Consider the following 87913-nt stretch of genomic DNA (forward strand, 5'->3'; position numbering starts at 1 on the left):
ATCACCATCAGTTGAAACAGACTGGACATGGTCCCCCGCTTGTCAGCAGGTGATAATTCCGCCAAATACGTCGGAATCAGCGCTGACGCTGCCCCCACGGCCATCCCTAAGATGACCCGCGAGATAATCAACGTCCAGAATTCAGGGGATAACCCGGAACCCAACGCCCCAACAAAGAAAATAATTGCTGATAATAGCAATAACTTCCGCCGACCATAACGGTCAGAGGATGGTCCAATGATGGCTGCCCCGAGAATCGCTCCCAGCAGAACAGCACTCACAACCCAACCTTGTTGCCAAGATCCTAAATGCATTTGTTTTTGGATAAACAGAATGGCTCCGGAGATAACCCCGGTATCGTAGCCAAACAGCAGTCCACCTAATGCACCGAAGAAGTAAACAAATCCGGTCGAAACTTTTCGCATAAGTATCGCTCCTTAGTGCGGCATAAGCCGTCATGTCAGTAGTGGCAATGTATGTAGAGAAGTTGGAACTGAAACTGTAAGTTGGTTGAAATCGAGTTGGTTGAGGTTGCCAACCAACCATGTATCTAGGATAGCACGTCTGTCATGTAAAAGAAAGCGCTTTCTTTAAAAACAATTAAATTATTTAAGCTTTCTGAATGTCTGGCCTGACTAGCGCCTGATCACATTACAGCTAACCTTTTCGTGGTAGCTACAATTAATTTGCCAAATCATGCAACAAACCGTGGAATTTTAACATTAGTATTAGTAGACAGCAAAAAAGCCTGGGCTCTACCACCCAAGCTTTCTCGTCGTCATTTAAAGTTCCTCGCGCCGGTAGTCCAACAACTGCTTACTGATACTCTTAGTTTGTTGGTAAACCTGCTTGTAAATTTTGTGCATCTTGGCATACTTCGCTGCGTTCTCTGGAATTGGTTCGTAGGCCTTGCCAAAGTGAACGAACGTTTCGGCACAATCCTGTAAGGAATCGAACCAGCCCAAGCCGGTGGCCGCGATCATCGCTGCCCCCATACCAGGCCCCTGTTCGTTCTTTAAGCTGACAACTTTACGGTTAAAGATATCGGCTTGAATTTGTAGCCAAAGGGGACTCTTGGCCCCACCACCGATAGAAACGACCGTATCAAAGTCGCCACCATTCTCTTCATAAATGTCGAATAGGTCTCTGAAGGAGAAGACGATCCCTTCCAGCACGGCCCGGACGAAGTCATAGCGTTGGTGAGTCCCATCAACACCGGTAAAGCTCCCCCGGATATCCGCATCAGCGTAAGGCGCCCGTTCACCCACAATGTAAGGCGTGTAGAGCAGACCATTGGCCCCAACGGTTGATTTAGCGGCACTAGCCACGAAGTCCGTGAAGTCTTCGGCAGGCGCAAACGTCTTCTTGAACCAGCTCAGTGAGTAGCCGGCAGCCAGCGTCACACCCATGGAGTAGTACTTGTCGGGAATGGCGTGATCTTCAAATTGAACGACACCATGGTAGTTAACGTCCGGCGTGTCTTCATACTTCAGTACAACCCCAGAAGTCCCGATACTCGACAAGACCATGTTCGGGTGTAGGATCCCGGCACCCACGGCACCAGCAGCGTTGTCCGCTGCACCACCAAAGACTTTGGTAGCCGTCGTTAAGCCAGAGAATTCGGCGTAGGCCGGCGTTACGGTCCCCGCAAAATCAACGGACTTGATCAGTGGTGGGCACATGCTCAACGGAATATCGAAGGTATCACAAATCTTCTTACTCCATTCACCCTTCGCAACATCGAGCAAGACGGTCCCGGTGGCATCGGAGTAATCCATTGCCAGGTTGCCCGTCATGCGGTAACGGACGTAATCCTTGGGCAGAACGAAATACTTGGCCTGAGCCCAAATATCCGGTTCGTTTTCCTTTACCCAGAGTAACTTGGTCAAGGTGAAGCCTTCCAGCGGTTGATTCCGGGTGATATCAACGAATTCATCGCCCATCTTGGCTTCAATCTCTTCACGCTGAGGCGTACTCCGCGTATCATTCCACAGAATTGATGGCCGCAGTACCTTCTTGTCCTTGTCCAAGAGCACTAGTCCGTGCATTTGCCCGGAGAAGCTCAGCCCTTCAATGTCGCTAGCGCTCAAGTGATCGTTTAAGATCAAGCGCACGATCGCAACCGTGGTGCCGGAAACCCAGTCTTCTGGATTTTGTTCGTTATATCCTGGCTTCTTTTGAATTAAATCGTAATCGAAACTTTCTTGGGCGACAATTTGCCCACTGTGATCTAGTGCGGAGACCTTAACGGCACTGGTCCCTAGGTCAACACCGAGTACATACTTTCCCATCGGTCATTCCTCCTAATTTTCAGTTCATCTGTTCATTAATCACTTAATGTTGTTTACCTGTCGCCTTACCGTTCGCCAAATTTGGACTGGAACGCTGTGGGGAGGACGGGGCAAGCCAAAGAACGGTCTTGCCCCTCGCTTGAAGCCGAAGAACCCGTCTTCAAGTCGCCATTTACCAAGAAACTCACTTGGTAAATCCCACGGCTGAGTCCAAATTTGGCTCACTCACGGCTAGCTAGATGTTGTCAATTATCACTGATTAGATACTGATGTCTCAGCTATTTAAACAAGTTTACCATTCAAAAACTATCTAAACCGGAGGAGGGCAGAGATGGAGCCAGCTGTGTCGACGGTGTTAGCCGATTCTCGGCTTACAGCGTGGGACGTGTTGGAAGACCGGTGAACTGCCGGGCTTCCAACCGAGCCGGAGGACCGCTTCCCAGGCCGCAGGCGTTCCCCACAGCAGGCGGAATCTCTGACAGCCGCAGGTGCTTGGTTTAGACCGCTTTGAGCCTACCATCCCCACCACTTAAACTCTGGTAATAGCTTTAGTTCTTTTGATCTTTAGTTGATAGATAAAAATGGCGGACGAACACACCGTCCGTCCGCCATTCTATTGATCTTTATTTTCGCAAGGAGCGAGATTACTTGCTCAGAGTGTCAATGATGTAGTGGTTGATCGTATCCTTGACTTCTTCCAAGTGATCAGAGTGCGTAGCAGCAATCAATTCTGATTGTGGCTTGTCGATAGCGTACTTTTCAAGGGACTTGAAGTCGGCCTTGCCGCTTTCGATGTCAGCACCGATACCTGATTCGTATGAACTGTAACGGTCCTTCTTCAACTTGTCTAAGAAGCCGTCTTCCTTCATAGCAACGGCAACCCGTAAGCCGGCAGCAAAGCTGTCCATACCTACAATGTGACCGTAGAAGAGGTCTTCTGGGGCAAATGATGAACGACGAGGCTTAGCATCGAAGTTCAAACCACCGCGAGGGCCGATGCTCCCGTTTTCAACAACTTCGTACATAGCAGCAGTCGTTTCGTACAAGTTAGATGGGTATTCATCAATATCCCAGCCGATTAACTTGTCACCTTGGTTGGCATCCAATGAACCTAACAGACCTGCTTCACGGGCAGTCCGGATTTCGTGTTGGTAAGTGTGACCAGCCAAGTTGGCGTGGTTACCTTCCAAGTTCAACTTGAAGTCTTTGTCCAAACCGTATTCCTTCATGAAGGCAATCGTGGTTGCGGCATCGAAGTCGTATTGGTGAGTCGTTGGTTCCTTTGGCTTTGGTTCGAGCAACATTTGTGCGTCGAAGCCAATTTCGTTAGCGTAATCCTTAGCCATGTGGAAGAACTTAGCAGCGTGTTCTTGTTCTTCCTTCATGTTGGTGTTCCAGAGTGATTCGTAACCTTCACGGCCACCCCAGAAGACATAGTTTTCAGAACCAACGCGCTTACCAATTTCCAAACTGTGCTTCAATTGAGCGGCACAGTATGCAAAGATGTCAGCGTATGGAGAAGTTGCGGCACCTTCAACGAAGCGAGGGTTCGTGAACATGTTTGACGTGTTCCAGAGAACCTTCATGCCAGAAGTCTTTTGGTATTCAACGATCTTGTCAACGACTTTGTCCAGGTTCTTGTTGGTTTCACGTAAAGTGTCGCCTTCTGGAGCTAAGTCACGATCGTGGAAGCAAAGGTAATCTACACCCAATTTGTCGTAAAATTCGAATGCAGCATCAACCTTGGCTAAAGCCAAGTCCATAGGATCAGTGTACTTGTCGTATGGACGTTGAGCGGTACCATCACCGAATGGGTCAACTAAACGTTGATCAAAGGTGTGCCAGTAAGCCACGGCGAACCGTAACCAATCTTTCATTTTCTTTCCGCCAATAACTTCTTCTGGGTTGTAGTATTGGAACCCTAAACCTGACTTCTTATCTTGATGGCCGACGTATTGAATCTTGTCGATGCCTTTCCAGTAACTTGTTTTAGTATCCATAATTTATAAAAAACCTCCTAGTTAGTTCGTTGCGACAACCAACTTACAAATTCAATTATACAAGGTTTTATCTCTAATGCAAGCGTTTTCGGGAAAAAGATTCAAAAAATTGTTAGCGCTTGCGGAATAACGGTAGATCTGTGGCTTAGCCATCCCCGTGAGTGGTGGGTTGAAACTTTTTCTTCTATAGATATGCGTCGTCTAATTTAACCTAAACGTATTAGTCAATCTTGACGACTATGTCACCTCAGTTATCGTCATTTCATTTGCACAATCGTGGTAAGTTGTCCACCCGTCGGTCGTGCTATTTTAAGTGAAAATACGGCAGATTTGAAATGAATCAGCCAGTTCGTTCATAAGCTCAGCAATCAAATTAACCACAATTAAAATTATGGGAAAAATATTTTTAGCTGCTAATTACTCTGGGTTGCATTTTATGAAATCACAGTTTTCGTTGATATGACAACACTATCAGGTTTGATAGTCGCTATCGCATACATAGTTTTCCCTATAAACCTTAGCTACCGCTATATAGATTATTTTATCGAAACCTCCTATACTAGGGGTAGTTAATAACCCCGCTGTGAATTGCAACGAATAGGAGGATCATCATGTCAAAATCGGGAAACAATAAATTACACTATAAAATGTACAAGAGCGGCAAATCTTGGGTATTTGCCGGCATCCTGTCAGCTGGCCTGCTCTTGGCTGGCGGTGGTACCGTGGCCAGTGCGGATACAACACCCACGCCCACACCAACAACAGAAAACGTGGCTTCCGAAGCAGAGAATGTTCAGAACGACACCCCCAGCGAAACTCCTACGTCCGATGAGAAGACGCAAGACGCTGATTCAACAGCAACTGAACCAAAAGTTGAAACTCCTACGACACCCGAGAAGCCGAAAACGCCCGCTCCAAGTGAGATGCCTACTCCAGATCCACAGACTCCACCCGTACATACACCGGAAGTACAAGGCCCAACTACACCAAAGCAGCCAACAGCACCAGTAACCACACCGGAAACTCCTGAAGAACCCGCTACTAATCCAGCTCCAAAACAGGCTGCTGCACCCATGATGGCTAGCCTGAGCGTTCCGGCGGATACTTCTATCGACACTTGGATGCCTAACAAGACGCTGCAAAACATGGTCGCCAAAGCTTTAGGCAAAGATGTCTCACAAATCACGCAGGATGAAATGACTGGTTTAACGAGTCTGGCTTCGGGCCACACGCTGGGTGACACGGTATACGTTGACGGCAAGACTCCCTTCTCATTGGAGGGCCTCCAATATGCCACCAATTTAACTTCATTAGACCTCTCTTACGATCCCAGTTTTGAATATATTAAATTACAAATGTCGCCCAACGGCTCGGGTGATCTGGGTGATATCACTGACTTAACCCCGTTAAGCGCGCTCAGCAAGTTAACGACCTTAAACGTCGCTAACAATAAAATTGTCAGTCTCGCACCACTCGCTGGTCTTAAGAATCTCACCAGCTTAGACGTTACCTACAATCGAATCGGCGACTTCTCCATGCTTGACGCTAACCAATTCACTTCATTGAAGATCGGCCACCAAGTTTTTGTAGTCGACTACGCCCAACAAAAATACGTTGATCCAACAACGCATGCCATCACGATTGCCCAACCGCTGCGGCTGCCACAAAATTACAGTGGCACATTACAACTGCCATTCATGGGCTTTAACGGGATCAATGGTTTTGACATGAAAGAAATTAAACTTCAACAAGTCCATTTGCCAAGTGGCGACGGACACATCGTCTTTCTTCTGTATGCATCAGGTAATGACTCACTACACTATGCGTTAAATGCAGACGATAGCCTGTCCTTTACAAATATTGCGCCACAATCGACTTACTACTACGGTAATTCTTACAATCTCTATCCTAACTCTGTCGGTACCCCTACACCGGGTAACCACAAATATTATCTGCGAGCCGACTTGCAGGGTAAATTCGGCGACTCATTCACCGTCCTCATTCCTTATGCCAACGCTACCGCTGCCGCACCCGTCACTATTCAATACCGTGACGAAGCTGACGAGACCACGGCGATCAAAGACGACCTGGTCCTAGGTGCTGACCAGATGGCCGGTGACACTTACACCCTGACACCAGATCAACTGGCGGTCGACGGTTACACCTATGATGATGACCGGAATCAAGGCGCTGCGCTCACCGGAACCTTGTCTGATCAAGCACAGACGATCACCCTCTATTACAAGAAAGATGCCACTAAGCCTGTGACCCCGGTCACACCACCAGTTACCCCAGCGGCTACCGTGACGGTTACAGTTCACTATCAAGATGAACAGGGGAACACCGTTTTGCAAGACGCCTACTTGACCGGTTCAGCTGGTGACACCTACCAAGTTGATACGCCATCAATGGATAACTATCAACTCGTTTCAGCGGCTTACCCAACCGGAACGTTTGGTACTAGTGACCAGGACATCACCGTTACCTACCACAAACTCACCACTGGCGGCGATGGGGCGACTATTTCTAAAGAAAAGCCAACCATCAAAGGCCAGCCGGATACGGTAACCTCCAAGCAGAACACGACCACCAAGACCCGTCCCGCAACTAACCGGGCTAGTGGTCAAGCCACAACGGTCAAGCTCGCGACCCATTCTACTGGTGCCGCAGCCAAAGTGGCCGCCAATCGGTCAGCGGTCAATGGTCGTCAGTCAGCGGTCAAATCTAGTGAGACGCTACCACAAACTAACGAACACCGGACAGCGCCAATCATTGGCCTCGCACTACTCCTGAGCACCTTAGTTGGTTTCGGTTTATACCGGAAGCGTAACTAAATTAACGGCATACCAAAAGAACCATGACCACCGCAAGGATTGCGACGATCATGGTTCTTTTAGTGTATTATTCAGTTGCGGTCGTTTCAGCGCTAGGCCGATCGAAGTTCAATTCGTAGCCGTTCAGATTCAACACGCGGTGCGTGATCAACGAACAGCCACCCAATACTGTGGCTAGACGCGCGTTGTTCGTCAGCTCAATCGCCCGGTCATCATCTTCCGACAATTTCCGATAGGCGGACCGAATATCCGTTAATAATTTTGGCAACTCCTCGACTAGCGGTGAATTGATGAAGAAGGCATCCGGATCGAGCGTCCGCATGGTGTTGTAGATCAACCCCGCAATCCCGGTGACAAACGTCTTCAAAATCTTGGTAGTCTCCGCATCACCCTTTTGATATAAGCGAACGATGTCATCTCGATCAAGGTTGCTCAGGCCCTTCTGTTGCTCAACCTGTTGAATGATGGCGTCTTCAGAACAAATATCTTCGGCATGGATTGGCCGTGCATTCCCAGCATCATCAAACTGAAGGCTGGCTACCGTCCGACCAATTTCACCCGCATCGCCGTGTTCCCCGCGGAAAAGATCACGGTGGAGGATTACCCCAGCCCCGATCCCACGGTGAATACTGATGGTGACCGCACTATTCAGATTGCGAGCGCCATTGAAATCACGTTCATAAACGGCGGATAGGTTGGCTTCGTTTTCCAATACGACGGGGACGTGGTAGGCCTCGGTGAAGACTTGTTCCAAGTCAACATCGCCCATCTTGATAAATGGCGACGTCACCACTTTATTTCCCATCACGATACCATGAATAGAGAAGCAGATTCCCAATAACCCGTTACTGCTGGTATCAGCAGCCTGCGTTTCCTTGATGTACTGGTGGATGTGATCCACCATTTCGTGAATCGACTGATCCTTGGTTTGAATCCGGTCATACTTCCAGACGTGGCCGTCCAATCGGGTTGCCAGCGCATGTAAGTGTCGGTATCCCAAATCAAACGTCAATGTGTATCCATAATTTTGATTAATCTCAACTAACGTCGGCTTGCGCCCACCCGCAGTGGAAGCTTCCCCCAAGCCTAACTCCGTCAAATATCCATCGGCCATCAGGGTGTTGTATAACGATGAGACCGTTGACTTATTTAGGTGAAGCTGGTGAGAAATCTCGATCCGCGAGGTGGGATGATTATTAAAAATCTGTTGCAGGACAAACTTCAAGTTCTGATCATGCAACTGATTACGATTCATACTACGACGAACCATCCAATCCCTCCTTATCGCTCGGTCGTTCTTGCACCACTTCTCAAGTCATTACTGTTAGTGCGACAGACCGCCCAACTAACTGGGGTAGCCTTCGCCTTGAATATAACTCGATTGGAAGCGATAACAGAAACTAACATCATGGTTCAGTGAACCAACTAACCTCAGTATCGCCCACCCCTTGTGAAATTTCAACTGTTTGTACCAAATTTGTGTTATTTTTTTATGGAATTGTGCCAACTTGTCCTCAATTCGATCTTTCAGACTAAAAAAGTGGCCGGTTTTTCTACCGCACCACTTACCTACTGTTTCTAATTCAACGTCGCAATCAACCGCTTCACCCGGTCCTCAATCTCATCGCGTACTTGGCGAAAGACGGCCAACACATCTTCCTCGCTCCCCGTTGCTTGGGCTGGATCACGCAATGGCCAATGCTGCTTGGCAACAGTGGGCGGTGTCATGGGGCATTTATCCCGTGCATCCCCGCATAAAGTGACGACGAGATCACTGTGTTGCAAATAATCTTGATCAATCAGCTTAGACCGTTGCTGACTGATATCAACGCCTTGTTCAGCCATCACTTTGACGGCTAAGGGATTCAGGCCGTGCTGTTCAATACCCGCGCTGGCAATCTGCCAATCTTGCGGGGCTAGCTGACGGGCAAACCCCTCTGCCATCTGACTACGACATGAATTACCGGTACAGAGAAAATAAAGTTGGGGCATGGGTGAAACCTCCGTTTCATTATTGTCTAGCTAGAATCAGTCTTGCTTTGCTGCCATTAATGCTGACCTTAATTCATCATCCACCGCATAAATATAGAGCCCATTGACACCACGGGTTAACAACACGTTCAGCTCATTAGGTAACAGATCCTCGTAGACATACTGCTTCTTACCATTGGCTAAAGTCCGCCGCTCCGTCGCCCGCTTATTCGAGCTGAGTTCAGGATCATAGACAATTTTCCCATCACGATATTTTACAGATGGCCCAATAATAACGCCGCTGTAATTTAAATCAAATCCTTGAATGGTGTAAGTTGACCCAATTTCATTAATCGTTTGATGTTGTTCGGCCCACGCCAACTTTCTCCCTTGACCTCGTTGATCTGCAGCCGATGGTAGTTGCAGGTTCCATGGCATTGAAAATTCACCGATTGTGACATAATCAATTTGCTTATTACCACTCTTAAATGGCCAATCAAAGGTTGCTAACATCCGTGACAAGCCTGCTTGTTCATCACTTGCCTTATCTTTAATCGCATCGTACATCTTTTGGGGATCATCAAATATCCGTAAATCATAATTCTTATCAGCCGGAATCTTAGTGACGATGCGTCGATCAATTAACTCTTTTAGCCACATCGTCGTCGCTTCGCTGGCCTTCATCCGCATCTGTTTTTTAAACTTGATTAAATTCCCCTGCTGACTGGCTTTTACCTCTAAAGATTTAATTTCATTATCTGTCAGGTACTCTTCGGTCTTCAATATTTGCTTAGGATCAAAAACCGCAATCGTCAATTTAGATCTATCCATAATGTCCTTAAGTTGGTTTTGCCCACGATAGGACTGCTTCCCTTGCGTCCACAAAAGATGCGCCTCATCAATCAATACAATATCAACCGGCGATTCAACTTGGTGGTTATTAATAAAGCGCGTCGGCTTACTGACATGGGTGATATCCATGCCCAGCTTCCGCGAAATATCCTCATACACTTTGACCTGCTCATCATGGTTAACGAGCAAATAATTCTGACTGGCACTAAAGTCCGTATAATTTTTATCTTGCCCTAACTGCCACAACTGATAAAAAAGGGTACTCAGTAACACAGTCTTTCCGGACCCCGCTTCCCCCTCAACCAGAATCAATTGATGCCCTTGCTTTGCGTGCAAAACCGTCTCAATCCGACGTAGAATTAAATCACGCGCGTGTTTTTGCTCCGACGTCAGTGTGTGGAAAGGTGACGCTTTAAAAAGAGCTGAATCACGAATAATAGATTCTACCGGGAAGAGATCCTGATTAAATTGGTTGAGTTTCCGCCAAATCTTAGAGAAAATAGCATCCTTTTCATTGGCCGTATAGTATTTACTTTGTTGATTTTCACGTCGATTGTTCAATCTTTTAACACTCGAGACGCCTGACATATACAACATCATCGTATTTTCTATATCCAATGTCAGCGACTTATTGAAGTGTTCATGACCAATTACCAACAACTTTGAACTTCGACTATCAGCTAAATACTTCCAATCCTCGCGTCGATGAACGTCATCAAGTAGATGCTGTTGCGTTCTTTGTTCAATGTTATTCGTTTCGCCAACGTAAACATCATACGCGTCCCGCTTAAGCCTATCGTAGACAACATAGACAGTGGGAAACTCAAGTAGTAATTCTGCTTGAACACCCTGCGTTTTCTGTTTTATCGTCACTAACCCATCTTTACTAAAATCAACTTCTTGAATTACGGGTTTAGGAAGCTTTGCCATCGTTATTGCCCACCTTGTTGTTTGTCAAACGTCCAATGTCTCTTTTGATTAATTTTCAGTTTCTCATGCACAATCTCATTGGGATCAACATGTAATCGGTCACACATATAGTATAGATACGTCAGTGTATCCGCCAATTCCATCTTCAGTTCAGCGGTCTTTTCTGCAGTTAACTCAGAGTGATCACCCTGCCACAAAAAGATCTCATTAACCTCCGCTGCTTCAACTGTCAAAGCCCGAGCCAAAGCTGGTAACGTATGGTACTTACGCCACCCACGTTGATCACGAAAGTCACGTAGCTCTTTCATAACAGCGGTATAGTCCATACTCATATCCGCATCATTCATGCCTTCACCCCTAAACTCATTCTGCTAAAAGTATACCATGACTACCCTTTCAGCAATCGCCAAAATAACTTCAGAATTTCCTTCACGCTATTATCACCGAACACTTCGCCAATTTCATTGAAATTCATAAAATTCTTATCGAAACTTATTATGTCACCTACACTACCTTAGCGATTATTCTCAACCACGGACTCTTGCTCACCGGCCCACCGCAGATGACCCCAGACAATACCGAGGACGAAACCAACAAAGGTCGGAACCAACCATCCCAGTCCCAGTCCAGCGAACGGGATAACCTGATGATAAATCCGTAACATACTAGCGACTGGCCCCAAACTCGTGACTACTTTAGGCGAATTAGCCAACATATCTAAGACGGCCGGCACTGCAGTAAACGCAATCGTCATTTTATAAACAATTCCCGCGTAAGGACGCTTGGCAACCGTGAGCGAAGCCAAGATCAAGGCCAATGACAACGGGTATAGTAACATTAAAACAGGCAACGACCAGGCGATGATCGTGTCTAGGCCAGCGTTTGCCACTAAAAAGGATACAAACGTCGTGACGCGTAGCCAGTTGAGGTAGCTCACCTTAGGAAATAACTTGTGAAAGTCTTGCGCAAACGAGGTTACCAGTCCTAACGCCGTCGTAAAGACGCCTAATGTGACCAGAACTCCCAAGAACGCTGTACCAAACCGCGTGAAATATCGGCCAACAATTTGTGACAACGCCACGGCACCGTTGGCCGACAACGTCAATTGACTCAGACTAAAGGCTCCTAGTAACACCAATCCAAAATAAATCAAGATTTCCAACGCAATGCTCAGCGTGCCCGCCTTCGCCGTCAACCGGGTCAACTCACGATCGTGGTAACCCAGTCCCCGAACGGCATGGACAAAGGTCACGCTCAACGCCAATAGCGCCACCGCATCTACGGTATTATACCCTTCCAAAAAGCCACTGATAGTAGCGTTGGTTTGGTAGGCTGCTGTCGCTCCGTGATTCAAGCCGCCCATCGGATTGACGAACGCGACCACGAAGATAACGGCCAACATCGTCAAGAACCCGGCATTTAGATACTTTCCCACTACCTTAACTAAATTATTCTGATGTGTCGCCAGCAGATAAGCTGCACCAAAGAATACGCCCGTGAAAAGTAGCATACCGACTGTGTCAAACTGCTTAGGTAGAAACGGTTGTAACGCCATTTCATAGGCCGTCGCAGCCGTTCTGGGAGTTCCGAAGAACGGTCCGATTGTCAGGTGAACCAGAATTAAGAAAAGGGCCGCATAGTGGCGACCTACTGGCTTGGCCAAATCGTAAAGCCCGTCACTCTTAGTGACGACCACCGCCAAAATGGCCAATAGAGGAAACAGTGACCCAGAAATAGCAAAGCCGAGTGCCGCCGTAAACCAATGCTCACCTGCCATCTGCCCCAAATGTACGGGGAAGATCAAGTTGCCAGAACCGAAAAACATTCCGAAAATCAGTGAGCTAACCACTAACAACTGACCAAGATTTTTACGCTTTTTACCCGTTACTGTTTGCTTCATACCTTTTCCTCCACAACTATTTTTGATTTTAAACGTCAAAAGAGCCCTTCTCCCACTACGGGAAAAGGGCTCTACAAGTAGAACGGTACCACCTTTTTGAGGCAGTTACCCACCTCACTCGTCACGGACCAACATCCGCTAGCCAAATAATGGTGGCCACCACGATTGCCTACATATCAGCATCGAACTCGGAAATGATTTTCACTCTAACTTGACGGTCACTTTTCACTTCACGTGACTCACTGGGCATCGCTGCGAGAGCTACTTTTTTCCTCAACGTTTTGAAATATTGATTGTATTATAGGCGATGGTAAATGAAATTTCAATGGTGTTTTTAATTATTTTCTAATTTATTTTCTCAAATCGCTCATTGTGAGAATTGGTGATTATCCTGTTTATTTAAGAACTCAATTAGTTCAGTAACCAGCCTTAAAAAAGTAAAATTTCGATTTATAAATTAAAAAAACGGCGATATTTGAATAAACAGCCGAAATCTAACTGCTGTTCGAGTCTTTACCGTCCTTATTTCAATAATCTACAGTTAACGACCGACTTAATGTTGATCGTCACCCGCATGTTCCTGACGCCAACGCTTCACGTAATCCAAGCGTTTCTTAAATAAATCCTCACGCCCCTGGTCCGTGGGGTGGTAGTACTCATGGCCGACCAGCGAATCCGGTAGCGTCTGCATCGTAGTAAGTTTGTCCTTGGTATCATGCGCATACTGATAGTCCTTGCCATAATCCAGGTCCTTCATCAACTTAGTCGGCGCGTTCCGAATTTGGAGAGGCACCGGCTCGTCACGGGTCTCTTTGACATCCCGTTTAGCTGCCAGACGAGCCTTATAAATGGCATTAGACTTTGGGGCCAGCGCCAGGTAGGTCACCGCCTCCGTCAGGTGGACGTCGCACTCCGGCATACCCAAAAATTGGCAAGCTTGAAACACGTTAACCGCCACGTTCAAGGCATTTGTATCAGCTAATCCGATATCCTCGCTGGCAAAACGAACCAACCGTCGGGCGATGTACAACGGATCTTCACCGCCCTCTAGCATTCGCGACAACCAGTAAATCGCGGCGTCAGGATCGCTATTACGCATGGACTTATGCAGCGCAGAAATAATATTATAGTGTTCCTCACCAGTCTTGTCATAAAGCACAAACTTCTGTGAAATCAACTGCTTCAGATCGTCAATGTTGACGGTCACCCGATCGCCCTGTTTATTACCATTGAGCACCGCCATTTCTAGCGTATTCAGGGCACTGCGCGCATCACCATTAGCAAATTCGGCAATGGCACGCAACTCATCAGTTCCAATCGTCACGCGGCCTTTAAACCCATCGGGACTGGCCAAGGCATTCTTCAATAACTGCTCAATGTCTTCCGTTGCCAAAGCCTTCAGCACAAACACTTTGCATCGCGACAGCAACGCGGAATTAATTTCAAACGAGGGATTTTCGGTGGTCGCACCAATCAAAACGATACTTCCCCGCTCCACGTATGGGAGGAAGGCATCTTGCTGAGCCTTGTTAAAACGATGAATTTCATCAACGAACACGATCGTCTTCTCACCCACGGACAGGTCATCGGCTGCCTGTTTCATAATCTTCTTAATCTGGCTGATACTGCTGTCAACCGCGCTGAACCGCAAAAACTTCGCCTGTGTCTGCCGCGCGATGATCTCCGCCAGTGTGGTCTTGCCGACACCCGGTGGTCCCCAAAAAATCATTGATGAAACCTCATCGTTTTCGATCAGTTCGCGCAGAATCTTCCCCGGGCCCAACAGGTGGGACTGCCCTACAAAATCGGCCAGGGATCGCGGCCGCACCCGGCTGGCCAACGGCGTGTTCTGTTGATTAGCAAATAACGACTCCTGTTCCACGGGAAACACCACCTTTTAGGACAATGATAACCCGTTTAGCCAATTAACAAAAGTCATTAAAACTAATGATTTCGCTCATCAATCCTCACAGTTCACTAGGCTCGTATTCCACTTACCCGCCACCATCAGGTTCAAAACTGATCTCTTCACTCATCATCTAATTGGGTAACCATATTATCCAATTGACCTAGTCAAAAACTACTAGTATTTCTAGAAAAATTCCCGTATTATGAAAGAAACACGCGCACCTAACCTGCTAATAGTTGGTTGTGCTGAAATTTCAACTACAAAAGGAGCCTCACACATCCATGGAAGATTACGTTGCCCTCGACGTCAAAACTGCCAATTCTTCACGCGCTTCAATTTGCGCAATTGGCATGGCCCAATTCAAGAATGGCCAATTGACCAATAGTCTCTACAGCCTCGTCAATCCGCACGAGCCCTTCGCCCAACGCAACGTAACCGTTCACGGCATCGACGCATCAGCCGTCGCCAACGCGCCAACATTCACCGAGCTACTCCCTTTACTCCGGCGCTGGCTTGACCACCAGTTGATCGTCTCCCACACCAATTTTGATATTTCAGCGCTGCGCCAAACCTTGGAGAAACACAGCCAGCCACAGCTGACCTTTAAGTATCTCGACAGCTACGTCATCTGCCAACAGCTCGTGACCCATTCTGTCCACCGACTGGCCGACATGGCGGCCCACTTCAGCATTCCCTATCCACGGCAACATCACGCACTGACCGACGCACAGACTTGCGGTCAACTCATTGCTAAATTGGTCGCTCACCACGAAGTTCCTACCCTCAACGGCCTCATCAACATTGCTGGCTTTCATCAACTGGGCGTCTCTTCCCACCTCGAGCAGAAGAAGTTCGAACAGACCAGCGTGCTTGACCTAGTCGATATTTCCACCGAGGTTAAGACCGCCGACTTCAAACGCTTCATCCCCACGGCGTTATTCTACCAGCAAAATATCGTCCTGACTGGCCACCTAAAGCTCATGACGCGCGCAACCGCCTTTCAAAAGATTAGAGCGGTTGGCGGCGTTCCACAAAATCAACTCACGGCGACAACTAACTTCTTAGTCGTCGGCCATACGAATCCCTTATTGGTGGGCCAAGATGGCAAAACCGACAAGATTCGCCAAGCCGAAGAGATCAACCGGATCTTTCCCGTGATCACTATCATTGATGAGGCCGATTTTCTTAAAGCCATTGCACAATAAAAAGCCAGCCGTCGCTGGCTTTTTATATTTGAAGGACTGAATAAGCACCTTTCTAATGACTTTTAGCTTACAGATATATTTTCAAATCGATTCAAACGATACCGCAATACTTGTTTTTGCCCAACTGATTGCACTAGTACATAAAAATCAGTATCCTCAAAGGTCAGATTCATTGGCACGCCAGTCACCATGACAGGATCATCAACGCTATCCCCTTGATAAGCAAAGTTAATCGTCGTCTGGTTCTGAATGTAGTCAGTAAGTAATCTAATCTTAGACAGTAATGGTTCCTTCGTCGTCGCTGGCAAATAGCCATTTACACCTGCCAGAATCAGATTGTTCATACGTTGCTGATCTGCCACTGACAGCATTGTTAACAAGTGTTGTTTAATTTGATTCATCTCAACCCTGTTCAACGCCCGAGTCCCCATCATTAGTTTTAATAACGCTAAAATTTCTTCAAACGGTAGGCTTTGAGTGGTCACCCAGTAGCTTTTCTCTTCAAGTCCAATAATCTTACTGTGAAACGTATACTGCGCCTCATCTTTCAGCAAGACCTTAACCGCAGCAGTATCCCGTTCACCGGTCTTCTTGCTCTGATAACCATACTGAGCCATCATTCCTGATGTCGTCAGTCGTTCACCATGAAGCAGCCGCATCAACACGTTTAGCACCCGTTCTCCTGATGTCACGCCCGTCACCCTCTTCTAAATCTCAATTTCAAAAAGAGTATAGCATTCGAGCATGACACATTATGTCGTCCTAACGGCTTAAACTGGTTTCTTCTAAAAATCAATTATCCGTAAAACCACTCCTAGAAGCTACAAAAAAGCCAACGTATTAGCAATACTCCTCCAATACATTAGCTCACCTAGGATATTCAATTGCGTCCCCGGGGAATCGAACCCCGATCGAAAGGACCGAAATCTCTCGTGCTATCCGTTACACTAAGGACGCTTAACATCCTTATTTTAGCCCCAAACTTATTCTGACATCAAATAATTTATCGTGCACCCGCAGCTCGAGCCGCTTCCTGTTCCAAGTACAGTTCGAGTTTTTCTGCACTCTCGCGGAAATCCGCGTTGAACGTGGCCCCTTGAGGCGTCACCGTTGCCGTTTGCTGGCCGCCAATGTCCGTCACAATCAGCGTTTCAGCTTGCCAACTCGCCGTGTCATAGTGACCATCCTCAATCTGATCTAAGAAGCCCTGAAAAATATCCAAAACGGCTTGATTAATAATTTCATCCTCCGTTTGGTCCTCTCCGTGTTGTTTCAATTGAAGCTGGCGTAGCTGCACCTCGTCCATATCGGTTGGTATCTGAATAAACACTGCAATGCCTCCCATAATTAGTTTTACTGCTATTCTAGCACTTCTTACCTAAGAAACGAGTGCTAATGTTATCCTTGAATCAAATCTGGTGTAAACTAGACATAAGTAACCAGATTGAACACTGACGACTACCTAGGAGGTGGCTCATGGAAGACTCGATACTAGACTTTACTACGAACCTGGCCATTCTCCATCGGCAATTTCAACGGGCAATGAATCAGATTCTAGAAGCCGACGAAATGCCAGTCAACATTACTGAATTCTATTTATTAGTGTTGGTCTCGGAGACTAGTCATTTGAATCAACGTAAAGCGGCGTGGACGATGGCTGTAGATGAAGGCTTAATGGCCAGAATGGTCCACCATCTGGTAAAGCTCGCCCTACTGCAGAAAGAAACCGACCCTCATGATCGGCGCAACCGCCGCCTAAAGCTCACGACCGATGGGAAACACCTCGTTAGCCAAGCTATTGAGGTCCTCCATGATTGGTGGGAACAGGTGACGCCAACCGATACTGAGTTTGACTACGCTGGTATCACCGCTCAGCTGCAACGACTGTCTAGCCAGGTGCTGACAGACCAACAAACGGAACATTCACATTCATAATCTTTAGTTTTTCCTATCCTAAGGAGGGATTCATGATGAGTAAAGCTATCACTATTGCTGAAGCACAACGTTACGACGCGCATACGATCAATGAGATCGGTATTCCCGCATTAGTTCTCATGGAGCGCGCCGCCTTGGCAACGTTTAACAATTTACTAAATGATGATTTCGATCTTAGCCGCGTCATTATTGTGGCGGCGACCGGCAACAACGGGGGCGATGGCATCGCGGTTGCCCGGCTACTGCACATCCGGGGAATCGACGTTGAGATTTACCTACTAGGCGACCCGGCTAAAGCTACCCCGCAGACCGCTCAACAACTCAAAATCGCTAACTACTACCACATTCCCTTCACCACCGACCTTAACCACGTGGTCAACGCCACGCTAATCGTCGATGCCATCTTCGGCGTGGGCTTGTCCCGTAACATCTCGGGCAAATTTGCCGATGCGATTAACGCCATCAACGCGGCGGACGCCAAGACGGTTTCCATTGACGTCCCATCTGGGATTAACGCCGATACTGGTGAAGTCATGGGCGTCGCGGTTGTCGCCGACAGTACCACGACCATGGCCTACAACAAGATTGGCCTGCTCACCATCACAGGCAAGCAGCACAGCGGGACCGTTCATATCGCTGACATCGGGATTTACGCGCAAGATCATCTTGAGCATGCCCGCTAAGTCCGGTGACCATACCAACCATCACGCTTCACTGCGGCTTAGGCCTAATCACGTGTAAACTAAAAAGCGCGAAAGTTAGAGTGACTTTCGTGTTTCCTGACGACGTCCAGTACCCCCTCCTGAGGTGCTGGACGTTTTTTTAAAAAAAGGGTGTAACCCCTGGCACACGTTTCAGCTAGAGAGACTAACAGACTCGACCTTCATTTGTACACTAGCCCATTGGCATCTAGTCATGATTCTCTTAAAAGCACCGCAACCAAACCACTTCACAAGCTTTTCTGGTGCAGACCCGGTATACTAGAGGCAACACTATATGGGAGGTGCCCCACATGTCACAACTAGAAACTGGTTTCACCAACGTCCAAGCGCTGGACCCCAGCATCATTGTCGACCTGCGCTACGCCACCACGGATAATTTCACCCATCAAGTCATTTATAATTTCACTACCGCCATCGCCCGCACGGGTACGGCGAAGAAGCTGGCCAAAGCCAACAGTCTGCTCCGGACCCAAGGCTATCGCTTAAAAATTTGGGACGCGTACCGGCCAGTTGCCGCTCAGGCACGTCTTTACGATGTCTATCCCGACCCCTCGTTTGTCGCCAAGCCCAATCCGAACTTCTCACATCAAAAGGGCGTAACTGTCGATGTCACGCTCTGTGATGCCGCAGGTAAGGAAGTCGACATGCAGACAGAATTTGATGACTTCACGGTAGCCGCTCACCGGGACTTCGACCGGACGCCGTTACAGGAGAAAAACTACCAAATTCTCAATCAGGCCATGCAAGCCGCGGGATTCTTCGGTTACGAAAACGAATGGTGGGATTACCGCGATGCCCAGATGGATGATTATCCACCGGCTACGGCTGATCCGAATGATTATCAAATCACCGAACATGCCTAACCAAAAATAATCGGCGTCCACTCTTAACGAGGGACACCGATTTTTTAATTCATAGAATTCTATGCAACTGCGTTTACTTCTGGTAACCCGTATCCTTCAACATAAAGGAATGATCCGGAATCCGAATCAACGTGAAGCGATCTGCTAACCGACCGGCATGCAGCCCGATGCCGTTGACAAATGACTTCTTATAGGTCGTCTCAATCACGCCGACCCATGCGCGCTGATGCCGCTGATCGTACTTGGCAACCTTCTTTTCATCCCATTTGTAGGCAGAAGCTGGTAAATTAATCGGCTTCTTCCCATCGGACACGGTCGCATTGGTACTGCTGACCTGGTACTTCTCACCCTCGGTCAAATACGTATACCGCTGCACTGGTTTTTTACCGTCACTGTTGTCCACCTCAACATAATAGGCTGAACCAGACGTTGTCCCTGTATTAATCACTAACGGCTCGTACCGCGTAGTCTGATTGACGCGCGTGCCTAACTGATTCACATTTTGAAAGAAGGTGGTATAACTCATGCCACCGAAGAATAGCAACCACACGACCAACTCAATCGTTGAAATCGTGAGGTTCTGCCAGGAAAAACTACGGTGTTCTTTCACAATTAATCGAATACGCCGGACACGCATGTCGTGAACCATCCAGACCAAGGTGATCAACACAATCACCCATAGGCCCATTCCCACTAAATTCCATGCTGATTTCATAGTTTCCAATTCCCTTCCAAGAAACAAACCTCTTATAGGTAATTTCTGTTCTCTATTAGCTTACGAGATTCACGCTTTGAATACAAGCGCTAGTTGCTTAATTCGCTCACTCGCTTGGAGATCATTAGCCCGCCACATCACGAACGTCCTTTAACTCTACCACAGCGTAAGCTATACTTAAATCAATTGCACCACTCTGAGGAGGAATGTCACGTGTGTACCAGTTTAACCTATACTTCTGCCGCCGAGCATCATTTTTTTGCCCGGACGATGGATTTTCCCACCACCACTCCCTGGCGGCCGGTCTTCTTACCCCGCCATTACCAGTGGCACACCGCGTTACACGCTACCCGCACCACTCAATACGCCTTCCTGGGTGGCGGGCGGACAGCTGCTGACTTTTCAACCTATCTCATGGCCGACGGTATAAATGAAAACGGTATCACCTGTGCTGAGCTCTATTTGCCCGGCGTCGCGCAGTACGCGGCAAACCCCGAACCCCGGCAGATCAACCTATCGCCGCAAGACTTCATCAATTGGGCGCTAGGCGAACACGCCTCCCTGGCAGAAATTGTGGCCGACCTACCGCACGTCACCTTAGTCGCTCGGCGGTGGGGAACGGCCGCGTTCGTCTACCCCTTCCACTGGATTCTCAGTGATCGCAGCGGTCAAACGCTGGTCATCGAACCCACTGGCGGGCCCCTAAAAGCTCAGCTCAATCCAGTCGGCGTCCTCACTAACACGCCCATCCTAGCCACCCACTTGCAAAACCTCAATCATTTTCTGCAAGTTCCCGGTAATGACTTTACTGGACAAACCGTGACCGCTGCAAGACAGTATCTCGCCAGTGGCAAACCTCTGCCGACCGGTACGGTTCCCACGCAACGCTTTATTCACATGGCTTTACGGCGCTGGGGAACGCTTCCCATGACGACCACCGCAGCCAGTTTACATCAAATTTTCCACTGGTTAGCCGAGGTTAGCCTACCCTATGACCCGACTCGCCGCGACCAACCTAACCATAATTACACCCACTACCGGGCAATTATCGATATTTCCACCGCTACTTACAACTTTATTTCACGAAAATCTGGCCGTCTGCAACAAATGACATTAACGCCGGAAATGGCGGCTCATCGGCATTTTCCGCACGCCTTTCCTGCAGAATAACTGCGAATGTTGCAAACATCCAATTTCGCTTTAATCCGATTGATAATCGTTTGAGACATTTCTGTAACAACTCCCTGATAGTATTAATCATGTTGAATCGAACGAAGAAACATTTAATACTAAAAAATAACTAAAACGAAGGAGTTTGTTACATTTATGAAGAAGACGTTGACTAAAATTGTTTTATCCTTAATCGCTATGGTGGCCTTTACGGTTGCTGGTGTCAGCATGAGCCAACCTACCGAGGCTTCCGCAGCTACCGTTTCTTACGCTAAGTTACATAAAGTTGCTAAGGCACAATTAGGCAAACCTTACGGCTGGGGTTCTACTGGTCCTTCCCGTTTTGACTGCTCCGGTTTCACCGGCTACGTTTACAAGAAGGGTGCTTCCAAGAAGATCCCTCGTACCGCCCAAGCCCAATACAACAAGTACAAGCATGTGAGCTACAAGAACATCAAGAAGGGTGATTTGGTCTTCTTCGGTGGTTCCAAGCATTCCATCTATCACGTGGGGATGTACGTTGGTCATGGGAAGATGATCGACTCGCAAAACCGTGGTGTTGTGACTGAAGCCGTTCACGCCCCTTGGTGGCATGCTGTGGGTTACGCTCGCGTTGCCAACGTTAAGTAACATCTAGCTAACCTTCATAAATGAAATAAACTGTTATCCCTCACTGTACGTCGCGGTGAGGGATTTTTTGTGAGCAATTGCTGCAAGCCGGCCAAAAAACGCCAGCCCATTCAAGTGAGCCAGCGTTTGCGGCATTGCCCTTTCTAATGAAACATCGCTACTACCCATCCCAGTGCAGCCAGAAAAGGAAAGATCATCCACCAATTCTTATCTAAAAATTCCCAGCTGTTCATTGGGCGCTGCCCCTCTGGCAACGTCGTTCGTGGCTCAGCTTTCTGCTCACTGGCTGTCGGGCGTTGTCCCGCAATCAACTCATTGAGATCAACTTGTAAAAGATTCGCCAATTTAACCACCGTATCCAAATCTGGCGTGGTCTCCCCCTGTTCCCACTTAGAAATCGACTGCCGGGTCACAAACAACTCGTGTGCCAATTGTTCTTGCGACAGATTCTGCTGACGCCGCAATTTCACTAACTGTTGACTGAATACATTTTCCATCTCACTCATCTCCCTTACCTTGCTCTTATCATACGCAAAACCCACCGGGCTTCCTAGCGAACAAACCAGAACATCCAGCACTTTGCCCGGGCTAGTTGCGCCCGTCACGGTTGCGAGATAGGTTGCCATCCCCGCTACAACGGCTTTTCTCCATCTTACTAACTCAACTCAAAAAAGCCCAAGCATCTGCTCAGACTTTCTAACTTAACGTCGGATCTCTAGCTTTAGTGGTCGTTTGAAAACTAACTCGGCCACGCCTAAGCGATTAGCCAACCAGACATAGAGGCCGACCATGACCAATCCAAGGACACCAACGTAGCCCATGGTTAAAAGCTTGCCGGTAAAGAAATGACTCCCAACCAGCCACTGACAACCATCGACAAGTACCGTTGCCCCGATCGCAAAGACCACATTTAACTTAACAATCGGCCCAATGGCCCCTAATTCAACCGCATAGCTGCGCCGAACCAGTCGCCAGCTCACGACCATAATCCAGCCGAACGCGATCCCCGTAGTCAGTAAGGCACCGTAGCCTTGGAATAGATAAACGAGTGGTAACTGTAAGACAATCTTGATACCCAAGCCACACAACAAGTAAGTCGTCGCCTTCTTACTCATCCGTAAGGCCTGTAACACGGTTAGCAAGTCTAGCGCCAGCCCCAGGATCAGGCTTTGCCACACGTTGGCAATCAGGTAAGTTGCCCCTTCACCGTCAAAGTTAAAGAAGATCCCATACGTTGGAAAAGCAAACACACTCACCAAGATGACCAGCGGCAGTAGGACAAACGTCAACAGTTGAAAGTTATTGGTTAGCAATGCCCCAATCTCCTGACGATTTTTCTTAATATCCGCCAACTTGCCAGCCAGTAATGGCAATGAGGTCTCCGCCACAGCCATCGCTAAAGAAACGATGACGGTGGTAATCTTATTGGGATTAGCGGAGAAGATCGTGAAGACGTACTGCGTCATCGCCGCCGATTGATGTAACATCCCCTGCATAATTTGCTTAAAGAACAGCTGATCCACTAATTGGCTAAGCGTAATCCCTGAACCCACAATCACAAACGGGATCGATTCGTACCCAATCATCTTGAGGAGTTGACCCGCCGCATGCTGCTTGCCCGTCTGACTCTTGGCCGTCATCCGGCGATATTCTCCCCGTTGACGCCACAGATGACCTAACAAATAAAGGTAACTTGCCACGGCCCCCACAAAAGCTGCTGCCACACTGACAAAGACCGCCTGTACGTATCCTTGATGGGCCACTTCAATCAGCCAGTAGGTCCCGATTAGAATCACGATGATCCGAATAAACTGTTCCCATAATTGCGAAATCCCAAATGGTTTCAAATCACCATTTCCCTGGAACCACCCGCGCAGAATACTCATCGACGGGAGAATCACGATGGCGGGAACCAGACAACGAATGGCAATGGTCGCATTGCGCACCGAACTCACGGGACTATTGGCCGCCAATACTGGCGCTAAACCATATAGCAGGCCACCGCAAATCAGGCCAGAAACCACCATGAAGCCAAAGCCCGCGAAGGCAATGTGCTTCGAATTAATAAAACTATCTTCACCGTTAAAGAAGGCCACCCGCCGAGCAATCGCCGACGGAAAACCCGCAGTTCCCAGCGCAATGAACAACGCATAGGGCGTGTAAGCCGTATTAAACAACGCCTGCGCCACCGTCTGATGTTGCGGTGACCCAATCATCGCCAACCAAGGAATCAGGTAAACAACCCCTAAAATCCGCGAAAAAATACTCCCAAACGAGAGCCAAAATGAACCTGAAACAATTTTTTTATCCATTAAATTTGCACACACCAATCAGTCTAGTGTCAAAGCACCACTCGCTAGGATACTCCTCTCAATCGCAACTGTACATAACCAATGCAGCTACACCGGCGAACTTAGCGTTAACTTAATTAGCCAGGACCTAAAAAAGTATCGAGAAATCGACTGATCTCTCGATACTTTATGCTGACTAATTACTAACTGGAGGTTGAAAGATAAAATACCTGCCCTATCCCAGTAATGGAAAACGTTTACGTTATTAAATTTGACTAAATTGGTCGCACTCCGGCTGCCAGGGATTCCGCCTGCTGTGGGGACGCTTCAGCCTGGAAGCCCACCAGTCTTCTCGCTCGATTTGGAGCCACGAAAAATCCGTGTCTCCAAAGTCGCCCGTGCTGTAAGCTGGCAAAAGAACAATCGCCAGCTAACACCACTTTCACGGCTGGCTCCATCCCTGTCCTCCTCCGGCTTTGATGGCGTTTTACCACGACAACAGTTGAGAAAAAGTGGCTACTTAGTATTTTCAATTCTATTGATAACGACCGCAGCAGTCATTATCCTAGTTGCCTAAGAGAACTGTGTAAGCCGAGAGGTCGGCAGATATGGGCTCAGGCGCGTCGTTCTACTTAGCTAGTAAGCGACCTGCTTACTGGCTTAGTAGAAAACCAAGCTTGGAGACTCGGTACTTTCGAGGCTTCAAGTTGTGTTCGCACCGATCCAGCCCATATCTGCCGACCGGTAAGGCGCAGGGACCACCGATCTACCTAGTTTTAATCCTATGATTATTGCTAGGACAGGTATAACCGGTAATTTGAAACTTTCATCTTCAAAAATGTAAGCCACAGCCTGAGACAACCCGCCGTCCCTACTGCTCGCGGTTAACCGCAGGATGGGCCGTGAACCATTCTGTCATGTCGTCAATGCGCTTGACCCGCAGACTAGGCAATCCGTTGCGGGAAACCCCGTGGAAACTCTGCGGATAGCGAATGAAATCAGCGTCGACACCATTGCGTTTGACCGCGGTAAAGAATTCTTCCGACTGACTGATCGGACAACGCATATCCCATTCGCCATGAAGCAGCCGAATGGGTGTTTTGACATACTGCGCATAAGCCAGTGGTGAGCGGTGCCAGTATTCCGCGACGCCCCCATCCGCGAACAAGTCGATTCCCAACTCCTCAGGGTTAAAGTAGAAGCCGATATCACTGGTCCCGAACAAGCTGATCCAATTGGTTACCGAGCGCTGGGACACTGCCGCAGCGAAGCGGTTCGTGTGACCAACTGCCCAGGTCGTCATGAAGCCGCCATAGGAACCACCCGCAATATACTGTCGCGTCGCATCTAGCTCTGTAAAGTTTTGTAATGCCACATCTAATCCAGTCAAGACATCGGTAAAATCATCCTCACCATAATGGCCGTTAACGTGACTCTCAAAGGCCTGACCGTAACTGGTAGATCCTCGTGGATTGAAGAAGACGACGCCGTATCCTCGACTAGCATGAACTTGAAATTCATAGAAGAACGTTTCGCCATAATTTGCATGAGGACCGCCGTGAACATACAGGAGCACTGGTGTCTTAGCCGCTTGCGTTTGCGCCGGTAAATACCAGCCCTCTAGCGCCTGACCATCCGTTGCTTGATAATCGAATCGTTGGGGATGCGCAAAGCTATGGGTGGCTTCATACGCCGCATTGGGATCATACTGAACCGTCTCGTCACCAGCCAGCGGGAAGGTAACTAATTGACTAGGAATATCCTGATAGGACACACTCAACGCCAACGTTTCCGCATCAATCACGTCAAAGTCAACGATCTGGCGGGCCGTATCATCTACCAATTGACTACCGGCACGACTCCCGACGTAAAGCTGACTGTGCCCGTGAAAGGCCGGCGCAAAGACTACCCGTTGATCATCCAACCAGCGGACCAATTTACTGCCCGGATGCTGAACAAAGTCACCCGCAAATTCGGGCGCTGGGTCAGCATCCAGATCATCCGTCAGACTAATCGGATCGCCGCCAGTCGCCGGCACCAGATAAACGTTAGCTACCGTATGCCGCCCCGCCGCACCGTTATCTCCAACCAAGGCAACCTGCTGACCGTCGGGAGATATCGTCGCATCTTCGAAATGCCCGTGGGTAAACTGCGCCGTTAGATCTACCGTTTGCCCCGTCTGCGTATCTAACCGATAGGCACCGTGGGCAAAATTCCGGTCATCTTCCGGGTGATCATCGCGTAATACCGTGACGTAGCGACCATCGGCACTCACCGAAGTCAGGCTGAAGTCGTCACCCTGTTGGCTAATCTCTTCCACCGCCCCCGTGCTAGGCAGGTAACGCCGCAACCGGTACACCCCGTCCTGCGGTAACCAGCCATAACCATCAGCCTTGTTGATCAAGCGCGTCACGTGCCGGGTCTGTGGGAAAGTTTCTTGATTTGGTAGCTTAGGTTTTTCCGCCGTTTCCGTCGTCTTAAAATAGATACTCTGCCCATCAGCCGCCGCAATCACCGTCGCTACCGCCTCATTCGGAGTCTCCATCGTCAATTGGACGGGTTCACCACCGGTCGTTGCTACCGTAAATAGCTGCGGCTGATCAGTCCTCACCTGCGCAGCGTAGTATAACTGACCATCGGCCACTGCTGGTTGCAGATTGAGCTGGCCGTTCGCCGCAATCGTTTGAACATGTCCAGCCGCGTCCGCTCGCTTCAGGCGTGAGCAATAACGGTTATTCGTTGCATCAATCCCATTTTCCACGAAAAAGACTTGATCCCCCGTCGCTAACACTTGGGAAACCGACTTCAATTGAAATAAATCTTGTGCACGCACACCGCGAGCCATACGCATCGCTCCTCGTTTATAATTTTTCTCATTATTTTCTCATTTAGCAGTTGTGTTTCATACTAATCCAGCGGCTACAGGATGTCAATTCTCAATTCCGTTGCGGCCGATCAAGCGAAAGCTGATACACTGGAAGTAACTAAAATTGAAGGAGTGAGCTTGAAATGAAAATTGCAATTGCTGGCGCGGGTGCGATGGGCAGCCGCTTTGGCGTCAAACTTCAATCAGCTGGTAATCAGGTCACGCTGATCGACAACTGGGCCGACCACGTCACCACCATTCAGCAACAAGGTCTGACCGTGACAACCGATGATGGCACCGATCACGTCTATCAGATGACCACAAAACGGCCACAAGAGGTCACCACGACCTTTGATCTCGTCATCCTCTTTACGAAAGCCATGCAGATGGACCAGATGCTGCAACAACTTAACGGTGTCTTAGGGAATCAGCCGGCGGTCTTGACGCTAGCCAATGGTATCGGCAATATCGAAACGATTGAACGTCACGTGCCTAAGGACCACGTCGTCGCCGGGACAACCGTGTGGTCTTCCAGCCTCACCGGTCCGGGCCACATCACGGTCACCGGCACTGGCAGCATTTCCCTACAGGCGATGGTTCCCGACAAGTTTCCTGACTTGCCCGGCCTGATCGCCACGCTAAACGCTGCCGGTCTGAATGCCAGTCCTGCGCAGAACGTTCTGGCAGCTATTTGGAAAAAAGCTGGCCTCAACAGTGTGCTCAACACCTACTGCACGTTATTTGACTGCAATATCGCTGAATTTGGTGGCCTCCCTAACTGGCGGAAACTTAACGACGCCGTTCTAAGCGAGTTTGAAGCCGTGGCTACCGCTGCTAAGATTCAATTCAGTGCCACCGATGTGACGGCGCTCATCGCCGCTCAATTCGATCCCACCAAAAACGGTGGTCACTATCCTTCCATGCACCAAGATATGGCGAAGAAGCGGCCAACGGAAATCGATTTCCTTAACGGCTACGTTGCCCGCTTGGGTGAAAAATTAGGCGTGCCGGCCCCGACCAACGCGCTTCTAGCGCAGCTGATCCATAGCCAAGAGAGTCTCAAAGACATTAAGTAACACAAAAATCATTGCACCACGCTCTGTGGTTTTGACACTATATGTAGAAAATGACCATATTTTCGTACTATATCTAGTTGTTTTTTTCGGAAATTCATCGTAACATAGACCTATACTCATTTTAACCGTACGTTAGATCAGCAACTTTAACGGTGGCGGAAAACTCAGGAGGGCTAAAGACGATGGACGTTTTAAGAAGATCACAGACTACTATGCATCCTGGTGGCCTAACCGTGGAAAATCTAGCTGGGGAACACGTTCCGTTTAACCCCCGCCAAATCCACGCTGCACTCAGTGCACTCACCAATGATCCGACGGTTGTTCACCGCGTAGAAAGCTTAATCGTTGCCCAATTGGCCGGCTTTGACGTCGTTGCCACCGGAACCATCGAAGCAACCGTGGTGGACACCTTGGAACAGCTAGGCTATGCCAATATGGCACGGAGCTACCGTAAGCAACAACACGTTTAGTGGTGTCCTTTAAAAATACTTAGCAGACCGGATCATCCTATCCGGTCTGTTTTTGTCAGCTCGTTTTCAATAACACGAAAAAAGCGATGATCCGCGCCCCCTTGTTTAGGGGCTGTGATCATCGCTTTACTAATTTTATTATATTGGGTGTTTTCCACAAAAAACCGATCAGCACTCCCCCGAGAACTGATCGATCCAGTCTATGAGCTCAGTTGTGATTCCAAATGGTGTAATTCAGCCGTCCGCACTTCACGTGGTAAGAAACGACGAATTTCTTCTTCGTTGTAGCCGACTTCCAAGCGCTTATCATCAAAGATAATTGGCCGCTTGATCAAGTCTGGGTACTTAACAACTAAGTCAACAAGTTGGCTAACTGAAAGGCTATCTAAGTCAATGTGTAATTCTTTGAATACATTTGACCGGGTAGAAATGATATCCTCACTACCATTTTCCGTTAAGCGTAAGATCTGCTTAACTTCAGCGGCATTCAGTGGCTTGGACTTGATGTTCCGTTCATTAAACGCAATATCATGATCCTTGAGCCATGCCCGTGCCTTCCGACTAGATGCGCTACTTGGCGCAATATACAAATTGATCATATCTAAGCACTTCCTTATCGTTGGATTGAGTAACGATAGAAAAAAACAACTGACTTGTTCTGGTTCCCCCCGAATATTTCACTGAACTATCTAGTAGAACCAACTTATATGTTACCACAATTGAATGAATAATCAACCCTTTTTGGAAACTTTCTAAATAACACCCCACATTTTTTAGTGAGTTGGTTGGGACTCCCAACTATTTTCGCAGGTCGTCACCCCCTTGTGATAAATCCTAAAATCGCCCGTAACCATTGCGACTTCGGCATCCACAAAGTTATGGTAATCGTCCAACCAACCGCGGTTATCAGTCAATCAGCGAGAAATTATCATTCCAGGCGTCTCTTTTTTAGTCGAATGTATTAATATCCATTTATTTTGTTTTATTATTCAATCGCACCGTTTGATTGTTGATAAAAGCGCTTACACAAACTAACCTAAATGGCTAAATCCCTACTCGCTTTAATCATTTAGCCCCCACATCGGCACCGAGGTGGGGTAAAATAGGGGCTACTGATTAATTCTATCTGCTGGGAGGAGTTCATTGTGGTCGCTTTTTACGCCATCATTTTGCTGATCTTAGCGACGATTGTCGCCAATACCATCTACCCTTACTTTCCAATCATTCCTAAGGCTTTTTATCAAATCTTCATGGGGGCATTGCTCTCACTAGTCCCTTTGTATCACCACTTTGTGCTAGAACCTGAGATGTTTATGCTCATCATCATCGCCCCATTGATGTTTTATGACGGGCAAAACGCTAACGCCCATGAACTCCGCAAAAATGTGGGCTCAATCGTCTCAATGGCCATCGTACTCGCCGTGTTAACAGTCATTGGTATGGGCTACCTCAGTCACGCTATTCTGGCCGGAATCCCATTAGCTTTGGCGTTCGCCTTAGCAGCCATCGTGACCCCCACTGACGCGGTTGCCGTCTCATCTATTACGAGCAACATGGCCGTCCCCGAACGCGTCATGGGCATGTTAGAGCGCGAATCACTCTTTAACGATGCATCCGGCTTAGTCGCTTTTAACCTAGCGCTAGCCGCCTTTACCACTGGACAATTCTCCGTGGGCGCGGGTATCAAACACTTTTTCGTCGTCTTCCTTGGTGGGCTCTTGATTGGTCTAATCCTAGGGATCGGTGCCGTCATCATTCGGGTCTACCTGGTTCAAAGTGGTAAGGACTCCTCCAGCGTGATCGTCCCTTACGATATCATGGTGCCCTTTCTCATTTACTTAGCAGCAGAACACCTTGAGCTATCTGGGATTCTGGCCGTAGTCGCCGCTGGCTTGATTTACAGTGCCTCAACGAATCAGCTACGGCTATCCAGCACCCAGCTACAGCTCGTTTCCCGTTCCACCTGGAGCATCTTCACTAACATTTTGAACGGCTTCGTCTTTGTTTTGCTAGGGGTTTCGCTGCCAACTGTATGGGTAAATATTCAACAAGATCATAATAAATCATTGTCCCATTTTCTCTTACTCGCCGTCGTGCTATATCTAGTCATGCTAGCACTACGCTACCTCTGGATTCGCCTCGACTGGGCCCTGATTCATTCGAAACCCGCTGATCGCTCCCACCACGCCTTGATTGGCGCGCTCTCAGGCGTCCACGGGACCATCACCTTAGCCATGGCTTTCTCCTTACCCCTCACTGTAAACGGTGCCGCCTTTCCTTTCCGGAACACTATGATTTTCGTGGCGGCGGTCGTCATCATTCTGAGCTTACTGGTCCCCACGCTGGTGCTCCCGTTCATCTTGCCTAAGAAGGCCGCTGTGGTGGATCCTGCCGCCGTTGCTCACGAGCGTAAATCATTGGTCGCCTACGCTACGAAGCGCCTGGCCCAAGAGAATCCAGACAATCCCGCTGCTACTCAGTCGGTGATTGAAATTCTGAATAGTCAGGCCACCGGCGAACGCCCAGATAAGAAAAAGGTGCGCGACCTCATCAATCAAGCCACCCAAGTCGAAGTCCAAACCGTCCAAAAACTCGCCGATGACGGCATAATCCCCAGTGGCTATGCCAGCCGTTACGTTCGCATGCTCATTCTCAAATCACAGATGAGCAGTCACAATCCTTTCGTTAATTTAACCGTATGGGCCCGCTTCGTTTGGCATCGGCTCAGCTTCATGCTCAGTCGCAAATGGCGGCGTAAGAAGCGGATTGCGGAACAACAACGGCGCTTACAAGCAACACCCCATTCCGATCGGCAAGAGCAGCTTCAACAACAACGTATTCAGCAAGAAACTGGCAAACTCAAACGACGACCTCGACGAGATCCCCGTCGTAATCAGCAAAAGCGCGAAGTCTTTTTAAAGATTGAAGATGATATTTACACCAATATCGTCAACTTTCTAACTAAAATTTCTACGATCGACAATCAAGCTGAGGTCAATTCGGTACGAAATTATTACAATGCCCGCCACCGCCGCTTCAAAACCAACACGGCCACCAATCAAAATGAATTATTTATTCAGGCGTTCCAGTACGAATATACCTACATTCGCCAACAACGAACAGCCGGCGCAATCCCCAAGGAACTGGCGGATGAGCTCTATCAGCAGGTCTCAACGGATCAGATGCTGTACACCCAAGAAATTGCGGGTGCTGATTAATTTCTTTGACCACCGTCATATTTTCTTCACAATTAACTGCTATAGTGGGTCACATAACTTACGAATTTACGAACGAATAAGTTGATAATTTTACTCCTCCAAAGTAAAAATTACGGTCGACCCGCTATGGGATCGACCGACTCCAAACGTAATAAACGTTTTCAAGCAGCAACGCGGACTTTTAGGTTCGGTTGCTGTTTTTTTGTATAAGAGTGTGAGGCAAGGCGCTTAGCTTCCGAGCATTAGGGAAATAAGCAGCTTCTGTTCGGCTATGCCGGACAGGAGTTGTTTATTTTTCTAAGCGGAAGAAGCTGCCTTACCGAACACGTTTCGGAAGCTGCCAGATACACAATATCTTGGCGAGAAACCACCTATGAACTGAGATAAATCAACCACCAACGACCAGTTGGTTAGCTTGCTAAGCGCAGAAATCTGCCTGGCCGAACACGTTTCAGAGGCTGCCAGACACACAACATCTTGGCGAGAGACCACCTACGAACTGAGACAAGCCAACCACCAACAACTCACCACTCCAACATTTCCCCATCACAAAATTTCCCTAATTCCCTTTATCCCCCACCTGAAGAAAACGATTACACCCAACATTTCCACCCCGAATTGTGAGAAAACTCCTCATAATTACAGAGAAATTGCCATCGTAAATTTACACTCGGTACAAACTAGCTTATAATTTCTTTAACACGTTATAGATTTGGCGGCTGCGCGCTAATAATCTGTTAGACGTTATTGGAGGGTGAGATCTAATGAAGCTGACAATTTTATCGACAAGCGATACCCACGGGTACGTCTTTCCCACGAACTACGTGAAGAAGGGCAGTCATCTGGGGTTCGGACTTGCACGGGCCGCCACGGTCATCGCGCAAGAACAAGCCGCTGCTAAAGCACAAGGTCCAGTCGTGACCATTGAAAACGGAGACTTTCTGGAAGGATCACCGCTCGCATACTACGTGGCGCGAGTAAAACCCGATCGTGATCCCCAGCCGTTAATGTCCATTTATAATCAAATCGACTACGACTGCGGCATATTAGGCAATCACGAATTCAACTATGGCCAGGATTACTTACAGGCCGCCATTCGTGACGCCAAACGAACCATCCTGTGTGCGAACATTTTAGATGAGAATGGGGAACCGGAATACGGCCAACCTTACCGGATTCTCGAAAAGAATGGCATCAAAATTGGCGTGCTGGGCCTCACCACCCAAGCCGTTTATAAATGGGAAAAAGCCACCAACATCAGTGGCCTCCAATTCGAATCAGCCTACATAGCCGCAAAGAAATACGTGCCCATCATCCGTGAGCAAGCTGACATTGTCGTTGTCTGCTATCACGGGGGCTTTGAGCGCGATCTAACGACGGGAAAGCCTAACGACATCCACGTCGGTGAAAACGAAGCCTACCACATTTTAGAGGCCATTCCCGGCATCGACGCGTTAGTCACCGGTCATCAACACCGCCAGCTCGCGACCGATGTCTTTGATATTCCGACCACGCAACCCGGATTTCGGGGGCAAGCCATCGGTAAGATCACGCTTGACCTGGACCGTGACGCTAACGGCAAAGTTATCGTCGTCAATCACGATTCCGAACTCGTCTCCGCAGCCGAAGCACCTTTGGATAAAGCCGTGCTGGCCGCTGCTCACGACTTAAACAATGAAGTGGGCCACTGGTTAGATCAACCATTGGGTCATATCAAGGGTGATATGACATTCACCGATCCCTTTGCCGCGCGGATCGACGAGACCCCGTACATCGAATTCATTCAAAAGGTTCAGATGGCGACCATGGGGGCCGATATTTCTGCGACGGCCCTCTTTAACGATGAGGCGCGCGGCTTTGAAAATCCGATAACCATGCGGAACATCATGACCAACTACGTCTATCCCAACGGTCTGTCACTTTTAAATATTACCGGAGCTGACCTGAAGGGCGCCCTCGAAGTGACTGCCCGTTACTTCAGCTCGCAAGATGGCAAAATCATCGTGAATCCGGCCTTTATTCATCCTAAACGGCGCCAGTACAACTATGACATGTATGAGGGCGTTAACTACCGGATCAACGTTGCTAAGCCCATGGGTCATCGGATCGAGAATCTGACGTACCACGGCCACCCCATTGCGGATGACCAACACCTGCGGATTGCCCTGAATCAGTACCGGGCAGTTGGTGGCGGTCACTATCCGATGTACAGCGCTGATAAGATCCGCGCCGAAAGCCAAGGGGCGATGAGTGAAATCATTGCCGACTACCTCCAAGAACACCCTACGATCGATGCCACTGCGAATAAAAACTTTACCGTGGTTTACGATCCCGAATAATTTTTTGCGTTCAACGACCGACAGCTTTAGTACCTCTCCTTCATGAGAGATATGAGCTGGCGGTCGTTTTTTCGCCCTTCCAATTAATTTTAAACACAAAAAACGGTTGACTGTGTACCTCCCATGAGGACCCAATCAACCGTTTGCGCCGAGTGACTAAGCATTCGCCGCCTTTTTCTTCTTGTGTTTCTTCTTTTTCTTTTCATCGCCAACATATTCCACGGCCGTTGACTTACGAATCGTGGTGACCTTGATCTTACCAGGATAAGTTAACTTGGCTTCAATCTGTTTAGCCACCTCTTGCGTTAAGTCAGCTGCGGCATGATCATCCAGCTCTTGTGGCTTGACAATAATCCGCAGCTCGCGACCAGCTTGGATGGCATAGCTCTCCGCCACCCCACTCTGATCGTTGGCAATCTGTTCCAGCGCCCGTAATCGGTTAATGTAATCTTCAACCGATTCACTCCGGGCACCCGGCCGCGCACCGGAGATTGCATCGGCTGCCGCCACTAAGTCTGATAATGGCGACGTCTTCTCGACATCCCCATGGTGCGCCGCGATCGCGTTAATCACGACGTCGTCCTCGCCATATTTCTGGGCAAATTCCGTCCCAATCTCCACGTGGGTGCCTTCAACTTCATGGTCAATAGCTTTCCCTAAATCATGGAGGAGCCCTGCGCGCCGGGCTAAGCGGGTATTGTACCCTAACCGTGCCGCCATGGCGCCGGTCAATTGGGCCACTTCAATTGAGTGGAGCAAGACGTTTTGACCATAACTGGTCCGGAATTTAAGCCGGCCAATCAATTTCATCAAATCGGGATGCATCCAGCCCACGTGGAGCAGGCTTACCGTCTGTTCCCCCGTCTCCCACAGACTATGGTTGACGTCACGCTGGGCATTCTCTACCTGCGTTTCAATCTGCGTCGCCGAGATTCGTCGACTCGCGACGAGGTTAGTCAACGCTACGCGCGCGACTTCCCGGCGAATAGGATCATGCGTACTAATAAATAACGTGGTGTTATCGTCAGGAACAAACAATAAATCCGTCCCGGTCAATGTCTCCAGCAAACGAATGTGTTGACCATCACGGCCAATAATCTTGCTACGGATCTCGCCATTAGGCACCGTCACCGTGTGTTCCAAGTGTTCCTTAGGCAAATCTTGTGGACCACTCTCGGTTGCGGAAAGCACCACATCCCTGGCCCAACGTTCGGCGCTAGCTTCCGCATTGTCATTCAATGACTTCACTTCTACATCGCGATCACGCTTCAATGCCAGCTCGGTGTCTTGAACCACGGTGTCCTGGGCAGCCTTGGCGTCCATCCCTGCCTGTTCGGCCAGCGTCTGTTCACGCACGTCGCGTAAGTCGCCCGCCTGATCATGCAAGAGGTGGATAGCTTGCCGTTGATCCCGATTGGCTTGCGTGCGTTCATCCAACATCGCCGTTTGATCATCTAAACGGACCGCCATTTGACCCAACAATTTTTCTCGCTGCTGTCGGCGCTGTTCTCTTACTTGAATATCATTCTGTTGTTCGGTCAGTTCGTCTTTGACGGACTGTTGATAAGCTAAAGTCGCTTGTCGACTCTTTTCGCGAAGCCGGTTCACCTTAGCTTTCGTCTGCTCGGTCGCCTGGGCAATAATTTCTCTAGCTTCGGCCTGCACCGCCAGTAACTCTGTCCGGTGTTGCCGCCGCCTGATGAGGTAGCCGAGCACCAGCCCGATCAACAACAGACCGATGATTAGTCCTGTTATTAACAATATGCTGTGCTCCTTAGTTTTCAGTCCCCCAATCGCTCAGGGGTGGGTTGGTCAGTTATCGTGTTAATTATACGCTATTTAGGCCCACAACCCAACCATTCACTTGCGGGGTTTTTCTACCGCAGCCGGCACAAACAACCAACCCAGCAACAGGAGCTTGAACCCGCTGGCCACCCACAGCACATCGACGGCCGCTAGTCTAGCTAGGCCGACCCCGATCGCACAGCCGGTCAGGAAGACCACCAGCACGCTCACCAAGCGGAGTACCCGTTGCGTGGCCTGCCGATCGTGATTGATCAACGCCTGATAACAGCTCGTCGCCAGCGTCTTGGTATTGCCCGTCATGATGCCATTGTTGATCGCCACACCCCCGACTTGCCGAAAAATTGTCAGCTCATAGCCCGCAACAATCCCCAGAAAGAAGATTAACCACGGATCCAACAATTTCCCCTGAACACTGGCCAGAATAGTGTAAGCCAAGACATCAAATAACATCAGCCACCGCATTTGTCGCTGGCGGTTTCCCCGGCCGATCCGTTCACTAAGACCTTGGGCCACAAAGCACCCTAAGAAATAACCGCCCCAAACAAACCCATTTGTCCAGGCAGATTGCCAGCCGGCCGTTACCAACTTGACCACCCCGACCACTAGATTACCAGTCTGGGCGCTCACGAAGACTTCCCCGTGCTCCAGAAAAGTATCGGCATCAATCGCCCCCATCAGTAGCGTTGCCCCCAGCGTAAGAATGGTATCCGTTAGGGGGCGAAATTGCCCTGTCGTCGCGGAAGTCACGCGCTGTCATCTCCTTCTAGTATGACTAATGAATATACTTTGCCAAGAACGCCTTGACCTTTTGCTCGTACAACGTTGGATTGTGGGATAACGCGGCGGCATGCTTGGCCCCCGGCACCACGACTAACTGCTTAGGGCCGTTGTCGGCGCGATAGACCTGATAGACCATCCGTGTGGGCACAAAGGTATCGGCGCCACCGTGAATGAACAGCATCGGTTTGTGATTTTTCTTCACGGCAGCCAACGCGTTAGCATCCTTGAAATAAAAACCAGCCTTAACTTTAGCGACTGCACTGGTCAGTGGGACCAATGGCCAGTATGGCAAATTGTACATCTGCTTAGCTTGATACGTGATTTCTGATTCAGCGTCGGTATAGCCACAATCTTCAATGTAGGCCTTTAGCTGACTCGGCGTCTTCAAGCCGCTGGTCATCATCGTCGTGGCACCCCCCATGGAGACCCCGAATAAGACCACCTGGGACTGCTTTCCTTGCTTGGCGATGACCTGATCGACCCATTTCAAATAGTCCTTACTCTCATAATGACCGTAGCTAATCACTTTCCCTTGGCTCTGGCCCTGACCACGCGTATCGGGAATCAGCGTGTTATAACCCAATTGGTGAAAAAGCGCCGCATATCCCCCCATGGCTTCCTTGTTGGAGCCAAAGCCATGGACTAAGACGACTGTTTTCGTCGTCTTTTTCGCTGCCGGAATGTAGTCGGCTACCAGCTTCAAGTTGGCCCCGGCCGCTTGTTCCGTCCACCGTTGCTTGGACACGTCACGATACCACTTCTTCTGAGCATAGAGTGGATCACTCTTTTTCAGCGTTGTGTCTACCGCGACAAATTCTTTCTTGCCACTCGCCACCGTCATATTGTAGAAGTACAGACTTGCCCCCAATAATCCGACCACAATGACTACAACCAGCACACCGAGGCTGATTAACCCCCATTTTTTACCTTTACTCACAATTGTTGCCTCCCAATTCTCATTACCGGCCACCTAACTGGCGCCGCAATTCTCTCTTTCGTTAGTATACGGAGTTCTTTTCGCCAGCGCAATCAATACGAAATTTGCTATAATGAGCACAAACTTGACTGAAACGCTCGTGCTCTATTTCTAAGGGACCCAGCGCTCATTCAGTCATCACCGATACTTTGCCTAGGAGGGCCTGCTTATGAAATATTCTTTAAATTGGGATCTCGACTCACTTTTTAGCGGTGGTATTCACTCCGAGCAGCTAAAAACGAAATTGGCGACGACTAAAACGGCCATTGCCGCGCTCGATGATCTGCTTGATCGTTGGGATGCCGCCAGTGATGCGCCACATTATCAGCAATTCATTAAGCTCATCAATCAACTGCAAGCCATTGAAGCCGGTATCGGTCAAGCGGGTCTGTTCATCTCGGCGGTCGGTTCCGCTGATTTTAACAATCCCGACGTTGCCCCGATGGAAGCTCAGCTCCGCGACTTAGCGACCCAATCGGACAATGTGAGCGGTAAGTTAAAAAAAGTCTTAGTGCAAGTCCCTGACGCCAACTTCACCGCCATGCTGGAACAGCCGGCACTCAAGCCATTAGCCTTCAACCTGCAGGAAATGCGCGATGAGGGTAAGTCACTGTTGGATGACAAGACGGAAGCGCTAATCAGCCGTCTCAATCTTGATGGCAAGGCCGCCTGGAGCTCCCACTATGATTCGCTGGTGGCCACCGTGACCGTGCCCTTTCACGACGCAGACGGCAACCCCATCACCCTATCCGCTGGGCAAGCTGACAATAACCTTTTGGGAAATGCCGATCCCCAGTATCGGGCCGAGCTGTTGCCCGCTTGGGAGCAGGCTTGGGCGGATAAGGAACAGCTCTTTGCGGACACCCTCAACCACTTAGCGGGCTTTCGGCTGACCGAGTACGCCGCTCATGGAACGACGGATTTCTTGCGGCAACCCCTCAAGGATAACCGGCTGAGTGCCGCCACGTTGGCGACCATCTGGCAAGTTGTGGACGACAATAAACAATTTTTACTCGACTATCTCGATCGTAAAGCAGCCCTGTTAGGCAAAAAGCACGCCGGTTGGCAAGACGTCGAAGCACCTCTGAACTTACCGGGGAGTCAACTCCACCATTTCACCTACGATGAGGCGGCGGCCTTCATCATCAAACATTACGGTGAGTTCTCACCCAAGATGGCTGCACTCGCTCAACACGCCTTCGACCATCACTGGATTGAAGCCGAGGATCGGGCAGGCAAGGCGCCCGGTGGCTGGATGGAAAATGCGCCGGAGACCCACGAGTCTCGAATCTTCATGACGTTTACCGGATCACCTAACGACGTTTCCACCTTGGCTCATGAACTGGGTCACGCCTTCCACTCCAGTGTGATGGCCGATCTCCCCTATTTACGGCAAGACTACGCCATGAATGTGGCCGAGACCGCCTCGACATTGGGTGAGCTCATCGTTGCCGACGCTAACGTCCGCGCGGCTAAGACCGATGCTGAAAAGATCACCTTACTCAACGCGAAGATGGATAACCCACTCGCCATGTTCCTCAATATCCGCGCCCGTTATCTCTTTGAAAGCCGCTTCTACCAATTACGGCAGAAGAAGTTAGTGACCCCAGCGGAGCTCAACGAACTCATGCTTAACGCGCAAAAGGAAGCCTTTGGCCACGACCTCTCGACTTACTCTCCCCACTTCTGGGCCAGCAAGCTTCACTTCTACATCGACGACCTGTCCTTCTACAACTTCCCTTACGTGTTCGGCTATCTCTTTAGTCTGGGAATCTACGCCAAAGCCCAACAGACGGGGAACTTTGAAGACCAATACATCGCCCTCTTACGGGACACGGCCAACATGTCCACGGAAGACCTGGCCCGCAAGCACCTGGGCGTTGACCTGACTAAACCCGACTTCTGGTTAGCTGGCGTTAAATTAATCAAACGCGATGTCGCTGAATTCATGCGGCTAACCGATTCACTGGTGAAATAGTCAACTTTCGGTTAAAAGCAACGCTAAGTGGTATACTAAGGGTAAAGACTATCGAAAGAAACGGGTGAGCTGCATGTTTTCTGAACGACTTCGGGCTTTACGGCGCGGTCAACATATCACATTGGAACAATTGGCAACGGCTTTGAATAAGCAACAGTCCGTGGGGCCAGACGATCATCCTAACACCGCCTCACAGATTGGCAATTGGGAACGGGGCATCCGGACCCCTTCATTTATTGAAGTACGCAAGCTAGCAGAATATTTCGACGTCACCATGGATTACCTGACGGGTAAGGCGGAACGCGATGAATATGATCTTGGTCGCCTGTTCCTATCTGGCAAGCAGCTAAGCTTTAACCGCGAACTATTGAGTGGTCAGGATCGCTACGAAATTTACCAATTGATTGACGGCTACCTCCACGGTCGTGAAAACCGGGCTACCCCGCAGAACACCAATCAACAGGAAGAATTGGATCTTCACTTAGACGATCACTAGTAACTTGAAGTCGGCCGGCTGTTGTCGGTCGACTTTTTACGCCCCACACATTTCAATCCAGAAAGGACCTTTCTCGTGAACCCTAAAAAACTTCGCAAACTTAAGAAAAAGATTCGCCATCAACCCCTGACACAGCGCAAGACTGCCTACATCGCACGCATGACGGACTACTACCATCAGTTTACCAACATCCCCGCTGCCAAGATTCTGATTAGCAACGTCCTCTTGGCCGATCGGATGCTGGCGGCCGGGGATCTTCCCCAACAGGTGCCCTTGCTCCAACTTCCCGATGATATTCAGGATCAGATCTTTAAGAAGATTGGCGAGCAGCATCCCGCGGGCGACGCCACTGGCGATAAGCTCTGGAATGAATTAACCGCCGCGCTGCCGGATTTGGACCACGATTTACGGTCATTCCGGGACTATCTTGAAACCCACTACGGCATGTGGGCCTACACCTCGGCGCCATTCGTTGCGGACCTCGCCAAGTTCGTGGGCGACCGGGCCGTTCTAGAAGTGATGGCTGGCAACGGCTACATTTCTAAGGGGTTACGGGACGCTCACAAGACGGTCTACACCACGGATAATCAGGCATGGACCAGTGAGAACGAAACTGGCCGTCATCCGCTCATGACGATTGAACCGCTATCGGCGGTCGCGGCCTGGCAGAAATATCAAGACGAGGTGGGCGTGGTCGTCATGTCCTGGTCGCCGGATGGCCTACCGCTAGACTGGGAGTTGCTCCAAGCCATTCGCGCCTCTCAGCGTGAGGTCGACTTCGTGGTGATTGGCGAACCCCATGGCGCTACCGGTTCAGCGGACTTCTGGGACCATGCCGAGTTGTTGGAGAATAAGGCCACCCGTGAGTTGAACCGTCACTTCACCCAAATCGACTTGGTTCAAGACCACGTCTACCTCGTGAAATAACTAGCTGAAAAGTTCTCTAAACCAGTCACCTGCGGCTGCCAGGGATTCCGCCTTTGATTACAAATTAACAAACTGGCCATTTGCGGTTTACCCATTATTAACTATTTGATATTATGTTTATGGTTAATCGGCCGAGGGAGGAACCGTTCATGGTTGCATTAGGGAATATTTTGTTTTATGGCTTGGGAACTTTGCTGATCATTGCCGTGGGTTACGCCGCGTTTGCAAGTTACCAAGCACATCGAGATGAATAACAAAAACAGGAATTTCAGGACCTTCTCGGGAAGAAGATCTTGAGATTCCTGTCTTTTTTATTGATACTCCGCCCAGACTAAGACCAGGCTCAAAATAAACATCAACCCAATGGCAATGGCGTGCCAGCGCTTATTCCCCACGAAAATGGCGATGTACTCCCGGATAATCGCGTTAGGTAGGAAGAATTTAGCCGTATGGGCGCCAATTCCGTTGGCTTTAACTCCGGCTTTTCTGGCAATCATCCCAGCGCGAAAAGTATGGTAGCCGTTGGTCACAAAGGTGATCTTGGGCTTCACGGTGCCTCGTGCGTCGATAATCTTTTGCGAGAAAACCATGTTCTCGTACGTCGTCGTTGACTGGTCTTCAGCGATCGCTTGCTCCGGTGGCAGGCCGTGATCCAGCGCGTATTGGCGCATGGCGACCCCCTCTGCCACCGTCTCATCACCACCCTGACCACCAGAAAAGATGATCACGGGGCCTTGGCCAATCTTACGCAGCTGCTTGCGATAAAATTTCAGCGCCCGATCAATCCGTCGCGCCAACAGCGGTGAGACTTCATCGCCATTTAACAGCCCCGCCCCCAACACAATCAGGTAGTCCTGCCGGTAACGCGGGTGGTTGAACTGATAAATCACCAGCATGGTTAGGTAGTTGTAGAACCAAAAAAGCACGTAGAAAACGACCATGCCGGGAAAAATATTTACAAACGTCGCCACCGGTAGCGGCAAATACAGTGAGGTCAACCGCATGATGAACGGCGCCAATAAAATGGCAATCCCCAGAAACAAGGTCAACATGTTGGCGATCGTATGACTCTCACGCCGCCACACAATCCAGGCATTCCACAACAGGAGAAAGGCTTGGAGCATGAACGCGAGCCCGATCAGTAAGATAATGCCAATAAAGATAATCAGGCTAAATCCAAAGAGCAACTCGTTGCCAAAACCAATAATTGAGATGGCCAGCATCACCATGGTGGAATAGAAAAATAGCGAAAACCAAATCCCATTGCTCAGCCGTCGTTTCTCAATGGCATAACTGGTAAAGAAGATTGCACCAAATAAGAGCGGTACCAGCCAGCCCCAATAAACGACTAGCGGGATATTAAATAATTCATCTTGCATGAAACTCCTCCAAAAACGTCATAATCTTAGGATAACACGACTTAGGCAAACAACCGATCACTATCTGCTGGCGTCAGGATCGCCATCACAACGAGCTCAATCAAAGTGAAGGCCAGGGATACTGGCGGCCAGTAAAAGATCAGCGCCACCACTACGGCCCAGATCAGCCAAAACCAGATGCTCGCGTGCATGCGATAGACTGACATCTTCCGAATTTTCTGCGCAATTTCGGGATGGTCTTCCCGGTTAGCCCGCATGATGGTATATGACAACGCCGCGTAAGCCAAGGCCCATAACGTAAAGATAATGAAGTAAAAGAGCTCTGGCTGCACGTCATTGATGAAACGCCCCGCCCAAGCCGTCGAGACCGGTAGCATGCTCATGGTCAGAATCCAGAAATTATTGACCCAGTAAATTCGCTTAGTCACCCGTTTAGTCAGACTAAACATGTAATGGTGATTGTACCAGGCCACCCCGATAAAGAGAAAACTAATCAGGTAAGCCACTAGATAGCTCCAATTCGCCATCAATGCGGTAAACGTCGGCTCTTCAGGCGTTTTAAACTCAAGAACCATGATCGTTAAGGCAATCGCAATCACGGCATCCGTGAAGGCTTCCACTCGTCCTTTGTTCATCGAAAATCCCCCTCAAAAACTTATCATGATCTTAGAATATCACAACTGTTCACAGGCGGTGTGAATAAGGACCTGCAGTATGTTTAGGAGATGATGGTTGGGCGCGATCATTTGAGCTAGTCTAAAAAATCAAAGATGAATTCAGTCAAGTGAAATTCTTGCAAAGTCATTTTCAATGGACATACTGGTATACATAAGAGGAGGGATCCCTATGACCATTAAAGCACGTAAAGTCGGTAATTCTACGGTATTGCCGGTTCCTAGTAGCATTAAAGTTTCTGCCGAATATGACGTTTATCAAGGCCGAGACGGCCAAATTATCTATACCCCTACGGCACCCAATCCATTTCTAGACGATAAGTTTGTGAAAACTCATGACTTCTCACAAACAGAAGCGCTTAATGACCGCCCCTTAGGCACAGAGGTCGCCGATGATGACTAATTATATCCCTGATACACAGGATATCGTCTGGCCTAATTTTAACCCTGCACGCGGACACAAAATTAAGTAGCGACGCCCCGCATTAGTATTAAGTCACCAAGGATATAGCCGTTTGACCAATTTAGTTGTCGTCTGTCCTATCACACACGCTATCAAAAGCTCGCTTCAATCAGTCTTATCCCATCGCCCTAGCCCTAGGCGTCGTGCCCTTCTGATAAGTCGTCACGACCTTCGTTAAATTCACATCTTCATACCGACGAACCGTGGTCTTCGAACGTACCGGTTTAACCGCCTGCGATTTAACGGGAGAAACATACTGCTTGTTGCCCGTGATATACTGGCCATCCGCCAAGCGGTAGCGGGTTGTGGCGCCATGCTTAACGACTTGTGTGACCGCCACCGCAGTCCCCTGCTTCACGTGCCGCACTTTTCCAGTCAACAAATCCGTCTCATAGACGTTAATTCCCTTAGGTGCGGTGACATACAGGCGGCGGTAATGATTATGCCAATAGAGCTGAACCGCGTAGTCATCATTAGCCGTGACGTATGTGCTGCTAAACTTGTACTGAGCTGCCTCACGACCAGAGAGCGTCTTGCCCACCGTGGTGAAAAGTGGATCACTAGGACGTGCTCGTTCAAATTGCGCCGTAACCGTGGCACTGGCGTCCAGCGAATAATCGTTAAGCCGATTCTTTGACCACAAAAAGTTCCACGCTACGCCGATGCCTAGCGTCACACCCAATATCAATAATCCCTTGTACAAGCTTATCATAATAGTTTTCTCCTTAATCTATCGCCCTTATTCATTAGTTTTTAGTGTGTAAAAACTATAACATTTATTTTATGTAAAAAGATACCACACTTTTATGAATGTGGTTAACTTATGTATTGAATAATGGTTTATATCAAGGAGTACGTCGGTTAAATAAATCGTTTTACTATTTGAATCAACTCAACTAACTGTCAGTTGATCGCTTACTACCATTCACTTTCTTAGACTCGCCATTTCGAAAGCACCGTAAGCTGACACAAAACGCAAAAAAAACGTCTGACTGACCCAAAGGCCAATCAGACGTTTTTACCACAGCATTCGCCGAAACGAATGGATTTATCTCGGAATCCACATTCCCTCAAAATCAGACACGTCACAATACGGTGACATATGTGCCCTGCTGACAAATTCACCTAGCCGCTTGCGCGGACGCTCCTTGCAAGCAAGGAACGCGTGATTTCTCGACTCATCGCATAGGAACAATACTACCACAGCCATTGCCCTAGCGCAAGGCTATTTTTTCTTAGTGTCAGCGGCTGGTTTCTTAACATCGGTTGCTTCCTTGTTGGTCTCAGCGGCTTGAAGCTTCTCAATCTGCAAGCCTAACCAATCATGCAAGCTCTGGTCAGCCGTGGCTGCCTGTTCCACGTAAGTCGTGGCCGGTGCCAACGCATCAATCCGCAGACCAGACACGTTGATATCTGGCGTCTCAATCACCGCGTAAACGTTCAGTTCACGTTCCTCATCGGTTTCCATGATCTTGCCAACCGTCTTCGTGTCCTGCAACGGCAGGTTGATGACACTTAACTCCAACCGCACGGAGGCTTCCGTGTCAGTGAGTTTCAATGAGGCTTGGGCCAAGTTATCTTCACCAATCTGATCACGCATGAAGGCCGCCAAGGGTGCCATGGTGCCATCTGGATCAGCAAAGAACTTGGCCTGCGTGGTTTCCGCCGTAAAATGTTCTATTTTATCATCCGCTACTGCATCAATAAGTGCCTGTACTTCTCGCTTCATTTACCCACCTCGTTTTAATGCCCGAATCTTTCCCGATCGCGCTTATCACGTTCATATTTGCGGAGCCGCAACGCGAGGACGAGCCAGTATGCATTGGCCACCATGACGCCAATACTGCCGACAGACATCAACAGCCGAACGACCAGCGCGGCCCGGTCATAGCTCCACATCGTGATCAGCACACTGATCAGCGACAGCGTGTACATCCCGATTACCAGTCCCATCAGATAAAATGACGGCCGCCAATCCAACGCAGCGAGCACAATGGTAATGGCATACAAGCCAACGGCTAAAGCCGAGGACCGCCAAAATTCACTCATGGACGTAGTCAAACCAACAAACGAGCGCGACATCAGAAAATTAATGACCAGGAAACCAAATAGCGAAATAATGGCCCAGGCAATCACGTTACGATCTTTCATTTAAAATTAAACTCCTCAATTTTTCCTAAGTAATTAAAAACGCGGTCTCAAATCGACCACGCTTTCGTCAATTTCATTTTCTATTCTAACGTATCTAGTCTATAAAATCAGCAAATCCCAGAATTCTTAGCCGAGATTTAATCGACTAGCAGGTTTAAAACATCCTGCGTATCAATCCCGTTGAAGTATAGCTGGGTGTTGACGCTATTCAATACAGCTCCGACGTGCTCCCGGTCATAACGCACGCCCTTCAACTTTTCTGCCAATTCGGTTGCGTCGCTAGGACCGAAGAAATCTCCATAGAATTTGATATTTTCGATCTTCCCGCCGTCAACCAACAAACGCGCATCAATGGTCCCCGCGGTAAAGTGTTGCCGCTTCTTGACCGTGAATTCAGGAGAGTTTCCGTAAACCCAGTCCCAGTTGGCGTAGTACTCATTGAAGATCTGGTCGATAGCCGCCTTTTCATCATCGGCAATCTTAACTTCCTTGTCCGCAATCGCATCCAAACTGTCCACGTGGAACAATTCCTTCAACAAGGTGTCTCTAAATTCCGGCACCGTTAAGTTTTGATATTCCGGTGCTAAGTAAGGTTTCAGGTTCGTGACCCGTGAACGAACGGACTTAATGCCCTTAGACTTCATCTTGTCTTCTGGAACGTTCAAGGCATGGGCAATCACGTCTTGATCCACGTCAAGCATCAACGTCCCGTGTGAGAACGTCTTGCCACTGTGAGAATACATCGCGTTACCGGAGAACTTCTTGCCGTCGACTAAGATGTCATTTCGGCCAGAAACTTCGACGGTTTTTGCCCCCATCGCGTGCAAAGCATCCACCACGGGCTGAACGAATGATTTGAAATCGCCAAACTCTTCGCTGTCGCTATCAACCACGAAGCTAAAGCAAAGGTTGCCGAGATCTTGATAGACCGCACCGCCACCCGATAACCGGCGGGTGACCGTAATGTCATTTTCTTCCACATATTTCTGGTCGATTTCTTCCAACGTATTCTGGTTACGACCAACGATAATGCAAGGTCCTTCATAGTAGAACAGAACCAATGGCTCATCGAATTGCTTGTTGTTCATTAAGTACTGTTCGGTTGCTAAGTTGTGACGAATATCATGTGACTTCATGGCATACCAATACATAGCTCAAAAACCCCTTTCGAATTAACCAATCGCCGGTTAACGACTCCGGCTAAGATAAATCATAGCACGCATTGGAACCGATTACAATTTAGCGTCCATATAATGGAAAAGTCCGTGTAAATTTCCCGTTTTTTCGCCCAAAATAAAAATTTAACAATAAAAAAGGTCCCCGCACTCGGCGAGAACCCAGCCCCCGTCAAAGTTCACCTCTGGCGGTCACGACTGTTATTAATGGTGGCCTTAGTCACCATTCGATTTTATACCCTTATTATAACGCCGCTAACTAAAGTTTAGTAGCATTTTGCTCACTAAGTTAATCATTAAGTAGCCGACGGAAATAACCGTGCGCATGCAGGTCCTGCTTCAAGTCCGTCATCGTAAATTGATGATAGAACTTCCGGTAGTCTTCATCCGCTAACGTAAATAAATCCGTCAAGGTTTGTGAAATGTTAGCGGAGATATCCGTCGCATCCGTATTCTTCGTTCCCTTAGAGTCACCGGTGATGAAGCGCGCATAGCTAATGGTCGGCGGAATCGTCAGGTCATAAAGTTCGCCCACGTTGATTTCGTCCAGGCTCCGAATCAACTGATACCCCCCATTTTTCCCAACGGATCCCTCAATATAACCTTGTTTGTGCAACACTGAGAGAATGTTGCGGATCATCACCGCATTCAATTGTAGTGACGTCGCCAATTCGCGACTTGCAATCTTCCGGGGACGATTCTCGTCCAGGTACAGCAAGCTGTGAACAGCAACGGAAAAGTCTAATCTCATCGTCTAGCCATCGCTTTCAAAAAGTCTGTAATCAATACTGGTATCATACCACAAATTCGCACAAAACAGGCGATTCTAATGGAATACCTTAGATTCTTCTCATTCAGAATATACATGCATAACTTTCCAGATTTTCGTATACATTAGCACCATTAACTATTGGTTTAGCAAGCAAATTGACCAACTTAATGCTTTCAAGTTAAAAATTTTATCATTTTATTCAATTTCTGCGAAGATTGATGTATCAAAGTTTATGAGGATTTTATGAAGAACTTATGACTAATTTTGAGAAATCAGGGGTTGTAAATGAGAATTTGATTAACTATAATCAAAAACAATTATTATCCGCAAGCAAATTGAATACGTACATACGTTTATTCATCAGCTTTAGCGCCAAATGAGAAGTAGATTAGAACATTGGGAGGGATTTCCGTGGAAACCGCATCAAACTTTCTAAATATCAAGGACGTCAGCACGGCTTTTAAGATTGACGGCCAGTATTATGACGCCATCTCCCACATTAACCTCCAGGTCCAACACGACGAAATTCTCGCCATCGTTGGTGAATCAGGTTGTGGTAAAAGTACGCTGGCCACTACCATTATGGGTTTACATGATCCGGCAGAGACCAAGATTTCTGGCGAAGTTGATTTTGAAGGGACCGACCTTCTGAAGTTAGACGAATCGGGATACAATCAATTCCGCGGCGCCAAGATCGGCATGATCTTCCAAGATCCGCTGTCGGCGCTCAACCCCTTGAAACGCATCGAGGATCAGATCAGCGAAGTGATGGATTATCACACTGATTTGTCCGCGGAAGATAAACATAAACGCGTCATCGAATTACTTAATCAGGTAGGGATCGTTAATCCCCAACGGACCGCCAAGCAATTTCCACATGAATTATCCGGTGGGATGCGTCAACGGGTCATTATCGCGATTGCCATTGCCTGCAAGCCAGACCTTATCATTGCGGATGAACCGACCACGGCCCTTGATGTGACCATTCAAGCACAGATCCTAGATGTGCTGCGCGACATCCAAAAAGAAAACCACGCCGGTATCATTCTGATCACGCATGACCTGGGCGTCGTTGCTGAGACTGCCGATGAGGTCGCCGTCATGTACGCCGGGCAAATCGTAGAACAGGGTTCCGTCGAACAGGTCTTCAACACGCCTGAACATCCCTACACCCGGTCGCTACTGCGTTCCATGCCCCAGCGGGATAACGAAAATGATGATCTTTACGTCATTCAAGGTAACGTGCCTTCCTTACAAAAGATGCCCGCTACCGGCGATCGTTTTGCACCTAGAATCCCCTGGGTGCCCGCCGAAGAACACGAGGAACACCCCACGATGCATGAAGTGGCACCGGGACACGAGGTCCGCTGCACTTGTTACAAACATTTCCAATTTCCAGATGAACAAGGGAGCGTGACGGCATGAGCTTAATTGAAATCAAGGATCTAAAGGTCCACTATCCCATCCGCTCCGGCTTCTGGAATCGGGTAACTGACTCCGTTCGGGCCGTGGATGGTGTGAGCTTCAACATTGAAGCCGGCGAAACTTATGGCCTAGTCGGTGAATCCGGTTCTGGCAAATCCACGACCGGTAAATCCGTAGTTGGCTTGGAAAAGGTCACCAGTGGTTCCATTATGTACAAAGGTCTCGACATTACCAAAGCGGAGAATCGTCGCAAGTTGGACTACAACCACGACGTTCAGATGATCTTTCAGGATTCCTTGTCCAGCCTGAATCCTCGGAAACGGATTGAAGACATCATCGCTGAACCACTACGCAACTTCGAGCATCTAAACAAAGACGATGAAAAGCTCCGTGTGCTGCAGCTATTAAACATTGTGGGGTTAGATGCCGATGCCCTATACAAATACCCACACCAATTCTCCGGTGGTCAACGGCAACGAATCGGCGTTGCCCGGGCCGTTGCCACTAATCCCAAGCTGATCATCGCCGACGAACCGGTCTCTGCGTTGGACCTTTCCGTTCAAGCGCAGGTGTTGAACTTCATGAAGAAAATTCAGCGTGAATTCGGGATTTCTTACTTATTCATCTCCCACGACTTGGGGGTTGTTCGGCACATGTGCAATAACATTGCCATTATGAACCGCGGTCGGTTGGTCGAGATTGGGACGCGCGATGACATTTACAATCATCCCCTGCACATCTACACCAAACGATTATTAGCTGCCATTCCCGAGACGGACGTCAACGCGCGTGAAGCTCATCGGGCCTCACGTCTGGCCGTTGAAGCCGTTTATCGTGAGCAACAAAGTAAGTACTACGACGAGCACGGCGAGGCCTATCCTCTGGTTCAGGTCACCCCTACTCACGCGGTTGCCTTACCACAAAATGTTGCGCAACAACTCGCTCGTCAGGAAGGAGAGGTGCAGGCCTAATGTGGAAAACGATTTTACGCCGTTTCTTAATCATGATTCCCGAGGTTATTATTCTTAGTATCCTGGTCTTCCTCCTGGCAAAAGCGATGCCTGGTGATCCCTTTACCGGCTCCATCAACCCTAAGGCGGACCCCGCTCAAATCCATCATTTAATGAAGATCAACGGTCTGTACGACCCCTGGTACCAACAGTACTGGAACTGGGTCGTTCACCTGTTCCACGGCAATCTGGGGAACAGTTATCAATACCAAGAACCCGTCACCCGCTTAATCGGTAGCCGGGCAGCCAACACGTTATGGTTAGCACTATTCACCATGATCTTGACCTACGTCTTCGCCTTACCAATGGGCGTTTACGCTGGCCGCCATGAAGGCAAGCTCCCCGATACGGTCATCCGGGTCTACACCTACGTGACCTACTGCATCCCCTTCTTCGTGATCTTAGTCATCGGGATCTGGATCTTCGGTTATGTTCTGGGGTGGTTCCCAACTACCGGATCAATTTCGTCGGATGCCACCGGCTGGCTACACACCCTCGGGTCGCGATTCTACCATATCCTATTGCCGGGCCTGCTCGGGGCGTTATTCGGTACCGTCAACATCGTTCAATACTTGCGGTCCGAAGTGATCGACTCCAAGCATTCCGATTACGTCAGAACTGCGCGGTCTAAAGGGGTGCCTAGTAAGGACATCTACCGGCATCACATCTTCCGGAACTCCTTACTCCCCATCGCTGCTTTCGCCGGTTATTCCATCACGGGCCTGTTGAACGGGTCAATCTTTACTGAAACGGTCTTCTCTTATCCCGGGATGGGTTTACTCTTCGTGAACTCCATCAGTTATCGAGACTACACCGTCATCACCGCTTTAGTCTTGATTTATGGGATCTTAAACTTAATCGGAACATTATTATCAGATATTATTCTCAGCATTGTCGATCCCCGTATTCGGATCCAGTAAAGGAGGCTAAACAGAAATGGCAGAAAACTTCGAGCGACATTCCGATATTTCCGCGGCTGATTTAGCCCGGCTGACCCAGGAAGCACAGGCAGAAGCCACGCCTTCCACGGCTAAGATTATCTGGAGTGAATTTAAGGCGGACAAACCCGCCATGGCAGCACTCATTATCATTGTGGGCTTCATTCTCTTCGTCATGATCGGTGCCCTATTCATTAACACGCCTAAGATGATGGAAACTAACATCATGGGGTACTTCAATCAACCGTTTACCGCAGATTACTGGCTGGGTGCTGACTCTGCCGGCCGTTCCGTGGCTAAACAGCTGATTGTCGGTTCACGGAACTCCATTGGTATTGCCATTGGGTTGACGGTCATTTCATCAACTTTCGGGATTTGTTGGGGGTTGATTTCTGGCTACTTCAACGGTTACATCGACTGGGGCATGCAACGGATCTACGACTTCATGATGATGTTACCCATGACCATGATGATCATTGTGCTGGTCACCATCATCCCGCATTACAACTCCGTCACCTTGACGTTCATCTTCTCCATCTTTTACTGGGAAGGAACGTCGCGGTTAATCCGGTCACGAACACTCGCCGAATCGGAGAAGGATTACGTTGCGGCTTCTAAAGCCTCTGGCACTAGCCATTGGAAGATTATCTTTAGAGAAATCATGCCCAACATTTCATCGTTAATCATTGTCGACTGTACCCTGTCCTTCGCCGAAAACATTGGGGTTGAAACGGGGCTATCCTACCTGGGGTTCGGCTTACCCAGCCAGACGCCCTCTCTAGGGACCATGATCGCCAACGCCAATGATCCTAACAACATCACCCAGTATTGGTGGACGTGGTTACCAGCCGCATTAGAAATCATTATTCTTTGTCTCTCAATCAGCTACGTCGGACAAGTCCTTCGTCGCGCTGCGGATGCGTCGCAACGACAAGGCGCCCTCGATTAGCGTTTACCATTCATTTAAGGAGATGGTGGCCACTCAAAGTCGTACCCATTTAGTCTCGTTCAACCCAGCGTCATGACGAGTAATCCTGAGGAGAATTACCCGCCCGTCTTATAGAGGATTTTAAAATCAAGGGGGAAACATAGTATGGATAAGAAAAAGCTCGCCTTGTCCGCCATGGCGGTTCTCGCAACCGTCAGTCTCGCGGCTTGTTCCAGCAAAAGTTCATCCAGCTCCAAGAGCGGAACCAGTGGTGCTTCCGTTCAATTAAAAGCGGCTTATCACAACACGAAGTCTACCGATAAGACCGCAACGAAGAACAGTACATTAAAGCTTGCTGAACCAAACGACTCGCCGTTCCAAGGGATTGCTGATCCAGTTCTCTCAACAAACGCTGAAGATACTGATGTCTTCTCACCAGGCGCTGACCAACCGGGTAACACTAACGGTTTGTTCCACACCGACAAGAACTTCAAGATCATCAAGGGTGGTTTAGCTAACCAAACGATCAACCGGAAGGCTAAGACCGTGACGATCACCTTACGGAAGAATGCCAAGTGGTCCAACGGTGATCCCGTTACCGCTAAGGATATCGAATACCCTTACGAAGTAATTGCCAACAAGAAGACGACTTCGCAACAATACTCCGCTGACTTTAATAATATCAAAGGGATGGCTGCCTACCACACAGGAAGCGCTAAGACAATCTCCGGAATCACCTTCCCCGACGGACAAAAGGGCCGGACTGCCGTGATTCACTTGAGCAAGGCCACCCCCGCCATGCAGTACCTGGGGAACTCCTTCATCTGGGGATCCGTTGAACCTTACGAGTACATCAAGAACGTGCCTATCGCTAAGTTGGCTTCATCCAAGCAAGTACGGAAGAATCCGCTCTTCACCGGTCCTTACAAGCTGGATAAGATTGTCGAAGGTGAGTCCACAACTTGGTCTCCTAATAAGTACTACTATGGCAAGACACCTCAGATCAAGCACATCACGATCAACGTGGTTTCCTCCAACAACATCGACAAGGCTATCCAGTCTAACAAGTACGACTTCACTATTCCAAACAGTGTGCTGCACGGGACTGATTACAAACAGTTGAAGAACGTTAAGAACTATCAGATCGTCGGTCAACCCGCTCTGGCTTATGACTACTTTGGCTTTAATGTTGGGCACTACGACACCAAGACACAAAAGAACGTCATGGATAAGAACAGTAAGATGGCCAACAAGAGCTTACGTCAAGCTATGATGTATGCTTTGAACTTGGATGCTGTCAGCAAGAAGTTCGGTAATGGTGTCACTTGGCGAGCCAACACTTTGATTCCACCAATCTTTAGCAAGTACTGGGATTCATCCGCCAAGGGCTACCCACTGAACATCAAGAAGGCCAACAAGTTACTGACTGACGCTGGCTACAAGAAGCGTGACGGTAGTAAGTGGCGTTCTGATCCTAATGGCAAGAAGTTAACCATCTACTTCGGTGCCATGACTGGGACTTCCGCACAAGCTGCCGAATACCAAGACTACCTGCAACAATGGCACAAGGTTGGCTTGAACGTGAAGTTGGCTACGGGGAAGACCATGGAAATGAACAGTTTCTACTCCACCCTGCAAGCGCCTAAGCAAAGCAAGATCGATGTTTATGCCGCTGCCTGGGGGCTGTCATCAGAACCTACGCCTACACAAATCTATGGTGAAGATGCTACCTACAACATGGGTCACTTCGTCTCCAAGAAGAATACCGAATTGATGAACAACATGAACAACAACAAGGCCTGGAACGAAAAGTACCGGATCAAGGCCTTCAAGGAATGGCAAGATTACATGAACGACCAAGCGGCCGTTGCTCCAGATACATTCAGCTACAACTGGGGTCCCGTTAACAAGCGGGTTAAGGGCTTCGATATGAGCTCTGCCAACTGGGACTTCTGGACGAACCTGACGTTAACTTCTTCTAGTATGAAGTAAGCTTTACCACAGCTCGTCACACATGAACCGTCACATCACTACGATGCGGCGGTTTTTTGTTGCACATTTTTTCGGTGGCTCATCCGATCTACGTAGCTGACAATTACTCCAAAGGCGCCGCCTACGATCAGTGGAATCAGCAGCGGCGCTACCGCAGTGACGACGGCAGCCACCCTCGTCAGTTGGGTTGGAAATACGACGGACAGGCCGACAATCCCCGGCAGTAACGGTACGAGGCTCAGGGGACACCACTGCGCCCAACGCGGATGACTTTCTCCCAAGCCCAATTGCACGAGCCCGATCGTTACCAGCCAGAAAATCAAGCCCCCGCCAGCGCCAAGAAAGTCGCCCGTTAATGACGCGTCTAAGTTCGTATAGACGGTCTTCGCGGTGGGCATGGGCAGTGGGGCAATTAACTTGAGTCCTTGCAGAATGACCATACTGTACAAAATATGCCAGCCACTAACCACCAATACATTTTGCCAAGCGCGCACCGCACCCGTACCCCGCGCGGCTAACGCTTTAATCAGGGGCCACAACACGACACCCGGCAGTAAAATTAACAGAACGCCGACCAGCGACAAGTTACTAAGCTGAAAATCACCTAACAGATACTGGTGGAAAGCCACCGCCTTCTTCAGTCCCTGCATCCGCAAGATGCCCAACCCAGTCATCGCGGCCAACAGCAAGCCGACCAACCAGCCGTACCGCCATTTCGATACCATCGTCTTCAAATCACTCAAAGTAGCGACTCCTCCCATGCTCCGTTTACTCATTTACTCGTCACTATACGCTGATCCGTCAAAGCTGCCAACCAAATGAAGCCCGTCAAATCAGCGTTTATAAGCATTTTAATAGTGACGCTGGCCCCGGCGAGCTTGAGGAAAACCGCTAAACCCAGTCGTCAATTTTGCGACCGAAAATTTATTTTATTATGTGGACAGCGTAACTAAGTATTTCCAGTAACCCTTTTTCCTACTCATGACCGATACTGAGGCCAACTTAATCGTGACTTACGGAGATGATCAGTTATGCCCACCACAACCCATGCCACCTGGGACCAAATCCAGCGCCAAACTGTCGTTAACTTACGGCGCGCGCACCACCATCTATGGGAAAATATTATCGTCTACCTGTCCCTCTTTATCGTCGAATTCATCTGTGCTCAACTCGGGCATTCTCAACTGCTGAGGGCGGATGCATTCAACAACTTCTCTGGGGTCTTTTCGACCGGCTTACTGATGACTGGTCTGTATATCGCCGCTAAGACTAAGGACGATGATCTCTGGGGTGCGCCCATTTCTGAGGAAGATCAGATCCATCTCGGACCACGGATACAGCAATCGCGGTTTCGCTTCGAGACCATCTACACGTTAATTGCAGGCTTGGTGATGGCCGTCATTGCGGCTGACATCATTTACAAGGCGATCCTGGTCTTGATCCAGCAGCCCACCTATCACCTTCAGCAAGGGGTTGCCACGCTGGGGGCATTGATTTCCAGCCTACTACTAACGTGGTTATGGCTCGCCAATCGTCACTGGGCAAAGGTCCTGGCGAATACGTCTTTAGCAGCGGCCGCCCGCGACTCCCTGACCGACGCCCTAACCAGTGCCGTCACCGTCCTGACTATTCTGAGCATTGCCTGGTGGCGGGCGACGTGGCTCGATGGCCTCGCCAGCTTGATTCTTGGGACCTACATTCTCTACACGGGGATAAAAATTTTCCGTACCAGCAGTCTCAACCTTGTCGACTACTTTGATCCCCGATTGGAGGACCAGTATCGCCAACAAGTCGCGGCTTTTCCCGGTATCCGCGCCGTCGTCTTTCTCAAAGCGTATTACGATGGCAATCTCATTATGGTGAGTGTCACCGTGGCCGTTGATCCGCAGATGACCGCCACGACGATCTACAATTTAACGCGCCGAATCGACATACTCATGAAACGGCGCTTTAACGTCACGGCCACAGCACTGATGGTGATTCCCAGCAATCAAATCCACCCCGACTAATCAGCCGCTACCGCCAGCCTGGTCACAACTCAGCACGACCACGGATTTTCGATTGTGAGCGGCAGATTTTTTTGCTATCCAGCAACCCCCTTAATTACGGCATTTTCACGGTCTTTCACCGCCAGATAGATAATTAAGTGCTTACACCGTCGCCAATAAATGATATAGTATAGGTAAAGTATCAACATGTCTCGTGAAGGGGTGGCATTCTATATGTTACAACAATACAAGAACATTCTGGTTCCCGTTGACGGTTCCAAGGCAACCCAACCAGTTTTAGAAAAAGCAATTGAAGTCGCTAAACGTAACCAAACACATCTTGATATCTTAAACGTCCTCGAAGTCAACCAATTCAGCGATACTTACGGTGGCGCTGTGAGTGGCGATGTCATCTACAAGCTCTCCCAAGATGTTCAAGATCGGTTGGAAAGCTTGAAGCAACAAGCAATCAACGCTGGTGTTCCCGATGTCAGCATTCACGTGCGTTTCGGGAATCCTAAGCCAGTTATCGCTCGCGAATTTCCAGCGGATCACGGTTCTGAATTGATCGTGATTGGATCAACTGGATTGACCGCCGTTGAACGGTTGATGGTTGGCTCCGTAACCAATTATGTTAGTCGTTCTGCAATCTGCGACGTGTTGATCGTTAAGCCAGAACTTACAAAATAAGCAAATTTTGAAATGACCTGCCGCATTTGCGGTGGGTCATTTTGTCTGATTAATCACCCCAACGCAGTGACTAAGGAGGTTGCCGTATGCATTGGACCTACACCATCACCATTCCCAGTGGGCAACCCGCCCAGCCTTTACGCCAACTTTTAACGGCCTGGCTAATCCCGAAACATCTCATTCACGATCTGCGCATCAGCCAGCGCGTCACCGTCAATGGTCAGTACCGCTCGATGAACCAACCGGTCAGCGGGGGCGAAACGGTTCAGCTGACCTTCCTGCCGCAAGACTTTGCGGAACCCTTTCCCAACGTCGCGCCAGACAGCGCCGCAACCGTAGCGGTCCTCTATGAAACGGCCGACCTATTGATCATTAACAAGACCCGCGGGAGTAAAACCCACCCCAATCAACCCGGCGAACGGGGAACCACGCTCAATCACGTGGCGGCCTACCTCGGCGAGAAACAGCCTGGACCGTACATCCTGAGCCGCCTAGATCAGGAGACGACGGGCGCCCTGATGATGACCAAGACCCCTGCCGTCGTGCCTATTATGGTGCGTAACATCGCGGACAAACGCGTTCGCCGCACCTATCTAGCTTGGGTTCACGGGCACCTATCTGGCCGTGGCACCTTCACCGATCCCATTGGTCGTGACCCGGATGATCGCCGAAAACGACGGGTCAACGGTGAACACGCCCAAGCTGCCATCACGCACTACGCCGTCATGGATCACCAAGCCGAGGCTACACTCGTCAAGCTGTGGCTAGATACCGGTCGCACCCATCAATTGCGCGTTCACCTTGCCGCGGCGGGACATCCATTAATCGGCGATCCTCTGTATGGACCCCCTACTCATAACCGTCTTCGGCTCCACTGTTGGCGTTTAGCCTTCTCACAGCCATTTACCCTCGATCAATCGCTCACGACCGTGACAGCGCCTGTACCGGCTGATTTCGACCACTTTACTCAAAAGTAGCTCTTACACAACCTTTAAACGCGTAATCGTCACTTTTCGTACGATGAAGACGATTGTGGTTGTTAATCATCAAATCCGGTTATACTGTGTTTAGTTGATGTGACTAGGGGGGATTTGATGCGCTGGCAACAAAAATTAGCCCTAATCATTCTCATAGGACTGTTGGCCATCTTATTGGTTTGGGGAGTACTCAACTTAAATTAGTTTGATAAAGTGAAACCATCGTGTAGTCTCGGATGCGGCTGAGCTACACGATGGTTTTTCTTGTAATAAAATATAATAAATTCAAACCAGTCGCCTGCGGCTGTCAGGGATTCCGCCTGCTGTGGGGACGCTTCAGACTGGAAGAGCACCAGTCTTCTCGTTCACAGCTGGCTCCATCCCTGACCTCCTCTGGCTTTGATTGTGTTCTACCACAACACTGGTTTGGAGGCGTGGCTATTCAGCGCTTCGGAGTCAATTGATGACAATCTTATCTGTCATTGCCTCAGTCATCTAAGAATACTGTGTCTGTTGACCGGTAAAGACGAAAGACTTGCCGATACCCATGTAGCCGTGAGTGAGTCAAATTTGAGCTCAGCCGTGGGATTTTCCGAGTGGTTCTCTTGGAAAATGGCGTCTTTGAGACGCGATTTTTCGGCTCAAAGCGAGGTTCGAGACCGCTCCATGGCTCGAACCGTCCTCCCCACAGCGCTCCAGCTCAAATTTGGCGAACGGTAAGGCGGCCTGCATACAAAAAACCGGAGCAACCAACTCCGGTCCACTAGCATCATTGAGCGACAACATCCTCAAGTTTGTAGTCAGGAAAACGCTGTTTACTCAGCTTAGCCATAATCTCAATATGTAGTATTGAGTCTCTCCACCGAACGAACCTCAACGGCTAATCCGGCCTTATAAAGGTAACTCTAATATTTACTATAAGAGCAACTTTCACAAAGTTAAGAACTCGTCAAACTGCCGAATTATTCGAGTTCCTGCAAGAGATTGATTGGTATTACAAGTCCCAGTATACCAGATGGCTGTAGAAATGCAAGCGTTTTCAGAGCTACGCTTATCCACTAGATTATTTTTCAGTTAATTGTCTCAGCAAACCAACTTTGTGAAATTTCCAATGGTTGAACTATCCCTTCGGTAAGGCAACGACCAATTGGCCCCAGTGAAATTTAACCGTCAACTTGCTGGTGGCCGCCTGCGGCAAGGAACGCTGTAATTTAGAAAAATCCAGCATCCCCTGCTTAGCCACGACGCGGTGCTTGCCATCCACCTGCGCATCCGCAGGCACCGGAAATGTTAGCGACAAACGCAACATTTGCGGGGTCTCGGTCAGCTCCAGCGTAATGATGGCTGGCTGCACGCGACTGATCTCCGGCAAGATTGGAACTAGCGTCTTATCCACGAGTTTAACCATTTCCTTCAGCGTTGCCACCGTTGCCGTTAGGGGTTCCGGCACCTTCACGAAGAGCTGAACCCCCTGTTCGCGCGCCAATAAATAATTATGGTATAACCCGTAACGCAAGCCGGCGTTGGGAATATTCGTCAAATCATCAACGGTCAGCTCAGCAGCGTTGCTGGTCTGCCAGCCCGACCGAATATCAATATATAATTGGCGAAATCCCTCGTAATCTTCATCTTCCAAATAGCCGCCTAAACCCAACAACATATTCTGATAATCATGACTGAACTTACGCACGGCCCCCAACTGGCGGTTGAGCTCCGTCGTGTATTGCTCACGAAATGCCTGCTGCTGGGTCTGTAATTGCGTGTGCTCTTCTTGCAAATGCGTCTGCATGAGCATATACGTACTCAGCGTCAGGCCAATCACCAAGGTGCCCGATATCCCGGCTAAGAAGATCAGGTATTGGTCGGAGTCGGCCAAACTTTGCAGTGAATACTCAAATAGAATGTAGACGAGCCCGATCACCGTCATGAAGATCAAGAATAAATATTCCGATGATCGGCCTAACATTGCGTGAATCAAATTTTCCATCGGTGCCCGGGTCAACAGGATACCCATGGCAATCATGGTAAAGATGACCGTATCAATCGTCAGCTCCGTGAGGGTCCCCCAGACGCTGGCCGCAAATCGGACACTCGTCAACCGAATCGTCCCCGCAATCACCGACATATCCACGAATTCCGTCAAGAGATACGCCAGAATTGAAACATCGATAAATGCCGGCAATAACTGCCAGTTGTTCTGGGCCGCGAGCATCCCCACTTCAATAACGAGCAGGACAATAATCGGCAACATGCCCAGCAGCGAACTGGACGCCGTGAACGGGTTCAGCAAGTCAACGACCATAAACCCCAACCCCATCAGCGCGCAAAACAGCAAGAAATTCTTCTTCACGCGCAGGCGTGGAAACCAATAATACTGAAAGTAGACGAACCAAAAAACCAGCGAGAAGTCCGCGAGTCCAAAGCTCACCACATCAACCGTAATCATCTGCTCACCTCCCTGGCTTCGTTAGAATCACCGTGAAATACAACCGCCCCCGTTTAATCGCGATCTGCAAGGCCGCGTTATCCGTGTGGTCAATAATATCGTGCACCGTGCTCAAGCCCAGGCCATGATCCTTGCCCTTGGTTGAATAGCCCGCCTGCATAAATTGATTGATTTTCGGCGGATTATCGGGGGAGACGGGATTAGCTACCGCCAGTTCCACCGAGGTTGGATAATCCAAAATGGCGCAGTAGATCGTGGTATTTTCACCGACTGCCGGCGCCTCAATCGCATTGTCCAGGAGGATCCCCATCACCCGCAACAACTGCATACTATCCATGGGAATCGTCTTGACCGGATCGGGAATCTCTAGCCGAATCTCCCGCCCTTGGTTCTGGGCCGCCAACAATTTCTGAAATAGCAAACTTTTCAACGGCGGATCAGTCAATTGACTGAGGCCATCCGCTTCAATTCCCACCAGATGATGCGTCGTTGACCAGCGCGAGTTGAGCGTTTGAAAGTACGCGGCTAAGCCATCATAGTCCTCAGCATCGAGGTAATCTCCCAACCGTAGCATCTGTTGCTGGTAGTTATGCGTAAACTGCCGAATCGCCTGTAGCTGATCCGACATCCGCTGATCGTACCGGTGTTTCAGACGACTTTCCTGGGCATTCGCACGCACGCGCTGCCGGTGAAAAAAGCTTTGTAGAAACGCAAACAGACTGACCGTAATCAGCAGAATCATCACCAGTTCAATGCTCAGTGCGAACGTCAGCATGGCATGCGTAATTTTCAATTGGTGAATAATCAGCGAGGACATCTCCGCCAATAACGCTAGACTCCCCAGTAAAGCGACGACGGTCCATTGCTCCTTGCGGCTGAACTCCAACGCATCCAGATTCCCCGGCTGTAATCGCATCCCGGACACACCTACCGAGAATAATATGTAGATGAAAAATTGAAAAATCAAGCGAGCAGCTAGTCCCGACACACTATTGGTAAACGCGACGCCCCACAATTCGATGAAGACTTGACGACAGACATCATTCACCAGCACCACGACCAAATAGGTGACAATCGTGGCATTAACGAAGATCAGCGTTGATTTACGCCGGTGATGAATCAAGTAGGTCAAGGCACTAATCGGGGGAATCAGCAGACTCCAAGAGTGCCCGATAAAGGCGGGAATGAGACCCCAGCCGATCCACTTTAAGGGTAATTTCCAGTTTTGGGGCCGAATTACCCCCACCCATAAGGTAATGAACCACTGCATCGTGACCGCCAGCACCAAGTTCACCCAGAACTGTCGACCGAAGATTTGAAACCAGTCCACCATGTTTGCACCCTCTTAGGACTTCAAATGTTTTTGTACCAACGTCTTCACCTCATGAAACCGCCGCGTTGCCACGTCAGTCTGATCCCCATTAGGAAAAATCAAGCGGCGGGTATCCTGGTCAATCCCGCTCACGTTATCCAAATTAACCAGGAAGCTCTTATCCGTCCGATAAAGTTCAGGATACTGATCCGCAATATCCTTAAGAAAACCGGGAAACTCCACCAGCTGATTAGCGGCGTGCACCGTGACCTTATGGGGCGTTGGCGCCGTCGCCACGAAGTAGACATCCCCCATCGGCAGGCTAAACGTTCGGCCGCCGATGTTATAGCTAAAGAGATTTTCCGTGTTGCCCAAATAGTTGGTGTAGCGTTGATAACCGTAATCCACATTTTCACGTAACTTTTGATCAATCTGTGCCCGACCTAAATCCTTCACCACAAAGTCCATCGGCTCCACCTTACGTTCGAAGGTCAGTAAGGCCATTTCCGAATGTGTCGTCACGAACACAATCTCAGCGAAGCCCAGCAATTTACGAATGGCAATCGCCGTTTCCAGTCCCGTCGTGTCTTCCGCAGGAAATTCAATATCCAAAAAGAACAACGCGTACTCGGGGGGATTGTCCGCCAGCTCCTTCAACAGGGCCTGGGGACTAGGCGTGGCCAACCGCACTTGCATATCATAATCATTGATCATCACGTATCGCTTGACGACATCCGTATAATGCGCTAATTGTTCTTGATTATCTTCACAAAGATAAACGGCTAACATTAGATCATACCCTTTCAACCGCTCATGTTTGAGTTACTTTTGGTCACTAAATTAACCAATACCACAACTCAATTACACCGTAACCCTATCACCCCTAAATGTACCTTGATTTCTGACAAGTTGCAATCGTTTCTCCCAACAAAAAAGGAATCATCCCCTCAGATGATCCTCTTTCAAACTGGATTATTTAATTACCGGCGTCGGCCCAATTAGCACTCCCCCAAGTTCTAACAAAGTCATGAAAGCCTTAGATATTGAGAATAACCCGATTTAGTCGCTCACTCTTCAGTCCATTGCTGAAATTTATACTACCTGCTACCTAAAGTCCCAGACCAATCTTCTACTCTGCCAGACACCTTCTAGATTAGATAATCTCAGGGTGCGAATCTAGTTGCGGTCTCCCCCAAATAGTTACCTCAACCACGCACACTCTAACTAGTTGATTCGCAACATCAGTCCTGTGAAAACTGACCCCTTCCAACTGTCACTACTCTATCATGTTTTTTACTTATCGAGCGTTAAATCGCAAAAACGTCAATATTTGCACGTTAAAGCAGAACAAATCAGTGCAATTTAATTGTGTCGTAGCGAATAAGTGACGAAGCCACCTAAGATTAGCGGGCCGACAAACGCTAACACCAGGTCGATCAAAACCCGCCAGTACCACTTCAATGGCGTCTTGGGCGCTGCCTCCAACCGGGGTTCCCGCGCTGGGCGGGCCATCTTCTCATAGACCGAAGCTGTCTGGTCAGCCGCCCGCGACTTCTTACGACGACGGATGGTTGGCGCTTTGACCTCCCGCCGATCTTCCAACACCACCCATTTGGCGAACGGAAAACACAGCCAACATATCAGGAAATACCAGTCAGCACCGGTTATCCCTGGCATCAGCCGCCACTGGGTGTAATTTAAATGACCTAAGGTGGCCACGATTAAAATAACGATCAGACCAATTCCAGCCTGTCGTAACCAATATGTACCGGATAATTTCATCAGGAGAACTCCTTTTCTTTTTGACAGAAATTGGTAAAATTGAGGTAAATTCTAGGGAATGAGGTGCATGACATGGCCAGAGATTTCAATCCCATCACCGCGGCGGGCTACCGGGACCTCCAAGCTAAGATTGCGGCGCTTGAGGCCGATCGCCCAGAAAAGATCGCCATTCTGGCGGAGGCCCGAGCCCACGGCGATCTCTCGGAAAATGCCGAATATTCTGCTGCTAAACGCGACTTACGCCATCTGGAAAGCCAACTGCGTTTCTACAACAAGCAATTACAATACGCGCAAGTCGTGGCCCCCAGCCAAGACGATACCGTCGAGCTGGGTAAATGGGTCACCCTTAAATTTATGGACGACGACGACCAAGTCAGCTACCAAATCGTGGGGACCCAAGAGGCTGACCTCGAAGCCGGCAAAATCACCCGCGTTTCGCCACTAGGCCGCGCCCTGTTAGGCCATCATCCCGGTGAAACGGTGACGATTAAAGCGCCTAATTCCAGTTATCAAGTCACGCTGATCGCGGTGACGCTTCACCAGCCAGCGTAAGGACTAAAGCCATTACCAACGCTGAAGTGACAAGAATTCTAGTCTGAAAATAGCCTAAACCCGTCCCCTGCAGCAGGCAGAGATTCCGCCTGCTGTGGGGATCGCCTGCGGCCTGAGAAGCGGTCCAGCTCAAATTTGGCGAACGGCAAGGCGGTAGAAATTATCTGTTTGTCTATTTCTCAATCATTCAAGCGTAAGATTAAAAATAGTATACCACGTTGAAATCCCCCTTTAGGATCGTTATCTTTGATGCTGAAGGGGGATCTTTCATGAGGTCACTGCCAACTTGTCAGCGATTCACTCACTTAGGCGCCCGTGCAGTCGCACCGAAAACGGGCAATAGAATCTCATCGACCATCTCGTACCGGGCAGCCAGCGATAATTCTTGGCGGGTAATCACCTCATTGATCAATAAGATTCCCGGCAGATTAACCAGTCGATCCGGCCAGTCAGCGTGCGCAATTTCACCACGAGCCGCAGCGTGATCCAGCATTGGCTGCACGATCGCTTGAATCCCGTTGCCTGAGCTCGCGCGCGTGAGTAGATTCTCCAAGTCCAAATGTTGTAGTCGATCGGCCAGTAATCCTCGAAACGTTTCTTCTGCTAGTTTGTCCAAGAAAGCCGCTACCTGCGCCATTAGAGCAAGAAAGTCCGTACGCAACTTCCCCGTATCCGGCACGACATAGCCATCAAAGCCGCCAAACCTGCCAAAAGCTGCGATGACGAGATGCGCCTTATCCGGCCAACGCCGATAAATGACGGTCTTGGTGGTCGCAGCCGCCGCGGCCACGCCCTCCATCGTTAACCGCTGATAACCTTTAGTTTGTAACTCATCCCACGTAACTCGGAGAATCGCTTCCTTTAGCGCTTCTCCCCGTCGACGGGTCTTTTTTTCTGCCATCTTGATCGATTCTCCCTTGTTTTTAGCTCGTGATACGAGTAGGATGTCTGAATATAAGATACGGCCGTATCTAAAACAAAAATCAGGTGATTCTATGTCTACTCAAAAATCCGCACAACAAGTGACGCAACTGGCCCTATTTCTCGTTATCGGTGCCATTGCGCCCCTACTCGACACGACTATGACTAACGTTGCTCTTGCCACTATTATGAAGTCGTTAAACGTCTCCGTCAACGCCGTTCAATGGATTACCACCAGTTACGTGTTAGCTCTCGGCATTACCGTGCCCATCACCGGCTGGGCGGCCAACTGGTTCGATGGTAAACGACTTTATCTAGGCGCCCTCGTCGTCTTCTTAATGGGGTTGCTGCTCTCTAGCTGGGCGACCACCCTACCAATTCTGATTGCTGGCCGGATTATCCAGGGGATCGCTGCGGGCGCCATTGTGCCCCTCATCACGACTCTTATCGTCCAAGTTGCAGGTGGTCAAGCGCTGGGCAAACTCATGGCCGTCGTGGGTATGCCCGCCGTGCTCATCCCTATTTTAGGACCGACGATCGGTGGCTACCTGATTCAAGCCCTGAACTGGCACTGGATCTTCATCATCAATATTCCACTGGTACTCACGGCCTTGATCCTGCTGGTCTGGAAGTTACCGTCATTTCCGGCTCCTCATCAAGGAAAACATTTTGACCTCCCCAGTCTGGCACTCCTGGCAAGTCTATTTACCTTTGCGATCATTGGCATTACGCGCTTTAGCACGGGCGACCGGCTACAGTCGGCACACGTGCTGACACCACTACTCATCGCGGTCATCAGCCTCCTGGCCTACGTGATTTACGGGGCTTGCCGGCCACAACATGCCTTAGTGAGCCTGCAGCTTTTCAAGTCGCCGACCTTTGATGCCGCTGCCGTCATCCTGATGCTCTCGGGAATCGCCGTCAACGGGGCCATGTTCCTACTGCCGTTGTACCTGCAAAATACCCGCGGCCTCAGCGTCGTCTGGTCCGGTACCGTCTTGATTGCTCAGGGGGTGGGGTTACTCATCTCGCGTAGTCAGATTGGCAAATTAACCGACAGCATTGGGGCGCGCTGGGTCGTCCTAGTTGCCGTAGTCATCGCGATCGCCGGGACACTCCCCTTCGTTTACTTTACGGCGCACACCTCAATCTGGTGGGTCCTACTCGCCCTGTTTATCCGGGGAATTGGCCAAGGCGGGCTCACCATCCCCGTCATGGCCGATAGCTACGTGGGCTTACCGCAAAATTTAATCGCTGAAGCCACCACGGCCACCCGGATGCTGCAAAACATTGGCGGTGCTATGGGGACGGCCGTTCTGGCAACCATTATTCAACATGAGATCTCTCGTGGCAGTTTGAATGCCGCTTACCAGTCCGCTTTTCTGTGGTCCGTCGGCTTTATCCTGATCACCGCCATCCCGGCATGGTTCCTGAGCCATCACAGCCAGCGAGCTCACGCATAAGGTTGCCTATTTCAGGTGCTTCACTGCTGACTGAATAATCTTCACAGGCCATAAAAAGAGCACCCACTCAACTCTTGCAAGCTGAGGGGGTGCTCTTCATTTAGTTATGCTTTAAAAAGTAAGTGAGCTTACTTCAATGGCTTCCATTGCCAAGCGTTAACTTCTGGCAAGTCAGTCCCGACTTCACGGATGTAAGCATTGTGCTTAGCAACCATGTCGTCCATCCGTTGCGCGAAGTAGGCGCCCTTAACGGCGTAGGCATCGATATCATCAACGGCTTCCTTAGCCAAGTGGTAACGGTCCAAGTGGTTCAAGACACGCATGTCAAATGGCGTGGTAATATCACCATTTTCACGGTAACCATGAACGTGAACGTTGTGGTTGTGACGGTCGAAGAAGAGATCCTTGATCAAGCCTTCGAAGCCGTGGAAGGCAAAGATAACTGGCTTATCGGTCGTGAACAGACGATCGAATTCTTCGTCAGAGATTGCCCGTGGGTCCAACTTAGGTGAACGTAACTTCAGCAAGTCAACCACGTTAATGAACCGAATCTTCATTTCTGGGAATTCATCATGTAACAGTGAAATAGCTGCTAATGATTCCCAAGTTGGTTCAGTCCCTGCGGCAGCAAAGACAACGTCAGGTTCTTGACCTTGGTCCGTAGAAGCCCAGTCAACGTAGCCCAACCCATTGTGAACCAGGTTAGTGGCTTCATCAATGGAGAACCATTGTGGACGTGGGTGCTTGGAGGTCACGATGATGTTAATCTTTTCGCGACTCCGGAAGGCTACATCACCAACGGCTAACAAGGTGTTGGCATCGGCTGGCAAGTATTCGCGAACGAATGCTGGCTTCTTTTCAGCCATATGCGTCAACATACCTGGGTCTTGGTGAGTGTAACCGTTGTGGTCTTGCTGGAAGACAGTTGACGTATCAACGAAGTTCAAGGATGGGTAATCATGACGCCATTCTTGTTCAGCGGCCTTACGTAACCACTTGAAGTGTTGCGTCAACATAGAATCGACAACGCGACCAAATGATTCGTAGGTAGCGAAGAACCCATGACGACCAGTCAGAACGTAACCTTCCAACCAACCTTCAGCTTGGTGTTCGGATAATTGTGAATCAATAACCCGACCTTCGTGAGCCATGTTTTCATCGTTAGGTTCCTTGATGTTTTCCATCCATTGACGCTTCCCGTAATCCAACATAGCGTAAAGCCGGTTAGACTTGGATTCGTCAGGACCAAAGGCACGGAAGGAATCTGGGTTCAACTTCATGACATCAGCCAAGTACTTGGACCAAACTAACATGTCTTGAGCAATCGTCTTGCCATGTTCAGTGGTGTCCACAGCGTACTTCTTGTAGTCAGGCAACTTCAATGGTTGTGGCTTGATCCCACCATTAGTGATTGGGTTCATGGCCATCCGTTGATCACCCTTAGGGGCCATATCACGGACTTCTTGCTTAACAGAACCGTCTTCATTGAAGAGTTCTTCTGGCTTGTAAGACTTCAACCAGTTGACCAACATATCAGCGTGTTCCATATCACCAGCAGCAACAGGAATTGGAACTTGGTGAGCACGGAAGGAGCCTTCGATTGGGTTACCATCCAAGTCAGCCTTAGGACCAGTCCAGCCCTTAGGTGAACGGAAGATAATCATTGGCCAGTTTGGCAATGAATCGTCGTTATTTTCACGAGCATGCTTTTGAATAGCCTTGATCTTAGAAATAACGTCGTCCATCGTCTTAGCCATGTCTTCGTGAACCCGCATGAAGTCAGTGTCGCCGGCTTCGATTTCAACGAAGTGTGGATCCCAGCCCATTCCTTCGAAGTACTTCGTTAAGTCTTCGTCGGACATCCGTGACAGGATGGTTGGGTTAGAAATCTTGAACCCGTTCATATTGATGATTGGCAATACCGCACCATCTTTGATTGGGTTGATAAATTTGTCAGAGAACCATGAAGCGGCCAAAGGACCAGTTTCAGATTCCCCGTCACCAATTTCAACAGCCGCGATGACATCTGGGTTATCTAAGATAGCACCAGTACCATGGGAAAGGCTGTAACCAAGTTCCCCACCTTCGTGGATAGAACCTGGCGTTTCAGGTGCGGCATGGGAAGCAACCCCACCTGGGAAGGAGAATTGCTTGAATAAACGCTTCAAGCCTTCTTCGTCTTGAGAAATATTTGGATAAATTTCACTGTAGCTACCATCAAGATATGAGTTAGAAACCATAACTTGGCCACCGTGACCTGAACCTTCAATGTAGAACATGTTCAAGTTGTACTTTAAGATTGCCCGGTTTAAGTGAGCATAGATAAAGTTTTGAGAAACGATTGTTCCCCAGTGCCCAATAGGTTTGATCTTCACGTCATCAGAGGTTAAGTCACGCTTCAATAATGGGTTGTCACGCAAGAATAACTGTCCGACTGACAGGTAGTTTGCTGCACGCCAATACTTGTCAACGCCTTCCAAGTAAGACTTGGAATCGAAGTCTGCATTTGCCATGTAATTAACACTCCTTCTTTGAAATTATAACTGCACGATCTAGTTGATAGAACTTAACGTAAAATTTATCTCGTAGTGACTACCGGGATGCTTTTTACAAGTCTTATAATAACGCTTTTTTAATAAAAGTCAACCTTTTATATAATTGGATCGTATCAATTTTATAAAAGAACGAACCACGACTAAAAAGCTGATGTTTAGCGACTTAGGCCCCATTTGCACCGCTACTTTGGGTCGATTATCATCGTAATTGGTTATACCAATATAAGTAATTCTTGTAGCATTGTTCGTATTTTCCGTTAAATTTAGCCAATAAAAAAATGACCCCCTCTTCAGGCGTCATTCGCTGTCACTTATTCTTCATCTAACGAGACAAAGGTGTTATAGTTCAAATATTGATAGTGTAACCGCATATTCGACACTTCGAACGGGGTCCCGTCATCTAAGAAGAAAACCCCTTCCATGATACCTACGGGTTCAACCGGCTTTAGGTTCAGCAACTTCTGATCATCCGCCGTCGAAGGCAAGGTGCGAATCGACATGAAGGACTTGGTCACGACCTTACCCTGCGATTCCAGATAATTAAAGATAGATTCCGACACCGTCTTCTGTGATAAATTCGGGGCAATCTTGATGGGAATATAGCCCGTCTCGATCATGAACGGCTTGTCTTCAAATAACCGCAAGCGTTTGATCTCGTACACGAAATCGCCTTCAGCCAGAAACAGATCCTGTTGAATTTCTTTACTAGCTGGAATAACATCAAATTTAAGCAGACGAATGCCCGGCGTCGTACCCGCGGACTTCATACTATCGGTAATTCCTAAATTTGACCCCTCATATTGAAAAATCGATTGGTTTTTCATATATAATGGGTTAATAAAGGTCCCGGACCCTCGTTTTTTAAAAATAATTCCTTGATTAGCAAGCACACTGAGCGCGCGCTTGACTGAGCTGCGACTAACCCCGTACGCTTCGCTCAGGCTTCGTTCATCTGGCAGCCGCTTATTGGGAAACTCATTTTGATGGATGCGTTGCTTTAAGTCCCGCATCACCTGTCGATAGACTAAATCTGCCATGATATCTCCTCATAACTCTTCAACTAGACTTCTACTGTGATAGAGTATAACAGGTTTTGGCGGCGGTGTCTGCTTTTATCAGGAAACAACCGTTCCATTTATTTTTAAAGTGCGGTCCAATTTATTATTTTATGTACTGAAAGGTGAGTTAAATGGCTAAGAAAAAGAAAGGCAAGCGGCTGCACAAAACGCTTGTTGAACAAATTCTCGATAAAAATAAAGTGGCTTACAAGCAGTATGAGTTTGCCACCCATCTCCAGGGGGACGTGGCTCAAATGGATGTCGACCACGCCGACGTTGATGAGCACCACATCTATAAGACGCTCGTACTCAGCGGTCCCACTACCGGTCCCGTGGTGGGCGTGCTCCCCATTGATGAACATCTTAATGAAAAAAAGCTGGCGAAAGTGTCGGGCAACAAAAAAGTTGATATGGTGCCGCTGAAGGATCTCGTCAAAACGACCGGCTATGAACACGGGGCCAATACACCAGTGGGAATCTGGGAAAAGAACCACTTCCCGATCTATTTGGATAACACGGCGAAGGAACAGGGCACCATTTTGGTCTCGTCTGGCCAAATTGGCCGTTCCGTTGAATTGGATGCCACTGATCTCGCCAACTTGGTGAACGGAACGTTTGCCGACCTGCTGGAATAACGGATGAACATTAATTTCAGCCCGATTCTTAAGAATTTAGGCATCGTTGGCCTAGACTTATTAGTCATTCCATTGATCTTCGTGGCACTGCTGACCTACCTCAACCGAGACACGAAGAAATTTCTGGCAAATGGTCTAGGGGTCAACAGCGAGTTGTATCTGGGGTTCATTGGGATCTTTCTTCATGAACTCAGCCACCTACTAATGGCCGTAATCTTCGGCCATCGTATTGATCAAGTTCGGCTCCTAAAGCGGCCGCATCCCAATCAATTGGGAGCTGATGGCCAGCCAGACTTAGCGCTCGGCTACGTCAATCACACCTGGAATCAGCGCAATTGGTACCAAACGACGGGAAACCTATTCATTGGCATCGCCCCCATCTTTGGCTGTGCGCTGGTGCTTCTCGGCCTCACTGCGTTGCTCATTCCCAGCTTGTTCCACGGGATGCTCGCATTGGTCGCCGATCCATTTAACTTAGACTGGGACGGCTTTGTGGGTGCCCTGGGCGGCGATTCTCACCCGCTGATTCGCTGGATTGTGATGATCTTACTGTCCTTGAATATCAGCATTGGTGGCTTCGACCTGAGCGCCGCAGACTTCGCCAATTCTAGAATCGGGCTCATCGGCTTCATCAGCATCATCGCCGCCATCACGATCTTACTCACGTTGGGCAATATCGCGGCGACGTATCTACGCGTGATGACGGCCGCCATCATCCTGTTGGCCTTAATTCTCGGCTACGCCTTACTCGTCTCACTCTTAACTAACTTAGTGGTTCGACTGGCATTTCATATCAAAGAACATTAGTCATCAGAATTGAAGATAGCGTTTAACGACTAAAGCCGGGCTGGAGATTTTTTCCAGCCCGGCTTTATTGGTGACACATCTACTGCTAATTTAAATATTTATTTTTATTCCGTGTAGCATTGCAGGCATCAGCAGGCGGCGCTCATTACACTTTTAATGCGAACGTTTGTTCTATCTTTCTGCCTAGACACCTGGTATACTACGATTACTGGTTAAGATCACACTGACCAAGGCGAGGAGGATTTTGTGGAAAAACACTATGTTCAGACGTACGGGTCTTCCCCGACAGCCGCTACTTCAATTCATACTGATCGCTATACATCTGCCAGTGTAACGGCCGCTTCAGTTGATAGTTTTCTGCTTGAATTAACCGTCGCTGCACTTCCAAACGGGAAAGATCTTTGTGGGCGGCCTCTCGTTTCATAACCGGCGCCCGCGCCTTTAAGAACGCTTGTAGGTACCGGGCTTGATTGCCACCCTGACTGGGCGCTGGAACCTGCTTCAAGGCTTGACGCCGAATTCCTCCAAAGCTAGTCGCATCGTTACCCGGGCCGTGCACCACGATGGCATCGTAATAAATGTATTGGCCTAACGGACTCAACCCGTCCCGTTTCGCCGCTCGCAGTACGGGCTGTAAATATTGCCGATTAAGAATTTCATTCTCCGCTCGCACTAACTGGCGGGTCTTAGCTGCCCGCCGCCAGGCCCTAACGAAGCCGGGACCCAACCCGCGATGTGAGGCCGTTCCCTCGACTCGCTTTAAAGCGGGTAAATAACGGCGTAACCCGTTATGATATGGCCGCAACCGCACGTAGCGTTTAACAACTTGACGCAAGTCACCATTCTTGGAAGTGAACCCAATAATCCCAGCGGTATACCCCCGGCCATCACCGATATCTTGAATATACCCATACTGCTGCTGATAATGAACCGTCGAGTTTTCCGCACTCGAGACTAAGGCAAACGTGGTTGCCCGCAGCTGTCCCGTTTTAATCGTATGATGAGCCTGATAGCCCGGCGCAACTGACCGTACCGAACAGCCCGCCAGAACCAGAAAAATTATCCCGATTAGAATTAATCCGAACTTTTGCCGCATTATCTAAGTCTCCTAAACCAGATTTCATTGTTGCCAGATTCACTGGCACAACAAATTTATTTATAAGTTAGGGTACAACAGATACTACTCCCCCAGAATACCATTTACCCCCGTCATAAACCATTTTTCTGCCAAATAAAAAGCGAGAGCTCACCATTGGCAAGACCCTCGCTAATTAATCTACTTATCTGTTTTTTGATAGTGAAAGACAATCGCATATAGCCCGAAGTTTAAAATACTAAGCGTCAAAATCAAGCCGAATGCTAACTGACTCCCCAACGCCGTTTCACGGGCATAGGACATACCGTCAACCTTTACCGAAGACATGAGTGCGGCTAGCAGAGTCGTCCCCACGGAACCGGCAAATTGTTGTCCGGTGTTGTAGATGGCATTGGCGTCTGCTCGCTGACTGAAGTCAACTTCTTTCAGTCCGTTAGTCATCGTATTCCCAAACGCCATTGACCGACCAATACTGAACACCACATAGAGAATCGCGATCACCAGTACACTTAGATGTTGTCCCAGCACCGTAAAGAAGATTGCGGCAATGAAGAACAGACTGCTTCCTAGTAGGATAGGCAGCCGGGCCCCATGTTCGTCCAACAAATGACCGAACCACGGTTGCAGAATCGCCGTAACCAGGCTCCCTGGCAAGAGCATCAGCCCACCGAATAAGGAACTGGCCCCAACTACAATCTGGGCGTAGTTAGGTAACGCAAAGTTAATCCCAATATTACAGAATTGCAGAATCACATAGGCCACAAAGCTAAAGGTAAACACTGGATTGCGGAAAATCTCTAGCTTCAATAGTTGGCGGTCACTGTGTTTCGCGACTAGGATGTAGCCGGTCATGGTCACAATAGCTAACAATAGTCCGCCAAGAAATTGCCAGCTCAACCAGCCAGCTGTGGTTAAGCTATTGAGTCCCATCGTGAAACTCACGAAGGCGATTGCCAAGAGACTGAACTGGCCCCACATAAAGTGGCCCTTCTTGACCTCAGAGAATTGATTAATCGCACCAACCCCCAACAACAGAATTAAGGCCTCAATTGGTAGCGTTGACCAAAAAATCAGTCGCCAGTCCCCTAACGACGCCATAATTCCTCCGAAAGTTGGCCCACTCGCCGGCGCAATCATCAAGATTAATCCGGCTAAGCCCATGTAAAAGCCGAGCCGCGATCGCGGAACACTCTCCAAAACAACGTTAAACATCAATGGAATGGCAATTCCCGCGCAGCCGGCTTGAATTAAACGTCCCAGTAATAGGATCGGAAAATTCGGTGCGAGCGCACAAATCAGGTCACCTAAAATAAAGAGTGAAGCCCCGGCAATGAAGAGTTGGCGATTCTTGAAACGTTGCTTCAAGAAGGCCGACGTAATCATCAGCAACGCCACCATTAGCAAATAGCCCGTTGTAATCCACTGAACCGTACTCAGAGAAACATGCATCGTCCGCATCAGTGTTGGGAACGTCACATTCATTGAAGTTTCGACCAAAATCCCCAGGAAGGCCATGATTGCCACCGCAAAGATGGCGATCAGGTTCTTTCGAGAAATCTTATCTGGGTCTTGTTGCGCTTGCGTCATTTGAACATCTCGCTTTCTCATAATTACTCAGTACTTCCTATCATACTCACTTTTTCAGAAATTTTCATGGGAATGTTGCCATTAAATCGGTTGCAGAAAGCCTTTTAATTCGGGATTTTCTCATAAAAATAAAAAAATTTCGATGTAAACCATTACATTAAGGTTAGGCCCTTGACTTTGTTTTCAGAAAATCATACGATGTTCACGTGAACAAAAGAGAAGAGAAGAAAGAAAAAGGGGTATTTATATAATGCAAGTATTTAATCGAGTTTTAGCTGTTGTTGCTGCTGTTGCTGTTTTAGGTTCAGGTATTTTCGCAACGCAAGCCGTTGCTTCAACGACTAACGATAACGCCGCTAGCCAACAAACGTTATCACAATCTTACACACAACTGATCCAAAAGCAAACTGAACCACTCAAGTAATCTTAACCAGACAAAAGCTCTCCCATTAATTTGGGAGAGCTTTTTTTGCATCTAAAACCGACTTACGCAATCACCGTGGCGCCGACCTCTGCTTGGGCCATGAATTCTTTCATTCGTGAAATCATGTCATGGATGACCACCCGGCCGACTTGAACTTCTTCAGTCGTTCCAATCATATTAAAGCCTAGGCTCAGCTGGCCCTTAAATGTGCTGCAAGCCACCTGAAACATTGGCGCATATCTGAAGGAACCGGTCATCAAGCAATTCGTCACTGTGTTTTCGGCAAATACTAACCGTGAATCATCAATAATCCCAAAGTTGGTAAACGCAATGGCCCGAACGTGATAGTTAGCCTCGACAATTTCCTGCAACTTCTTGATCGACTCCGTTTGATACTGCGCCATCAACGACCGTACCGAATCCAAAAATTGGTCGCTGTCCTTCAGCCGCTGCATTTCAACGTGCATCTTCTGAACTGAAACGGAAACCGGCTCGTCTCGTGGTGACTGGATAGCTGGATTGAACCGCGCCGTATGGTTGGCAATCCGCAAGGCTGCCGGGTCTTCCTCAATCTTCTGGCGCATATCCGTTGGGCAAGGGATCGCGAGCTCATCCCCTTCTCGATCAAAGGCTTGTACCGCCTTACCAAAGGTAGTCAGCAGCACATCGTTCACCGTCACACCCTGGGTATGGGTGGCGTTGATTAAGCTCCGCGTCATATCCGACGTCAAGCGCCAACCACTAACATTTGGCCGTGGCTTTTCGCCCGTAGCATTGGTTAATTGTGGTAAGGACAACGGTTTACTAGGATGATCCACATTCCCCTGTTTAGCCGAAGCCGGGTGCTGCTTCAGTAACGTCTTCAACCAATCCAAGTTCACGACGTTAGTCACGCCCTTAATCGCGCGCTCACCCTGGCTGTAACGGTTACTCAGCAGATAGAGATATTGCTTAAAGCCACTCCCGTCAGTCAAAATATGACTCATCGTAATGGTCAATCGGTTTCCGGCGCCATCCGGCTGCAGGTCAAAACGAACCTGCGCATCCTTTTCCCAATCTGGGGTTGCGTCCAGCTGGGCATCCGCTGGCAAGATATTTAGGACCTCTTGCCCGTCCGTTACTGCCGGTTGCCAACTATTATCGCTCATCTCATAGCGGCAGAATAGTTCCGGCACCACCTGAGCCGTCAGGTTGATGGCCTTTACCAGCCGCTGCTGGTCTAACGGATCACTGAAGGTCAGTTGGCAACGAATGACTGGGTACAGCTGATCAAACCCAATCGTATGCAAAATATTTAATGGATTTTCATTCATCGGTTAATAGTCCCCTTTCACGAAAGCGAATTCACAATTCAATCCTAGCGATTCTTTCCCGCCAAAACAAGTGATTCTTTCAGCTATGACTCGCCATTTATGGCAAACAAAAAGTCTCGTAGGACTCCCGTACGGAAGTTCTGCGAGACTTTTTCGTTCGTCCTAGTTCTTAACAGCTAACTTGCCAAAAATCTCGTCAGGCGTCTTGTCTGGGAAGAACTTGAAGAAGTTGTAAGCATTGTTGTAGCAAATGTTTTGAACAACCTTCCCCAACATTTCTTCATCGTCAGGTACCCGGCCTTGTTCTGCCAACTTACCATAGAAGTTGCACAGAACCCGACGGAAGTACTCGTGACGTGGGTATGACAGGAAGCTCCGTGAGTCAGTCAGCATACCGACGAAGTTAGGCAACAGACTTTCTTCGGCGAAGACCCGCAATTGTTCGTCCATTCCTTCGGCAGTATCGTTGAACCACCAGCCGGCACCGAGTTGCAAGCGTTGTTTGCCACCCTCTTGGAAGGCACCCATCATCGTAGCTAATTGCATCCAATCGTTGTCATTCAAGGAGTAGAAGATGGTCTTTGGAATATCATGCGTAATCTGCATCTTCGTGTACAATTTAGCCATTTGATCGGCAATATCAGGTTGTGTCCCAACGGCATCATAACCGGTATCAGGGCCTAACTTGTCGAACATTGGCCGGTTAAGGTCACGGATAGAATTGATGTGGAACTGCATCGTCCAGTCAAATTCCTTGTTCAACTTCATTAAGTTCTCCAGTAAGGCAGTTAAGTATTGGTCAACTTCCTTGGCGGATAACTTCTCGTTGTTGACACCTTTATCAAAGATCGCATTCAGCTCGCTGTCTGATGCTTCGATGAAGTGGTAAGTCAACAGAGAGTGGTCAGATAACCGGCCGCCCATTTCATTAAAGAATTCAAACCGTTGCTTAACAGCATCGATCATCGTCTTGAATGAAGTGATCTTGACGCCTGAAACTTTACTCAATTCCTTCAGGTAATCTGCGAAGCCGTCCCGATCCACTTGGATCAACTTGTCAGGCCGCATAGCTGGTAAAGTCCGGAAGCCGTTTTCAGCTTCAGTTTCCTTCAACAGTTTGTGGTAGTGCAAGTCAGAAGCAGGATCATCAGTCGTGCAGACCGCCTTAACATTCGAATTCTTGATCAAGTTACGAGGCTTGAAAGCGTCCGTTTGGAGTTCAGCGTTAGCTTTCTTCCAAATGTCTGGCGCGGTCTTCCGGCTCAAGATTTCGTCAATGTGGAAGAAACGCTTGAGTTCCAAGTGAGTCCATTCGTACAATGGGTTCCCCAGAGCACTTTCGATCGTTTCCGCCCAGGCCAAGAATTTCTGATATTCGTCACCGTCACCAGTGATTAATTCTTCAGGAACCCCGTTGGTCCGTTCTTGACGCCACTTGTAGTGGTCACCGTAAACGCCTTCGTTTAACCAAATCCGGGTAATGTTAGGATAGTTCTTGTTTTCATAGATTTCCTTTGGGTTTAAGTGACAATGGAAGTCAATGATTGGCATATCCTTGGCATAGTCGTTGAAAAGTTTCTTGGCCATGTCGTTGCCGAGTAAGAAATTGTCGTCCAATAAAGCCATCAGGATATTCCTCCTTATCGAGTTGTGCTAATTAGCCGTTAAACTAAGATTAGTCTTCGTTGATTTTTGGTTCGTACTTAGCTTGAACTTCAGCCTTGGACTTTGCCAAACCTTGAAGTAAGTCGAGGTGTTCTGCAATGTGGATGTTCAAGTACTTGTCGTACAAGTCTTGGTGTTCCTTCAAGATCTTGAAGAACTTGTCACGGTAAACGTACTTGTAGCTCTTTTGAGCGTTCAAGAGTGAACCGTACATCGTGTGGAGAACTTGACGTGAGTCATCACCGTCGAGCAAACTCATAACGTTGGATTCGTTGATCGTTTCTGGCTTTGGTGCAGTGCCATCAGTTTGGGCATTGAAGACGTAGAATGATGCCACATCATCCAAGTTTTCGTAAGCAAACTTGTACATTTCAACCATGAACTTAGGATCAACATGGGCAATAACCCGCAAAGCTTCCAACCAGTTAGTCCCAGCGGTCTTAACGTGCCAGCCGTGTTGCTTGGAGATCCGGCCAATGATTTCGTAAACGGAAAGCTTGTCGGAACCAGAGTGGATACTCAACTTGTAGCCAAACTTTTCAGCAATGGCTTCGTGAACCACGTATTCACGTTCGAAGCGCTTTACATCACCGATGTAGTCAATAGCCTTCTGGAATTCACCGTAGAACTTAGGTGCGATGGTTTCAGGAGTGATCCCTTCGCGGTGTAATTCGTTAGCGAAGAAGTAGTGGTTAGCAGGTGTCGTAGGTACAATCGTTTCATCCATAGAAATTTCGAAGTCCAAGTTGTAAGGTACGATGAACTTGTGGTAGATGAAGATAGCGTACTTAACAGCTCCATAGAAGATCAGAACTGATTCTTCAACGTCACGCTTAGTGAAGTGAACGGAAGCGTCGTCACTGATTTGGAACGTCTTGTCTAAGTAAGTCTTGTTGAAGCGTTCTACTAAATCATCATCCAAAGCGTTGAACTTAGCATCCAATTCTTCATCAGAGAACTTAGCAACTTCGTTATGAATCTTTTCAGTTGCATCCAAAGTAATCATGGTGCAACCAGCCTTAACGGCGTAGTCAACTTCGTGAGGGTTCTTAACGTGGTCACCATCGTCAACCCAGCCATCAGTGTAACCTTCTTCAAAGACAGCCCAGCCGGCATCCAATAAGACATCGGTTTCGGTACGGTTCATCAATAGTAATTCACGAATAGATTGTTGTGCTAAGACAGGTACAATGCCCCGGCCCTTGAACAGACGTAAGTGAGCGTTAGAAGCGTTGCCTAACCGGTCACCTAAACCAAAGGTGTACTTGTAACCATGACGAGAGGTTGGCTTGATCCAAGCAAAGCGCTTAGCAAGTGCCCGCCAGTTAGTTTCGTTTAAATCACCAGTAATTAACGTCTTGTTGGCGTCAACGATGCTTTCCTTGGCGTCAAAGTCCTTGACGTCATCACGATCTTCGTAAACAACCAAGGTCTTGGCCGTTTGCTTGTTAACGGTTTCATGTAAGATGAAGTAGACGTTGCGACGGTCCACTTGAATTGAAGGTGCGTATACTTCTTTATCTGATAGGCTGTCGTAGTTCCCTTTGGCAGCGATAATCTCATAGACATCTGAAACTAACTTTTGTAAGTCCATTGATATAACCCTCCATAAATTTAGTCTGATAAAGTTTTTAAAAACCGTGATCCCAAATTAATTAGTATGACTAGTTCTTATCCTTGTCGGTAGCTTTGCTTTCACCGATCTTGCCGCCTTCCCAACGACCATGGTCAAGGTCATTGGCAATTTCACCAAAGCGCTTGTCATCCAGTTTGTATAAGAAACCGATTACAACTGCGGCAATGATTAAGCAAAGGCCAGGATACAACGTCATAGCGGCCTTGATACCATTTAAGGCACGAGGAGTTTGCGTTGCGTTGGCAACGTAACCCGTTAAGGCCAAGACACCGGCACTAACTAAAGCAGCCAGTGATTGAGCAATCTTCCGTGAGAAGTTAAATGCAGCGTATGTAATAGCTTCTTTACGGACACCTGAACGCCATTCACCAAAGTCAATCGCGTTGGAAACCATGGCCCAAGTAATCCCGTTTGGAATAGCTAAAGCCGTGTAACCAATGGTAACTAACACGATGAAGGTAATCACGTTTGAAGGTAAGAAGTAGTTCAAAATGTTAGCCACAGCACCAACAACGAAACTCCACATTGCGGTACGCTTTTGACCAAAGTGCTTCGTCAACGTAGGAATCATGAAGACCCCGACGATTGAGCAACCCATCATAATAGCGTTGATGATTGGCTGAAGGCCGATGTTGCCCAAGTTGTACTGTGCGTAGAACACCATCATTTGGTTGTTCGTGTTCATCGCAGAAATCGTAAACAAGGTCATCAGAATCAAGGCACCCAAAGGACCGTTCTTAAAGATAACTTTGATGTAATCTTTAAAGCCTTCCTTTTCGGCATCTTTACCGGTTGCCCGGTGAACCTTAACATTTTCCTTCGTCCCAAAGTAACAAACGGCAAACATGGCAATCCCGATGACAGCGAAGACTGCGGCTGCCCAGAAGTAACCGTGTTCTTCTTTGACACCAGTGTTTCCGTTAGCAATCAATCCCATCAAAGGAATGAACGCAACCCCGGCAATAAACTGAGCACCGACAGAACCAATCTGACGAGACGTCGCCATGAAGCTCCGGTCTTGCGAGTTCCGGGACATAACAGAAGCTAAAGAACCGTACGGGTCATTGGTAAATGAATAAACCAGGCCCCAGATCATGTAAGCAGCATATGCATAGATGATCTTTTGGACGCCGGTAAGACCAGATGGCATCGTAAACGTTACGACGGTCATAATCCCTAAAATGATGGCTGAAATCATCATGACCGGACGGAACTTACCACGTTTACCGATATTCTTCCGGTTATCAATTACTGATCCGGCAATTGGATCCATAAACGCATCGAAAATCTTGGTGAAAGCAAAGATCCCTGCAACTGCTCCGGCACCGATACCACACGCATCAATCCAGAACTTAGTCAGATATGCTTGCCCAAGGTCAAACATGAAGCCGTTACCGAAGTCCCCAAACCCGTAGGCAATTTTTTCACGGGTAGGAATCCGCTTGGAGGAGTCATTCATCATTTCTCCGTCTTTAACAGCGGGTTTTGGACTTGTTGCTGCTTCCTCGCTCATTTGAGCACCTCCTTGAATCTACGTCAAACCGTCAAAGGAAATCGCTTACAATTTAGATACACACGTTAACACAATTCTCGTTAATCTTAACGTGGATCGCTATTGTTCGCTGGTCTCCACAACAAATGTTAAACGTCAGAGCTCCCAACGACACATTAGTAAGCGCTTTCCTTTAACAATGTCTATACTATCACAAACTCATGCACACGTTAACAATTTTTTTAATAAAAAAAGGATTATTTTCGCAAATCCTTTACAGAATCCCGGACTATCAACGTTGGCACGATACTTTTTTTTATTGGATCCGTCATTGAACCGTCCAATAATTTCGTCAAAGCATCGATACCCTCTTGGACAATATCGTCAGTGGGTTTGCGCACCGTCGTTAGCCGTGGCACCAGATATTTCGCATAACTCATGTCATCATAACCAACGATTGAGATATCACCGGGCACCGAGTAACCCAAATCTTGGCAAGCCCGCACCGCACCGGCTGCCATGTCGTCGTTCGAGGCAAAGACGCAGGTCGGCGTTTCAACGGCGCCTAAGATGTTTCGCATCGCCTCGTAGCCGCTGTCAGGTAAGTAAGTCCCCTGCTGAATCCACTCCGGTCGCACCGTTGCGTGGCTAGCGGCGGTGACGTCTAGGAAGGCCTGCTGCCGATCCTTAGTCGAGACAAAATCAGTCGCGCCCTTGATCAGGCCAAACTTCTGATGGCCCATTCGAACGGCATACTCCATTAATTTCCGCGCACCCAAATAATCATCCGTCGTAAAGTTCGACACGTCTTCTCTGCCGATCTTTCGGTTCAGAATCACTACGGGTAATCCCCGTTCAATCATCATGTTGATAAACGCATCATCATTCGTACTCTGACTCACGACAATCGCGCCATCATACTGATGGTGACTCACAGCGCTACTCCCATCCAGCGCCTCAATACTGTCAATCGAAATGGAATACCCCGCTGGCAAAGCTTCCTTCGAGCGATTGATCACATCGACCAAGAAGCTTGGTGACGTCCCCGTATCGAGCTCGGAAAAGAAGATGCCGATAATGAAGGACCGCTTCTCCACCAAACCCTTAGCGTTGATGTTGGGAACGTATCCTAAATCATCAGCAATCTTACGAATTTTACGTTTTGTTTCCTCTTTGACTAAGGGGCTATCGTTCAGAGCACGTGAAACCGTGGTGTGTGAAACGTTAGCGCGCTTAGCAATTGTTAAAATCGTTACCTCTTCCAATGTACTGCCTCCCTGTTACGATCATCAATCACTCGACTCTCTTATTGGCCGCTGAGCGGATTAACTTAAGCACGCCTCGAGACTTTCTAAGGTGTTGACGTTATCTGCTGAACAGCTGATAAACCTACTATAACAAAACCGCCGACCAAATACATTGTTTTGGGCCGACGATTTCATTGTTTTTTAAATTAGTGATTGCGTTTGAAAAATTGATCAAGCTGTTGCCGCGTTGGATAGCCATCGTTATCACCCGGGCTTTGGACGGCCAAGGCGCCGATCGCGTTGGCCCGTTTTAATGCCGCTGGTAACGACTGTCCCTCGAGTAACCCCGAGATCAAGCCGACTGCGAACCCATCACCGGCTCCCACAGTATCAATCACCCGTGGGACTGTAAAACCCGGCACCGTGAACTGCCGACCGTCCTTCAACTTGGCAAAGGCCCCCTGGGCGCCCAGCTTAACGATGACCGCCCGGGTCGTGACCCCCTGCCGCAGGTAAAAATCGGCAATGGCCTCCGGCTCCTGCAACCCAGTCAACGTCTGGCCTTCGCTCAGACCGGGCATGACAAATGTTCCGTAGCGCGCCAAATCATTGGTTACGCGGATCATTTCCGTAGTCGACGACCATAGTGTTGGCCGCAAGTTAGGATCAAACGTCACTGGAATCCGGTTATACACCAAATCAGCGTTGAGTTGCCGGTAAGCCGCCAAGCAGTTGGGTGACAGCGCGGCAAAGATCCCCGATAAATGTGCGAGGCGCACGTCGGCTAAGTTTACCGTAGCCAAATCCGCTGGCTGATAGTGCGATGCGGCTGAACCCTGGCGGAAATAAGCTACCGCCGGATCACCGTGTGACACCCGCTGTTTGAGATAAAATCCCGTGGGTAATCCCGGCTTGGTCAGCATCGCCGCATCCGCCACGCCATCGGTCCGCAATATCCGGCGTAAGTAAACACCAAATGGATCATCGCCCACCGCTGACACGTAATCAACGGGGTGTCCGAGACGGGCCATACCGATCGCAACATTTAATTCTGCACCCGCAGAAAATTTTTGAAATTGTTGTGCCGTGGCTAAATCAACGTCGCTTTCCTGCGCTTCAAAGACCACCATCGGCTCACCAATCGTGAGTAATTCACCCATCTCTTAACACCTCCTAACTACGATTTAGCAATGGCCTCCCACAGTCCGTTCAGGTAGGTCAGCCCCAGCGCACGGTCATACAGGCCGTACCCTGGCCGCCCAGTCTCACCCCAGATGTCCCGGCCATGGTCTGGCCGAATCACACCGTCAAAGCCAGTATCATGGAGTGCCTTCATGATGGCATACATATCCAGCGAGCCCTCGCTAGACAGGTGAGCCGCTTCCCGAAAGTCCCGACCGTTTCCAGTAAATTTGATATTACGTGCATGCACGAAGGGTACTCGGCCCTGCACCACAAATTCGCGGATGATGGCGGGAATATCGTTGGCGGGATTTTCACCTAAACTCCCGGTACAGATCGTAAAGCCATTCGCCAGCGACGGATTCATCGCGACGATCGCCCGCATGTCGGCGGCATTCTTGAAGATCCGCGGTAGCCCAAATAACGGCATTGGCGGATCATCCGGGTGAAGGGCCATTTGAACATGACATTCCTCGCAGACCGGCAGAATCGCGTCTAGGAAGTACTTGAGATTGGCAGCTAACCGCTCAGCATCAACATCGGCATACGCCTTGAACAGCTGCTGCACCTTAGCTAGTCGCTCTGGCTCCCAGCCGGGAAGACTAAACCCATTATCACCGCTTTGAATCTGGCGAATCAGCGCCTGTGGGTCTTCCGCCGTATACCGTTCCTGAAAGGCCAGTGTCTTAGAGCCGTCCGCCAGTTCAAAGTGCAGATCCGTCCGAATCCAGTCAAAGATCGGCATGAAATTATAGCAAATCGTTTTGACCCCGACTTGGGCCAAATTACGGATCGTCTGCTGATAGTTTTCGATGTAGTGATCCCGCGTCGGCAACCCAATCTTAATATCATCATGGATATTAACGGATTCCACGATCGTGAACTTCAATCCCGCCGCTTCAATCTGCGACTTCAATGCTTTAATCTTGGCTAACGGCCATACCTCACCGACTGGAACATCAAAAAGCGCTCCGACAACTTGTTTGGCACCAGGAATCTGCCGAATATCCTGAAGCTTAACGACGTCCTCATCAGCACCGTACCAGCGAAATCCCATTTCCATCTCTTGTTCTCTCCTTTTAGTCACAATCTGCCACGTGATTAATGGCTATTCAACCGCTTACCGTTGCTCTAACGCAGGTCATTCATGGCTACTTGGTCCATATCATCATAGGTCTGGTTCTCACCACACATTGCCCAGATGAAGGCGTAGTTCGTCGTCCCCACCCCACAGTGAATGGAATAACTCGGGTTAACCACGGCTTGATCCTGCTTCATCCAAATGTGCTTGGTGTTGTCTGGCGTCCCCATGAAGTGGGCCACCCGCGTATCGGCTGAACCAAATTCACAGTACAGGTACGTTTCCATCCGCCGAGCGTGGGTGTGAGCAGGCATGGTATTCCAAGAATTACCGGGTTCCAATACCGTGTAGCCCATTTGTAATTGACACGTCTTCATCGTCGACGCGTCAATGTATTTGTGAATGACCCGCTTGTTCATGTGCTCTTGATCACCCTTAGGCATGGCAATCGCATCTTTATAAACTAACTTCTTGTTGGGATACGTCTTGTGTGCCGGCGTCGAAACTACGTAGAACTTAGCTGGCGTTGCTGGGTCAATGGAATTGAAGACCACGTGCTTTGTGCCCATTCCGATGTAGAAGCCATCGTGAGGGGCAATCGCACTCTCTTCACCATCAATGGTGACAGTACCAGCGCCACCAATGTTGATAAAGCCTAGTTCGCGCCGTTCCAAGAAGTAATTGACGCCTAATTCCTTGTCTAACTTAATCTCCAACGTGCCGTTGACTGGGGTTACCCCACCAAAAATCATCCGGTCGTTGTATGTATACGTCAACAGAATATCATCCGGACTAAAGATCTTCTCCATCAAAAATTGTTCACGCATCTGATCCGTATTGTAATGATCGATGTCTTCGGGACTGTGTGCATATTGTGTGGTCATATTGAATGCCATGATATTACCTCCAACTAAAATTGATTAACCCACTAACAATTCCCAATTTCTCTTCATCTATGTCATGCGTTCCCAGCTACCAGTTTAGCACATGCCGGCGAAAAAGCCCCCTCATATCTCATGTGTAAACTTCCTCATCATTGGCTGACATCAACGACGCTTGTAACAAGTTTCACGTTGACCCCCGCTATTGTATCTGTTTGAAAGACGGCTCATGCCGCCAACTAATAGTCGTTAGCGAGCTTCACTGGCAGTGAGTTGTAACCGCATTCATTTAAAAATGTTAACGTGTTCATTATAGTGATTTTTAACCCTAATTGCCAGTCACGCCCTCTCCTAAGTTTCGCAAAAAAAAGCCGCTACTCCTCCGCAGCGACTCCTGACATCTAAAGGTCCAAATCCGTCTTATCACTCGGACTCACATTCATAAAGTAACCCGGAAATTTGTCTAACAGATACTTACGTTCCTGTAACATCAACCGCAAGTGAGCCGTGGTCTGGAAGCGAACGTCCTCAAGATCCCGCTGATAAACCACGTCTAATAGATTTTCGTGTTGCTGCAGAATTGTCTGCCAATTAAGCGTATTCACCTTCAGTCGAATCCAGCGGAACCGGTTCAACTGCATGTTGACGGTCTGTAACCATCCCCAAATATTATCCCGACCAGCGATCAGGTAAAACTGGTGATGGAAGGCCTCATCGAGATCAAAGAATGTGTCCGGATCTTCCTTTTGAATCGCCACTGCCTGTTCACGCAAGTTCACCTTCTGCTCTCGGTAAGCCGCATCCGTCATCTTCGCGGTTGCCTCCAGCATAATCTCGACCTCGATATTCTGCCGTACAAAGCGAGCATCCTTCGCCTTTTCCATATCAATCTGCGAAATGTAGGTGCCACTTTGCGGAATTACATCGATCAAGCCATCCCGCTCAATCCGGATAATCGCTTCCCGTACCGGCGTTCGACCGATACCCAGTTCTTCAGAAATGGTCTTCTCCGAGATCTTCTGACCGGGGATAAACTTATTGTGCATGATCCGATAACGTAGCTCAGAGTAAGCCTCATTACGCATATTTTTCGTCATCTGTTGCATCTCAACTACACCTCCTCACTTTCCATCAATTTTCTTGTATATTAGTTTACCACAGCTCCTAAGGCATTTCTCTTTATTTTTAATGAACACTTTCGCTTAGTGCTTTCAAGTAAAACGATTAACGTTGCGCGCTAACGGCCTCCATGAAAGCGCTATTTTTTCAATAAATAAATTAATGCCATACCGCATTTAGCCAGACTGCCAGCACAGTTTGTAAAAAAGCCAGGTTGCTTGCCGCACAACCTGACTCAAATTTTAAGTATTTTATCCGATCCCTACGCTACCGCTTTAAAAGACCTGTTGGTACAATACCGCTGCCGCAATGGCGCCCGCTGTCGGCGCCACGATTGGCACCCAGCTGTAGGCAAATTGGGAACTGCCTTTGTGGGGAAAGGGCCAAAACGCATGCAAGAGTCGTGGCCCAATATCTCTGGCCGGGTTCAACGCTGGTCCAGTGGGGCCACCGAAGGAAACGACTAAACACATAACCAAAAACCCCAGCCCAATGAAATCTGCCCGTGGATCAATCTTGTCGGCAGTCATGCTGACGGCCCCCAATACCAACAAGAAAGTGCCGACAAATTCGTTGATGAACCCATTCAACTGGCTGTTGGCAGCGTCAATCGTTGAAAAGGTTCCCAGAATAGCTTCCGTATCAGTTGTCCGATCATAATAAGGCTTGTAAGCCAAGACGATGACCAGCTGACCAAGAATGGCGCCCACGGTTTGGGCCACTATGTAAGGCATAACTTCCTGCCACGGAAAATTCCCAGTCACAGCCATCGCGACTGTCATCGCCGGATTGATCTGGGCACCCGAAATCGTCGCAAACATCAGCGCCGGAATCATGACGCCAATACCGTACCCAAATCCAATCAAAATCCAACCACCGTGATACCCCTTGGTTCCTTTTAACTCAACGTTGGCAACTGAACCGTTACCCAAGGCCACCATCACGGCCGTTCCAATCAATTCGGCAATGCACCGAACGACTAATGAATCGTGCATAAACTCATACCCCACTTACAATATTTTCTTTTTTACCCTGCCGAAAATGTTCACGTTAATCGCTAGACGACTAACCCTCAAAAAACAGCAGCAATTAATATCATACCCCTATCGTCATTAGTTTTCAGTATAATTTTCATAAAATCTATCCATAATTTGAAAATTATCGGACTTTTTGAAATCAACTGTGTCAATTACTATTGATTCGGGTTGCATTTATGTTTTGTTTTCAACTTTTTTCATAATGGCACCTAAGTAAAGGCAACGTTTCAAACATATAACGTGAATTCTTTCCCCATCTAAAATCTTTATATAACTTCGTATTAAGTAAAAAATCCATTCACTAGCATTAAAAAGATTCTAGGGTTACTATAATCATGGGTAATATAATTTATTGAAATTTTGAATAGTCATTTAATCGCTTAAGCATGGTACTTAAAATCTGTTACTGTCTAGTTTTAAGGTAATTCTAGGAGGAAGATTATCATGAATGCAGGGTCGGCTCCAAGGCTTACTGTTCTGGGACTTTTAATTATTATGGGAGGATTTGCCGTTTTTAATTCTCCACTGTTTAGCATTAATCAGTTAATTGGCGCAATTGGTGTGATACTACTCACAGGCGTTTTCATTCACAATCTCAGACTTGCTAAAAATTACCCAAATTCGGATAAGCTATAAGTCATGGGCAGGCCTAAGTAATAACAGCCATAGTAGTCCGGACTAATAGTGGCTCTACGATATTAGATACATAACGTATAGGCGTAAAAAAAGCGTGGTGTTGTTCTCCCATTCAAGGGAAGAACAACACCACGCTTAAATTTTTATACAACTGAGCCGTCAACTAGGGACTGTCTGAAAACTAAAAATTCAGGTATAATCTGAGGAAAAACGAATCGAGGCATTCCGATGACAACACCTAAACGATACGAACTGGAAGATGCTCAGTGGGACC

The 87913-nt window shown here is 48.6% G+C and carries 75 protein-coding genes, 1 tRNA gene and 1 pseudogene; 30 read left to right on the forward strand and 47 right to left on the reverse strand.

What is annotated here, in order from left to right; translation table 11 throughout:
* The 3 genes from HF569_RS06595 to xylA all read right to left on the reverse strand — a co-directional run.
* Positions 1-425, reverse strand: a 425-nt coding sequence (locus HF569_RS06595) for an MFS transporter (RefSeq protein ID WP_168901801.1), incomplete at its 3' end; no start/stop codon positions are given.
* A gap of 357 nt (positions 426-782) precedes the next feature.
* A complete protein-coding gene (xylB, locus tag HF569_RS06600; RefSeq protein ID WP_168901802.1) occupies positions 783-2291 on the reverse strand; it encodes a xylulokinase in 1509 nt (502 codons plus the stop codon).
* Between the two features lie 644 nt (positions 2292-2935).
* Complete coding sequence (xylA, locus tag HF569_RS06605) at positions 2936-4291, reverse strand: xylose isomerase (RefSeq protein ID WP_168901803.1); 1356 nt, start codon at positions 4289-4291, stop codon at positions 2936-2938.
* 611 nt (positions 4292-4902) lie between these two features.
* Here xylA and HF569_RS06610 point away from each other — a divergent pair.
* Positions 4903-7125, forward strand: coding sequence for a MucBP domain-containing protein (locus HF569_RS06610; RefSeq protein WP_168901804.1), 2223 nt, complete (start codon positions 4903-4905; stop codon positions 7123-7125).
* Positions 7126-7192: 67 nt separating this feature from the next.
* Here the strand turns inward: HF569_RS06610 and HF569_RS06615 are convergent, their stop codons facing one another.
* The 6 genes from HF569_RS06615 to HF569_RS06640 form a co-directional block, all read right to left on the reverse strand.
* Positions 7193-8395 (reverse strand): ROK family protein, encoded by a 1203-nt coding sequence (locus HF569_RS06615; protein ID WP_168901805.1) that lies wholly within the window; start codon positions 8393-8395, stop codon positions 7193-7195.
* A gap of 308 nt (positions 8396-8703) precedes the next feature.
* Positions 8704-9117, reverse strand: a complete 414-nt coding sequence (gene arsC / locus HF569_RS06620) for an arsenate reductase (thioredoxin) (RefSeq protein ID WP_168901806.1) — start codon at positions 9115-9117, stop codon at positions 8704-8706.
* Positions 9118-9153: 36 nt separating this feature from the next.
* Complete coding sequence (locus tag HF569_RS06625; protein ID WP_168901807.1) at positions 9154-10878, reverse strand: DUF2075 domain-containing protein; 1725 nt, start codon at positions 10876-10878, stop codon at positions 9154-9156.
* 2 nt (positions 10879-10880) lie between these two features.
* Positions 10881-11225, reverse strand: coding sequence for a nucleotide pyrophosphohydrolase (locus HF569_RS06630; RefSeq protein WP_232842588.1), 345 nt, complete (start codon positions 11223-11225; stop codon positions 10881-10883).
* A 167-nt stretch (positions 11226-11392) separates the two neighbouring features.
* Positions 11393-12778, reverse strand: coding sequence for a branched-chain amino acid transport system II carrier protein (gene brnQ, locus HF569_RS06635; protein ID WP_168901808.1), 1386 nt, complete (start codon positions 12776-12778; stop codon positions 11393-11395).
* A 553-nt stretch (positions 12779-13331) separates the two neighbouring features.
* Positions 13332-14660, reverse strand: coding sequence for a replication-associated recombination protein A (locus HF569_RS06640; RefSeq protein ID WP_168901809.1), 1329 nt, complete (start codon positions 14658-14660; stop codon positions 13332-13334).
* Positions 14661-14968: 308 nt separating this feature from the next.
* Between HF569_RS06640 and HF569_RS06645 the strand changes: the two genes are divergently transcribed.
* Complete coding sequence (locus HF569_RS06645; protein ID WP_168901810.1) at positions 14969-15892, forward strand: exonuclease domain-containing protein; 924 nt, start codon at positions 14969-14971, stop codon at positions 15890-15892.
* 62 nt (positions 15893-15954) lie between these two features.
* Here the strand turns inward: HF569_RS06645 and HF569_RS06650 are convergent, their stop codons facing one another.
* From HF569_RS06650 to HF569_RS06660, 3 genes are all read right to left on the reverse strand, one after another.
* Positions 15955-16584, reverse strand: a complete 630-nt coding sequence (locus tag HF569_RS06650; protein WP_168901811.1) for a WYL domain-containing protein — start codon at positions 16582-16584, stop codon at positions 15955-15957.
* Between the two features lie 193 nt (positions 16585-16777).
* Positions 16778-16849, reverse strand: a tRNA-Arg gene (locus HF569_RS06655).
* A gap of 46 nt (positions 16850-16895) precedes the next feature.
* Entirely contained in the window at positions 16896-17222 is a 327-nt protein-coding gene (locus tag HF569_RS06660; RefSeq protein WP_168850191.1) for a hypothetical protein, read from the reverse strand.
* 146 nt (positions 17223-17368) lie between these two features.
* Between HF569_RS06660 and HF569_RS06665 the strand changes: the two genes are divergently transcribed.
* The 3 genes from HF569_RS06665 (at position 17369) to HF569_RS06675 (ending at position 19412) form a co-directional block, all read left to right on the forward strand.
* The gene (locus tag HF569_RS06665) at positions 17369-17827 is read left to right on the forward strand and encodes a MarR family winged helix-turn-helix transcriptional regulator (RefSeq protein WP_168850190.1); all 459 of its coding nucleotides are present in this window, start codon (positions 17369-17371) and stop codon (positions 17825-17827) included.
* A 32-nt stretch (positions 17828-17859) separates the two neighbouring features.
* The gene (locus HF569_RS06670; protein WP_211089662.1) at positions 17860-18510 is read left to right on the forward strand and encodes an NAD(P)H-hydrate epimerase; all 651 of its coding nucleotides are present in this window, start codon (positions 17860-17862) and stop codon (positions 18508-18510) included.
* 329 nt (positions 18511-18839) lie between these two features.
* Complete coding sequence (locus tag HF569_RS06675; protein ID WP_168901813.1) at positions 18840-19412, forward strand: M15 family metallopeptidase; 573 nt, start codon at positions 18840-18842, stop codon at positions 19410-19412.
* A gap of 73 nt (positions 19413-19485) precedes the next feature.
* Here HF569_RS06675 and HF569_RS06680 read toward each other — a convergent pair whose 3' ends face one another.
* Positions 19486-20127 (reverse strand): LVIS_2131 family protein, encoded by a 642-nt coding sequence (locus HF569_RS06680; RefSeq protein WP_168901814.1) that lies wholly within the window; start codon positions 20125-20127, stop codon positions 19486-19488.
* A 213-nt stretch (positions 20128-20340) separates the two neighbouring features.
* Here HF569_RS06680 and HF569_RS06685 point away from each other — a divergent pair, with 213 nt between their 5' ends.
* Both HF569_RS06685 and HF569_RS06690 read left to right on the forward strand, forming a co-directional pair.
* On the forward strand, positions 20341-21297 hold the full coding sequence (locus HF569_RS06685) for a linear amide C-N hydrolase (protein ID WP_168901815.1): 957 nt from the start codon (positions 20341-20343) through the stop codon (positions 21295-21297).
* A 156-nt stretch (positions 21298-21453) separates the two neighbouring features.
* Positions 21454-21927 (forward strand): C40 family peptidase, encoded by a 474-nt coding sequence (locus HF569_RS06690; RefSeq protein ID WP_168901816.1) that lies wholly within the window; start codon positions 21454-21456, stop codon positions 21925-21927.
* Positions 21928-22070: 143 nt separating this feature from the next.
* On the opposite strand, the gene HF569_RS06695 is transcribed toward HF569_RS06690, so the two are convergent.
* The 3 genes from HF569_RS06695 to HF569_RS06705 all read right to left on the reverse strand — a co-directional run bounded on the left by HF569_RS06695 (position 22071) and on the right by HF569_RS06705 (position 27063).
* Complete coding sequence (locus tag HF569_RS06695; RefSeq protein WP_168901817.1) at positions 22071-22424, reverse strand: helix-turn-helix domain-containing protein; 354 nt, start codon at positions 22422-22424, stop codon at positions 22071-22073.
* Between the two features lie 204 nt (positions 22425-22628).
* On the reverse strand, positions 22629-24239 hold the full coding sequence (locus HF569_RS06700; protein ID WP_168901818.1) for a polysaccharide biosynthesis protein: 1611 nt from the start codon (positions 24237-24239) through the stop codon (positions 22629-22631).
* A gap of 850 nt (positions 24240-25089) precedes the next feature.
* Positions 25090-27063: a S9 family peptidase gene (locus tag HF569_RS06705; RefSeq protein ID WP_168901819.1), complete on the reverse strand. Its 1974-nt coding sequence runs from the start codon at positions 27061-27063 to the stop codon at positions 25090-25092.
* A gap of 164 nt (positions 27064-27227) precedes the next feature.
* On the opposite strand from HF569_RS06705, the gene HF569_RS06710 reads away from it, so the two are divergent.
* A complete protein-coding gene (locus tag HF569_RS06710) occupies positions 27228-28160 on the forward strand; it encodes a ketopantoate reductase family protein (RefSeq protein WP_168901820.1) in 933 nt (310 codons plus the stop codon).
* Between the two features lie 182 nt (positions 28161-28342).
* Positions 28343-28630, forward strand: coding sequence for a hypothetical protein (locus tag HF569_RS06715; RefSeq protein WP_168850181.1), 288 nt, complete (start codon positions 28343-28345; stop codon positions 28628-28630).
* Positions 28631-28830: 200 nt separating this feature from the next.
* Here the strand turns inward: HF569_RS06715 and spx are convergent, their stop codons facing one another.
* Positions 28831-29229 (reverse strand): transcriptional regulator Spx, encoded by a 399-nt coding sequence (gene spx / locus HF569_RS06720; RefSeq protein ID WP_168850180.1) that lies wholly within the window; start codon positions 29227-29229, stop codon positions 28831-28833.
* Between the two features lie 546 nt (positions 29230-29775).
* Between spx and HF569_RS06725 the strand changes: the two genes are divergently transcribed.
* Both HF569_RS06725 and HF569_RS06730 read left to right on the forward strand, forming a co-directional pair.
* On the forward strand, positions 29776-31848 hold the full coding sequence (locus tag HF569_RS06725; RefSeq protein WP_168901821.1) for a cation:proton antiporter: 2073 nt from the start codon (positions 29776-29778) through the stop codon (positions 31846-31848).
* Between the two features lie 764 nt (positions 31849-32612).
* Positions 32613-34187 carry a bifunctional metallophosphatase/5'-nucleotidase gene (locus HF569_RS06730; RefSeq protein WP_168901822.1) on the forward strand — a complete coding sequence of 525 codons (1575 nt, stop codon included), beginning with the start codon at positions 32613-32615 and terminating at the stop codon, positions 34185-34187.
* 156 nt (positions 34188-34343) lie between these two features.
* Here HF569_RS06730 and rny read toward each other — a convergent pair whose 3' ends face one another.
* The 3 genes from rny to HF569_RS06745 all read right to left on the reverse strand — a co-directional run bounded on the left by rny (position 34344) and on the right by HF569_RS06745 (position 37710).
* Positions 34344-35948 (reverse strand): ribonuclease Y, encoded by a 1605-nt coding sequence (gene rny / locus HF569_RS06735; RefSeq protein ID WP_168901823.1) that lies wholly within the window; start codon positions 35946-35948, stop codon positions 34344-34346.
* Between the two features lie 99 nt (positions 35949-36047).
* Positions 36048-36740 carry a YoaK family protein gene (locus HF569_RS06740; protein WP_332870966.1) on the reverse strand — a complete coding sequence of 231 codons (693 nt, stop codon included), beginning with the start codon at positions 36738-36740 and terminating at the stop codon, positions 36048-36050.
* A gap of 25 nt (positions 36741-36765) precedes the next feature.
* Positions 36766-37710 (reverse strand): alpha/beta hydrolase, encoded by a 945-nt coding sequence (locus HF569_RS06745; RefSeq protein WP_168901824.1) that lies wholly within the window; start codon positions 37708-37710, stop codon positions 36766-36768.
* A gap of 208 nt (positions 37711-37918) precedes the next feature.
* On the opposite strand from HF569_RS06745, the gene HF569_RS06750 reads away from it, so the two are divergent.
* From HF569_RS06750 to HF569_RS06760, 3 genes are all read left to right on the forward strand, one after another.
* Positions 37919-39727: a M3 family oligoendopeptidase gene (locus tag HF569_RS06750; RefSeq protein WP_168901825.1), complete on the forward strand. Its 1809-nt coding sequence runs from the start codon at positions 37919-37921 to the stop codon at positions 39725-39727.
* Between the two features lie 73 nt (positions 39728-39800).
* Entirely contained in the window at positions 39801-40223 is a 423-nt protein-coding gene (locus tag HF569_RS06755) for a helix-turn-helix domain-containing protein (protein WP_168901826.1), read from the forward strand.
* A 75-nt stretch (positions 40224-40298) separates the two neighbouring features.
* The gene (locus tag HF569_RS06760; protein WP_168901827.1) at positions 40299-41150 is read left to right on the forward strand and encodes an SAM-dependent methyltransferase; all 852 of its coding nucleotides are present in this window, start codon (positions 40299-40301) and stop codon (positions 41148-41150) included.
* Positions 41151-41461: 311 nt separating this feature from the next.
* Here HF569_RS06760 and HF569_RS06765 read toward each other — a convergent pair whose 3' ends face one another.
* Together HF569_RS06765 and HF569_RS06770 are read right to left on the reverse strand one after the other, a co-directional pair.
* Entirely contained in the window at positions 41462-42529 is a 1068-nt protein-coding gene (locus tag HF569_RS06765; RefSeq protein ID WP_168901828.1) for a YdcF family protein, read from the reverse strand.
* Between the two features lie 41 nt (positions 42530-42570).
* Positions 42571-43164 (reverse strand): TMEM175 family protein, encoded by a 594-nt coding sequence (locus HF569_RS06770; RefSeq protein WP_168901829.1) that lies wholly within the window; start codon positions 43162-43164, stop codon positions 42571-42573.
* Between the two features lie 211 nt (positions 43165-43375).
* Between HF569_RS06770 and HF569_RS06775 the strand changes: the two genes are divergently transcribed.
* Positions 43376-43606: an antitoxin of toxin-antitoxin stability system gene (locus tag HF569_RS06775; RefSeq protein WP_168901830.1), complete on the forward strand. Its 231-nt coding sequence runs from the start codon at positions 43376-43378 to the stop codon at positions 43604-43606.
* Positions 43607-43688: 82 nt separating this feature from the next.
* Positions 43689-43844, forward strand: a pseudogene (locus HF569_RS12515) (hypothetical protein); the annotation flags it as partial.
* Here the strand turns inward: HF569_RS12515 and HF569_RS06785 are convergent.
* The 5 genes from HF569_RS06785 to HF569_RS06805 all read right to left on the reverse strand — a co-directional run bounded on the left by HF569_RS06785 (position 43782) and on the right by HF569_RS06805 (position 47743).
* Positions 43782-44378, reverse strand: coding sequence for a DUF5776 domain-containing protein (locus tag HF569_RS06785; RefSeq protein WP_168901831.1), 597 nt, complete (start codon positions 44376-44378; stop codon positions 43782-43784). The pseudogene HF569_RS12515 and the gene HF569_RS06785 sit on opposite strands and share 63 nt — an antisense overlap.
* A 513-nt stretch (positions 44379-44891) precedes the next feature.
* Positions 44892-45395, reverse strand: coding sequence for a hypothetical protein (locus HF569_RS06790; RefSeq protein WP_168901832.1), 504 nt, complete (start codon positions 45393-45395; stop codon positions 44892-44894).
* Positions 45396-45409: 14 nt separating this feature from the next.
* Positions 45410-45817 carry a hypothetical protein gene (locus HF569_RS06795; protein WP_168901833.1) on the reverse strand — a complete coding sequence of 136 codons (408 nt, stop codon included), beginning with the start codon at positions 45815-45817 and terminating at the stop codon, positions 45410-45412.
* 137 nt (positions 45818-45954) lie between these two features.
* Positions 45955-46968, reverse strand: a complete 1014-nt coding sequence (locus HF569_RS06800; protein ID WP_168901834.1) for a lipoate--protein ligase — start codon at positions 46966-46968, stop codon at positions 45955-45957.
* Positions 46969-47281: 313 nt separating this feature from the next.
* Positions 47282-47743, reverse strand: a complete 462-nt coding sequence (locus HF569_RS06805; RefSeq protein WP_168848875.1) for an RrF2 family transcriptional regulator — start codon at positions 47741-47743, stop codon at positions 47282-47284.
* A 432-nt stretch (positions 47744-48175) separates the two neighbouring features.
* On the opposite strand from HF569_RS06805, the gene HF569_RS06810 reads away from it, so the two are divergent.
* The 5 genes from HF569_RS06810 (at position 48176) to HF569_RS06830 (ending at position 54057) form a co-directional block, all read left to right on the forward strand.
* Positions 48176-49189, forward strand: a complete 1014-nt coding sequence (locus HF569_RS06810) for an ABC transporter ATP-binding protein (RefSeq protein ID WP_332870967.1) — start codon at positions 48176-48178, stop codon at positions 49187-49189.
* Positions 49186-50160, forward strand: a complete 975-nt coding sequence (locus HF569_RS06815; protein WP_168848874.1) for an ATP-binding cassette domain-containing protein — start codon at positions 49186-49188, stop codon at positions 50158-50160. The genes HF569_RS06810 and HF569_RS06815 overlap by 4 nt, the downstream gene beginning before the upstream one ends.
* A complete protein-coding gene (locus HF569_RS06820) occupies positions 50160-51119 on the forward strand; it encodes an ABC transporter permease (RefSeq protein ID WP_168901835.1) in 960 nt (319 codons plus the stop codon). Before HF569_RS06815 ends, HF569_RS06820 begins: the two co-directional genes overlap by 1 nt.
* A 16-nt stretch (positions 51120-51135) precedes the next feature.
* Positions 51136-52086, forward strand: coding sequence for an ABC transporter permease (locus HF569_RS06825; RefSeq protein WP_168901836.1), 951 nt, complete (start codon positions 51136-51138; stop codon positions 52084-52086).
* Between the two features lie 144 nt (positions 52087-52230).
* Complete coding sequence (locus tag HF569_RS06830; protein WP_168901837.1) at positions 52231-54057, forward strand: oligopeptide ABC transporter substrate-binding protein; 1827 nt, start codon at positions 52231-52233, stop codon at positions 54055-54057.
* A 38-nt stretch (positions 54058-54095) separates the two neighbouring features.
* On the opposite strand, the gene HF569_RS06835 is transcribed toward HF569_RS06830, so the two are convergent.
* Positions 54096-54800 carry a hypothetical protein gene (locus HF569_RS06835; RefSeq protein ID WP_168901838.1) on the reverse strand — a complete coding sequence of 235 codons (705 nt, stop codon included), beginning with the start codon at positions 54798-54800 and terminating at the stop codon, positions 54096-54098.
* Positions 54801-55088: 288 nt separating this feature from the next.
* Here HF569_RS06835 and HF569_RS06840 point away from each other — a divergent pair, with 288 nt between their 5' ends.
* From HF569_RS06840 to HF569_RS06850, 3 genes are all read left to right on the forward strand, one after another.
* A complete protein-coding gene (locus tag HF569_RS06840; RefSeq protein WP_168901839.1) occupies positions 55089-56066 on the forward strand; it encodes a cation diffusion facilitator family transporter in 978 nt (325 codons plus the stop codon).
* A 213-nt stretch (positions 56067-56279) separates the two neighbouring features.
* Positions 56280-56735 (forward strand): universal stress protein, encoded by a 456-nt coding sequence (locus HF569_RS06845; protein WP_020089089.1) that lies wholly within the window; start codon positions 56280-56282, stop codon positions 56733-56735.
* 86 nt (positions 56736-56821) lie between these two features.
* Positions 56822-57712 carry an RluA family pseudouridine synthase gene (locus tag HF569_RS06850; RefSeq protein WP_168901840.1) on the forward strand — a complete coding sequence of 297 codons (891 nt, stop codon included), beginning with the start codon at positions 56822-56824 and terminating at the stop codon, positions 57710-57712.
* A gap of 1120 nt (positions 57713-58832) precedes the next feature.
* On the opposite strand, the gene HF569_RS06855 is transcribed toward HF569_RS06850, so the two are convergent.
* The 4 genes from HF569_RS06855 to HF569_RS06870 form a co-directional block, all read right to left on the reverse strand.
* The gene (locus HF569_RS06855) at positions 58833-60158 is read right to left on the reverse strand and encodes a signal transduction protein (RefSeq protein WP_168901841.1); all 1326 of its coding nucleotides are present in this window, start codon (positions 60156-60158) and stop codon (positions 58833-58835) included.
* A 4-nt stretch (positions 60159-60162) separates the two neighbouring features.
* A complete protein-coding gene (locus HF569_RS06860; RefSeq protein ID WP_168901842.1) occupies positions 60163-61491 on the reverse strand; it encodes a sensor histidine kinase in 1329 nt (442 codons plus the stop codon).
* Between the two features lie 12 nt (positions 61492-61503).
* Positions 61504-62259: a response regulator transcription factor gene (locus HF569_RS06865; RefSeq protein WP_168848865.1), complete on the reverse strand. Its 756-nt coding sequence runs from the start codon at positions 62257-62259 to the stop codon at positions 61504-61506.
* A 573-nt stretch (positions 62260-62832) separates the two neighbouring features.
* Entirely contained in the window at positions 62833-63252 is a 420-nt protein-coding gene (locus HF569_RS06870; RefSeq protein ID WP_168901843.1) for a hypothetical protein, read from the reverse strand.
* A gap of 72 nt (positions 63253-63324) precedes the next feature.
* Here HF569_RS06870 and greA point away from each other — a divergent pair, with 72 nt between their 5' ends.
* Positions 63325-63804 carry a transcription elongation factor GreA gene (gene greA / locus HF569_RS06875; protein WP_168901844.1) on the forward strand — a complete coding sequence of 160 codons (480 nt, stop codon included), beginning with the start codon at positions 63325-63327 and terminating at the stop codon, positions 63802-63804.
* A 301-nt stretch (positions 63805-64105) separates the two neighbouring features.
* On the opposite strand, the gene HF569_RS06880 is transcribed toward greA, so the two are convergent.
* Complete coding sequence (locus HF569_RS06880; protein ID WP_168901845.1) at positions 64106-64705, reverse strand: TetR/AcrR family transcriptional regulator; 600 nt, start codon at positions 64703-64705, stop codon at positions 64106-64108.
* Between the two features lie 94 nt (positions 64706-64799).
* Between HF569_RS06880 and HF569_RS06885 the strand changes: the two genes are divergently transcribed.
* On the forward strand, positions 64800-66188 hold the full coding sequence (locus HF569_RS06885; protein ID WP_168901846.1) for an MDR family MFS transporter: 1389 nt from the start codon (positions 64800-64802) through the stop codon (positions 66186-66188).
* 128 nt (positions 66189-66316) lie between these two features.
* Here HF569_RS06885 and HF569_RS06890 read toward each other — a convergent pair whose 3' ends face one another.
* Positions 66317-68701 (reverse strand): phosphoketolase family protein, encoded by a 2385-nt coding sequence (locus tag HF569_RS06890; RefSeq protein WP_168901847.1) that lies wholly within the window; start codon positions 68699-68701, stop codon positions 66317-66319.
* A 353-nt stretch (positions 68702-69054) separates the two neighbouring features.
* On the reverse strand, positions 69055-69780 hold the full coding sequence (locus tag HF569_RS06895) for a GntR family transcriptional regulator (protein WP_168848859.1): 726 nt from the start codon (positions 69778-69780) through the stop codon (positions 69055-69057).
* Between the two features lie 152 nt (positions 69781-69932).
* On the opposite strand from HF569_RS06895, the gene ybaK reads away from it, so the two are divergent.
* Positions 69933-70436 carry a Cys-tRNA(Pro) deacylase gene (ybaK, locus tag HF569_RS06900; protein ID WP_168901848.1) on the forward strand — a complete coding sequence of 168 codons (504 nt, stop codon included), beginning with the start codon at positions 69933-69935 and terminating at the stop codon, positions 70434-70436.
* A gap of 3 nt (positions 70437-70439) precedes the next feature.
* The gene (locus tag HF569_RS06905; protein WP_168901849.1) at positions 70440-71243 is read left to right on the forward strand and encodes a hypothetical protein; all 804 of its coding nucleotides are present in this window, start codon (positions 70440-70442) and stop codon (positions 71241-71243) included.
* A 292-nt stretch (positions 71244-71535) separates the two neighbouring features.
* Here the strand turns inward: HF569_RS06905 and HF569_RS06910 are convergent, their stop codons facing one another.
* Positions 71536-72339: a chitosanase gene (locus tag HF569_RS06910; RefSeq protein ID WP_168901850.1), complete on the reverse strand. Its 804-nt coding sequence runs from the start codon at positions 72337-72339 to the stop codon at positions 71536-71538.
* A 180-nt stretch (positions 72340-72519) separates the two neighbouring features.
* Positions 72520-73926: an MFS transporter gene (locus HF569_RS06915; protein ID WP_168901862.1), complete on the reverse strand. Its 1407-nt coding sequence runs from the start codon at positions 73924-73926 to the stop codon at positions 72520-72522.
* A 250-nt stretch (positions 73927-74176) separates the two neighbouring features.
* On the opposite strand from HF569_RS06915, the gene HF569_RS06920 reads away from it, so the two are divergent.
* The gene (locus HF569_RS06920) at positions 74177-74350 is read left to right on the forward strand and encodes a hypothetical protein (protein ID WP_168848854.1); all 174 of its coding nucleotides are present in this window, start codon (positions 74177-74179) and stop codon (positions 74348-74350) included.
* Positions 74351-74412: 62 nt separating this feature from the next.
* On the opposite strand, the gene HF569_RS06925 is transcribed toward HF569_RS06920, so the two are convergent.
* The 10 genes from HF569_RS06925 to HF569_RS06970 form a co-directional block, all read right to left on the reverse strand.
* On the reverse strand, positions 74413-75663 hold the full coding sequence (locus HF569_RS06925; protein WP_168901851.1) for a hypothetical protein: 1251 nt from the start codon (positions 75661-75663) through the stop codon (positions 74413-74415).
* A 162-nt stretch (positions 75664-75825) separates the two neighbouring features.
* The gene (gene uxaC, locus HF569_RS06930; RefSeq protein ID WP_168901852.1) at positions 75826-77289 is read right to left on the reverse strand and encodes a glucuronate isomerase; all 1464 of its coding nucleotides are present in this window, start codon (positions 77287-77289) and stop codon (positions 75826-75828) included.
* A gap of 49 nt (positions 77290-77338) precedes the next feature.
* Entirely contained in the window at positions 77339-78922 is a 1584-nt protein-coding gene (locus tag HF569_RS06935; protein ID WP_168848851.1) for a tagaturonate epimerase family protein, read from the reverse strand.
* Positions 78923-78992: 70 nt separating this feature from the next.
* Entirely contained in the window at positions 78993-80477 is a 1485-nt protein-coding gene (locus HF569_RS06940; protein ID WP_168901853.1) for a glycoside-pentoside-hexuronide (GPH):cation symporter, read from the reverse strand.
* 236 nt (positions 80478-80713) lie between these two features.
* Positions 80714-81721, reverse strand: a complete 1008-nt coding sequence (locus HF569_RS06945; protein WP_168901854.1) for a LacI family DNA-binding transcriptional regulator — start codon at positions 81719-81721, stop codon at positions 80714-80716.
* A 188-nt stretch (positions 81722-81909) separates the two neighbouring features.
* Positions 81910-82863 (reverse strand): sugar kinase, encoded by a 954-nt coding sequence (locus HF569_RS06950; RefSeq protein WP_168901855.1) that lies wholly within the window; start codon positions 82861-82863, stop codon positions 81910-81912.
* A gap of 17 nt (positions 82864-82880) precedes the next feature.
* Complete coding sequence (gene uxuA, locus HF569_RS06955; RefSeq protein WP_168901856.1) at positions 82881-83948, reverse strand: mannonate dehydratase; 1068 nt, start codon at positions 83946-83948, stop codon at positions 82881-82883.
* A 68-nt stretch (positions 83949-84016) separates the two neighbouring features.
* Positions 84017-84862, reverse strand: a complete 846-nt coding sequence (kduI, locus tag HF569_RS06960) for a 5-dehydro-4-deoxy-D-glucuronate isomerase (protein WP_168901857.1) — start codon at positions 84860-84862, stop codon at positions 84017-84019.
* 386 nt (positions 84863-85248) lie between these two features.
* Complete coding sequence (locus HF569_RS06965) at positions 85249-85953, reverse strand: GntR family transcriptional regulator (protein WP_211088949.1); 705 nt, start codon at positions 85951-85953, stop codon at positions 85249-85251.
* Between the two features lie 288 nt (positions 85954-86241).
* Positions 86242-86961 carry an MIP/aquaporin family protein gene (locus tag HF569_RS06970; protein WP_168901858.1) on the reverse strand — a complete coding sequence of 240 codons (720 nt, stop codon included), beginning with the start codon at positions 86959-86961 and terminating at the stop codon, positions 86242-86244.
* Positions 86962-87447: 486 nt separating this feature from the next.
* Here HF569_RS06970 and HF569_RS06975 point away from each other — a divergent pair, with 486 nt between their 5' ends.
* Complete coding sequence (locus HF569_RS06975) at positions 87448-87639, forward strand: hypothetical protein (RefSeq protein WP_168901859.1); 192 nt, start codon at positions 87448-87450, stop codon at positions 87637-87639.
* Positions 87640-87913 lie beyond the last annotated feature (274 nt).

It is taken from the genome of Levilactobacillus tujiorum (assembly GCF_012641185.1).
In the GTDB taxonomy this organism is placed as follows: domain Bacteria; phylum Bacillota; class Bacilli; order Lactobacillales; family Lactobacillaceae; genus Levilactobacillus; species Levilactobacillus tujiorum.

Excerpts from the sequence above, each read along its gene's own strand:
- HF569_RS06785 (WP_168901831.1), bottom strand. The coding sequence starts at position 44,378 with ATGATAAGCTTGTACAAGGGATTATTGATATTGGGTGTGACGCTAGGC.
- HF569_RS06710 (WP_168901820.1), top strand. The coding sequence starts at position 27,228 with ATGAAAATTGCAATTGCTGGCGCGGGTGCGATGGGCAGCCGCTTTGGC.
- HF569_RS06630 (WP_232842588.1), bottom strand. The coding sequence starts at position 11,225 with ATGAATGATGCGGATATGAGTATGGACTATACCGCTGTTATGAAAGAG.
- HF569_RS06860 (WP_168901842.1), bottom strand. The coding sequence starts at position 61,491 with ATGGTGGACTGGTTTCAAATCTTCGGTCGACAGTTCTGGGTGAACTTG.
- arsC (WP_168901806.1), bottom strand. The coding sequence starts at position 9,117 with ATGCCCCAACTTTATTTTCTCTGTACCGGTAATTCATGTCGTAGTCAG.
- HF569_RS06820 (WP_168901835.1), top strand. The coding sequence starts at position 50,160 with ATGTGGAAAACGATTTTACGCCGTTTCTTAATCATGATTCCCGAGGTT.
- HF569_RS06910 (WP_168901850.1), bottom strand. The coding sequence starts at position 72,339 with ATGCGGCAAAAGTTCGGATTAATTCTAATCGGGATAATTTTTCTGGTT.
- HF569_RS06800 (WP_168901834.1), bottom strand. The coding sequence starts at position 46,968 with ATGTATTGGTATGCCATGAAGTCACATGATATTCGTCACAACTTAGCA.
- uxuA (WP_168901856.1), bottom strand. The coding sequence starts at position 83,948 with ATGGAAATGGGATTTCGCTGGTACGGTGCTGATGAGGACGTCGTTAAG.
- HF569_RS06965 (WP_211088949.1), bottom strand. The coding sequence starts at position 85,953 with ATGCAACAGATGACGAAAAATATGCGTAATGAGGCTTACTCTGAGCTA.
- HF569_RS06845 (WP_020089089.1), top strand. The coding sequence starts at position 56,280 with ATGTTACAACAATACAAGAACATTCTGGTTCCCGTTGACGGTTCCAAG.
- ybaK (WP_168901848.1), top strand. The coding sequence starts at position 69,933 with ATGGCTAAGAAAAAGAAAGGCAAGCGGCTGCACAAAACGCTTGTTGAA.
- HF569_RS06770 (WP_168901829.1), bottom strand. The coding sequence starts at position 43,164 with ATGAACAAAGGACGAGTGGAAGCCTTCACGGATGCCGTGATTGCGATT.
- HF569_RS06890 (WP_168901847.1), bottom strand. The coding sequence starts at position 68,701 with ATGGCAAATGCAGACTTCGATTCCAAGTCTTACTTGGAAGGCGTTGAC.
- HF569_RS06970 (WP_168901858.1), bottom strand. The coding sequence starts at position 86,961 with ATGCACGATTCATTAGTCGTTCGGTGCATTGCCGAATTGATTGGAACG.
- HF569_RS06940 (WP_168901853.1), bottom strand. The coding sequence starts at position 80,477 with ATGAGCGAGGAAGCAGCAACAAGTCCAAAACCCGCTGTTAAAGACGGA.
- xylA (WP_168901803.1), bottom strand. The coding sequence starts at position 4,291 with ATGGATACTAAAACAAGTTACTGGAAAGGCATCGACAAGATTCAATAC.
- HF569_RS06625 (WP_168901807.1), bottom strand. The coding sequence starts at position 10,878 with ATGGCAAAGCTTCCTAAACCCGTAATTCAAGAAGTTGATTTTAGTAAA.
- HF569_RS06895 (WP_168848859.1), bottom strand. The coding sequence starts at position 69,780 with ATGGCAGATTTAGTCTATCGACAGGTGATGCGGGACTTAAAGCAACGC.
- HF569_RS06925 (WP_168901851.1), bottom strand. The coding sequence starts at position 75,663 with ATGAATGAAAATCCATTAAATATTTTGCATACGATTGGGTTTGATCAG.
- HF569_RS06840 (WP_168901839.1), top strand. The coding sequence starts at position 55,089 with ATGCCCACCACAACCCATGCCACCTGGGACCAAATCCAGCGCCAAACT.
- uxaC (WP_168901852.1), bottom strand. The coding sequence starts at position 77,289 with ATGGCTTTATTGGACGACAATTTCTTACTCGGCAACGACATGGCCAAG.
- HF569_RS06885 (WP_168901846.1), top strand. The coding sequence starts at position 64,800 with ATGTCTACTCAAAAATCCGCACAACAAGTGACGCAACTGGCCCTATTT.
- HF569_RS06855 (WP_168901841.1), bottom strand. The coding sequence starts at position 60,158 with ATGATTACGGTTGATGTGGTGAGCTTTGGACTCGCGGACTTCTCGCTG.
- HF569_RS06755 (WP_168901826.1), top strand. The coding sequence starts at position 39,801 with ATGTTTTCTGAACGACTTCGGGCTTTACGGCGCGGTCAACATATCACA.
- HF569_RS06790 (WP_168901832.1), bottom strand. The coding sequence starts at position 45,395 with ATGAAGCGAGAAGTACAGGCACTTATTGATGCAGTAGCGGATGATAAA.
- HF569_RS06850 (WP_168901840.1), top strand. The coding sequence starts at position 56,822 with ATGCATTGGACCTACACCATCACCATTCCCAGTGGGCAACCCGCCCAG.
- HF569_RS06665 (WP_168850190.1), top strand. The coding sequence starts at position 17,369 with ATGGAAGACTCGATACTAGACTTTACTACGAACCTGGCCATTCTCCAT.
- xylB (WP_168901802.1), bottom strand. The coding sequence starts at position 2,291 with ATGGGAAAGTATGTACTCGGTGTTGACCTAGGGACCAGTGCCGTTAAG.
- HF569_RS06975 (WP_168901859.1), top strand. The coding sequence starts at position 87,448 with ATGAATGCAGGGTCGGCTCCAAGGCTTACTGTTCTGGGACTTTTAATT.
- HF569_RS06880 (WP_168901845.1), bottom strand. The coding sequence starts at position 64,705 with ATGGCAGAAAAAAAGACCCGTCGACGGGGAGAAGCGCTAAAGGAAGCG.
- HF569_RS06815 (WP_168848874.1), top strand. The coding sequence starts at position 49,186 with ATGAGCTTAATTGAAATCAAGGATCTAAAGGTCCACTATCCCATCCGC.
- spx (WP_168850180.1), bottom strand. The coding sequence starts at position 29,229 with ATGATCAATTTGTATATTGCGCCAAGTAGCGCATCTAGTCGGAAGGCA.
- HF569_RS06750 (WP_168901825.1), top strand. The coding sequence starts at position 37,919 with ATGAAATATTCTTTAAATTGGGATCTCGACTCACTTTTTAGCGGTGGT.
- HF569_RS06615 (WP_168901805.1), bottom strand. The coding sequence starts at position 8,395 with ATGGTTCGTCGTAGTATGAATCGTAATCAGTTGCATGATCAGAACTTG.
- HF569_RS06805 (WP_168848875.1), bottom strand. The coding sequence starts at position 47,743 with ATGAGATTAGACTTTTCCGTTGCTGTTCACAGCTTGCTGTACCTGGAC.
- HF569_RS06610 (WP_168901804.1), top strand. The coding sequence starts at position 4,903 with ATGTCAAAATCGGGAAACAATAAATTACACTATAAAATGTACAAGAGC.
- HF569_RS06675 (WP_168901813.1), top strand. The coding sequence starts at position 18,840 with ATGTCACAACTAGAAACTGGTTTCACCAACGTCCAAGCGCTGGACCCC.
- HF569_RS06705 (WP_168901819.1), bottom strand. The coding sequence starts at position 27,063 with ATGGCTCGCGGTGTGCGTGCACAAGATTTATTTCAATTGAAGTCGGTT.
- HF569_RS06830 (WP_168901837.1), top strand. The coding sequence starts at position 52,231 with ATGGATAAGAAAAAGCTCGCCTTGTCCGCCATGGCGGTTCTCGCAACC.
- HF569_RS06870 (WP_168901843.1), bottom strand. The coding sequence starts at position 63,252 with ATGAAATTATCCGGTACATATTGGTTACGACAGGCTGGAATTGGTCTG.
- HF569_RS06670 (WP_211089662.1), top strand. The coding sequence starts at position 17,860 with ATGATGAGTAAAGCTATCACTATTGCTGAAGCACAACGTTACGACGCG.
- HF569_RS06730 (WP_168901822.1), top strand. The coding sequence starts at position 32,613 with ATGAAGCTGACAATTTTATCGACAAGCGATACCCACGGGTACGTCTTT.
- HF569_RS06920 (WP_168848854.1), top strand. The coding sequence starts at position 74,177 with ATGCAAGTATTTAATCGAGTTTTAGCTGTTGTTGCTGCTGTTGCTGTT.
- HF569_RS06950 (WP_168901855.1), bottom strand. The coding sequence starts at position 82,863 with ATGGGTGAATTACTCACGATTGGTGAGCCGATGGTGGTCTTTGAAGCG.
- HF569_RS06935 (WP_168848851.1), bottom strand. The coding sequence starts at position 78,922 with ATGGACTTACAAAAGTTAGTTTCAGATGTCTATGAGATTATCGCTGCC.
- HF569_RS06690 (WP_168901816.1), top strand. The coding sequence starts at position 21,454 with ATGAAGAAGACGTTGACTAAAATTGTTTTATCCTTAATCGCTATGGTG.
- HF569_RS06695 (WP_168901817.1), bottom strand. The coding sequence starts at position 22,424 with ATGGAAAATGTATTCAGTCAACAGTTAGTGAAATTGCGGCGTCAGCAG.
- HF569_RS06915 (WP_168901862.1), bottom strand. The coding sequence starts at position 73,926 with ATGACGCAAGCGCAACAAGACCCAGATAAGATTTCTCGAAAGAACCTG.
- greA (WP_168901844.1), top strand. The coding sequence starts at position 63,325 with ATGGCCAGAGATTTCAATCCCATCACCGCGGCGGGCTACCGGGACCTC.
- HF569_RS06825 (WP_168901836.1), top strand. The coding sequence starts at position 51,136 with ATGGCAGAAAACTTCGAGCGACATTCCGATATTTCCGCGGCTGATTTA.
- HF569_RS06645 (WP_168901810.1), top strand. The coding sequence starts at position 14,969 with ATGGAAGATTACGTTGCCCTCGACGTCAAAACTGCCAATTCTTCACGC.
- HF569_RS06865 (WP_168848865.1), bottom strand. The coding sequence starts at position 62,259 with ATGTTAGCCGTTTATCTTTGTGAAGATAATCAAGAACAATTAGCGCAT.
- HF569_RS06905 (WP_168901849.1), top strand. The coding sequence starts at position 70,440 with ATGAACATTAATTTCAGCCCGATTCTTAAGAATTTAGGCATCGTTGGC.
- HF569_RS06775 (WP_168901830.1), top strand. The coding sequence starts at position 43,376 with ATGACCATTAAAGCACGTAAAGTCGGTAATTCTACGGTATTGCCGGTT.
- kduI (WP_168901857.1), bottom strand. The coding sequence starts at position 84,862 with ATGGCATTCAATATGACCACACAATATGCACACAGTCCCGAAGACATC.
- HF569_RS06700 (WP_168901818.1), bottom strand. The coding sequence starts at position 24,239 with ATGGATAAAAAAATTGTTTCAGGTTCATTTTGGCTCTCGTTTGGGAGT.
- HF569_RS06680 (WP_168901814.1), bottom strand. The coding sequence starts at position 20,127 with ATGAAATCAGCATGGAATTTAGTGGGAATGGGCCTATGGGTGATTGTG.
- brnQ (WP_168901808.1), bottom strand. The coding sequence starts at position 12,778 with ATGAAGCAAACAGTAACGGGTAAAAAGCGTAAAAATCTTGGTCAGTTG.
- HF569_RS06765 (WP_168901828.1), bottom strand. The coding sequence starts at position 42,529 with ATGCAAGATGAATTATTTAATATCCCGCTAGTCGTTTATTGGGGCTGG.
- HF569_RS06715 (WP_168850181.1), top strand. The coding sequence starts at position 28,343 with ATGGACGTTTTAAGAAGATCACAGACTACTATGCATCCTGGTGGCCTA.
- HF569_RS06795 (WP_168901833.1), bottom strand. The coding sequence starts at position 45,817 with ATGAAAGATCGTAACGTGATTGCCTGGGCCATTATTTCGCTATTTGGT.